Source organism: Pseudomonas sp. m6p (genome assembly GCF_055760375.1).
The window spans coordinates 456,456-568,049 of the sequence record NZ_CM147084.1; the positions used below are offsets into that span (position 1 = coordinate 456,456).

113 protein-coding genes, 2 tRNA genes and 1 pseudogene (2 of these 116 running past the window's edge) are annotated in these 111,594 nt (G+C 60.4%); 81 read left to right on the forward strand and 35 right to left on the reverse strand.

Going from position 1 to position 111,594, the window contains the following annotated elements; translation table 11 throughout:
- The 12 genes from fabZ to ispD form a co-directional block, all read left to right on the forward strand.
- Positions 1–97 carry the end of a 3-hydroxyacyl-ACP dehydratase FabZ gene (gene fabZ / locus ACYZUM_RS02055; protein WP_003222142.1) on the forward strand. 344 nt of this gene lie to the left of the window's left edge, so the window shows 97 of its 441 coding nt (coding positions 345–441); its start codon lies off the left edge, out of view; it ends in the stop codon at positions 95–97.
- Positions 94–870 carry an acyl-ACP--UDP-N-acetylglucosamine O-acyltransferase gene (gene lpxA, locus ACYZUM_RS02060; protein WP_086792164.1) on the forward strand — a complete coding sequence of 259 codons (777 nt, stop codon included), beginning with the start codon at positions 94–96 and terminating at the stop codon, positions 868–870. Before fabZ ends, lpxA begins: the two co-directional genes overlap by 4 nt.
- Positions 871–872: 2 nt before the next feature.
- Positions 873–2,003: a lipid-A-disaccharide synthase gene (lpxB, locus tag ACYZUM_RS02065; RefSeq protein WP_108181822.1), complete on the forward strand. Its 1,131-nt coding sequence runs from the start codon at positions 873–875 to the stop codon at positions 2,001–2,003.
- A gap of 8 nt (positions 2,004–2,011) precedes the next feature.
- Positions 2,012–2,638, forward strand: coding sequence for a ribonuclease HII (gene rnhB, locus ACYZUM_RS02070; protein ID WP_025110878.1), 627 nt, complete (start codon positions 2,012–2,014; stop codon positions 2,636–2,638).
- A 76-nt stretch (positions 2,639–2,714) separates the two neighbouring features.
- The gene (gene dnaE / locus ACYZUM_RS02075; protein ID WP_108181823.1) at positions 2,715–6,236 is read left to right on the forward strand and encodes a DNA polymerase III subunit alpha; all 3,522 of its coding nucleotides are present in this window, start codon (positions 2,715–2,717) and stop codon (positions 6,234–6,236) included.
- A 139-nt stretch (positions 6,237–6,375) separates the two neighbouring features.
- Positions 6,376–7,323, forward strand: a complete 948-nt coding sequence (locus tag ACYZUM_RS02080; protein ID WP_041072320.1) for an acetyl-CoA carboxylase carboxyltransferase subunit alpha — start codon at positions 6,376–6,378, stop codon at positions 7,321–7,323.
- A gap of 125 nt (positions 7,324–7,448) precedes the next feature.
- Positions 7,449–8,777, forward strand: a complete 1,329-nt coding sequence (gene tilS / locus ACYZUM_RS02085; RefSeq protein ID WP_108181824.1) for a tRNA lysidine(34) synthetase TilS — start codon at positions 7,449–7,451, stop codon at positions 8,775–8,777.
- Positions 8,778–9,051: 274 nt separating this feature from the next.
- Positions 9,052–10,683 carry a CTP synthase gene (locus ACYZUM_RS02090; protein ID WP_003222153.1) on the forward strand — a complete coding sequence of 544 codons (1,632 nt, stop codon included), beginning with the start codon at positions 9,052–9,054 and terminating at the stop codon, positions 10,681–10,683.
- 4 nt (positions 10,684–10,687) lie between these two features.
- Positions 10,688–11,533, forward strand: coding sequence for a 3-deoxy-8-phosphooctulonate synthase (gene kdsA, locus ACYZUM_RS02095; protein WP_007954807.1), 846 nt, complete (start codon positions 10,688–10,690; stop codon positions 11,531–11,533).
- A gap of 156 nt (positions 11,534–11,689) precedes the next feature.
- Positions 11,690–12,979, forward strand: coding sequence for a phosphopyruvate hydratase (gene eno, locus ACYZUM_RS02100; RefSeq protein WP_041072316.1), 1,290 nt, complete (start codon positions 11,690–11,692; stop codon positions 12,977–12,979).
- 171 nt (positions 12,980–13,150) lie between these two features.
- On the forward strand, positions 13,151–13,429 hold the full coding sequence (gene ftsB / locus ACYZUM_RS02105) for a cell division protein FtsB (protein WP_007964293.1): 279 nt from the start codon (positions 13,151–13,153) through the stop codon (positions 13,427–13,429).
- Complete coding sequence (gene ispD / locus ACYZUM_RS02110) at positions 13,426–14,133, forward strand: 2-C-methyl-D-erythritol 4-phosphate cytidylyltransferase (RefSeq protein ID WP_108181825.1); 708 nt, start codon at positions 13,426–13,428, stop codon at positions 14,131–14,133. The genes ftsB and ispD overlap by 4 nt, the downstream gene beginning before the upstream one ends.
- A gap of 88 nt (positions 14,134–14,221) precedes the next feature.
- Here ispD and ACYZUM_RS02115 read toward each other — a convergent pair whose 3' ends face one another.
- On the reverse strand, positions 14,222–15,118 hold the full coding sequence (locus ACYZUM_RS02115; protein ID WP_041072312.1) for a LysR family transcriptional regulator: 897 nt from the start codon (positions 15,116–15,118) through the stop codon (positions 14,222–14,224).
- A gap of 117 nt (positions 15,119–15,235) precedes the next feature.
- Between ACYZUM_RS02115 and ACYZUM_RS02120 the strand changes: the two genes are divergently transcribed.
- From ACYZUM_RS02120 to rpoS, 8 genes are all read left to right on the forward strand, one after another.
- Complete coding sequence (locus ACYZUM_RS02120) at positions 15,236–16,348, forward strand: S-(hydroxymethyl)glutathione dehydrogenase/class III alcohol dehydrogenase (RefSeq protein ID WP_095667387.1); 1,113 nt, start codon at positions 15,236–15,238, stop codon at positions 16,346–16,348.
- 66 nt (positions 16,349–16,414) lie between these two features.
- Complete coding sequence (gene fghA / locus ACYZUM_RS02125; RefSeq protein ID WP_108181826.1) at positions 16,415–17,260, forward strand: S-formylglutathione hydrolase; 846 nt, start codon at positions 16,415–16,417, stop codon at positions 17,258–17,260.
- 44 nt (positions 17,261–17,304) lie between these two features.
- On the forward strand, positions 17,305–17,778 hold the full coding sequence (gene ispF / locus ACYZUM_RS02130; RefSeq protein WP_007964300.1) for a 2-C-methyl-D-erythritol 2,4-cyclodiphosphate synthase: 474 nt from the start codon (positions 17,305–17,307) through the stop codon (positions 17,776–17,778).
- Positions 17,775–18,833 carry a tRNA pseudouridine(13) synthase TruD gene (gene truD, locus ACYZUM_RS02135; RefSeq protein WP_108181827.1) on the forward strand — a complete coding sequence of 353 codons (1,059 nt, stop codon included), beginning with the start codon at positions 17,775–17,777 and terminating at the stop codon, positions 18,831–18,833. Before ispF ends, truD begins: the two co-directional genes overlap by 4 nt.
- Positions 18,821–19,570 (forward strand): 5'/3'-nucleotidase SurE, encoded by a 750-nt coding sequence (gene surE / locus ACYZUM_RS02140; protein WP_108181828.1) that lies wholly within the window; start codon positions 18,821–18,823, stop codon positions 19,568–19,570. Before truD ends, surE begins: the two co-directional genes overlap by 13 nt.
- Before the next feature lie 41 nt (positions 19,571–19,611).
- Complete coding sequence (locus tag ACYZUM_RS02145) at positions 19,612–20,247, forward strand: protein-L-isoaspartate(D-aspartate) O-methyltransferase (protein ID WP_169841266.1); 636 nt, start codon at positions 19,612–19,614, stop codon at positions 20,245–20,247.
- 212 nt (positions 20,248–20,459) lie between these two features.
- The gene (locus ACYZUM_RS02150; RefSeq protein WP_041072302.1) at positions 20,460–21,341 is read left to right on the forward strand and encodes a peptidoglycan DD-metalloendopeptidase family protein; all 882 of its coding nucleotides are present in this window, start codon (positions 20,460–20,462) and stop codon (positions 21,339–21,341) included.
- 105 nt (positions 21,342–21,446) lie between these two features.
- Positions 21,447–22,457, forward strand: a complete 1,011-nt coding sequence (gene rpoS / locus ACYZUM_RS02155; RefSeq protein WP_016985073.1) for an RNA polymerase sigma factor RpoS — start codon at positions 21,447–21,449, stop codon at positions 22,455–22,457.
- A 612-nt stretch (positions 22,458–23,069) separates the two neighbouring features.
- Here the strand turns inward: rpoS and fdxA are convergent.
- Complete coding sequence (fdxA, locus tag ACYZUM_RS02160) at positions 23,070–23,393, reverse strand: ferredoxin FdxA (protein WP_007908827.1); 324 nt, start codon at positions 23,391–23,393, stop codon at positions 23,070–23,072.
- 163 nt (positions 23,394–23,556) lie between these two features.
- A complete protein-coding gene (gene mutS / locus ACYZUM_RS02165; RefSeq protein ID WP_108181830.1) occupies positions 23,557–26,139 on the reverse strand; it encodes a DNA mismatch repair protein MutS in 2,583 nt (860 codons plus the stop codon).
- Between the two features lie 209 nt (positions 26,140–26,348).
- Between mutS and ACYZUM_RS02170 the strand changes: the two genes are divergently transcribed.
- The 44 genes and pseudogenes from ACYZUM_RS02170 (at position 26,349) to recX (ending at position 62,393) form a co-directional block, all read left to right on the forward strand.
- Positions 26,349–27,083 (forward strand): LexA family transcriptional regulator, encoded by a 735-nt coding sequence (locus ACYZUM_RS02170; RefSeq protein ID WP_108181831.1) that lies wholly within the window; start codon positions 26,349–26,351, stop codon positions 27,081–27,083.
- Between the two features lie 525 nt (positions 27,084–27,608).
- A complete protein-coding gene (locus ACYZUM_RS02175) occupies positions 27,609–27,950 on the forward strand; it encodes a phage holin family protein (RefSeq protein ID WP_003222183.1) in 342 nt (113 codons plus the stop codon).
- Between the two features lie 72 nt (positions 27,951–28,022).
- The gene (locus tag ACYZUM_RS02180; RefSeq protein ID WP_108181832.1) at positions 28,023–28,544 is read left to right on the forward strand and encodes a hypothetical protein; all 522 of its coding nucleotides are present in this window, start codon (positions 28,023–28,025) and stop codon (positions 28,542–28,544) included.
- 3 nt (positions 28,545–28,547) lie between these two features.
- Positions 28,548–29,156, forward strand: coding sequence for a phage baseplate assembly protein V (locus tag ACYZUM_RS02185; protein ID WP_108181833.1), 609 nt, complete (start codon positions 28,548–28,550; stop codon positions 29,154–29,156).
- Positions 29,157–29,170: 14 nt separating this feature from the next.
- On the forward strand, positions 29,171–29,503 hold the full coding sequence (locus ACYZUM_RS02190; protein WP_003222189.1) for a phage baseplate protein: 333 nt from the start codon (positions 29,171–29,173) through the stop codon (positions 29,501–29,503).
- Entirely contained in the window at positions 29,500–30,495 is a 996-nt protein-coding gene (locus ACYZUM_RS02195; protein ID WP_108181834.1) for a baseplate J/gp47 family protein, read from the forward strand. The genes ACYZUM_RS02190 and ACYZUM_RS02195 overlap by 4 nt, the downstream gene beginning before the upstream one ends.
- Complete coding sequence (locus ACYZUM_RS02200; protein WP_108181835.1) at positions 30,492–31,127, forward strand: phage tail protein I; 636 nt, start codon at positions 30,492–30,494, stop codon at positions 31,125–31,127. Before ACYZUM_RS02195 ends, ACYZUM_RS02200 begins: the two co-directional genes overlap by 4 nt.
- Positions 31,128–33,905: a phage tail protein gene (locus ACYZUM_RS02205; RefSeq protein ID WP_108181836.1), complete on the forward strand. Its 2,778-nt coding sequence runs from the start codon at positions 31,128–31,130 to the stop codon at positions 33,903–33,905.
- A 10-nt stretch (positions 33,906–33,915) separates the two neighbouring features.
- Entirely contained in the window at positions 33,916–34,425 is a 510-nt protein-coding gene (locus tag ACYZUM_RS02210) for a DUF4376 domain-containing protein (protein WP_108181837.1), read from the forward strand.
- Positions 34,426–34,528: 103 nt separating this feature from the next.
- Entirely contained in the window at positions 34,529–34,714 is a 186-nt protein-coding gene (locus ACYZUM_RS02215) for a hypothetical protein (protein ID WP_007964321.1), read from the forward strand.
- Between the two features lie 2 nt (positions 34,715–34,716).
- Entirely contained in the window at positions 34,717–35,883 is a 1,167-nt protein-coding gene (locus tag ACYZUM_RS02220) for a phage tail sheath protein (RefSeq protein ID WP_108181838.1), read from the forward strand.
- Positions 35,883–36,389, forward strand: a complete 507-nt coding sequence (locus ACYZUM_RS02225; protein ID WP_007908799.1) for a phage major tail tube protein — start codon at positions 35,883–35,885, stop codon at positions 36,387–36,389. The genes ACYZUM_RS02220 and ACYZUM_RS02225 overlap by 1 nt, the downstream gene beginning before the upstream one ends.
- A gap of 233 nt (positions 36,390–36,622) precedes the next feature.
- Positions 36,623–37,204: a phage tail assembly protein gene (locus ACYZUM_RS02230; RefSeq protein WP_047291941.1), complete on the forward strand. Its 582-nt coding sequence runs from the start codon at positions 36,623–36,625 to the stop codon at positions 37,202–37,204.
- A 425-nt stretch (positions 37,205–37,629) separates the two neighbouring features.
- Positions 37,630–39,584, forward strand: a pseudogene (locus tag ACYZUM_RS02235) (phage tail tape measure protein).
- Positions 39,584–39,967 (forward strand): phage tail protein, encoded by a 384-nt coding sequence (locus ACYZUM_RS02240; RefSeq protein ID WP_047291946.1) that lies wholly within the window; start codon positions 39,584–39,586, stop codon positions 39,965–39,967. The pseudogene ACYZUM_RS02235 and the gene ACYZUM_RS02240 overlap by 1 nt, the downstream one beginning before the upstream one ends.
- Positions 39,960–40,172 (forward strand): tail protein X, encoded by a 213-nt coding sequence (locus ACYZUM_RS02245; protein WP_095667376.1) that lies wholly within the window; start codon positions 39,960–39,962, stop codon positions 40,170–40,172. Before ACYZUM_RS02240 ends, ACYZUM_RS02245 begins: the two co-directional genes overlap by 8 nt.
- A gap of 10 nt (positions 40,173–40,182) precedes the next feature.
- Positions 40,183–41,211: a phage tail protein gene (locus ACYZUM_RS02250; protein WP_108181840.1), complete on the forward strand. Its 1,029-nt coding sequence runs from the start codon at positions 40,183–40,185 to the stop codon at positions 41,209–41,211.
- Between the two features lie 172 nt (positions 41,212–41,383).
- Positions 41,384–41,968, forward strand: coding sequence for a phage tail terminator protein (locus tag ACYZUM_RS02255; protein WP_108181841.1), 585 nt, complete (start codon positions 41,384–41,386; stop codon positions 41,966–41,968).
- Positions 41,965–42,144: a DUF2635 domain-containing protein gene (locus tag ACYZUM_RS02260; RefSeq protein ID WP_027611066.1), complete on the forward strand. Its 180-nt coding sequence runs from the start codon at positions 41,965–41,967 to the stop codon at positions 42,142–42,144. Before ACYZUM_RS02255 ends, ACYZUM_RS02260 begins: the two co-directional genes overlap by 4 nt.
- Positions 42,144–43,640, forward strand: coding sequence for a phage tail sheath subtilisin-like domain-containing protein (locus tag ACYZUM_RS02265; RefSeq protein ID WP_108181842.1), 1,497 nt, complete (start codon positions 42,144–42,146; stop codon positions 43,638–43,640). The genes ACYZUM_RS02260 and ACYZUM_RS02265 overlap by 1 nt, the downstream gene beginning before the upstream one ends.
- Before the next feature lie 67 nt (positions 43,641–43,707).
- Entirely contained in the window at positions 43,708–44,055 is a 348-nt protein-coding gene (locus tag ACYZUM_RS02270; RefSeq protein WP_007964335.1) for a phage tail tube protein, read from the forward strand.
- Positions 44,052–44,348 (forward strand): phage tail assembly protein, encoded by a 297-nt coding sequence (locus tag ACYZUM_RS02275; RefSeq protein WP_003222226.1) that lies wholly within the window; start codon positions 44,052–44,054, stop codon positions 44,346–44,348. Before ACYZUM_RS02270 ends, ACYZUM_RS02275 begins: the two co-directional genes overlap by 4 nt.
- A 130-nt stretch (positions 44,349–44,478) precedes the next feature.
- Entirely contained in the window at positions 44,479–46,377 is a 1,899-nt protein-coding gene (locus ACYZUM_RS02280) for a phage tail tape measure protein (RefSeq protein ID WP_108181843.1), read from the forward strand.
- Positions 46,364–47,602, forward strand: a complete 1,239-nt coding sequence (locus ACYZUM_RS02285) for a DNA circularization protein (protein WP_041072257.1) — start codon at positions 46,364–46,366, stop codon at positions 47,600–47,602. The genes ACYZUM_RS02280 and ACYZUM_RS02285 overlap by 14 nt, the downstream gene beginning before the upstream one ends.
- A gap of 2 nt (positions 47,603–47,604) precedes the next feature.
- Positions 47,605–48,654, forward strand: a complete 1,050-nt coding sequence (locus ACYZUM_RS02290) for a phage baseplate assembly protein (RefSeq protein WP_108181844.1) — start codon at positions 47,605–47,607, stop codon at positions 48,652–48,654.
- 153 nt (positions 48,655–48,807) lie between these two features.
- A complete protein-coding gene (locus tag ACYZUM_RS02295; protein WP_108181845.1) occupies positions 48,808–49,317 on the forward strand; it encodes a phage baseplate assembly protein V in 510 nt (169 codons plus the stop codon).
- Positions 49,317–49,715, forward strand: a complete 399-nt coding sequence (locus tag ACYZUM_RS02300; protein ID WP_047601236.1) for a phage GP46 family protein — start codon at positions 49,317–49,319, stop codon at positions 49,713–49,715. Before ACYZUM_RS02295 ends, ACYZUM_RS02300 begins: the two co-directional genes overlap by 1 nt.
- On the forward strand, positions 49,705–50,751 hold the full coding sequence (locus ACYZUM_RS02305; RefSeq protein ID WP_108181846.1) for a baseplate J/gp47 family protein: 1,047 nt from the start codon (positions 49,705–49,707) through the stop codon (positions 50,749–50,751). The genes ACYZUM_RS02300 and ACYZUM_RS02305 overlap by 11 nt, the downstream gene beginning before the upstream one ends.
- Entirely contained in the window at positions 50,739–51,338 is a 600-nt protein-coding gene (locus tag ACYZUM_RS02310) for a YmfQ family protein (RefSeq protein ID WP_108181847.1), read from the forward strand. Before ACYZUM_RS02305 ends, ACYZUM_RS02310 begins: the two co-directional genes overlap by 13 nt.
- A 14-nt stretch (positions 51,339–51,352) precedes the next feature.
- Complete coding sequence (locus ACYZUM_RS02315; protein ID WP_108181848.1) at positions 51,353–52,504, forward strand: phage tail protein; 1,152 nt, start codon at positions 51,353–51,355, stop codon at positions 52,502–52,504.
- Positions 52,501–53,016 carry a phage tail protein gene (locus ACYZUM_RS02320; protein ID WP_108181849.1) on the forward strand — a complete coding sequence of 172 codons (516 nt, stop codon included), beginning with the start codon at positions 52,501–52,503 and terminating at the stop codon, positions 53,014–53,016. Before ACYZUM_RS02315 ends, ACYZUM_RS02320 begins: the two co-directional genes overlap by 4 nt.
- 137 nt (positions 53,017–53,153) lie before the next feature.
- Complete coding sequence (locus ACYZUM_RS02325) at positions 53,154–54,251, forward strand: phage tail protein (RefSeq protein ID WP_108181850.1); 1,098 nt, start codon at positions 53,154–53,156, stop codon at positions 54,249–54,251.
- A 7-nt stretch (positions 54,252–54,258) separates the two neighbouring features.
- Positions 54,259–54,825: a tail fiber assembly protein gene (locus tag ACYZUM_RS02330; RefSeq protein ID WP_108181851.1), complete on the forward strand. Its 567-nt coding sequence runs from the start codon at positions 54,259–54,261 to the stop codon at positions 54,823–54,825.
- 23 nt (positions 54,826–54,848) lie between these two features.
- Positions 54,849–55,775, forward strand: coding sequence for a glycine-rich domain-containing protein (locus tag ACYZUM_RS02335; protein WP_108181852.1), 927 nt, complete (start codon positions 54,849–54,851; stop codon positions 55,773–55,775).
- On the forward strand, positions 55,775–56,242 hold the full coding sequence (locus ACYZUM_RS02340) for a phage tail assembly chaperone (RefSeq protein WP_108181853.1): 468 nt from the start codon (positions 55,775–55,777) through the stop codon (positions 56,240–56,242). The genes ACYZUM_RS02335 and ACYZUM_RS02340 overlap by 1 nt, the downstream gene beginning before the upstream one ends.
- Positions 56,243–56,279: 37 nt before the next feature.
- A complete protein-coding gene (locus ACYZUM_RS02345; protein WP_108181854.1) occupies positions 56,280–57,200 on the forward strand; it encodes a gp53-like domain-containing protein in 921 nt (306 codons plus the stop codon).
- A 2-nt stretch (positions 57,201–57,202) separates the two neighbouring features.
- On the forward strand, positions 57,203–57,643 hold the full coding sequence (locus tag ACYZUM_RS02350) for a phage tail assembly chaperone (RefSeq protein ID WP_108181855.1): 441 nt from the start codon (positions 57,203–57,205) through the stop codon (positions 57,641–57,643).
- A gap of 32 nt (positions 57,644–57,675) precedes the next feature.
- Complete coding sequence (locus ACYZUM_RS02355; RefSeq protein ID WP_041072234.1) at positions 57,676–58,878, forward strand: carbohydrate binding domain-containing protein; 1,203 nt, start codon at positions 57,676–57,678, stop codon at positions 58,876–58,878.
- A gap of 9 nt (positions 58,879–58,887) precedes the next feature.
- Positions 58,888–59,106 (forward strand): hypothetical protein, encoded by a 219-nt coding sequence (locus ACYZUM_RS02360; RefSeq protein ID WP_041072232.1) that lies wholly within the window; start codon positions 58,888–58,890, stop codon positions 59,104–59,106.
- A gap of 33 nt (positions 59,107–59,139) precedes the next feature.
- Entirely contained in the window at positions 59,140–59,706 is a 567-nt protein-coding gene (locus tag ACYZUM_RS02365; protein ID WP_108181856.1) for a glycoside hydrolase family 19 protein, read from the forward strand.
- Positions 59,685–60,203 carry a lysis system i-spanin subunit Rz gene (locus ACYZUM_RS02370; RefSeq protein ID WP_108181857.1) on the forward strand — a complete coding sequence of 173 codons (519 nt, stop codon included), beginning with the start codon at positions 59,685–59,687 and terminating at the stop codon, positions 60,201–60,203. The genes ACYZUM_RS02365 and ACYZUM_RS02370 overlap by 22 nt, the downstream gene beginning before the upstream one ends.
- Positions 60,204–60,271: 68 nt before the next feature.
- Positions 60,272–60,772, forward strand: coding sequence for a CinA family protein (locus tag ACYZUM_RS02375; RefSeq protein WP_108181858.1), 501 nt, complete (start codon positions 60,272–60,274; stop codon positions 60,770–60,772).
- 83 nt (positions 60,773–60,855) lie between these two features.
- Entirely contained in the window at positions 60,856–61,914 is a 1,059-nt protein-coding gene (gene recA / locus ACYZUM_RS02380) for a recombinase RecA (protein ID WP_003222269.1), read from the forward strand.
- A gap of 8 nt (positions 61,915–61,922) precedes the next feature.
- Positions 61,923–62,393, forward strand: a complete 471-nt coding sequence (gene recX / locus ACYZUM_RS02385; RefSeq protein ID WP_108181859.1) for a recombination regulator RecX — start codon at positions 61,923–61,925, stop codon at positions 62,391–62,393.
- Between the two features lie 56 nt (positions 62,394–62,449).
- Here the strand turns inward: recX and ACYZUM_RS02390 are convergent, their stop codons facing one another.
- Positions 62,450–63,568 (reverse strand): LOG family protein, encoded by a 1,119-nt coding sequence (locus ACYZUM_RS02390; protein ID WP_108181860.1) that lies wholly within the window; start codon positions 63,566–63,568, stop codon positions 62,450–62,452.
- A 358-nt stretch (positions 63,569–63,926) separates the two neighbouring features.
- Between ACYZUM_RS02390 and ACYZUM_RS02395 the strand changes: the two genes are divergently transcribed.
- Positions 63,927–64,121, forward strand: a complete 195-nt coding sequence (locus tag ACYZUM_RS02395; RefSeq protein ID WP_041072222.1) for a hypothetical protein — start codon at positions 63,927–63,929, stop codon at positions 64,119–64,121.
- Here the strand turns inward: ACYZUM_RS02395 and ACYZUM_RS02400 are convergent, their stop codons facing one another.
- Positions 64,122–64,547 (reverse strand): PA3611 family quorum-sensing-regulated virulence factor, encoded by a 426-nt coding sequence (locus ACYZUM_RS02400; protein WP_041072220.1) that lies wholly within the window; start codon positions 64,545–64,547, stop codon positions 64,122–64,124. It abuts the gene before it with no gap.
- A 189-nt stretch (positions 64,548–64,736) separates the two neighbouring features.
- On the opposite strand from ACYZUM_RS02400, the gene ACYZUM_RS02405 reads away from it, so the two are divergent.
- The 3 genes from ACYZUM_RS02405 to ACYZUM_RS02415 all read left to right on the forward strand — a co-directional run bounded on the left by ACYZUM_RS02405 (position 64,737) and on the right by ACYZUM_RS02415 (position 66,795).
- A complete protein-coding gene (locus ACYZUM_RS02405; protein ID WP_262948024.1) occupies positions 64,737–65,483 on the forward strand; it encodes a tRNA-uridine aminocarboxypropyltransferase in 747 nt (248 codons plus the stop codon).
- A 224-nt stretch (positions 65,484–65,707) separates the two neighbouring features.
- Positions 65,708–66,358 (forward strand): response regulator transcription factor ErdR, encoded by a 651-nt coding sequence (gene erdR / locus ACYZUM_RS02410; protein ID WP_041072218.1) that lies wholly within the window; start codon positions 65,708–65,710, stop codon positions 66,356–66,358.
- A gap of 74 nt (positions 66,359–66,432) precedes the next feature.
- Positions 66,433–66,795: a diacylglycerol kinase gene (locus ACYZUM_RS02415; RefSeq protein ID WP_042607041.1), complete on the forward strand. Its 363-nt coding sequence runs from the start codon at positions 66,433–66,435 to the stop codon at positions 66,793–66,795.
- Here the strand turns inward: ACYZUM_RS02415 and ACYZUM_RS02420 are convergent.
- Positions 66,792–67,718: a LysR family transcriptional regulator gene (locus tag ACYZUM_RS02420; RefSeq protein ID WP_007964377.1), complete on the reverse strand. Its 927-nt coding sequence runs from the start codon at positions 67,716–67,718 to the stop codon at positions 66,792–66,794. The two genes, ACYZUM_RS02415 and ACYZUM_RS02420, sit on opposite strands and share 4 nt — an antisense overlap.
- Before the next feature lie 133 nt (positions 67,719–67,851).
- Here ACYZUM_RS02420 and fpr point away from each other — a divergent pair, with 133 nt between their 5' ends.
- Positions 67,852–68,631: a ferredoxin-NADP reductase gene (gene fpr, locus ACYZUM_RS02425; protein WP_003222277.1), complete on the forward strand. Its 780-nt coding sequence runs from the start codon at positions 67,852–67,854 to the stop codon at positions 68,629–68,631.
- A 182-nt stretch (positions 68,632–68,813) separates the two neighbouring features.
- Here the strand turns inward: fpr and tsaA are convergent, their stop codons facing one another.
- The 5 genes from tsaA to rimO all read right to left on the reverse strand — a co-directional run bounded on the left by tsaA (position 68,814) and on the right by rimO (position 72,942).
- A complete protein-coding gene (gene tsaA / locus ACYZUM_RS02430; RefSeq protein WP_108181862.1) occupies positions 68,814–69,512 on the reverse strand; it encodes a tRNA (N6-threonylcarbamoyladenosine(37)-N6)-methyltransferase TrmO in 699 nt (232 codons plus the stop codon).
- 9 nt (positions 69,513–69,521) lie between these two features.
- Positions 69,522–69,989, reverse strand: a complete 468-nt coding sequence (locus tag ACYZUM_RS02435) for a YehS family protein (protein WP_108181863.1) — start codon at positions 69,987–69,989, stop codon at positions 69,522–69,524.
- 72 nt (positions 69,990–70,061) lie between these two features.
- A complete protein-coding gene (locus ACYZUM_RS02440; protein WP_108181864.1) occupies positions 70,062–70,772 on the reverse strand; it encodes an rRNA pseudouridine synthase in 711 nt (236 codons plus the stop codon).
- 157 nt (positions 70,773–70,929) lie between these two features.
- Positions 70,930–71,403, reverse strand: coding sequence for a GNAT family N-acetyltransferase (locus ACYZUM_RS02445; protein ID WP_108181865.1), 474 nt, complete (start codon positions 71,401–71,403; stop codon positions 70,930–70,932).
- Between the two features lie 201 nt (positions 71,404–71,604).
- Positions 71,605–72,942, reverse strand: coding sequence for a 30S ribosomal protein S12 methylthiotransferase RimO (gene rimO / locus ACYZUM_RS02450; RefSeq protein ID WP_047292002.1), 1,338 nt, complete (start codon positions 72,940–72,942; stop codon positions 71,605–71,607).
- Between the two features lie 349 nt (positions 72,943–73,291).
- Here rimO and ACYZUM_RS02455 point away from each other — a divergent pair, with 349 nt between their 5' ends.
- Positions 73,292–75,133, forward strand: a complete 1,842-nt coding sequence (locus tag ACYZUM_RS02455) for a potassium transporter Kup (protein WP_411157854.1) — start codon at positions 73,292–73,294, stop codon at positions 75,131–75,133.
- 441 nt (positions 75,134–75,574) lie between these two features.
- Here ACYZUM_RS02455 and ACYZUM_RS02460 read toward each other — a convergent pair whose 3' ends face one another.
- The 4 genes from ACYZUM_RS02460 to ACYZUM_RS02475 form a co-directional block, all read right to left on the reverse strand.
- Positions 75,575–76,867 carry a virulence factor family protein gene (locus ACYZUM_RS02460; protein ID WP_108181868.1) on the reverse strand — a complete coding sequence of 431 codons (1,293 nt, stop codon included), beginning with the start codon at positions 76,865–76,867 and terminating at the stop codon, positions 75,575–75,577.
- Positions 76,867–79,506 (reverse strand): bifunctional lysylphosphatidylglycerol flippase/synthetase MprF, encoded by a 2,640-nt coding sequence (mprF, locus tag ACYZUM_RS02465; RefSeq protein ID WP_108181869.1) that lies wholly within the window; start codon positions 79,504–79,506, stop codon positions 76,867–76,869. Before mprF ends, ACYZUM_RS02460 begins: the two co-directional genes overlap by 1 nt.
- A 279-nt stretch (positions 79,507–79,785) precedes the next feature.
- Positions 79,786–79,862: transfer RNA gene (locus tag ACYZUM_RS02470), tRNA-Met, on the reverse strand.
- A 208-nt stretch (positions 79,863–80,070) separates the two neighbouring features.
- Positions 80,071–80,147 (reverse strand) — tRNA-Met (locus ACYZUM_RS02475).
- 280 nt (positions 80,148–80,427) lie between these two features.
- On the opposite strand from ACYZUM_RS02475, the gene dinB reads away from it, so the two are divergent.
- Positions 80,428–81,489 (forward strand): DNA polymerase IV, encoded by a 1,062-nt coding sequence (gene dinB / locus ACYZUM_RS02480; protein WP_047292012.1) that lies wholly within the window; start codon positions 80,428–80,430, stop codon positions 81,487–81,489.
- Between the two features lie 85 nt (positions 81,490–81,574).
- Here the strand turns inward: dinB and ACYZUM_RS02485 are convergent, their stop codons facing one another.
- From ACYZUM_RS02485 to ACYZUM_RS02500, 4 genes are all read right to left on the reverse strand, one after another.
- On the reverse strand, positions 81,575–82,528 hold the full coding sequence (locus ACYZUM_RS02485) for a hypothetical protein (RefSeq protein ID WP_027614341.1): 954 nt from the start codon (positions 82,526–82,528) through the stop codon (positions 81,575–81,577).
- A gap of 17 nt (positions 82,529–82,545) precedes the next feature.
- Complete coding sequence (locus tag ACYZUM_RS02490; protein WP_041070725.1) at positions 82,546–84,261, reverse strand: proline--tRNA ligase; 1,716 nt, start codon at positions 84,259–84,261, stop codon at positions 82,546–82,548.
- Between the two features lie 129 nt (positions 84,262–84,390).
- The gene (locus tag ACYZUM_RS02495; protein WP_108181870.1) at positions 84,391–85,950 is read right to left on the reverse strand and encodes an AmpG family muropeptide MFS transporter; all 1,560 of its coding nucleotides are present in this window, start codon (positions 85,948–85,950) and stop codon (positions 84,391–84,393) included.
- 43 nt (positions 85,951–85,993) lie between these two features.
- Positions 85,994–86,347 (reverse strand): MGMT family protein, encoded by a 354-nt coding sequence (locus tag ACYZUM_RS02500; protein ID WP_108181871.1) that lies wholly within the window; start codon positions 86,345–86,347, stop codon positions 85,994–85,996.
- Between the two features lie 166 nt (positions 86,348–86,513).
- Between ACYZUM_RS02500 and ACYZUM_RS02505 the strand changes: the two genes are divergently transcribed.
- A complete protein-coding gene (locus ACYZUM_RS02505) occupies positions 86,514–87,521 on the forward strand; it encodes a DUF481 domain-containing protein (RefSeq protein WP_108181872.1) in 1,008 nt (335 codons plus the stop codon).
- Positions 87,522–87,684: 163 nt separating this feature from the next.
- On the opposite strand, the gene ACYZUM_RS02510 is transcribed toward ACYZUM_RS02505, so the two are convergent.
- The gene (locus tag ACYZUM_RS02510) at positions 87,685–87,894 is read right to left on the reverse strand and encodes a cold-shock protein (protein WP_002554837.1); all 210 of its coding nucleotides are present in this window, start codon (positions 87,892–87,894) and stop codon (positions 87,685–87,687) included.
- A gap of 353 nt (positions 87,895–88,247) precedes the next feature.
- Here ACYZUM_RS02510 and dcd point away from each other — a divergent pair, with 353 nt between their 5' ends.
- Together dcd and ACYZUM_RS02520 are read left to right on the forward strand one after the other, a co-directional pair.
- Positions 88,248–88,814 (forward strand): dCTP deaminase, encoded by a 567-nt coding sequence (gene dcd, locus ACYZUM_RS02515; RefSeq protein WP_003222308.1) that lies wholly within the window; start codon positions 88,248–88,250, stop codon positions 88,812–88,814.
- Positions 88,815–88,916: 102 nt separating this feature from the next.
- Positions 88,917–89,126: a hypothetical protein gene (locus tag ACYZUM_RS02520; RefSeq protein WP_047292047.1), complete on the forward strand. Its 210-nt coding sequence runs from the start codon at positions 88,917–88,919 to the stop codon at positions 89,124–89,126.
- Between the two features lie 45 nt (positions 89,127–89,171).
- Here ACYZUM_RS02520 and pdeM read toward each other — a convergent pair whose 3' ends face one another.
- The 10 genes from pdeM to ACYZUM_RS02570 form a co-directional block, all read right to left on the reverse strand.
- Positions 89,172–89,828 (reverse strand): ligase-associated DNA damage response endonuclease PdeM, encoded by a 657-nt coding sequence (pdeM, locus tag ACYZUM_RS02525; protein WP_108181873.1) that lies wholly within the window; start codon positions 89,826–89,828, stop codon positions 89,172–89,174.
- On the reverse strand, positions 89,825–92,314 hold the full coding sequence (locus ACYZUM_RS02530) for a ligase-associated DNA damage response DEXH box helicase (RefSeq protein ID WP_108181874.1): 2,490 nt from the start codon (positions 92,312–92,314) through the stop codon (positions 89,825–89,827). Before ACYZUM_RS02530 ends, pdeM begins: the two co-directional genes overlap by 4 nt.
- 170 nt (positions 92,315–92,484) lie before the next feature.
- A complete protein-coding gene (locus tag ACYZUM_RS02535) occupies positions 92,485–93,249 on the reverse strand; it encodes an ABC transporter ATP-binding protein (RefSeq protein WP_108181876.1) in 765 nt (254 codons plus the stop codon).
- Between the two features lie 13 nt (positions 93,250–93,262).
- Positions 93,263–94,381 (reverse strand): succinylglutamate desuccinylase/aspartoacylase family protein, encoded by a 1,119-nt coding sequence (locus ACYZUM_RS02540; protein ID WP_108181877.1) that lies wholly within the window; start codon positions 94,379–94,381, stop codon positions 93,263–93,265.
- 11 nt (positions 94,382–94,392) lie between these two features.
- The gene (locus ACYZUM_RS02545; protein WP_041070638.1) at positions 94,393–95,103 is read right to left on the reverse strand and encodes an ABC transporter permease; all 711 of its coding nucleotides are present in this window, start codon (positions 95,101–95,103) and stop codon (positions 94,393–94,395) included.
- A complete protein-coding gene (locus ACYZUM_RS02550; RefSeq protein WP_003222319.1) occupies positions 95,100–95,828 on the reverse strand; it encodes an ABC transporter permease in 729 nt (242 codons plus the stop codon). Before ACYZUM_RS02550 ends, ACYZUM_RS02545 begins: the two co-directional genes overlap by 4 nt.
- A gap of 57 nt (positions 95,829–95,885) precedes the next feature.
- A complete protein-coding gene (locus tag ACYZUM_RS02555) occupies positions 95,886–96,668 on the reverse strand; it encodes a transporter substrate-binding domain-containing protein (RefSeq protein WP_003222321.1) in 783 nt (260 codons plus the stop codon).
- 425 nt (positions 96,669–97,093) lie between these two features.
- Entirely contained in the window at positions 97,094–98,782 is a 1,689-nt protein-coding gene (locus ACYZUM_RS02560) for an ATP-dependent DNA ligase (RefSeq protein ID WP_108181878.1), read from the reverse strand.
- On the reverse strand, positions 98,779–99,813 hold the full coding sequence (locus tag ACYZUM_RS02565; RefSeq protein ID WP_047601187.1) for a ligase-associated DNA damage response exonuclease: 1,035 nt from the start codon (positions 99,811–99,813) through the stop codon (positions 98,779–98,781). Before ACYZUM_RS02565 ends, ACYZUM_RS02560 begins: the two co-directional genes overlap by 4 nt.
- 179 nt (positions 99,814–99,992) lie before the next feature.
- Positions 99,993–102,443 (reverse strand): penicillin acylase family protein, encoded by a 2,451-nt coding sequence (locus ACYZUM_RS02570; RefSeq protein ID WP_108181879.1) that lies wholly within the window; start codon positions 102,441–102,443, stop codon positions 99,993–99,995.
- 284 nt (positions 102,444–102,727) lie between these two features.
- Between ACYZUM_RS02570 and ACYZUM_RS02575 the strand changes: the two genes are divergently transcribed.
- Positions 102,728–103,285 carry a cysteine hydrolase family protein gene (locus ACYZUM_RS02575; protein ID WP_108181880.1) on the forward strand — a complete coding sequence of 186 codons (558 nt, stop codon included), beginning with the start codon at positions 102,728–102,730 and terminating at the stop codon, positions 103,283–103,285.
- Positions 103,286–103,478: 193 nt separating this feature from the next.
- Here ACYZUM_RS02575 and ACYZUM_RS02580 read toward each other — a convergent pair whose 3' ends face one another.
- Genes ACYZUM_RS02580 through ACYZUM_RS02595 form a run of 4 tightly spaced genes read right to left on the reverse strand, consistent with a single transcriptional unit; the run spans position 103,479 to position 105,195 of the window.
- Positions 103,479–103,682 carry an SEC-C metal-binding domain-containing protein gene (locus tag ACYZUM_RS02580; RefSeq protein WP_003198420.1) on the reverse strand — a complete coding sequence of 68 codons (204 nt, stop codon included), beginning with the start codon at positions 103,680–103,682 and terminating at the stop codon, positions 103,479–103,481.
- Positions 103,679–104,173, reverse strand: a complete 495-nt coding sequence (locus ACYZUM_RS02585) for an LEA/WHy family protein (protein ID WP_108181881.1) — start codon at positions 104,171–104,173, stop codon at positions 103,679–103,681. The genes ACYZUM_RS02580 and ACYZUM_RS02585 overlap by 4 nt, the downstream gene beginning before the upstream one ends.
- A gap of 43 nt (positions 104,174–104,216) precedes the next feature.
- Positions 104,217–104,693, reverse strand: coding sequence for a YchJ family protein (locus ACYZUM_RS02590; protein ID WP_108181882.1), 477 nt, complete (start codon positions 104,691–104,693; stop codon positions 104,217–104,219).
- Positions 104,694–104,697: 4 nt separating this feature from the next.
- Positions 104,698–105,195: a DUF6231 family protein gene (locus ACYZUM_RS02595; RefSeq protein WP_108181883.1), complete on the reverse strand. Its 498-nt coding sequence runs from the start codon at positions 105,193–105,195 to the stop codon at positions 104,698–104,700.
- A 197-nt stretch (positions 105,196–105,392) separates the two neighbouring features.
- On the opposite strand from ACYZUM_RS02595, the gene ACYZUM_RS02600 reads away from it, so the two are divergent.
- From ACYZUM_RS02600 to ACYZUM_RS02615, 4 genes are all read left to right on the forward strand, one after another.
- On the forward strand, positions 105,393–106,088 hold the full coding sequence (locus ACYZUM_RS02600; RefSeq protein ID WP_041070618.1) for a PA1041 family peptidoglycan-binding anchor lipoprotein: 696 nt from the start codon (positions 105,393–105,395) through the stop codon (positions 106,086–106,088).
- Between the two features lie 90 nt (positions 106,089–106,178).
- On the forward strand, positions 106,179–106,901 hold the full coding sequence (locus ACYZUM_RS02605) for a PA1041 family peptidoglycan-binding anchor lipoprotein (protein ID WP_108181884.1): 723 nt from the start codon (positions 106,179–106,181) through the stop codon (positions 106,899–106,901).
- Positions 106,902–107,063: 162 nt separating this feature from the next.
- Positions 107,064–107,339: a DUF1145 domain-containing protein gene (locus tag ACYZUM_RS02610; RefSeq protein ID WP_047292079.1), complete on the forward strand. Its 276-nt coding sequence runs from the start codon at positions 107,064–107,066 to the stop codon at positions 107,337–107,339.
- A complete protein-coding gene (locus ACYZUM_RS02615; RefSeq protein WP_108181885.1) occupies positions 107,332–108,090 on the forward strand; it encodes a hypothetical protein in 759 nt (252 codons plus the stop codon). The genes ACYZUM_RS02610 and ACYZUM_RS02615 overlap by 8 nt, the downstream gene beginning before the upstream one ends.
- Positions 108,091–108,151: 61 nt before the next feature.
- On the opposite strand, the gene ACYZUM_RS02620 is transcribed toward ACYZUM_RS02615, so the two are convergent.
- Positions 108,152–108,616 carry a CopD family protein gene (locus tag ACYZUM_RS02620; RefSeq protein WP_041070611.1) on the reverse strand — a complete coding sequence of 155 codons (465 nt, stop codon included), beginning with the start codon at positions 108,614–108,616 and terminating at the stop codon, positions 108,152–108,154.
- A gap of 98 nt (positions 108,617–108,714) precedes the next feature.
- Here ACYZUM_RS02620 and dinG point away from each other — a divergent pair, with 98 nt between their 5' ends.
- Positions 108,715–110,859, forward strand: a complete 2,145-nt coding sequence (gene dinG / locus ACYZUM_RS02625; protein WP_041070609.1) for an ATP-dependent DNA helicase DinG — start codon at positions 108,715–108,717, stop codon at positions 110,857–110,859.
- A gap of 92 nt (positions 110,860–110,951) precedes the next feature.
- Positions 110,952–111,594, forward strand: the 5' end (the start) of a protein-coding gene (locus ACYZUM_RS02630) for a beta-galactosidase (RefSeq protein ID WP_108181886.1). 1,697 nt of this gene lie beyond the right edge of the window; only the first 643 of its 2,340 coding nucleotides appear in the window; the start codon lies at positions 110,952–110,954; the stop codon falls past the right edge of the window.

The window sequence follows — 111,594 nt, forward strand, 5'->3', positions numbered from 1 at the left end:
CTGCAAGCGTCAGATCTGGAAATTCGAATGCCAGGCTTCGGTCGACGGCAAGCCGGTCTGCTCGGCGGAAATCATCTGTGCGGAACGCAAGCTATGAGTTTGATTGACCCTCGTGCAATCATCGATCCGTCGGCCATTCTGGCTGACGGCGTCGAGGTCGGCCCGTGGTCGATCATCGGCGCAGGTGTGGAAATCGGCGAGGGTACTGTGATCGGGCCGCACGTGGTCCTCAAAGGCCCGACCCGCATCGGCAAGCACAACCGCATCTACCAGTTTTCCTCGGTAGGCGAAGACACGCCCGATCTGAAGTACAAAGGTGAAGAAACCCGTCTGGTGATCGGTGACCACAACGTCATCCGCGAAGGCGTGACCATTCACCGTGGCACCGTGCAGGACCGCTCGGAAACCACGCTGGGCGATCACAACCTGATCATGGCCTACGCCCACATCGGGCATGACAGCGTCATCGGCAACCACTGCATTCTGGTCAACAACACCGCGTTGGCCGGGCATGTGCACGTTGACGACTGGGCGATCCTGTCCGGGTTCACCCTGGTTCATCAGTATTGCCATATCGGCGCGCACAGCTTCTCCGGCATGGGCACTGCCATCGGCAAGGACGTTCCGGCGTTCGTCACCGTATTCGGCAACCCCGCCGAAGCGCGCAGCATGAATTTCGAAGGCATGCGCCGCCGCGGTTTCAGTGAAGACGCGATTCATGCGCTGCGCCGCGCCTATAAAACGGTGTATCGCCAGGGGCTGACCGTGGAGCAAGCGCTGGCCGAACTGGTCGAACCTGCTGCGCAATTCCCGGAAGTCGCGCTGTTCCGTGATTCGATCCAGTCCTCGACTCGCGGCATCACCCGCTGATCATGGCCAATCTGCGTATTGCGCTGGTGGCGGGCGAAGCTTCCGGCGACATTCTGGGCGCCGGCCTCATGCGCGCCCTCAAGGCGCAACATCCGGCAGTCGAGTTCATCGGTGTCGGCGGTCCGTTGATGCAGGCCGAAGGCCTGACGTCGTATTTCCCCATGGAGCGCCTGTCGGTCATGGGGCTCGTGGAGGTGCTCGGGCGGCTGCGCGAGTTGCTCAAACGCCGCAAGGACCTGATCGCCACGCTGATCGCCGAGAAGCCGGACGTGTTCATCGGCATTGATGCCCCGGATTTCAACCTCAATATCGAACTCAAGCTGCGTCAGGCCGGGATCAAGACCGTGCACTACGTCAGCCCGTCGGTGTGGGCGTGGCGCCAAAAGCGTGTGCTGAAGATTCGCGAAGGCTGCGATCTGATGCTCACCCTGTTGCCGTTCGAAGCAAAATTTTACGAAGAGAAGGGCGTGCCGGTGCGGTTCGTCGGTCATACGCTGGCCGATACCATTCCGTTGCAGGCCGATCGCGCCGCTGCGCGTGACGAACTCGGCTTGCCCGACGGGCCGCTGGTGGCGTTGATGCCCGGCAGTCGCGGTGGCGAAGTCGGTCGTCTCGGTGCGCTGTTCCTTGATACGGCCGAGCGTCTGCGGGCCATGCGCCCGGGGTTGCGTTTCGTCATCCCGTGCGCCAATGCCGAGCGTCGCGCTCAGCTCGAAGAGCTGCTGGTTGGTCGCGACTTGCCGGTCACCTTGCTCGATGGCAAATCGCACCTGGCCCTCGCGGCGTGCAACGCGGTGCTGATCGCTTCGGGCACGGCGACGCTTGAGGCGTTGCTGTACAAGCGACCAATGGTCGTTGCGTATCGCTTGGCGCCGCTGACCTTCTGGATTCTCAAGCGCATGGTCAAGAGCCCGTACGTGTCCTTGCCCAACCTGTTGGCCCAGCGTTTGTTGGTGCCAGAGTTGTTGCAGGATGATGCGACGGTCGAGGCGCTGGCCCAGACCCTGTCGCCGCTGATCGACGGCGGCGAAGAACAGACCCGAGGCTTCGACGAGATCCACCGCACGTTGCGGCGGGACGCTTCCAATCAGGCGGCGGATGCCGTCCTCAACCTGATCGGTCAGAAACAATGAGCAAGACGATGCAGATGGGCCTGGATTTCACCCTGGTCGCCGAAGTCGAAGAACTGGTGGCCGGTGTCGACGAAGTCGGTCGCGGCCCGTTGTGCGGCGCGGTGGTGACGGCTGCGGTGATCCTCGATCCAAACCGGCCGATCCTCGGTCTCAACGACTCGAAGAAGCTCACCGAAGCCCGGCGCGAGAAGCTTTACGACGAGATCATCGAGAAATCCCTGAGCTGGTGCATCGCCCGCGCCGAAGTCGAGGAAATCGACGAGCTGAACATCCTGCACGCGACCATGCTCGCCATGCAACGCGCGGTGGCCGGGCTGCATGTGCAGCCGAAACTGGCGATGATCGACGGCAACCGCTGCCCGAAACTGCCGATGCGCGCCGAAGCGGTGGTGCAGGGCGACGGCAAGGTGCCGGCCATCGCTGCCGCGTCGATTCTGGCCAAAGTCAGCCGCGACCGGGAAATGGCGGCATTCGAATTGATCTACCCGGGGTACGGCATCGGCGGCCATAAAGGCTACCCGACGCCCGTTCATCTGGAAGCGTTGGCACGGCTTGGCCCGACCCCGATTCACCGGCGCTCGTTCGCCCCGGTGCGTCAGGCTTACGAGGCGCTGGAAGGTCTGACGCAGGTTTAGGCGCAAGGCTGATGTTTTGTTCGAGGCCCGGTACAATCCGGGCCTTGTTGTCTCTATGTAACTGGACAGGATCACTATGCCGGCTTCATTCGTTCATCTACGCCTGCACACTGAATACTCCCTGGTCGACGGGCTGGTGCGGATCAAGCCACTGGTCAAGGCGCTGACCGGCATGAACATGCCGGCCGTGGCGGTCACCGATCAGAACAACATGTGTTCCCTGGTCAAATTCTATAAAAACGCCATGGGCGCCGGCATCAAGCCGATCTGCGGCGCCGACCTGTGGCTGTCGAACAAGGATCCGGACGGGCCATTGAGCCGGATCAGTCTGTTGGTGATGAACGCCAAGGGTTATCGCAATCTCACCGAGCTGATCTCGCGCGGCTTCATCGACGGCCAGCGTAACGGCATGATCATCATCGAGCGCGAATGGGTCGCCGAGGCCAACGAAGGCCTGATCATGCTGTCCGCCGCGAAGGAAGGCGAGATCGGCATGGCCATGATTGGCGGTAACCCGGCCGAAGCCGAAACCTTGGCGCGCGAGTGGATGGCGGTGTTCCCTGACCGTTTCTATCTGGAAATCCAGCGCACCAATCGCCCCAACGACGAAGAGCAATTGCACGGCGCCGTGGCCCTGGCCGACAAGCTCGGCGCTCCGCTGGTGGCGACCAACGATGTGCGCTTCATCAAGCAGGAAGACTTTGCTGCCCACGAAACCCGCGTGTGCATCGGTGAGGGCCGCGCCCTCGACGATCCGCGGCGCTCGAAGAATTACAGCGATCAGCAGTACCTGAAAAGCGCCGAGGAAATGGCCGAGCTGTTCAGTGACATTCCCGACGCGATCGAAAACACCGTCGAGATTGCCAAGCGTTGCAACATCGACGTGAAGCTGGGCAAGCACTTCCTGCCTGACTACCCGATTCCTGATGGCATGACCATCGATGAATACTTCCGCAAGGTGTCGTTCGATGGTCTGGAAGACCGCCTCAGCGTATTGCTGCCCAAGGACACCACCGAAGACTATGAGGCCAAGCGTCAGGTCTACGTCGACCGGCTGAATTTCGAGCTGGATATCATCATCCAGATGGGCTTCCCCGGTTACTTCCTGATCGTGATGGACTTTATCCAGTGGGCCAAGAACAACGGCGTGCCGGTGGGCCCGGGCCGTGGGTCGGGTGCCGGATCGCTGGTGGCCTATGTGCAGAAGATCACCGACCTCGACCCGCTGGAATACGATCTGCTGTTCGAACGTTTCCTTAACCCGGAACGGGTCTCGATGCCCGACTTCGACGTCGACTTCTGCATGGACGGTCGCGACCGGGTCATTGATTACGTGGCCGAAAAATATGGCCGCAACGCTGTAAGCCAGATCATCACCTTCGGTTCCATGGCCGCCAAGGCGGTGGTGCGCGACGTGGCGCGAGCCCAGGGCAAGTCATTCGGCCTGGCGGATCGTCTGTCGAAGATGATTCCGTTCGAAGTCGGCATGACCCTGGAAAAAGCCTACGAGCAGGAAGAGATCCTGCGCGACTTCATCAAGGTCGATGAGGAAGCGGCGGAAATCTGGGAGATGGCGCGCAAGCTTGAGGGCGTGGTGCGTAACGTCGGCAAACACGCCGGTGGTGTGGTAATCGCCCCGACCAAGCTGACCGATTTCTCGCCGATCTATTGCGACGAGGCCGGCGATGGCCTGGTGACCCAGTTCGACAAGGACGACGTCGAGGCGGCCGGTCTGGTGAAGTTCGACTTCCTCGGCTTGCGGACTCTGACGATCATCGACTGGGCGCTGAAAACCATCAACCGCGACCGCGCCAAGGTCAACGAGCCGCCGCTGGACATCGCGTTCATCCCGCTGGATGACAAACCGACTTATCAGTTGCTGCAAAAAGCTGAAACCACCGCGGTGTTCCAGCTCGAATCCCGGGGCATGAAAGAGCTGATCAAAAAGCTCAAGCCTGACTGCCTCGAAGACTTGATCGCACTGGTGGCCCTGTTCCGTCCGGGCCCACTGCAATCGGGCATGGTGGATGACTTCATCAACCGTAAGCACGGTCGCGCCGAATTGGCTTATCCGCACCCGGATTACCAGTATGAAGGCCTGCAACCGGTACTGGCGCCGACGTACGGCATCATCCTGTATCAGGAACAGGTGATGCAGATCGCCCAGGTCATGGCCGGTTACACCCTCGGTGGTGCGGACATGCTGCGTCGGGCGATGGGTAAGAAGAAACCCGAGGAAATGGCCAAGCAGCGCGGCGGTTTCATTGAAGGTTGTGCGTCGAACAATATCGATGCGGATCTTGCCGGTAACATTTTTGACCTGGTGGAGAAATTCGCCGGTTACGGCTTCAACAAGTCCCACTCCGCCGCTTACGGCCTGGTGTCGTACCAGACTGCCTGGCTGAAAGCCCATTACCCGGCGCCGTTCATGGCGGCGGTGCTTTCGGCGGATATGCACAACACCGACAAGGTCGTGACCTTGATCGAGGAAGTGCGCACGATGAAGCTGCGCCTCGACGCGCCGGACGTGAACACTTCGGAGTTCAAGTTCACGGTGAACGACGAAGGCCGCATCGTATACGGTCTGGGCGCGATCAAAGGTGTCGGTGAAGGCCCGGTGGAAGCGATCACCGAGGCCCGTCAGGCCGGTCCCTTCAAGGATCTGTTCGACTTCTGTGCCCGGGTCGACCTCAAGCGCATCAACAAACGCACGCTGGACGGTTTGATCCGCAGCGGTGCGCTGGATCGTCTCGGCCCGTACTTCCACGATGAACAAAAGGCTTATCAGGCCAACATCGACCGCAACCGCGCCGTGCTGCTGGCGGCGATGGAAGAGGCAATCAAGTCGGCCGAGCAGACTGCGCGCACCCGCGACAGCGGTCATGCCGACCTGTTCGGCGGGCTGTTCGTCGAGGAAGATGCCGACGTCTACGCGACGCACCGCAGGGCCAAGGAGTTGACCCTCAAGGAACGCCTCAAGGGTGAGAAGGACACCCTGGGCCTGTACCTCACCGGTCACCCGATCGACGAATATGAAGGCGAGATTCGCCGCTTCGCCCGTCAGCGCATCATCGACCTGAAACCGGCACGCGACACGCAAACCGTGGCCGGGATGATCATTGCCCTGCGCGTTATGAAGAACAAAAAGGGCGACAAGATGGGCTTCATCACCCTCGATGACCGCTCGGGACGGATCGAGGCCTCGTTGTTTGCCGATGCGTTCCATTCTGCGCAGTCGCTGTTGCAGACCGACGCGATGGTGGTGGTCGAAGGCGAAGTCAGCAACGACGATTTCTCCGGCGGCCTGCGCCTGCGGGTCAAGCGGGTGATGAGCATGGAGGATGCACGGACCAATCTGGCCGAAAGCCTGCGCCTGAAGCTGCACACTCAGGATTTGAAAGGCGATCAGCTACGCTGGTTGGGTGAACTGCTCAAGCGTCACCGCGGGGCGTGCCCGATCACCATGGAGTACACCAGTCCGGATGCGAAGACCTTGCTGCAGTTCGGCGAGACCTGGCGAATCGACCCGGCAGATGCGTTGATTCAAGCCCTGCGTGACCAGTTCGGGCGAGACAACGTCTTCCTCCAATACCGTTGACCGGCAAGTGCCATCATTGCGCTTGCCCACAACCTGAATTTTTAATCTCGACCTCAGCGCGCCTCTCCCTTAAGGTAGGGCGCGAATAGACAACCGGCCGGCCCAAGCTCATTTGGGACACGACCCAAGACGGACGCCTATGAACCCGAATTTTCTAGATTTCGAACAGCCGATCGCCGACCTGCAAGCCAAGATCGAAGAGTTGCGCTTGGTCGGTAATGACAATTCGCTGAATATCGGCGATGAGATCTCCCGCCTGCAGGACAAGAGCCGCACGCTGACCGAAGACATCTTCGGCAAGCTGACCAGCTGGCAGATCGCTCGCCTGGCGCGCCACCCGAAACGCCCGTACACCCTTGATTACATCGAGCACATCTTCACCGAGTTCGACGAACTGCACGGTGACCGTCACTTCTCCGACGACGCCGCCATTGTGGGTGGCGTGGCCCGTCTGGAAGACCAGCCAGTGATGGTCATCGGTCACCAGAAGGGGCGCGAAGTGCGCGAGAAGGTACGCCGCAACTTCGGTATGCCGCGTCCGGAAGGCTACCGCAAGGCTTGCCGTCTGATGGAAATGGCCGAGCGTTTCAAGATGCCGATCCTGACCTTCATCGACACCCCGGGCGCCTACCCGGGTATTGACGCCGAAGAGCGCAACCAGAGCGAGGCCATCGCCTGGAACCTGCGCGTGATGGCGCGCCTGAAAACCCCGATCATCGCCACCGTGATCGGTGAAGGTGGTTCCGGCGGTGCGTTGGCGATCGGTGTCTGCGATCAGTTGAACATGCTGCAGTACTCGACCTACGCGGTGATCTCGCCGGAAGGTTGCGCTTCGATCCTGTGGAAAACCGCCGAAAAAGCGCCGGACGCTGCCGAGGCGATGGGCATCACCGCCGAGCGCCTGAAAGGTCTGGGTATCGTCGACAAGGTGATCGGCGAGCCACTGGGCGGCGCCCATCGTGATCCGGCCGCTGCCGCTGCGTCGATCCGTGCCGAACTGAGCTCGCAACTGGCGATGCTGAAGAAGTTCGACAACGAAGCGCTGCTCAAGCGTCGTTACGATCGTCTGATGAGCTACGGTCTCTAACTCGACTGCGCAGTACCCCTGTAGGAGCTGCCGCAGGCTGCGATCTTTTGATTTTGCTGTATCAAGATCAAAAGATCGCAGCCTGCGGCAGCTCCTACAGGGTTCTTTATTAAGCGACCCTCTCTATGAATTCTTCGAAGAGTGATTTGCCGTCGCGACTTATGTCGAGCCTTGAGCCTTGGCGCAATGCCGCTCACTGGCGTATCTCCTTCTCCGGTGGTCTCGATTCCACCGTCCTGCTGCATCTGCTGGCCCATCTCGCCCAACACCATTCCCTGCCGGCGCTCAGCGCCATCCATATCCACCATGGCCTCCAGGCTGCGGCTGATGCGTGGCCGGCGCATTGTCAGTCGGTCTGCGATGCGCTGGGTGTGCCGCTGCACGTGATGCGAGTGATGGTGCAGCCCGGCGCCAGTCTTGAAAGGGCGGCGCGGGAGGCGCGTTACGCGGCGTTCATGTCGCTGACCGAAGCGGATGACGTGCTGCTGACCGCGCAGCACCGTGATGATCAGGCGGAAACCCTGCTGTTTCGCCTGATGCGCGGTGCCGGCGTTCGCGGACTTTCGGCGATGCCGGCGCAGCGGCCGTTGGGGCAGGGCACGCTGTTGCGGCCTCTTCTCGATGTCACGCGTGCCGAGCTTGAGGCGTACGCCCGTGCGCATCAGTTGCACTGGATCGAAGACCCGTCAAACGAAGACCGGCAGTTCTCCCGCAACTACTTGCGTCATCAGGTGCTGCCGCTGCTCACCGCGCGCTGGCCGCAAGCGCAGGCGAGCATGGCGCGCAGCGCGGCGCACCTGCGTGAGGCGCAAGGCCTGCTCGATGAGCTGGCGCAGCTCGATCTGGCACAAGCCGCCACGCCGAGCGGGTTTCCATGGCTGGACCTGCCGTCGCTGGAGTTGGTGCCGCTGGCGAATTTGTCCGCCGCTCGTCAGCGCAATGCACTCAGCCACTGGCTCGAACCGCTGACCCGGCTGCCCGATACTGACCATTGGTCGGGTTGGGACAACCTGTGCGGCGCTGCCAATGATGCATCCCCGGTCTGGCGTCTGGCCGATGGCGAACTGCATCGTAGCGCTGGTCGGTTATGGTGGTTGAACGGCGACTGGCTGCGTGCGCCAGCGGTCAGCGTTGACTGGCATGACCCATCGATGCCGCTACCCTTGGCGAATAACGGGCGTGTCATGTTCAGCGGGCAGACTCCCATCGGGCCGCTGCGGATTGGCTATCGACAGGGCGGCGAAGTCATGCACCTGGCCGATCGCGGGCACCGCGATCTCAAGCGCCTGCTCAATGAGCGCGCAGTGCCGGGCTTCCTCCGTGGCAGATTGCCGCTGCTGTTTCGCGGCGCAGAATTGCTCGCCGTGGCGAACCTGCCGGGCCTTGACGGGCAGGGGCTGGACGGCTGGAAATTGCATTGGCAGCCAACAGACGAAGATCAAGGTTTGAGATGAAAGGGGCATTCCGGTAGACTACGCTCCCTTCTTGATACAACTTCTGTGGATTCGCCTGAATTGCAGGAGTTGCCGATTACCAAGCAGTCTTTGCTGGGCGATTCCAAAAAATGTGTAGCGAGCAACGTACCGGTGTTTCATCTGCCGGTCTGTCCCAACGCGGCGGTTTTTTTGAAAGGTGCACTGTGATTAATGCAGGTGATCGGGGGCTTCGGCCTTCCTTCGCTTTCCCCGGCGGCTCGTACCGCTTTAACGCAGACTTCTAGGGTTTTTCATGACGCGCTACATATTCGTCACGGGCGGTGTTGTTTCTTCATTGGGGAAAGGCATTGCCTCGGCTTCATTGGCGGCCATCCTGGAGGCGCGGGGGCTTAAGGTCACCATGCTTAAGCTGGATCCGTACATCAACGTCGACCCGGGCACCATGAGCCCGTTCCAGCACGGTGAAGTGTTCGTCACCCACGACGGCGCCGAGACCGACCTGGACCTGGGCCATTACGAGCGGTTCATCCGCACGACCATGACCCAGAACAACAACTTCACCACCGGCCGTGTTTACGAGCACGTGCTGCGCAAAGAGCGCCGTGGTGATTACCTGGGTGCAACCATCCAGGTGATTCCGCACATCACCGACGAAATCAAGCGTCGCATCATCAAGGGTGCCGGCGATGCCGATGTGGCCCTGGTGGAAATCGGCGGTACCGTTGGCGACATCGAATCGCAACCGTTCCTCGAAGCCATCCGTCAACTGCGTGTGGAAGTCGGTTCCAAGCGCGCGATGCTGATGCACCTGACCCTGGTTCCGTACATCGCCACCGCTGGCGAGACCAAAACCAAGCCAACCCAGCACTCGGTTAAAGAGCTGCGTTCGATCGGCCTGCAGCCTGACGTGCTGATCTGCCGCTCCGACCATCCGGTGGATGTGTCGTCGCGTCGCAAGATCGCGCTGTTCACCAACGTTGAAGAACGTGCGGTGATCTCCCTGGAAGACGTCGATACCATCTACAAGATCCCGGCCGTGCTGCACGCCCAGGGTCTGGACGATTTCGTCGTCGAGCGTTTCGGCCTGCAATGTAACGGCGCCGACCTGTCCGAGTGGGAAAAGGTTGTCGATGCCAAGCTCAATCCAGAGCACGAAGTGACCATCGCAATGGTCGGCAAGTACATGGAACTGCTGGACGCCTACAAGTCGCTGATCGAAGCGATGAGTCACGCCGGCATCACCAACCGTACCAAGGTCAACCTGCGTTACATCGATTCCGAAGACATCGAGAACCAGGGCACTGCGCTGCTCGAAGGCGTTGACGCGATCCTCGTACCGGGCGGCTTCGGTCTGCGCGGCGTGGAAGGCAAGATCACGGCCGTTCAGTACGCTCGTGAGAACAAGGTTCCGTACCTGGGCATCTGCCTGGGCATGCAAGTGGCGGTCATCGAGTTCGCCCGTAACGTGCTGGGCTGGAAAGACGCCAACTCCACCGAGTTCGATCGCGCCAGCGGCCATCCGGTCGTGGGCCTGATCACCGAGTGGGAAGATGCCACCGGCGCGGTTGAGGTGCGTACCGAAGCGTCCGATCTGGGCGGCACCATGCGCCTCGGCGCTCAGGAATGCCTGCTCGAGGCCGGCTCCAAGGTGCACGATTGCTATGGCAAGGACGTGATCGTTGAACGTCACCGTCACCGCTACGAAGTGAACAACAACCTGCTGCCACAGATCATCGAAGCCGGCCTGAAAATCTCCGGTCGCTCCGCTGACGCCGCGCTGGTTGAAGTGGTCGAAGCGCCGGATCATCCATGGTTCGTCGCTTGCCAGTTCCACCCGGAGTTCACCTCGACGCCTCGTGACGGTCACCCGCTGTTCAGCGGTTTCGTAAAAGCAGCGTTGGCTCAACACCAGAAGAAGGCGTAACCCGATGGCACAGAAGATCATCCGCGTCGGCGACATCGAGATTGCCAACGACAAACCCATGGTGCTGTTCGGCGGCATGAACGTGCTGGAAAGCCGCGACATGGCCATGCAGGTTTGCGAGGAGTACGTGAAGGTCACCGAGAAACTCGGTATCCCTTACGTGTTCAAGGCCAGCTTCGACAAGGCTAACCGCTCTTCTGTGACCTCGTATCGCGGCCCTGGCCTGGAAGAAGGCATGCGCATCTTCCAGGACATCAAGCAAGCCTTCGGCGTGCCGATCATCACCGACGTCCACGAGCCTGATCAGGCCGCGGTCGTCGCTGAAGTCTGCGACATCATCCAGCTGCCGGCCTTCCTGTCGCGTCAGACCGATCTGGTCGTCGCGATGGCCAAGACTAACGCGGTGATCAACATCAAGAAAGCCCAGTTCCTCGCCCCTCAGGAAATGAAACACATCCTGAACAAGTGCGTAGAAGCGGGTAACGATCAATTGATCCTCTGCGAGCGTGGTTCGAGCTTCGGCTACAACAACCTCGTGGTCGACATGCTCGGCTTCGGCATCATGAAGCAGTTCGAATACCCGGTATTCTTCGACGTGACCCACTCGTTGCAAATGCCTGGCGGTCGTTCCGACTCCGCCGGCGGTCGCCGCGCCCAGGTCACCGATCTGGCCAAGGCAGGCATGAGCCAGTCGCTGGCCGGTCTGTTCCTTGAAGCGCATCCGGATCCGGACAACGCCAAATGCGACGGCCCTTGCGCCTTGCGTCTGGACAAACTGGAGCCATTCCTGGCCCAGCTCAAAGCCCTGGACGAACTGGTGAAGAGTTTTCCGACGGTAGAAACCGCGTAAACCTCAATTCTCCGGTAAAGTACCGCACGATTTGTCGCACATGCCCTCGGGCATGTGCGTTGTCGTCTGCAAGCTGCCCGCTGCACACCACTTGCCGACGGTAAAAAGATTTCCTCTAGCTGCGTCGTTTTCGTCAACTTTGGAGTGTTTACAACAATGGCAAAAATCGTCGACATCAAAGGTCGTGAAGTCCTCGACTCCCGTGGCAATCCCACCGTGGAAGCGGACGTGCTTCTCGACAACGGCATCATCGGCAGCGCTTGCGCGCCGTCCGGTGCATCCACTGGCTCGCGTGAAGCGCTCGAGCTGCGTGATGGCGACAAGAGCCGTTACCTGGGCAAGGGTGTGCTCAAGGCGGTAGCCAACATCAACGGTCCGATCCGCGATCTGCTGCTGGGCACTGACCCAAGCGACCAGAAAGCCCTCGACCACGCGATGATCAAGCTCGACGGTACCGAAAACAAGGCAACCCTGGGCGCCAACGCCATCCTCGCGGTGTCCCTGGCTGCGGCCAAGGCGGCTGCACAGGACCAGGACCTGCCGCTGTACGCCCACATCGCCAACCTGAACGGCACCCCGGGTGTGTACTCGATGCCGGTGCCGATGATGAACATCATCAACGGTGGCGAGCACGCCGATAACAACGTCGACATCCAGGAATTCATGGTGCAGCCGGTTGGCGCCAAGACCTTCTCGGAAGGTCTGCGCATGGGCACCGAGATTTTCCATCACCTCAAAGCCGTGCTGAAGGCCCGTGGCCTGAGCACCGCCGTTGGCGACGAAGGCGGTTTCGCACCGAACCTGGCGTCCAACGAAGACGCGTTGAAAGTGATCTCCGAAGCCGTGGCCAACGCCGGTTACAAGCTGGGCACCGACGTGACCCTGGCGCTGGACTGCGCCGCGAGCGAGTTCTTCGAAGACGGCAAGTACAACCTGTCCGGCGAAGGCCAGGTGTTCACCGCTGAAGGTTTCGCCGATTATCTGAAAGGCCTGACCGAACGTTATCCGATCATCTCGATCGAAGACGGTCTGGACGAGTCCGACTGGGCTGGCTGGAAGATCCTTACCGACAAGATTGGCGAGAAGACCCAACTGGTCGGCGACGACCTGTTCGTGACCAACACCAAGATCCTGAAAGAAGGCATCGATAAAAAGATCGCCAACTCGATCCTGATCAAGTTCAACCAGATCGGCACCCTGACCGAAACCCTGGAAGCCATCCAGATGGCCAAGGCCGCCGGTTACACCGCCGTGATCTCGCACCGTTCGGGCGAAACCGAAGATTCGACCATTGCCGACCTGGCCGTGGGCACCTCGGCTGGCCAGATCAAGACCGGTTCGCTGTGCCGTTCCGACCGCGTTTCCAAGTACAACCAACTGCTGCGTATCGAAGAGCAGTTGAATGGCAAAGCCAAGTACAACGGTCGCGCCGAGTTCCGCGGTTAAGCTGTAGATGGTAAAAAGACACCGGATTGTGTCGGAAAAGTCGTGACAGCGATGGATTTGCCACTAATCTGATGCCTTATATGCACAAGCCTGGATCTTCCAGGCTTCGTGCTATCAGACGTTTCAAAGTTTTTGCGTGGCTGTCTTTTTTCACTGGATACCTGATATTCGATGCGCAGTCCTTACTGGTTGTTTCTCGTTTTGCTCTTGCTGCTGGCCGGTCTGCAGTACCGCCTGTGGGTGGGCAATGGCAGTCTGGCGCAGGTCGCCGAGCTGAAGCAGCAGATTGCTGATCAGCACGCCGAGAACGAAGGCCTGCTGGAGCGCAATCGGGTGATGGATGCTGAAGTCAGCGAGTTGAAAAAAGGCATGGAGACCGTTGAAGAGCGGGCTCGCCATGAGCTGGGCATGGTCAAGGACGGTGAAACCCTTTACCAGCTCGCGCAATGATCGATTTCCTGCCGGCCTTCTGGGCCGTGATTCCTGCCGCGGGCGTCGGTGCCCGAATGGCTGCGGACCGTCCCAAGCAATACCTGCAACTGGGTGGGCGCACAATTCTTGAACACAGCCTCGGCTGTTTCCTCGATCACCCAAGCCTCAAGGGGCTGGTGGTCAGTCTGGCTGTTGATGATCCTTATTGGCCGCACCTTGCGTGCGCCAACGACTCGCGGATTCAGCGGGTCGAGGGCGGCGCGGAGCGTTCCGGGTCGGTGCTCAATGCCTTGCTGCATTTGCATGCGCAAGGTGCCGACGATGAAGACTGGGTGCTGGTGCACGATGCCGCGCGCCCGAATCTGAGCCGTGACGATCTCGACAAATTGCTGGCTGAGCTGGCGGACGATGCCGTCGGCGGTCTGCTGGCCGTGCCGGCGCGTGACACCTTGAAGCGGGTCGACAAGCACGGTCGTGTGGTGGAAACCGTGGATCGCAGCGTGATCTGGCAAGCCTATACACCACAGATGTTCCGCCTCGGTGCGCTGCATCGGGCGTTGGCTGACAGTCTGGTGGCGGATGCGGTGATTACCGATGAAGCCTCGGCGATGGAGTGGGCTGGTCTGGCACCGCGTTTGATCGAAGGGCGGGCGGACAACCTCAAGGTCACCCGGCCGGAAGATCTGGAGTGGTTGCGTCAGCGTTGGGCTAACCGCCGCTGAAAGATCAAAGGATCGCAGCCTGCGGCAGCTCCTACAGGGAAACCGCGAACTCCCTGTAGGAGCTGCCGCAGGCTGCGATCTTTTGCTTTTAAATTCGATACTCCGGCCGCTCGGCCAACCCTTCCTTCAAGAAATCCACTAGCTTGCGCACCTTCGGCGACAGATGCCGCTGCTGCGGATATAACGCCCACACCGCCGTATTCGGCGGCTGATGCGCCTCCAGCAACGAAATCAGTGCCCCGCTGTGCAAATGCTCGAGCACGTAGTAGTCCGGCAACTGACACAGGCCGACCCCTTGCAGCGCCGCATCCAGTACCGCCTGCCCACTGTTGCAGCGCCAGTTTCCCTGAACACGTTGGGAAAATTCCCGCCCGTTCTGTTCCAGTTGCCACAGATCCGAGCTGCCGATCAGGCAATTGTGGCGGCTCAGTTCCGACAAACTGTGTGGGCGGCCATACCGTTCCACGTAGGACGGAGACGCGCACAGATACATCCGGCGCGGCGCCAGGCGAGTGGCGACCAATCGCGAATCCTGTAACCGGCCCAATCGGATCGCCAGATCCAGCCCCTCATGCACCAGGTCGAGCTGGCGGTTGGTTAACTCGATGTCGACGCGCAATTGCGGATATTGCCCCATGAAACGTGTCACCAGCGGCACGATGAACCGCTCGCCATAGGCCACGGCACAGGTCATGCGCAGCATGCCTTTGGGCTCGCTGGTCAGGTCGCCAACCGCGCGCAGGGCTTCTTCGCGACCGTCCTGCAGGCGTTGGCAATGCTGCAGAAAAGTTTGTCCGGCTTCGGTCAACGTCACGCGGCGGGTACTGCGATAGAGCAGACGCGTCTGCAAGCGCTCTTCCAGTCGTACGATTTGTCGACTGATGTGCGAGGACGAAACCCCAAGACGCTCTGCTGCGGCGGTGAATTGGCTGCATTCGGCAACGGCGACGAACTCGTCGATGCCTTCCCAGCGATTTTCCGACATCGGGATTATCCCTGTATGGCAATAATGTTTTGCTTTGGTCCGGATTATTCATCAGATCGCGCTGTACTACACTGCCGGTCTGGTTTTTTTATTCAATGGATTCACTGGAGAGTCAGCATGATCAAGTCGCGCGCCGCCGTTGCCTTCGAGGCCAAGAAGCCGCTGGAAATCGTAGAAGTCGATGTGGCCATGCCCAAGGCCGGTGAAGTATTGCTGCGCGTGGTGGCTTCCGGGGTTTGCCACACTGACGCCTACACCCTGTCCGGTGCGGATCCGGAAGGTATCTTCCCGTCGATCCTTGGCCACGAAGGTGGCGCAATCGTTGAAGCGATCGGCGAGGGCGTTACCTCGGTCGCCGTCGGTGACCACGTGATTCCGCTCTACACCCCGGAATGCGGCCAGTGCAAATTCTGTAAGTCGGGCAAGACCAACCTGTGTCAGGCGATTCGCGCTACTCAGGGCAAAGGTTTGATGCCGGACGGTACTTCGCGCTTTTCCTACAAGGGCCAAACGATTTTCCACTACATGGGTACTTCGACCTTCTCGGAATACACCGTACTGCCGGAAATCTCCGTGGCGAAAATCGCCAAGGATGCGCCACTGGAAAAGGTCTGCCTGCTCGGTTGCGGCGTGACCACCGGTATCGGTGCGGTGATCAACACCGCCAAGGTCAAGCCGGGTGACACCGTGGCGATTTTCGGTCTGGGCGGCATCGGTCTGTCGGCCGTCATTGGTGCGGTGAAAGCCAAGGCTGGGCGGATCATTGCCATCGACATCAACCCGGCCAAGTTCGAAATCGCCAAGCAATTGGGTGCCACCGATTGCGTCAATCCGAAAGACTTCGATCGTCCGATCCAGGAAGTGATCGTCGACATGACCGACGGCGGCGTCGACTTCTCCTTCGAGTGCATCGGCAACGTGCAACTGATGCGCGCTGCGCTGGAGTGCTGCCACAAGGGCTGGGGCGAGTCGGTCATCATCGGCGTGGCCGGTGCCGGTCAGGAAATTTCGACCCGTCCATTCCAATTGGTGACCGGGCGCGTCTGGCGCGGTTCGGCATTCGGCGGCGTACGTGGCCGTACCGAGTTGCCAAGCTACGTCGACATGGCGCAAAGCGGCGAGATCCCGCTGGATACCTTCATTACCCACACCATGGGTCTGGAAGACATCAACAAGGCCTTCGATCTGATGCACGAAGGCAAGAGCATCCGCACCGTCATTCATTTCTGATCATTCGCGACGTCCCGGCTACAGACCTTGAAGGGTTTGTAACCGGGGTCGCGTAGGAGTCTTTACATGAGTCTGGAAAACATCTCCTGTCAGAAAAGTTTTGGCGGCTGGCACAAGCGCTATCGCCATCGTTCCGATGTGCTTGGTTGCGACATGGTGTTTGCCGTGTACCTGCCGCCGCAAGCGGAGCAGGGCGGCAAGTTGCCAGTGCTTTACTGGCTGTCCGGTCTGACCTGCACCGACGAGAACTTCATGCAAAAGGCCGGTGCGATGCGCATGGCCGCCGAACTCGGCCTGATCATCGTCGCGCCGGACACCAGTCCGCGCGGCCCGGATGTGCCGGGTGATCCGGATGGCGCCTGGGATTTCGGCCTCGGCGCCGGGTTCTACCTGAATGCCACGCAGGAACCGTGGTCGCGGCATTATCGGATGCATGACTATGTCGTGCAGGAATTGCCTTCATTGGTTGAAGCGCATTTCCCGGCGTCGGACAAACGCAGCATCAGCGGCCATTCCATGGGCGGCCACGGCGCTTTGGTTTGTGCGCTGCGCAATCCGGGGCGTTACCAGTCGGTCTCGGCGTTTTCGCCGATCAACAATCCGATGGATTGCCCATGGGGACAGAAGGCGTTCTCGCGTTATCTGGGTGAAGACCGTTCGAAGTGGAAAGAATGGGATGCCTGCGCGCTGATTGCCGAGGCCGGCGAAAAACTGCCGTTACTGGTCGATCAGGGTGATCGCGACGACTTCCTCGAAAACCAGCTCAAGCCCCAGGCCCTGCAACAAGCGGCAAAACAAGCGGGTCATCCGCTGACGTTGCGCCTGCAACCGGGCTATGACCACAGCTATTTCTTCATCTCAAGCTTCATAGATGACCACTTGCAGCATCACGCACGCGCCCTGCGCGGTTAATGCAGGTAGAATCACGCCCTGACAAAAATCGGGGCGTTTTTTTTATGCGTATTGGCCACGGCTACGATGTGCACCGTTTCGCTGAAGGCGATTTCATTACTCTGGGCGGCGTGCGCATTGCACACAGCTTCGGGCTGCTCGCTCACTCCGACGGTGACGTCCTGCTGCACGCCTTGAGCGATGCCTTGCTCGGCGCGGCCGCGCTGGGTGATATCGGCAAACACTTTCCGGACACTGACCCGCAATTCAAGGGCGCCGACAGCCGCGTGCTGCTGCGTCATGTGGTTGCGCTGATCCACGCCAAGGGCTGGAAAGTCGGCAACGTCGACAACACCATCGTCGCCCAGGCACCGAAAATGGCCCCGCATATCGAAGCGATGCGAGCGTTGATCGCCGCCGATCTTCAAGTTGAACTGGATCAAGTGAACGTGAAAGCTACCACCACCGAAAAGCTCGGCTTTGTCGGTCGCGAAGAAGGCATTGCCGTGCATTCCGTTGCCTTGTTGCTGCGCGCATGAACGAACTGCAACTGCTCGGCCCGCGCGCCTATGGCGAACCCCTCGGCACTGCGGTTCTGAAAGCCATCGCCGAAGATTTTCAGGTCGATGAAGTGCTCGACATCCCGTTCAGCGGCGATGGCGAACACCTGTGGATCTGGGTGGAAAAACGCGGTCTGAACACCGAAGAGGCAGCGCGGCGGATTGCCAAAGCAGCTGGCGTGCCGTTGCGTACCGTCAGTTATGCCGGGCTCAAGGATCGTCAGGCGCTGACCCGTCAGTGGTTCAGTGTGCAACTGCCGGGCAAGGCTGATCCGGATCTGTCGGCGGCGGAAAACGACACGCTGAAGATCCTCAAGACCACGCGCCACAAACGCAAGCTGCAACGCGGCGCGCATTCGGCCAACGGCTTCACCTTGCGCCTGACCCAGTTCGCCGGCGACAAGGACGCAATCGAGCAGCGTCTGCAACGGATCGCCAGGCAAGGCATTCCCAATTATTTCGGTGCCCAGCGTTTCGGCCATGACGGCGGCAACGTCGTCGATGCGCGTGCGTGGGCGGCGCGCAAGGCATTGCCGGAGCAGCGCAATGTGCGCTCGCGGCTGCTGTCGACGGCGCGCAGTTTTCTGTTCAATCAAGTGCTGGCGGCGCGGGTGGCCGATGGCACCTGGCAGCAGGCGCAAGTCGGCGATCTGCTGGCGTTCACCGACAGCCGCAGTTTTTTCCCGGCCGGTGAGGCCGAATGCAACGATCCGCGCCTGGCGATTCTCGACCTGCACCCGACCGGCCCGCAGTGGGGCGAAGGTGACTCACCGGCCGCCGGCGCTGTCCATGATCTGGAGCAGGGGATTGCTGCTCGTGAGGCGGATCTGCGCGATTGGCTGATCAATGCCGGAATGAGCCACGAACGTCGCATCCTGCGGCTGCCCATTGGCGGGTTGTCGTGGCATTATCCCCAGCCTGACATTCTGCAACTGGAATTCGTCCTCCCGGCCGGATGCTTCGCCACCGTATTGGTGCGCGAACTCGTTGATCTGGTGCCGGTGGGGCAGACGGACAGCCCATGCGTATTCTGATTTCTAACGACGATGGGGTAACCGCACCCGGTCTCGCCGCGCTTTATGCTGCGCTGGCGGATTACACCGAATGCGTGGTTATCGCCCCGGAGCAGGACAAAAGCGGCGCCAGCAGTTCGCTGACGCTCGACCGTCCGCTGCACCCGCAATACCTGGCCAATGGTTTCATCAGCCTCAACGGAACACCGACCGACTGCGTGCATCTGGGCCTCAACGGCCTGCTGGAGCGCGAACCGGACATGGTGGTTTCCGGGATCAACCTCGGCGCCAACCTCGGCGATGACGTGCTGTATTCCGGCACGGTGGCCGCCGCCCTCGAAGGGCGCTTTCTCGAGCGCCCTTCGTTTGCGTTCTCGCTGTGTTCGCGCCAGGTGGACAATCTGGCGACAGCCGTACATTTCGCGCGCAAACTGGTCGAGGCCCATGCCGGGCTGGACCTGCCACCGCGCACGGTGCTGAACGTGAACATTCCCAATCTGCCGATCGACCATATTCGTGGCATTCAACTGACCCGTCTGGGCCATCGCGCCCGCGCCGCAGCACCCATGAAAGTGGTCGACCCGCGTGGCAAGGCCGGTTACTGGATTGCTGCTGCCGGCGATGCCGAGGACGGCGGGCCGGGCACCGACTTTCATGCAGTGATGCAGGGCTACGTTTCCATTACCCCGCTGCAGCTCGATCGCACCTTCAACGATGCCTTCAGGCATCTCGACGGCTGGCTGGAGGGACTGCGCTAATGGCTCGTGAACACGAAGACAGAATGCGCAGCGGCATCGGCATGACGTCGCAGCGTACGCGCGAACGTCTGATCCAGCGCCTCTATGAAGAAGGCCTGTCCAACGCCAAGGTGCTGGAAGTGATCCGCCGTACGCCGCGTCATCTGTTTGTCGATGAAGCGCTGGCGCACCGTGCCTATGAAGATACCGCGCTGCCGATTGGCCACAACCAGACCATCTCCCAGCCTTATATGGTGGCGCGCATGAGCGAGCTGCTGCTGGAGGCCGGGCCTTTGGACAAGGTGCTGGAAATCGGTACCGGTTCGGGCTATCAGACGGCGGTGCTGTCGCAACTGGTTGAGCGGGTGTTCTCGGTCGAGCGCATCAAGGTCCTGCAGGACCGGGCCAAGGAACGCCTGGTCGAGCTGAACCTGCGCAACGTGGTGTTCCGCTGGGGCGATGGCTGGGAAGGCTGGCCGGCGTTGGCGCCGTACAATGGCATCATCGTCACCGCAGTCGCGACCGACGTGCCGCAGGCGTTGCTCGATCAACTGGCACCGGGCGGGCGGATGGTGATTCCGGTCGGCTCCGGAGAAGTGCAGCAACTGATGCTGATCGTGCGTGAAGAACACGGCTTTTCCCGTCACGTGCTGGGGGCGGTGCGCTTCGTGCCATTGCTCAATGGTCCGTTGGCCTGAGCATTTATTTGCGCGCGCTGAATTCCTTGCGCTGGCCTGTGTCTTACACCGTCAGCGAAGGTTTAAACGCCACCAATTGCCCAAGGGCAAACGTGTGCGTGAAGCGTTTTCGCATCTTTAACGGTAAAGCCCATTCGGCCCGTTATACTTGCGACACTACTTGCCGCGATTCGGCATTCCACATATTTCAGCCACCACAAAGGGAGCGGCGGGTGAGTCTCACAGTCATTGCGCAGCGTATGGGTAACACGAGCTTTCAGCGCCTGGTGACTGGCCTTGTATTGAGCACCTTGCTGGTCGGTTGCTCCAGCACCAAATCGAGCAACGTGCGGGTGGTTGATCGCAACAGTGCGGCGGCTCAACGCCCTGCGGTAACGACCGGGCAGTATGTAGTCCGTCCGGGCGATACGCTGTTTTCCATCGCTTTTCGCTACGGCTGGGACTACAAAGCCCTCGCGGCCCGGAACAATATTCCTACGCCGTATACGATCCATCCGGGTCAGACAATTCGCTTTGATGGCCGCACCGGCTCAACGCCGACGGCCGTGGTCAGCAACAGCAGCTCCTCGCCGTCTTCGTCGAGCAAAACCACGGTAATCCGGCGTCAGGCGAATGGCACGACGACCACGACGGTGACCGGTTCCGGCGCCGGCTCTGCGGGGGCTGCACCGTCCGTCGCCAGCAAACCGGCCCCGGCTCCACTGCCTCCACCGGGGCCAGCCCCGACCGGCTGGGGATGGCCATCTAATGGCATTCTGATTGGAAAATTCTCTTCAAACGGTAGTTTGAATAAAGGAATTGATATCGCCGGAGATTTGGGACAGCCTGTTTTAGCTGCGTCTGATGGGACGGTGGTTTACGCCGGGAGTGGCTTAAGGGGCTACGGCGAATTAGTCATCATCAAACACAGCGAAACCTACGTCAGTGCCTACGGACATAACCGCAGGCTGTTGGTACGGGAGGGGCAGCAGGTCAAAGTCGGACAGACAATTGCCGAAATGGGGTCAACGGGTACAGACCGGGTGAAACTGCATTTTGAGATTCGCCGACAAGGTAAACCTGTAGATCCGCTGCAGTTCCTGCCCAGACGTTGATTTGAGGCCAGCCTGTTCCGTCGCGTAGAGGGGACAGGCTCCAGCGCTGCCAAGGATAAAGGCGTCGCTTGAGCTTGGGGTCGAACTCACCAAAGGACTATAACAATGGCTCTCAGTAAAGAAGTGCCGGAGTTTGACATCGACGATGAGGTTCTCCTTATGGAGGCCGGCATCGATTCGGAATCTTCGATGTCGAATGATGAAGGGGCTGCTCCACCTTCCGTTCGTTCCAAATCCAAACACTCCGCTTCACTTAAACAACACAAGTACATCGACTACACTCGGGCACTCGATGCCACGCAGCTGTATCTCAACGAAATCGGCTTTTCACCACTGCTCTCCCCGGAGGAAGAAGTTCATTTTGCGCGTCTGTCGCAAAGTGGCGACCCTGCCGGGCGCAAGCGCATGATTGAAAGTAACCTGCGGCTGGTCGTGAAGATCGCCCGGCGTTATGTCAATCGGGGGCTGTCGCTGCTGGATCTGATCGAAGAGGGCAACCTCGGTTTGATCCGCGCGGTGGAAAAGTTCGATCCCGAGCGCGGCTTCCGCTTCTCGACCTACGCCACCTGGTGGATTCGTCAGACCATCGAGCGTGCGATCATGAATCAGACCCGGACCATCCGGCTGCCGATCCATGTGGTCAAGGAGCTCAACGTGTACCTGCGGGCGGCACGCGAGCTGACGCAAAAGCTCGATCACGAACCTTCACCCGAAGAAATCGCCAACCTGCTGGAAAAACCGGTGGGCGAGGTCAAGCGCATGCTCGGCCTGAACGAGCGGGTTTCTTCGGTCGATGTCTCGCTGGGTCCGGATTCGGATAAAACCCTGCTGGACACCCTGACGGATGACCGTCCGACCGATCCATGCGAACTGCTGCAGGATGACGACCTGTCGCAGAGCATCGATCAATGGCTCTCGGAACTGACCGACAAGCAGCGTGAGGTGGTCGTTCGCCGCTTTGGCCTGCGCGGCCATGAGAGCAGCACGCTGGAGGATGTCGGTCTGGAGATCGGCCTGACCCGGGAACGGGTGCGGCAGATCCAGGTCGAGGGCCTCAAGCGCCTTCGTGAAATCCTCGAGAAGAATGGCCTGTCGAGCGAGTCGCTGTTTCAGTAAGCGCCTCTGACAACCGTCCATAAAAAGCCCCGACTGGTTCGGGGTTTTTTATTGCTCGGATATCGTCTGAAGACAGTCTGTGGCGAGGGAGCTTGCTCCCGTTTGAGTGCGCAGCGCTCATGAATTTCAGGGGTTGCTGCGCAACCCGGCGGGAGCAAGCTCCCTCGCCACAACGTTCATTGCCGGACAAATGGTCAGCATTTCCATCGTTTGTAGTCTCGCGACGTAAGCCTTGGCTTACTCTCTCGTAAGCGTTCCCTATTTTTGCAGGACGGTAGACGTCGATTGCTCACGGTGAACGTATTTAAGTAATTGATTTTAAAGCTTATTTAATAATATGAAGTGCTTATGACAGCGATCTTCAGCCTTTGGGGCCGATTGCTCTCGGCAGGGAACTCTCTAATATCAGCACTGTGTCGACGGACAGACACCCCCTTCAAGGAAGAGGGGAACGGACATCGCAGGACGCGATTCATCAGGACGATGAAAAGGAATACAGGGAATAGGGAAAAAATGTGGGCGGGTCAAACCGCCCCTTTTTTTGCCTGTAGAAAAGTAAAACCCGCAAAAGCAAAAAGGCCCGCAAGGGGCCTTTTCGTAACGCGCGACAGATCAGCGTTCGAGGTCTTTGATCTTGCCTTTGACGCCATCCCACTCTTCGGCATCCGGTAGCGATTCTTTCTTCTCGGTGATGTTCGGCCAGATTTCAGCCAATTCAACGTTCAGCTGAATGAACTCCTGCATCTCTTCCGGAACTTCGTCCTCGGAGAAAATCGCGACGGCCGGGCATTCCGGTTCGCACAGGGCGCAGTCGATGCACTCGTCCGGGTGAATCACCAGGAAGTTCGGGCCTTCGTAAAAGCAGTCCACCGGACAGACTTCTACGCAGTCGGTGTACTTGCACTTGATGCAGTTGTCGGTGACGACGAAGGTCATTTCTAATTTTCTCCTCAGGCGGCGGCAGCGTAGCCCCTTCAAGGTTGGGGTCGCCAGGTTCGGGAGCGATGTCTGCCAGCCAGGCTATTAACCGGCAGCATCCCGAACCGCGCGAGATTCTAACAGCTTGAAGCCGTTTGCGTTATATCCGGTTCTTTGCTGCTTAGATCCGGTTCTTAAGTGCATATAACAATTCGAGTGCTCGACGCGGGGTCAGGTCATCGAGATCCACTTTCGCCAATTCGTCCAGTACCGGATGTGGCAGGCTGGCAAACATGTCGCTTTGCTGCGGGACGACAGGCTTGCCTTTGACGGCAGGCTTTGGCGCCTCATGCGGCAATGCGGTGTCTTCCAGTCGGCTCAGGTGTTCGCGGGCACGCACGATCACTTCACTCGGCACGCCGGCCAATTGCGCCACCGCCAGGCCGTAGCTTTGGCTGGCAGGCCCTGGCAACACGTGGTGCAGGAATACGATGCGCTCGTTGTGCTCGGTCGCGTTGAGGTGCACGTTGGCCACCAGCGGCTCGGCTTCCGGCAACACGGTCAGTTCGAAATAGTGTGTGGCAAATAGAGTATAGGCACGCAGATGTGCCAGGCGCTCGGCAGCGGCCCATGCCAGCGACAGACCGTCAAAGGTGCTGGTGCCGCGACCGACTTCGTCCATCAGCACCAGACTGCGTTCGGTGGCGTTGTGCAGGATGTTGGCGGTTTCGCTCATCTCGACCATGAAGGTCGAACGGCCGCCGGCCAGGTCGTCGCTGGAGCCGATCCGGGTGAAGATCCGGTCCACCAGCGACAGCTCGCAACTGGCCGCCGGGACAAAGCTGCCGATATGCGCCAGCAGTACGATCAATGCGGTTTGGCGCATGTAGGTGGATTTACCACCCATGTTCGGGCCGGTGATCACCAGCATCCGGGTGTTGTCATCCAGGCTCAGATCGTTGGCCACGAACGGCGTGGTCAGCACCTGCTCAACCACCGGGTGGCGCCCTTGGGTGATGCGCATGCACGGCTCGCTGACGAAGCGCGGGCAGTTCAGATCAAGGTTCAGCGCACGTTCGGCAAGGTTGCTCAGCACGTCCAGTTCGGCCAGCGCGCCGGCCGTGTCCTGCAGCGGTGGCAGTTGGCTGATCAGATCTTCCAGCAGCGCCTCGTAGAGCATTTTCTCACGGGCGAGGGCACGGCTCTTGGCCGACAGCGCCTTGTCCTCGAATTCTTTCAGTTCGGGCGTGATGAAACGCTCGGCGCCCTTGAGCGTCTGGCGCCGGATGTAATCGGCTGGAGCCGATTCGGCTTGCTTGCTCGGCAGTTCGATGAAGTAGCCGTGAATGCGGTTGTAGCCGACTTTCAGGTTGGCCAGGCCGGTGCGGGCCTTTTCCCGGGCTTCGAGGTCGATCAGGAATTGGCCGGCGTTCTCGCTCAACGATTGAAGCTCGTCGAGTTCACTGTCGTAACCGGTTTTCAACACGCCGCCGTCGCGGATCACCGCAGGCGGGTTGTCGATGATGGCTTTTTCCAGCAGCGCCGCCAGCTCCGGGTAGGTACTGGTGGTGACTGCCAAGCGTTGCAGGTGCGGCGCTTCCAGGTCGGTCATCGCCACCTGCAGTTGCGGCAGGGCACCGAGAGCATCGCGCAGGCGAGCGAGGTCGCGGGGACGCGCGTTGCGCAGGCCGATTCGCGCCAGAATCCGCTCGATGTCGCCGATTTCCTTGAGCTGCGGCTGGAGTTTTTCGAAGCGGTAGCCGTCGAGCAGGCAAGTGATCGAGGTCTGTCGCGCCAGCAGCACGGTCAAATCACGCAGTGGACGGTTCAGCCAACGGGTCAGCAGGCGGCTGCCCATCGCGGTCTGGCAACGATCGACCACCGATTGCAACGTGTTGTCGCGCCCGCCGGCCAGGTTGGTATCGAGTTCGAGGTTGCGGCGGCTCGCGCCGTCGAGCACCACGGTGTCGTCCAGACGCTCATGACGCAGGCTGCGCAGATGGGGTAGGGCGGTGCGCTGGGTTTCCTTGGCATAGGCCAGCAGGCAACCGGCAGCGCCGATAGCCAGGGTCAGGGTTTCGCAACCGAAGCCTTTCAGGTCTTGCGTGGAAAACTGCTGGCAGAGACTTTTCAGCGCCGAATCACGCTCGAAATCCCACGGCGCGCGACGACGCACACCACGGCGTTTTTCCGCCGGCAGGTCTTTTGGCCAGTCGTCCGGAATCAGCAGTTCCACCGGGTTGACCCGCTCCAGTTCCGCCAGCAGGTTCTCCCAGCCCTTGATCTCCAGCACCGTGAAGTTGCCGCTGGTGATGTCCAGCACCGCCAGACCGAACAGGCGCTCGTCGCCCAGAACGGCGGCGATCAGGTTGTCGCGCCGTTCATCCAGCAACGCCTCGTCGCTGACAGTACCCGGGGTGATGATCCGCACCACCTGACGTTCCACCGGGCCCTTGCTGGTGGCCGGGTCGCCGACCTGCTCGCAGATCACCACCGACTCGCCGAGCTTGACCAGTTTCGCCAGGTATCCTTCCGCCGCGTGATAAGGAATTCCGCACATCGGAATCGCCTGGCCCGCCGACTGACCGCGCGCGGTCAGGGTGATGTCGAGCAACTTGGCAGCCTTCTTCGCGTCTTCATAGAAGATCTCGTAGAAGTCGCCCATGCGATAGAACATCAGCTGATCCGGGTGCTGGTTCTTCAGGCGCCAGTACTGCTGCATCATCGGGGTGTGGGAGGACAGGTCGGAGACGGCTTTATTCATCGGATTGTCAGGTAACTCGTTAAATGATGTAGGGCAAAAGCGAGGGCAACCGCCGGGCTTTTCCGCGATGGGCGCAAGGTTACCATGGGCGGTCGGCTCGACGCAGGCATGACGGCCGGCTGACACTTTCTGCGTTTATTTGTGATTTATGCACGATTTATGCAAATCAGCATTTGTCTTCGGAAAAAACTTCAAGCACTATGCGCGTTATGCAAAAACGCAACGTATCCTCCGTCTTAAGAGCACTGCTCGACCAGCACGGGATCTCCCCCACGGAGCTCCACCGTCGCACCGGCGTGCCTCAATCAACGCTCTCGCGGATTCTCAGCGGGAAGATCGTCGATCCTTCGGATAAACACATCTCGAAGATCGCCGAATACTTCAATGTGAGCACCGATCAATTGCGTGGCCGCGCCGATGTCGCGACCGCGACCGGTGGCGCGCGCGATGACGTGCATGCGGAACTCAAGGACATAAGCCTGTGGGACGACGATACCCCTGTCGATGACGACGAGGTGTCGGTGCCCTTTCTTCGTGAGGTTGAATTGGCTGCTGGATCAGGAAGATTCGTCATCGAAGAGAGCGAACGCTCTAGCCTGCGCTTCGGCAAGCGCAGCCTGCGTCATAACGGTGTGCAGTTCGACCAGGCCAAATGCGTGACAGTGCGCGGTAACAGCATGATGCCGGTGTTGCGGGATGGCGCCACGGTCGGAGTGAACGCCGGCAAGTGCGGGATCGGCGACATCATCGATGGCGATCTGTACGCGATCAATCACAACGGTCAGTTGCGCGTGAAGCAACTCTATCGCCTGCCGACCGGCATCCGTCTGCGCAGCTTCAACCGCGATGAGCATCCGGACGAGGACTACAGCTTCCAGGACATGCAGGACGAGCAGATCGTCATCCTCGGTCATGTCTTCTGGTGGGGCATGTACGCCCGATAGGCCCTCCCCTTTCTTGAAAACCCGTCTCATGACGGGTTTTTTTTCGCCTGGACGAATCCCTCGAACCCTTGATTTATGCGGGATTCATGCGGCTGTGCATTTCTTGCGCATAAATAAATGCATTTATGCATTGACTGTATATGCATCCATGCATATTCTTGCCACCAAGCCGCTCGACAAAGCGGCTGGCAACAACAGCTCTTTAGTTCCACAAGAACAGGCAGCGATGAACCGGCCTCAACGGTTCAGAGGGTTGGCAACTGACCCGGGTGTGCAGCGTAAAGCACCAAGAGCAGTTATCCGGCGGGCAGGGACCGCGGTCGGAAAAACAATTTGAATGGACTCGTACCGCGCCAGTAGCGCCGAAAAGTCAGCTTCCTTCTTGGATACAGGATTTGAAGGAAGGCGAAGGAGCGCATTACTGAAAAGCCCGGCCCCGCGCCGGGCTTTTTGGAATGCCTACCTGAAGAGACATCGCTTGAACCCAACACACAACACTCATCAACTGGAACCAGGAGGCGTGACATGACAAACGAGCAACAAGCGTTGGCGGACATGCCGATCTGGCTGGTCATCCTCCTCGCCGTGGTGGGCGGGGTGTCCGGCGAAATGTGGCGCGCCGACAAGGAGGGCGCCCGCGGCTGGTCATTGCTGCGACGCCTGGCCCTGCGCTCAGGCGCCTGCATGATCTGCGGCGTGTCGGCGATCATGCTGTTGTATGCCGCCGGATTATCCATCTGGGCCGCCGGTGCCTTCGGTTGCCTGACCGCCATGGCCGGGGCCGACGTGGCCATCGGTCTTTACGAACGCTGGGCCGCCAAGCGTATTGGCGTCTGCGAAGTTCCCCCGCCGCGCGATCCCCAGTAACTCAACACTTTCCTGCCTCGCTGCAACTGATGCGGCGGGGCTGCGCGTGGACAATTGAAAAGGAGGTCATGCATGGCCGCAACGATCCAGCAGCCTTCGCAGCTGTTCACGGCGATGGCGACAACCCTGCGCAACAGCGCCGGCCTGAATCTGCAGGTCGGCAATCACGACGACTTCACCGCTCCCGGCGCTCAGGCCTGGGCATTGATCGACTTCGACCGTAATGCGCCCGGAGTGCGTGGCGCCGACGGACGTATCGCCCACGTCATGACCGTATCGCTGCAAGTCATTCCGGCACTTTCTGTGAGTGCCTTTGCCGCGTGCGATCTGATCGCCGTACTGAAAAACCTGATCACCGACAACCGTTGGAACCTGCCCGGCGATCAATGTGATCTGCCGATGAACATTGATGGTTTGCCGTCAGTGCTCACACGCGCCGACCAGCCATACAAGGCGTGGACCCTGACTTTCACGCAGACCCTCTACCTAGGCCCGACGCTGCTCGACGACCCGCTCGGTACGCCTAAATTCGCCCGTACCTGGGAAGTCAGCAACATCGACGACCCCGACCAATACACCGCGCTGGAGGCCTGACCGATGTTCGACGCATTACTGCGCATGCAACTGGGGCCGATCATCGAGCGGCTGGCGGAGATGGAAGCGGAGATCGACGACCTGCACCGCCGTGCCGAGAGTTTCTGTCGCATCGGCGTGTGTCAGGCAGTCGATGCGGCGAGCAACACTTGCCAGGTCAGCCACGGTGGACTGCTCACACCGGCGATCAAGTTCTTCAACCCGAGCGCCGGAGCGCAGAGCGAATCGCGGATTCCGAGCGTGGGCGAGCAGTGTCTGTTGCTCAACTACGGCAGCGGTGAAAGCGGCGCGCAGAGCGTGGCGTTGTTCGGTTTGAACAGTGAGCGCTTTCCGCCGACAGCGACGGTACCGACGCTGACGCGCCGGGTGCATGTCGACGGCACTGAAAGCGGCTACGACGACGCCACACACGTTCTGCACTGGCAGAACGGCCCGGCGGCTTTCACCGGTTCTCGCGAGTCGCTTGCACTGAGCATCGGCCCGGCGCAACTGACGATGACGCCGCAGCTGATCAGCCTGCAACTGGGCGGCGTCGGCCTGAGCATCGACGCCTCGGGCGTGCACTTCAGCGGCCCGTTGGTGGATCACCAGGGCCGCGTCATCAGCCCCTGAATCAAGAGCTTCCCATGATCGGAATCGATAGAGACTCCGGGGCCACGGTCGACGACTGGCTGCAGTTTGTGCAGCGCGCGACACGAGCCCTGACCACGCCGCTGGGCACCCGGCAAAAAAGGCCCCTTTATGGCTCGCTGATCCCCACGCTGCTGGGGCAGAACCTCGGTGACGACGTTTTGCTTCTGGCGCAGAGCCACGCGGCTCAGGCGTTCTACAACGCGCAGAACGGGATCAGCGATTTTCAGCCGAGCGTGATCGTCGCCAGCCGCCAGGGCGCGGGTCTGCTGCTGCGTTTCGCCGGCACCTGGAAAAACCGTCAACAGACATTCGAGGTCGTGACATGAGCATGTTGATCCCCGGCCAGAATCAATTGGCCGAACCGGCGCTGATCACTGTCGACGCCTTCGAAGACTTGCTCGCCGAGTTCAAGACCTTCGTCGTCGAGTACGTCGGCGCCCGAGCGCCGGACAGCGCAGCGAAACTCAAGACCAGCCTCGATAACGAAAGCGAATTGCTGACCCTGGCGCTTGAGGCTTTCTGCGTACGACTGCAAACCCACGAGCGCAAATATAACGCCCGCATCAAGCAGATGCTGGCGTGGTGGGCCACTGGCAGCAACCTCGATGCACGGCTGGCAGACATGGGCCTGGAGCGACAGTTGCTCGATCCGGGCGACCCGGCAGCGTTCCCGCCGGTACCGCCGATTTACGAAAGCGACGACGACGCCCGGTTGCGTTATTACCTGGCGCCGCATGCCCCGGCAGCGGGTTCAAGGATGCAGTATCGCCGCGAGGTGTTCACCCTCGGTGAACGGCCAACGGTGAAGGTCGAATCGACGGATGGAGGTGTGGTGAATGTCACCTACACCTTCAACCCGGACGGCCTCGCGGCGCAGGTCAAGGACGGCAACGGTCGCCGCACGGCGCCGGGTGAAGTACAGGTCACGGTGTTGTCCCGCGACGGCGATGGCACTCCGTCTGCAGCGTTGCTGGATGGCGTGCGTCAGCACTTCGCCCGCCCTGATGTGCGGCCGGAAACCGACCTCGTCACGGTCAAGGCTGCCGACATTCAGCGCTACAAAATCCGTGTCGTGGCGAAGATCAATTCCGGCCCCGATTCGGGCCTGACCAAAGTCGCCGCGCAACAGCAATTGCAGGCCTACGCCGACAGTTGCCATCGCCTCGAAGGGCGGGTCGACCCGAGCTGGATCGACTACACACTGCACAGCGCTGGCGCCGTGCAACTGCAGATTCTTGAACCGCTGGAGCCGATCATCACCAGCGCCTCCGAGGCGCCGTACTGCACGGCGGTCGAGGTCGAGGTGCTGACGCTATGAGTGAGCCAACGCATAGCCCGACGTTGCTGCCGGCCAACAGCTCTCCACTCGAACGTGGACTGGATCTGGGCTTCGGCGCACTGCTTGATCGCATCGCGCCGCCGTTCCCCGAACTGATGAACCCGAGCGAAACACCGGTCGCATTCCTGCCGTATCTGGCAGCGGATCGCGGTGTCGCCGAATGGAGCACCAGCGCACCGGAAACTGAGAAGCGCCTGACCGTCGAACTGGCCTGGCCCACTGCGCGCCAGGCGGGCACCCGCAAGGCGCTGGAGAACGCGGCCAAGGGTTTGCAACTGCGCCCCGAGGTCCGCGCCTGGTACGAACAGACGCCGCCCGGCGTGCCATACAGCTTCAGCGTGCGCGCCTTTAGCGACCAGCCTTACAGCGCAGAAATCGATGCCCGTCTCGACCGGCGTCTGGCCGATGCCAAGAGCGAACGGGACATTCTTTCGGTGACGGTTGGCTTGAGCGCGTTCGGCAGTCATTGCATCGCCGCTGCGACTTTCTGCGGAGAGCTGACGACGGTTTATCCGGTGTTCATCGAGGGGCTCGAAACCTCTGGCGAGGCGTTTATGGCTGCCGCGATGTACACCGTCGAAACATCCACTATTTATCCTCAGGGGGCCTGAATGGCTGACTATTACACCCTGCTCACCAACGCAGGGATTGCCTACGAAACGGCGTGCAAGGCTGCGGGCACACCGATCAAGCTGACGCAGATTTCCGTCGGTGATGGCAATGGCAAGGTCTACAACCCTGCCGCCACCGCCACGGCACTTGCACGCGAAGTCTGGCGCGGGCCGCTCAATGCTCTGTTTCAGGACGAGAAAAACCCGAGCTGGCTGCTCGCCGAAGTCACTATTCCGCCGGACGTTGGCGGCTGGTATGTGCGAGAAGCCGGCTTGTGGACTGACACTGGAATTCTCTACGCCATCGTCAAATACCCGGAGTCGTTCAAACCGGTACTGGCCACTTCGGGCTCGGGCAAAGAGTTCTACATTCGCTCGATTTTCGAGACCAGCAATGCGTCGCTGGTGACCTTGCTGATCGACGACACCGTGGTCAAAGCCACCCGCGCTTGGGTAATGAGTTACCTCGCCGAAGAACTCGGAAAACTCGATGGCAAGCAGTCGGTGCGTGTCGCCGCAAGCACCAATATCGTGTTGAACGGTGCGCAGCAAATTGACGGTGTCGCAGTGATTGCTGGCGACCGCGTGCTTGTTGCGAACCAGACGCTGGCCAAGGACAACGGCCTGTGGATTGTTGCCAACGGAGACTGGGGGCGGGCGAGCGATGCCAATAGCAGCGCCAAGGTGACGCCGGGGCTGACGGTGATGGTGGAGGAGGGCACGGCGAACGGAGATTCGCTGTGGCACCTGACCACCAATGCGCCGATTACTCTGGGCACTACCGCGCTGACGTTCAAAATGCTCGCCGGGCGTACCGGCATTGCTGCCGGGACTTACAAGAGTCTGACGGTTGATGAATATGGTCGTGCGACAGCGGGTGCCAATCCTGAAACGCTGGCCGGGTTCGGGATCAAGGATTCTTACACCAAGGCTGAAGTTGAAGCGCTGATTGCCAAGGCATCGGCATTGCCGGTGGGTTCGATTGTGGCGTTTCCGGTTGATGCACCGCCGCCGGGCTTTCTGGAGCTGGATAACAGCGTCAAGAGCAGTGCGACGTATCCGGACTTGAGCGCTTATCTGGGCGGCAAGTTCAATAAGGGTGATGAGGGTGTCGGGAATTTCCGTTTGCCGGAAGCGCGTGGGGAGTTTTTGCGTGGTTGGGATCATGGACGGGGAGTCGACCTGGGACGTCAAGTCGGTAGCTTTCAGGCTGATGATTATAAAAGTCACAGTCACCGGTACTTTGACAGCGTAGCTGCAAACATTGACCCTTTTGGGGGTACGGGCGCTGGAGTTGTTAACGGTGTCGTAACACCTCCCGCTACGGGTGGGTATCTGGCAACTTCAGGGCCTGATTCAAACAACCTGACGTCGCCCACAACTACTGTCAATGCAGGGGGAAATGAAACTCGCCCGCGCAACATCTCTGTCATGTGGTGCATCAAAGCCTGGAACGCCCCGGTCAATCAGGGAACCATCGATGTAGCCGCGCTGGCCAAGGAAGTCGAACGGCTCAAATCCGCTGTTCCGGTGGGGGCGGTTCTGGCATTCCCGACCGGGATCGTCGCGCCAGGTTATCTGGAGCTGGATGGTAGCGTGCAGAGCATTGCGACTTATCCGGATCTGGCGGCTTTTCTCGGTACCACTTACAACAAAGGCAATGAGGGAGTAGGTAATTTCCGCTTGCCGGAATCACGTGGTGAATTTTTGCGCGGCTGGGATCATGGGCGTGGAGTCGACGCCGGGCGAAACGTAGGCAGTTACCAGGCCGGTACGAAGATCCAGGGTGACAACGTCGAGGCGCCAGCCGTTCAAGGCATTGGAAACTCCGACGCGATTGATGCCGATCCGGCACCTGATTTCAAAGGCGATATTTACTACACGTCCACCGGTGTCACTATCCTCAATACAGGCTCGTACTGGAAAACCGTGCGCCCGCGCAACCTCGCCGTCATGTGGTGCATCAAAGCCTGGAACGCGCCGGTCAATCAGGGAAGCATCGACATTGCTTCTCTAGCTACTGAAGTCAGACTGGCTCGCCTAAATGGTGCGGAAGTAGGCGCCATGCGTAATCTGAGAATATCGCTGCCTGTCGCTGCTTCCGTTGCAACGGTTACTGCTGATCAACTGATTATCGAGCAACCGGGGGGCGCGCAGTACAAGTTGTCGAATCTCAATCTATCGCTCGATCTGACAACCGTCGGTGCAGGTGGCATGGACACCGGTATCGCTCCAGCAAGCGGCAGTGTCGGGATTTACGTCATCTACAACCCTGAGTTGAAGGTTGCGAAGCTACTGGGCGTCAATGCGACAGTGAGCACTGTTCCTGAAATCTATGCGGGCACGAATATGCCCGCCGGTTATAGCGCCAGTGCGCTGGTCAGCGTGTGGCAAACCGGTGCCAATCGATTGATGAACCCCGGCATTCAACATCAGCGTTCAATTTCCATTGCTCAGACGATCGTGCTGGAAAACGGCATGTCGATGTCGCCGACACCGATCTCGCTGGCCTCTGTTGTTCCGAAGAATGCAAAAACCGTCGGTGGCTACATTCATTACATTGGTAGCGCTGATTTTCCGGGCGGTGGCTCTCTGGGGCTTTCTCCGGATGTTACCGAAGTAGGTATGAAAGCATGCGGCATTGGTGGAATCGTCGGACTGGGTGTTCTAAGTCCGTTCTCGGATCTGGTCATGGCGACTCCACAGACGATCTATTACCGCCTCTATGCGTCGGTCTCTCGTGCAAACGATGTCCACATCTCCCAATACACTTTTTAAGGAGTCATCTATGTTGAGAGCCTACTCAAATGTGGGGACGACCTTTCGATGTGTCGCCTCGGACTGGCCATTGGCCGACGGTGAAGTACTCTTCGACCATGAACCCACCCTTCAGGAACTGGAAAACTCATTTGGTTTCGCGAACGGCGAGCTGGTCTTGAAGCGCCAATTGGACCTGATTGCGCAGGAGCGATTTCGCCGAGAAGGTTCGGGTATCGTGGTCGCCGGTTTGATTATCGATTCATCCCGTGACAGTCAATCGCTGATTGCTGGAATGGCGGTTTCCGCGATGCTCGATCCTGAATATCGTTGCAGCTACAAGTCCGTTGCCGGGTTTGTCGATTTGACAGCCCAACAGATACTGCAAATTGCACAGGCTGTCAGGTCTTATGTTCAGGCTTGCTTTGATCGGGAAAAAGCGCTGTCCGAGTCTGCTCGAGCGGGAACGCTCAGCAGCGAAATGCTGACCGAGGGCTGGCCAGATTCCTTGCCTGAAACGCCAGTCGCAAACCTTCAGTAAAACGCCCCGCACCCCGGGGCGTTTTCTTGTCCGTTTAAAACAAATCAACACCCGCCAAAGCCCCTCCCCACGAGGGGCTTTCCCGTTTATGGAGAAACGAAAAATGGCAACCCGCCAAACCTACACCGTGCTCGTTCCATTCCCCACCGGCGGTGGGCACTGGTCGAGCGTCGGTCAAGACCTTGATCTGCTCGACGTCGAGGCCAGTGCGCTGCACAGCGCCGGTCGACTGGAACTGAAAACACCCTCCACCCAGGCCAAAAAGGCCGCTGCCAAGAAGGCTGACTGAACATGGCTGAGGTTCTGAACTTCGAGCACAACGGCATTACCGTCAATGCCACTGAATCCCCTGAGGCCATGGGTGGCCTGGGTGACAACGTCATCGGTCTGGTCGGCACCGCGCCGAAGGCCGATCCGCTGATTCCGCGTAACGCACCGTTCCGCATCAACAGCTTCACCACCCACGCGCTGCTCGATCCGACCGGTGCGGAAGAGGGCACTCTGTATCACGCCGTCTACCAGATCCTCAAAGTGGTCAAGGTGCCTGTCTACGTGGTGATCGTCGAAGCGGGCGCGACCCCGGCCGACACCGTCAACGCAGTGATCGGCGGTGTCGATCCAACCACCGGCCGCAAGCTCGGTCTGGCGGCACTGGGCAGTGTCCCGGAAGACCTGACCATCATCGGCGCGCCAGGCTTCACCGGCACCAAAGCAGTAGCCAGCGAGTTCGCCTCGTTCGGCAAGCGCATCAAGGCCCGTGTGGTGCTGGATGGCAAGGACGCGTCGGTCGCTGATCAAGTGACTTACAGCCAGGAACTGGGCGGCGCCGATCTCGGTTTCGACCGCTGCCTGGTGGTGCACAACATGCCGGCGGTGTACTCGAAAGCGGCGAAGAAAAATGTGTTCCTCGCGCCGTCCAGCCTGGCGATTGCCGCGCTGGCCAAGGTCAAGCAGTGGGAAAGCCCGGGTAACCAGGTGACCTACGCCGAAGACGTGTCCCGCGTCGTTGAGTACAACATTCTCGACACTTCCACCGAAGGCGATCTGCTCAACCGTTACGGCATCAGCTACTACGCCCGCACGGTGCTCGGCGGCTTCTCGCTGCTGGGTAACCGCTCGATCACCGGCAAGTTCATCAGCTACGTCGGTCTTGAAGATGCGATCAGCCGCAAGCTGGTCAAGGCCGGCCAGAAAGCCATGGCCAAGAACCTGACCAAGTCGTTCATGGATCAGGAGGTCAAGCGCATCAACGACTGGCTGCAGACCCTGGTCGCCGACGAAACCATTCCTGGCGGCAGCGTGTACCTGCACCCGGAACTCAACAGCGTCGAGAAGTACAAGAACGGTACCTGGTACGTGGTCATCGACTACGGCCGCTACGCGCCGAACGAACACATGGTTTATCAACTCAACGCCCGCGATGAAATCATCGAGCAGTTCCTGGAGGACGTTCTCTAATGTTTACCAACCGCGTAAGACAGGCCATCGCGGCCACTCTGCAAGGCCTGCCGTTGTCGGCGACCGTTGAGGAGTTCACTCCGCCGAAGATCGACTTCGACATGGAAAACATGACGGGCGGGCGCTTCATCGTTGAGGAAATGGCCAAGAGCGCCAAGCCGCTGAATGCTCAGATCAAGCTGCAAGGCACCGGTGCTGAAGTGTTGCTGGCGATGGGGGTGAAGCTGGGCGACGACATCCTGCTGAACGTGCGTGAAGCCGGTCAGGATCAGGACGGCAACACCTGGTTCACCTATCACACCATCGGCGGCAAGCTCAAAACCATGGGTGAGGACGCGATCAAAATGGGCGGCAAAGCCCTGACGACGCTGGACTTCTCCTGCCGCACCTACAACCGCCTGGAAAACGGCATTCCGGTGATCGACATCGACGTGCGCACCCAGAAGTTCGTGCTCAACGGCGTTGACATCCTCGGTGATGCGCGTCGTGCGGTGCTGATGCCGTAACCCCGTAAGCAAGCCCTGCACCAAAACTTGTGGGAAGGAGCTTTTGTGGTGAGGGGATTCATCCCCGATGGGGCGCGAAGCGGCCCCAACATTGAGTTGGCGATTTAGCCGATACCGCACCCATCCATAAGCGGGGCTGCTGCGCAGCCCATCGGGGATGAATCCCCTCGCCACAAAGGTTTCTTCTCCCAAGTGCTGCAACACCCCCTCAAGAATCACCAAGGAATTCATACATGTCGTGGATGCCACCCCAGCATGACCTGCTGTCGCCGATCACCGGCGACGACGGCGCGCAGATCGAGCAGATCCAGCTCAAGCCACTGTTCTACGCCGCGCAAAAAGAAGCGCTGGAGCGCGCTGGCGATGATGAAGACGATCAGTTTTTCGAACTGGCGCTGCTCGCCACCGGCCTGTCGGTCAAGGAACTCGACCAGCTCAAACGCCCGGACTACGTGAGCATCGCCCAGTACGTGCACGAGATGTCGACCCGTCCGGCGTCGTACTTTCTGGAGCAGGTCGAGGATGCAGAAAAGTCCGCCGACCCTGACGAAGTGCAACTGCTGCAACCGCTCGCCGTGACTGGCCGCACCGTGACCTCGCTGTCGCTGGAAATGCCCGCACTGCGCGCCACCAAAGTGATGAAGAAACTGAAAACGGCCAAGGAACGCGCCGAGTTCATCACTGCCCACTGCACCGGTCTGATGATCCCCGATCTGGCCAACATGAGCGTCCCTGACTGGACCCAATTGCAGGTGCGCATCGACGATTTTTTAAACCAGCCGGCGGCCTACTTTCGGAACGCGACATCGAAGTAATCCTCGATATCGTCCCGCTCATTTACCCGGTAAGTGAGGCGGAGATTCTGGAATGGGACGCCGAAAAGGCGTTGCGCCGCTACGACATAGCGATCACTCGCCTTGGCGTGAAACAGGAGTAGAGCGGCATGGCAGAGAGTAAATATGCGCTCGCATACGCCGGTGAGAGCGGTAACACAAACGGCGGATTTACGTTGCCCGATAACCTCGGCAAACCGCTGCAGGATCTGAACCTGACACTGGCGTTGGCAAGCCAGGACATTCGGTTGCTGACGCAGGAGCAGATCAAGTTGCGCGAGCTGCTGGTCAGCCAGCAGTCGTTGTTCAAGGTCATCGCGGCGCCGCCAGCCGCCAACAGTGAGCCGAAGTCAAAACTCAAGGCGGAAATCGAGCAGCGTCCACCCCCGAAAAAACTGCAGCCGGCGATGGCTAACGAGACGGCGCTGGTTGAGCTCAATCAGTTGATTGGACTCAACAAAGACCAGCTTCAAGCGCATTCGGAGCAAACGCTGGAACTCGCGACTCAGCGGTCTGTTGCAGCCAGTGGCGCGACGGGTGCGGATCTGTTGCAAATCCAGCAGGTCGGGGCGCGAGCTGGTATTGCCGACGGCGCCAAGGGTGATCAGCGAGCGACAGAGCTGAGAGCGTACTCCGGCGACGCGGCGATCAATGCCACGGCCTTCCGGCTTGACGTCAAGGCCGCAGGGGAAATGCTTGCGGTCTGGCGTTCCTCCTTGAAGCTGGATCGATACCAAGGTCAGGATCTGGCCGATGCGGTCAGTTACCTGGGCAGCAGCGGTCTGGACGCAAAACCTGCCGATATCGGCGCGGTCGTTCAACGCTCTGGCGAGAGCGCTGTTGCATCGGGAATGACACCGGAACAGGTCGCAGCATTTGCCAAGCGCTGTTGAACAGCGGGGCCGACAAGGACGCCGCCAGTACGGCGTTGAAGAGCTTTACCTCGGTCTTCGGCAAGGAAAATACTGCGTCAGCCGAACAGCGTTCGGCGATGACCCGGTTGCTCCTGGACCCCGAATCATTGCGTGAGAAGATGCGCACGGATGCGCCGGGTGCAATTGATTCGGTACTCGCAGCACTTGGCAAACAATCCGTACCCGAACGTGCAGCCACGGCGAAGACGCTGTTTGGCGAGAGCAGTACCAGTATTCTTGAGTTGCTGAAGAAGCCCGACGACGTCAAGACCGCTTTCACTCGGGTGTCCGACAAGCACCAATACGCAACGTCGGAACTGGGTTCCGGCGCCGGTGCCGCGACGAAAACGGCCGAAGCCTTTGGCGATACGTCACAAGGGCGCTGGAATGCGCTGGATGCGAGTCTTAATCGTTTGTCGACAGCGGTGGGAAATGCACTCGCGCCCATGACTGACGCGCTGGCAGTGTCGCTAACGGCTGTGGTCAATGGCTTGAGTTCAGCTGCTGAAGCACTGCCGTTCCTGGCGGCTGGCCTCACGCTGGCCGGTGTGGCCGCCATGCCGTTCGTCGGTGGTGTACTGAAGACCGGGGTCGCCTCGGTGCTGGATGCGGTCAACTCGAAACTGTTGCGTCTGGCGACGGCGCGATTGCCCGCTGATATTGCCGATGTGATCAATGGCGGTGACGACGGCGGCGGCGAGGGGCCTAAAAGAAAGCGCCCCGGTCGACGTGCACCGTCCAGCGCGCGGTCTCGTGTTCCTTCCTCTGGCGCCGGTCGAGGCGGACGTTTGAGCACGATGACGGCCAGAATCGCGCCGATGTTTGACGATGCGATAACCCGCGTGAAAATGGTCGGCGAGATGGCCAAAAGCATGCGCCCGAGTTGGCTCAGCGGCGCGACTGCCAAGCTCATGCCGCTGGTCGATGGCGCCAAATCCAAGCTTCTACCGCCGCTGGTCAAATCATTGCCCGCCTTCAAGATGGGCGCTCCGCTGGCGATTGGTCATGCCGCTTACGCAGGTTTGAAGGGCTGGCGTGACGGCGATGATCAAGCTGTCAAAGGTGCTGCCGGCGAGTTGGCTGGAACGGCGATTGGTGCCACGATCGGCTCGTTCATTGCACCTGGTATTGGCACATTCATCGGCGGCACCCTGGGCGGAATGCTCGGCTCCTATGTTGGGGAACAATGGGGGAAACCTGCCGATGACAAACTCGCGCCCCCCGCGCAAGTGGCCAAGGATCTGACCAGCGCTCAGACGCAACTGTCCAATTACACCTACTCGCCGTTAGTGCAGATCAGCGGCGGTGATGTGCTCAATGCCGAAAAAATCGGCGATGTGGTTTCGCAGGTTATGCGCAACCATTTCGATACCGCATTCACACCCGCAGTAGGCACCAACGCTCTCGCCACCCGCCGTGACGCAGCCCTGACCGATGGAGTCGCCTGATGAAACAACAAATGGCGCTGGGCAGTTTCATCTTCGGCCTGTCGCGCGACTTCGCCTACAGCTCGCTGGCGCGCAAGTCCGATGGAGGCTGGAGCGAAATCCAGATTCTCACCAGCAAACCCAAGTCCAGCCAGACCGGGCAAAAACCGGAAACCCTGACCATCACCGGCAAGTCGATGTATGCCGTGGCCATGGATCGGCTCGACGAATTGCGCGCGTTGCAGGCCCAGCGTATCCCGCTGCCGTTGATTGACGGCATCGGTCGCAACTGGGGGCTGTGGCGAATCAACAATATTCAGGAAACCCAGAGCCAGATCATCGATGACGGCACGGCAATGGTCGTTGACTGGGTCATTGAGCTAGCGGAGTTCAACAATGCGTAAGGTACGAAGCGTGGCCGGTGACTCGGTGAATCTGTTGCTGTACCGCGAAACCGGGCGCAGTGATGACACCGCCGAAGAGGCCCTGTGGACACTCAACCCGACCCTGGCCGAACACGGCCCGATCCTGCCTGCGGGCGTCTGGGTCACGTTGCCGGAACTCGACTCGAAACCGGCCACGATCAAACCGCTCACGGCGTGGGATTAAGGAGGTTTGCATGGCTCTGGGTTTCACCCCGGCGGTAAGACTCTACGGGGCCCATTCGGCCCTGCTCAATCAACGCCTGATCAGTTGGGAACACATCGACGCTGCCGGTTTCGAGTCTGATCAACTGACGTTGACCATCGATCTTGAAGGCCTCGAAGGGCTGCCGGATCTGGGCGGGAAAATCGGCTTGGAGGTCGGTTATCTGGAGTCGGGGCTGGTCGACAAGGGCCAGTTCAAAGTGACACGCCTGACGCCGACGCTGTTCCCGTTTCGCCTGACGCTGGTGGCCACGGCGGCGCCGTTCAGCAAGGAGGATGAGACGGGCTTCAAGCAACGTCGCACGGCCAGTCATGGCCCGACTACATTGGGTGCGCTGTTTCGCAAACTGGTGTCGAGCCATGGCTTTTCACCGCGCGTCGCGCCCGAGGTGGCGATGATCAGGATCGAGCACGTCGACCAGTCCAACGAAACCGACATGAGCTTTCTGACGCGCCTGGCGAAAAAGTACAACGCGGTGACCAAACCCTACAACGACGTGTACGTGCTGGCCCGTCCCGGCCAGACCAAATCGTTGTCGGGCCAGGTGCTGGCGGACGTGACCTTGTCGGTGACCAGCAACAACCGTCCTGGCGATCACGCATTCATCAGCGCCACGCTGGAGGAGTCCGCCCGCGAGCAAACCAAGGGTTGCAAGACCTGTTTCGTGGAGGCTGCCACAGGTTTGTTGCAGTGGGTCGAAACGGGGCTTGCGCCGTTCAAGATCATCCGCCAGAAGCAACCCAGCGAAGCCGATGCGATTGCCGTTGGCGAAGGCGAAGTGCGCAAGATGCTCCGGCAGAAGTACAAGGTGAAAATCACTTGTCCCGGCAATCCGCTGCTGGCGGCCGAAGGGCTGGTGCTGCTCGATGAGACCTGGCCGGACTTCATGCGTGGGCGCTGGTCGATCGAAAAAGTCACCGCCAGTGGCAATCGCGAGAACAGCTATCGCTGCGTGATCGATGCCAGCGGCCTTGATCCCAAGGCCGCAGCCAAGGACTGATTCCCCGCTTTGTCACTGCGATGAAGATCCCTGTGGGAGCGGGCTTGCCCGCGAAGAGGCCAGCCCATTCAAAAGAGATGCCGGTTGATCCACCGCCATCGCTGGCAAGCCAGCTCCCACAGGTTTTGCAGTGTTCTGCAGACCGCTTTTCATTCAACTCTGGAACACCACCATGAAGATCACCCCGATCCTCACGCAGCTGCGTGGGCAATGCCCAAGCCTTGCCAACCACATTGCGGTGGGTGTCGATCTGGCCTTGCTGCAAGGCAATGCTGATCTGCCGACACCCTCGGCTCATGTTCTGCCCCTGGCGGATCTCGCCAGCACCAGCACCGCACAAAACCTCACCGCGCAACCGATCCGCGACCGCTTCGAAATCGTCCTGGCGCTCGACGCCACGGACGCTACAAAAGCGCTGGATCTATTGCACGACCTGCGCGCCGAACTGTGGCGCGCGCTGGTGGGGTTCAAGCCGGGCAATGACTACAGCGCCATCGTCTACGACGGCGGCGAGATGGTCTCGATCAACAGCAGCCGCGCCTTTTACCGGCTGCGCTTTTTTGCCGAGTTCCAGCTCGGCCGCAATCTGCCCGGTCAGCCTGCGGAGAGTTGGCACGAACGTGAACTGGACGGTTTGTCGTCCTTTACCGGGGTCACCGTGCGGGTCGATGCGATCGACCCGGCCGACCCCAATCTGAAACACCCGGGCCCTGACGGGCGCGTGGAACTGACTTTCTCTGGAGACGTAACCCCATGAGCAATCGCATCACCGTACTGCCGGCCGCTGGCCGTGCCGTGCCTGACCCGGAAGCGGGCGATCTGCTGCCCAAAGAAGGCCGTGAAGTGCTGGACAGCGCCTGGTGGCGCCGACGTCTGGCCGACGGCGATATCACTCTCAAAACTGTAAAAGTCAAAGCACAGGGAGCCAAATAATGGCGATCGGATTCAGCAACATCCCTGCGGACATTCGTGTACCGCTGTTCTATGCCGAAATGGACAACTCGGCCGCCAATAGCGCGACTTCGGCCATGCGCCGTCTGATCGTCGCTCAGGTCAACGACAACATTGCCCCGACTGAAGTCGGCAAACTGATGCTGGTCTCCAGCGTTTCGCTGGCAAAAAGCATCGGTGGTCAGGGCTCGATGCTCGCCTCGATGTACGAGACCTTCCGCAAGGCCGACCCGATCGGCGAGATCTGGTGCCTGCCGCTGCACAACACCGAAGGCGCCATCGCCAAAGGCGTGCTGACCCTGACCGGCACCGCCACTCAGGCTGGCGTGCTCAACCTGTACGTCGCTGGTGTGCGTGTGCAAGCCACCGTGGTCAACGGTGCCACCGCTGCTCAAGCGGCTACCGCACTGGCACAGAAAATCAACGCCACCGCCGATCTGCCAGTCAGCGCTGCGGCTGCTGAAGGTGTGGTCACTCTGAGCGCCAAATGGACCGGCGACAGCGGTAACGACATCAGCCTGCAGTTCAATCGCTTGGGCAAGAGCAACGGCGAAGAAACCCCGGCCGGCCTGACCACCGCGATCACCGCCATGACCGGTGGCGCCGGTGTGCCGGACCAGGTCGCCGCCGTGGCGGCACTGGGCGACGAGCCGTTCGAGTTCATCGCACTGCCGTGGTCGGATCTGTCGACCCTCAACACCTGGCAAGCAGTGATGGATGACAGCACCGGTCGCTGGTCCTGGGCCAAGCAACTGTTCGGTCACGTCTACAGCGCCAAACGCGGCACCGTCGGCACCCTGGTTGCTGCTGGCCAGGCACGCAACGATCAGCACATGACCATCCAGGCGCTGGAGCCGGGCGTCCCGCAACCGTTCTGGGTACAAGCAGCAGCACTGGCTGCGCGCACCGCGGTGTTCATCTCCGCCGATGCCAGCCGTCCGACGCAAAGCGGCAGCCTGCCGGGCGTTGATCCGGCGCCGGCCAGCGAGCGTTTCACCCTGACCGAGCGTCAGTCGCTGCTCAACTACGGCATCGCCACTGCGTACTACGAAGGCGGTTACGTGCGCATCCAGCGTTCGATTACCACCTACCAGAAAAACTCTTACGGCCAGGCCGACAACTCCTACCTGGACAGCGAAACCATGCACCAGTCGGCGTTCATCGTGCGTCGTCTGCAAAGCGTGATCACCAGCAAATACGGGCGCCACAAACTGGCTTCCGACGGCACCCGTTTCGGCGCCGGCCAGCCGATCGTCACTCCGGCGACCATTCGCGGCGAGTTGATCGCGCAGTACGCCAAGCTGGAACTGGAAGGCCACGTGGAGAACGCCGAGCTGTTCGCCGAGCACCTGATCGTCGAGCGTGACGTGCAGGATCCGAGCCGCGTGAACGTGCTGTTCCCGCCGGATTACATCAACGGTCTGCGCGTGTTCGCACTGCTCAACCAATTCCGTCTGCAATACGACGACGCGGCTTGATCGCCGCGTTTGGCCGTAAGCATTCAGCCCACCTCGGTGGGCTTTTTTATTTGAAGGGAGTAACACCATGGGTCAAGTGATTGCAGGCACCTGCTACGTCAAAGTCGACGGTGCACAACTGACTATCAACGGCGGCTGCGAAGCCCCGCTGATGGCCGTCAAACGCGAAACCGTCGTACCGGGTTTCTACAAGGAAACCGATGTCGCGCCGTCGTTCAAAGTGACCGCGCTGCACACCGCCGACTTCCCGCTGAAGAAGCTGATCGAAGGCACCGACATCACCGTTACCTGCGAATTCAGCAACGGCAAAGTCTACGTGCTGGCCGGTGCCTATCTGGTCGAAGAGCCGGTATCCAAAGGCGATGACGCCACCATCGAACTGAAATTCGAAGGCATCAAGGGGACCTGGCAATGAGCGGCGCCGTGAAGCTTCAGGTTGCGATCGAAGCTCACGGCGAGCCCCTGACCGAACTCGTCCTGCGCCGTCCGACGGTGCAGGAAGTGCGAGCGATCAAGGCGCTGCCGTACAAGATCGACAAGAGCGAAGAAGTCAGCCTCGACATGGACGTGGCGGCCAAATACATCGCCGTGTGCGCCGGCATCCCGCCGTCGTCGGTCAACCAGCTCGATCTGGCTGACCTCAATGCGTTGAGCTGGGCCGTTGCGAGTTTTTTCATGAGTGCGGCGTCGGAGCCATCACCGACCTGATCGCAGTCGCCTATGACCTGGCCTGGTTCTGGAAGGTTGACCCCGAACAGATGATGGCCAGGCCACTGGATGTGCTCCGCGAGTCGCTGGAGCACGCGCAACGGATCAATGCGATGCAGCAGGTGCAGTGATGGCAGACGAAGAAAAGCAAGTCAAAACACCGGTGCTGATCACGGGCATCGATGAACTGTCGCCCAAACTCGGCGCCCTGCGAGTAAAGGTCGAGAGCTTCAAGAAAAATCTCGAGCAGACCGGCCTCGGCAAACTGGACATCAGCGGTCTGTTCAAGGGCGGCAGTGTGATCACGCCGTTCGTGGACGGGATCAAATCGGCGGCGGCGTTTCAGGGCAAACTGACTGAAGTCAGCGAGACGGCGAAAACCGTTGATCTGCCCGCCGCACCGCAAACCGCCGCGCAGAACATGAACGTGTTCAGTGCGTCGATGGAAAAGGTTTCCTCCGCTGTCGACGCAGCGCTGGTGCCGGCGGTGGGGGCGTTGGTGATCGGGCTTGAGCCGATGATGACTCAGGTCGGCAGCCTGCTTGCCGACAATCCGAAACTGGTTGAGGGGCTGGCGGCGGGGGCCATCGCCTTTTCGGCGATGCAAACCGCAGTCACTGGCGCGACGCAAGTGTTCGATGTCATGAGCATGGTGCTCAAGACCAACCCGATCATGCTGATTGCCATGGGTATCGCGGTGGCGGCCGGTTTGATCTATGCCAACTGGACACCGATCAGCGCGTTCTTCACCGGGATGTGGGAAGGCGTCAAAAACGTCGGGGCGAATGCCATGGCGATCTTGCGTTCGGTGCTCGACTGGCGCCCGCTCGATGCGCTGGCGGCGCTCTGGCAACCGGTCACGGGATTTTTCTCGGGGATCTGGGACAAGGTCAAGGCGGTCACCCGCCCGGTGATCGACTTCTTTAAAACAGTTTTCTCCTGGACGCCTTACGGCATGATCCTGGACAACTGGGGGCCGCTGACGGGACTGTTTTCGGCGATCTGGGAACTGCTCAAGGCCTTGAGTGTGCCGGTGATGGCGTTCCTCAGAAATCTGTTCGATTTCTCGCCGATGCAGATGATCAACAGTGCGTGGGGCGGTGTTGTCAGGTTCTTCGAGCCGATGTTCGATGGCCTGCGAAAAGCCGCGCAGCCGGCCAAGGCGTTCCTGGCTTCGTTGTTCGACTTCTCGCCGATGCAGATGATCACCAGCGCCTGGGGCGGTGTTGTTGCGTACTTCCAGCCGCTGTGGACGACGCTGCAATCGGCTGTGCAAAGCACCCGGGAAACATTGCGGACGTTGTTCGATTATTTCCCGATGGAAATGATCACCAGCGCCTGGAGTGGTGTCGTGGGGTACTTCGAACCGATCTGGACGGCCCTGCAAACATCAGTGCAGCGGGTCCAGGGCTTTTTTACCAGCCTGTTCGAGTGGTCGCCGCTGGAGCAGATTGCGCAGTACTGGCAGCCGGTCGGCGAGGTTTTTTCAGCGCTGTGGGATGTTGTGCTGGCGGTGTCTGCGCCGGTCGTGGACTTTCTGCACACGCTGTTCGAATGGAAACCTCTGGATCAGCTCATCGAGAGCTGGGGGCCGATCGTCGGGTGGTTCGGCGAGTTGTGGCAAAAGCTGCAAACCGTCATCGCGCCGATCAAGGAACTGTTCGACGGTGGTTTTGCCGGGTTGATCGCCAAGGTCACCGGCAAGGTCGAAACGCTGACTGAGGCGCAACGCCAGACCAATGCCGAAGGCAAGGGTGAACTGGCGCCGGCGTTCTTTGGCGCGAATCCAGCGCCTGCTGGAAACGGGACATTGCAAAGCGGTTCGCTGCCGCAATCCTCCAGCGCCCTGATCCAGCAAAGTGCGGCCAACAACCGCACGCAACTCGAAGGCGGCCTGACCGTGCGCTTCGAAAACGCACCGGCGGGGCTGCGCACCGATCAACCGCAAACCAATCAACCTGGCCTGGCGCTGTCTTCGCGCATCGGCTATCGCTCGCTGTCGGCAGGAGGTTCCAATGAACTGGCGTGACCGCTTGTTGCCGGCATCGTTTCGCGGTGTCGGGTTCTGGATCGATCAGGCGAAAACCCCGGTCGGTCGCAAAGGTCAGTTGCATGAGTATCCGCAACGCGACCTGCCGTATTTCGAGGATCTCGGCCAGCAGGCCAAGACCCACGACCTGACGGCGTTCATCATCGGCGCCGATTGCCTGGAGCAGCGCGACAAGCTGCTCAAGGCCTTGGAGGCGGGCAGTGGTGAACTGGTGCATCCGTGGCTCGGACGCCTGCAAGTCAAGGTCGGCGAATGCGACATGACCCACACTCGCCAGGACGGCGGGCTGGTGACATTCAGTCTGAAGTTCTATCCCGACCGGCCGCTGCCGTTTCCGACTGCCACGGTCAGTACGCAAAAAGTCCTGTTGGCCAAGGCTGACACGTTGCTGGGGTCAGCCGTGTCGCGTTTCGAGGAGGTGATTGTCCGGATTCAAGCGGCGCGGATCGGCATCAATAATCTGCGAAACAGCCTGACCGGGGTGTTCGATGTCATCAAGGAACAGCTGAAACCGCTGATCGCGCAATACAAGGAAATCACTGAACTGGTCAGAGCCGTCAAGGAATTGCCCAAGGAAGTGGCAGCGGAGTTCAAGGGCTTGCTCGGCGATATCAAGGAACTCAAGGCATTCGCGAAGGAGGGCTACCGTGGCGTGATTGCCGACGTGTCCCAACAACTCGAAGCCATTCGCAAGGCCGATGCGCCGAAGATCACCACCGGCAAGGACACCAACGCGGCGGCCCAAGCCATGGCCGATCTGGTGCAAGACACCCTGATCGTCAAAGTGGCGCAATGGGTCGCCTCGATGCCGGTGGCGTCGAAGCCAGTGAAGCTGGCGTCGACGCCTTCGCTTGATCAGCAATCGAAGCAGCAGGTCACGCGTCAGGACGTGCCGGCCACGGATGATTTGCAGGCGCTGCAGAACAACCTGGTCGAGGCGCTCCAGATGGCCAAAAACAAAGCCGGCCCGGCGCACTATCAAGCGATCAGCGATGTACAGGATGCTTTGGTCGCGCACCTCAAAGCGGTAGCGTCTTCGGGTGTGCGTCTGGTCACCAAGTCGTTTCAGGAGAGTTTTCCGGCGCTGGTGGTGGCGTACAAACAGTTCGGAGATGCGACGCGCGTTACCGAAGTGATCCAGCGTAACGCGGTAACCAACCCGTTGTACCTGCCGCCCAATGACGTGAAAGTCTCCCGGGAGTAGTCATGAGCGAGATAGACAACCGCGTCACGCTGACCGTCAACAACATGGAATACGGCGGCTGGAAAAGCGTCGAAATCACCGCCGATCTTGAGCGCCAGTTCCGCACCTTCAAACTCGACATCACCTGGCAGTGGCCGGGGCAGACGGTGGATCAACGGATCAAACCGGGTGACCCGTGCGAAGTGAAGATCGGCCAGGATCTGGTGCTCACCGGCTACGTGTTCAAGGCGCCGATCCGCTACGACGGACGCCAGATCAGCCTGAGCATCGAGGGCAGTTCCAAGACTCAGGATCTGGTCGATTGCGCAGCCACCAACCGGCCGAACCAATGGCAGGAGCAACCGCTGCTGAGCATCGTCCAGGCTCTGGCGGCGGAATACTCGCTGTACGTGGTCAACGAAATTCCCGAGACCGCGCGGCTCGCCAAGCACACCATCGTGCCGGGCGAAACGGTGTTCCAGTCGATTGACCGTCTGCTCTCGCTGTTCCGGGTGTTTTCCACTGATGACGAGCAAGGCCGGCTGGTTCTGGCCAAGCCCGGTAGTGGTGGTCGGGCCAGTGACGCGCTGGAGTTGGGCAAGAACATTCTGTCGGCGAACGCGCCGATGGATCAGAGCCAGGTGTTTTCCGAATACCGAGTGATCGGTCAGCAGAAAGGCTCGGACAAGAAGAGCGGGGCGGCCGTCAGCGAGGTTCAATCCAGCGCGGCTGATCTGAGCTTCAAGCGCCGACGTACCACGATCATCAACGAAGGCACCGCGCTGACGTTCGAGTTGGCCCAGCAACGCGCCCAATGGGAAAGCGCCACCCGCATGGGCCGGGCGCAGACCACCACCTATCAGGTGCAGGGCTGGCGTCAGTCCAATGGCGATCTGTGGCGCCACAACACGCTGGTGAAGGTCACGGATCCGGTGCTCGGTTTTGACGGCGACATGCTGATCTCCAAAGTGACGTATTCGCTGTCGGCGCAAGGCTCGGTGACCACGCTGCAAGTGGCGCCACCGCATACCTTCGATCCTGATCCCACGCCCCCGAAAAAAACGCCGGCCTGACACCGAAACCGAAGGGCATCACCTGATCCTGTGGGAGCGGGCTTGCCCGCGATAGCGCAGGTTACCGCAAACACTTCTTTGCCTGACACGCCGCCATCGCGGGCAAGCCCGCTCCCACAGGTTTTGTGTTGGCAAAGTATCGAGGATCAATTCATGAGCCTACTGACACGCCTGCTGGCGCGCGGCACTGTCGTGCTCGCCAGCTCGGCATCCAAGCTGCAATCGCTGCAAATGCGCCTCACCGCCGGTGAAGTGAACGACGATCTGGAGCACTTCGAACCCTACGGTTTCACCAGCAATCCGCTGGCCGGCGCCGAGGGCATCGTCACGTTTCTCGGCGGCGACCGTTCCCACGCCATTGCCCTGGTGGTCGCCGATCGCCGTTATCGCCTGCAGTCGCTGGCCTCGGGCGAAGTGGCGATCTACACCGATGAGGGCGACAAAATTCACTTCAAGCGCGGGCGGATCATCGACATCGAGACTGCCACGCTGAACATCCGCGCCAGCAGCGCGGTGAACTTCGACACGCCGGTGATCAACCAGACCGGCAAGATCGTTTCCACCGGCGACCAGCTCGCTGGCGGCATCAGCCAGATCAAACACGTGCACGTTGGCGTGCAGGCCGGCAGCGGCCAGACCGGTGCGCCGGCAGGAGGCCAATGATGTTCATCAGCCAGAACCTCCACGCCGCACTGACCCGCGCCGTGCTCATCAGCCTGTTCACATGGCGCCGCGCCGCCGATGACGACGCCCTCGACGACGAAGAGCGCTTCGGCTGGTGGGGCGACAGTTTTCCCACCGTCGCCGACGATCGCATCGGTTCGCGGCTGTGGCTTTTGCGTCGGGTCAAGCTGACCCGACAGACCCAGATGGACGCCGAGTTCTATGCCCGCGAAGCCCTGCAATGGCTGATCGACGACGGCCACTGCAGCGCCATCGACATCATCAGCGAACGCCTCGACGCCCAGCGCCTGAACCTGCGCACGGTCCTGACCCTGGCCGATGGCGAACGTCTGGACATCAACCCCGATAACAGTTGGCAGGTGATCTATGCCGTTTGAAACTCCTTCGCTGCCGGTGCTGATCAAGCGCACCCAAAGCGACCTGGCCGGCGATTCGCTGCGCCAGTCCGATGCGCAAGTGCTGGCCCGCACCCTCGGCGGTGCCGCTTATGGCCTGTACGGTTATCTCGACTGGATTGCCGAGCAGATCCTGCCGGACAAGGCTGACGAATCGACCCTGGAACGCATCGCCGCGCTGCGCCTGAACCAGCCGCGCAAACCGGCGCAAGTCGCCACCGGCAGCGTCAGTTTTACCGCCACTGCCGGCGCGGTGCTCGACGTTGACACGCTGCTGCAAGCAAGCGATGGCCGTACTTACAAAGTCACCACCGCGCGCACTACCGTCAATGGCAGCAACACCACCACGATTGCTGCGCTCGATGCCGGCAGCCTGGGCAATGCTGACGCCGGTCTGGCGCTGAACCCGGTGCAGCCGATCGCCGGCGTAGTCGGCAACAGTTTTGTGGTGCTCGCGCCCGGCCTCAGTGGTGGCGTGGCGCGAGAAAGCCTGGAGTCGTTGCGCTCGCGGGTGATCCGCTCTTATCGCGTGATCCCCCACGGCGGTTCGGCGAGCGATTACGAGACCTGGGCGCTGGAAGTGCCGGGTGTGACGCGGGCCTGGTGTCGTGGCGGCTTGCTCGGGCCAGGCACAGTGACGGTATTCATCATGCGTGACGAAGACCCGCAACCGGTGCCCAACGACGAACAACTGGCGGAGGTTCAGGCGTACATCGAGCCGCTGCGCCCGGTAACGGCGGAAGTGCACGTGCAGCGGCCGATTCAGGTGCCGGTGGTGTACCGTTTCAAGAGCGTCAATCCGGACACCACCGCTGTGCGCGCCGCCGTGGAAGCGCAGCTGCGCGACTTGCACAACCGCGAGGCCGACCTCGGTGTGGCGCTGCTGATCAGCCATATCCGCGAAGCCATCAGCAGCGCCGGCGGTGAGTACGATCACACGCTGACCGCACCGGCCGCTGACGTGCCTGCCGGGCAAAGCGAGCTGCTCACCTTCGGAGGTTGCGTATGGGGGGCATAAGAACCGCCGCGCAATACCAGGCGCAACTACGCGCCTTGCTGCCGAGCGGCCCGGCATGGGATCCGGAACGCGTCCCGGAACTCGAGGACGTGCTGCAAGGCGTCGCCGTCGAGCTGGCGCGCCTCGACGCCCGCGCCGCCGACCTGCTCAACGAGATGGACCCGGCAGGCGTCAGCGAACTGGTGCCGGACTGGGAGCGGGTGATGGAACTGCCCGACCCGTGCCTGGGCGCCACGCCGCTGTTCGACGACCGCCGCCTCGCCGTACGCCGCCGCTTGCTCGCGGTCGGCAGCCAGGCTGTCGGTTACTACCTCGACATCGCCAAAAGCCAGGGCTACCCCAACGCCAGCATCACCGAACACGAAGCCCCACGCATGGGCCGCTCGCGTTTCGGCGCAGCGCACTGGGGCACCTGGGAAGCGCAATTCATGTGGACCCTCAACACCGGCGGCCGGTTGCTGCTCGGTCGGCGCTACGGCGCGAGCTACTGGGGCGAGCGCTTTGGCGTGAACCCGGGCTCGGCGCTTGAATGCCTGATCCACCGCAGTGCGCCGGCGCATACCAAGGTGCACATCAACTATGACTAGGGAGGAATGACGGGATGGACTATCCGAAAAGTGTGCCCAGCGCTGGTCTGGTGAATGGGAAATTTGTCGATGAAAACCCGCTGACCGGGACGCCAGGGTCGCTGATTCCTGCAGACTGGGGCAACGGGGTTACGCAGGAAATTCTCAACGTGATCAAGGCCGGGGATCTGACCCCGGACGAAAAGAAATACGATCAGTTGTTGCAGGCGATTCAGAGCGTTTCGGCCAAGGGCTGGAATCTGGATTCGGCGTTGCCGATCGGCTCCTTGCCGACCGCTACGGTGGCAACGCCAGACGGTCGCCTGGCGATCACGCCAGCAGCAGTTGCCACCAGTGGCGGGCGAGTCTCGATTCCGGCGGGCGTGCTGATCAGCCTCGGTCAGGAAGTGGTGGCCGGGCAGTTGGGGCGTTCGCGCACGTTCACCACACAGTTGTGGAGCAGTCCCGATCTGCTGCCAAGCACCGGTTATTTCTTGCGGGCCCAGGTGATCGGCGGTGTGCTGACCTTTTACATGCAACGCGGCACGATTTATGACGCTGCACCGGAAGGGTTGAAGGGTACGGTCAATGGTGCGGCGGGCGGTGGTTTCCAGTCTACGCCGCTGGATCTCTGTCTGGCCTGGGTCGTCACGGCAGGACCGGGTTCGATGCCCACTGTCAGAGCGATCTACAACCGTAGTCGGTTGTCGTGGACGCAAACGGTTAACGGCAACGGTGTGGTTTATCTGCCACTTGATCCGCATGCCCGTGCGGCACGGTTGGTGGTGGGGAATCCAACCCCGCATCCGACCGGTATTACCACGGTGGCCTTCGCTCCGGGAGGATGGCTGGGGGGCAACTATTCTTACCTGAATCCGACGGTTACTACTTCCAGTAACTGGGATGGCTGGAGCACCGTCGGTGCTTCGGTAGGGATCTTCACGAGTAACGTTGTCAACGACACGACGGTTTCCGCGCTATCAGCCAGTTTCGACCATGCAGAGTTGCGTTCGCTTTGGCAGGTTTATCAAAGCGAACACACCCTTGGCTCGGGAAATGCCTCAAGTGATGAGTTGTTATTTGGTATGGGAATCAAGGGTTTTTCTCAAGCCGATTACGCCAACGGTATTGCGATCAACTTTACCTCAGCCATCAATGTGCATTTTTCCTGGGAGCTGATCCGATGATCATCATTCAAGAGCTGCATCAGTTCGAGGAAGGCTTGCGCCCGGCCCAGCCGTCCAGTGCCCATGATTGGGATGGAGAAAAATGGCAGCTGAATGCGTCCAGAGTTGCCGAGCTGGAACTTCAGGAAGCCGAACAGCTGTGTTCCAAGGTCGACGCGGCCGCCGACAGTGCCCGCACCGTTTTGGCCGGGGACCCGCTCAAAGCCATGGAGTACGCCCAAGCGGCCGCCGACGCACAGGCCTATCAGGACGCCGGTTATCCCAAAAAAGAGGTGCCGTTGTCGGTTGCTGCGTGGGTAGTCAAAGGTCGTACTGCCAAACAGGCAGCCGAGCAAATCCTGAGCAAGGCCGAGCAACTCACCGACCATCTGCTGACCCTGCGCACCTTGCGCTTGAAGGCCAAACAGCAGATCCGTACGCACGCGGCCAAAGGCAATCTCGATCTGGCGCGCAGTGCTGGCGATGACACCTTGGCGGCGATTCGCGAACTGGTCAGCGGCCAGACTTTCTAGTCGCCACGTCTGCGTGCTGCATCACCCAAGCCCACTTCACCGTGGGCTTTTTATTTTCAGAAAACAGACCGCCGCTGGCTCGTACTCGCGATCGCCAAGACGCGGTTCATTTGTTATTTCAGAGGAACGAAAGACCTATGGATTATCCAAAAAGCGTCCCCAGCGTCGGCCTGGTCGATGGCCGCTTTGTCGATGAAAACCCGGTGGCGGGAACCCCGGGTTCGTTGATTCCGGCGGTGTGGGGCAACAGCGTGACTCAGGAGATCCTGAGTGTGATTAGCGGTGGTGGGCTGGTGCCGTCCGAGGCGGATACCGGGCAGCTGTTCAGGGCCATTCAGTCGATTGTCGGCAAGGCCAGCCCGATGCGCTCGCAGATCACTCGTATTTCTGCTTCCAAGCTGCTTGAAGCGCAGGAATTGGGGATGGTTCTGATTGATGGCAGCGCGGCGGCGATGAGCGTCACGCTTCCTGCTGCGGATGCCGGGCTTGGCGTGCGCGACGTGATTGTTCGCCGTGTGGACAACACAGTTAACCGATTGGTAGTCCAGGCATCAGGCGGTGACCGGATTCGTTTTCATACACACCTGTCGGCGAGCGGCTATCCGTTTCTGGTGCTGATGGGCAGTGGTGACTGGTGGCAGTTGCGAAGTGACGGGGCGGGTAGTTGGTGGCCGGTCGGTCGTTTCGACAATACCCCTCTGGGCCAGACCTCATTCGAAACCTCAATGGCGCTCAATCCCGGCGGCTATGGTCTGCTCAACGGCTACTTTTTCAAGCGTGCGGAATGGCCTTGGTTGTGGGACTTCGCTCAGGCTTCAGGAGCTCTGACGACAGAAGCGGCGCGATGGAATCGAGAAGGTGCGTGGACCAGTGGCGATGGTGCGTCGACCTTTCGAATTCCAGAAGTTCGCGGTGAATTTCTGCGAGCCCTCGATGAAAACCGGGGCGTGGATACAGGACGAGTCGTCGGCAGTTTGCAGAACCATGCACTGCAAAGCCACAACCACTACTTGCCCACCGGTACAGGGTCTTCCAATCGACCGGCGCCAGCTATCCCGGATCCTGTCTGGAACGTTTCAAGCGACGTCAATTTCTATCCAACCAGCGGAACCATCGCGACCACTTACCCCAATCCTGCGTTCGACTCCGATACCTACATTGGCACCATCGGGAATTTTTCGACGGAAACCCGGCCGCGAAACATCGCTTATCCCGCACGAATCAAACTGATCTGAGGTGCACATGTTCAATTACTTAATAGACGACGCCGGCGCGTTGACCGGCCCGGTGGAATTTCTACCCGTGCCGGGTATCGGCCTGCAACTGCCAGGTAATGCTGTCACGTTAAGCCTCGAACTCGCTCCGGCACCCAGTGGATTTGCGTGGGCCTACGACAATGGCTCATTGCAGCAGCGAGTAGATTTACGCGGTGATGTCTATCGCACCGACACGGGAATCCGCGAGACCTGGACAGCATTAGGTGATCTGCCTGAAGGCTTCACCACGCAGCCATGGCCCGGTGGATTTCATTCGTGGGTCGATGGTGTCTGGAAAATCGATGAAGCAGCTGCATTGACGGACCGCAAGCAAGTCACTCTGACCAAGCGCGATGAGCTTCTTCGCGACGCGGTCCTGCGCATCGCTCCGCTGCAATACGCCGAAGACATCGGCGATGCCAGCCACGACGAACAACTGCTGCTGATCGAGTGGAAACTCTACAGCGTGGAGCTGAACCGTATCGAAAAGCAGGCCGGTTTCCCCGATGAGATTATCTGGCCGGTCGCTCCCGGCGCAGCCATAACCAACTGATTTTCAGCACAGGGAGCAGTGCAATGGATTATCCGAAAAGCATGCCCGGCGTTGGCCTGGTCAACGGCGGCTTCGTCGATGAAAACCCGCTCGCCGGTTCACCGGGCTCGTTGATCCCGGCCGCGTGGGGCAACAGTGTCACGCAAGAAATTCTCAACGCGATCAAGGCTGCCGGCCTGACGCCTGATGAAGCGAAAACCGATCAGTTGGCAACGGCTATCGGCGCGTTGGTCGACTTCAACAAACTGAAAAATACCCCGACCACGTTGGCCGGTTACGGCATCACCGATGCGGTGGGGCGGTTGCTGGCGGTGCGGCAGATCGAGACGCTCGGGATCACGGTTTACAAGCCCAATCCCAGGGCCAAACGGATTCGCGTGCGTCTGGTTGGCGCGGGTGGTTCGGGAGGCGGCTGTGCGCCGGTGGCAGCGGGTTATCACAGTATTGGAGGTGGCGGTGGTGGTGGCGCCTACGCCGAGAGCTTATATGACGTGACAGCAGAAATGATGACCGGCGTTCCTGTTTCTCTGGGGGCTGGTGGCGCCTCACGTAACTCGATGGGGCAGGCCGGCGGAGGCGCTTCTTTTGGCAGTTACCTGAGCGCGTCCGGTGGCCTGGGCGGGCAGATACTGACCTTTCCTGTGACCGCCACGGCAGTCGGCTTCGTTCAGGGGGGCGCTGGAGGACAAACCGTGACGGGTGGCAATCTCGCTAACGCACGTGGAATAGGCGGTGGCTATGCCATGTACAACGCCAATTGGGGTGTATTGGCCGGTGGCGGAGGCGCGAGTCCGTTTGATGGCGGTGGCCCGTTGATGGGCCTCAGTGGCGCTGGAACTTCAGGAAACCGAGGGTCAGGTGGCAGTGGTTCATGTTCGACCAGTGCCTCCGCGTCAGTCCTCAGCGGCGTCGGCGGAAACGCCTTCTGTGAAATCTGGGAGTACGAATAATGGCCCGTTATGCACGAGTGGAAAACGGCGTTGCGGTCGAGGTGATCGATACCGGCGACTACCAGATTACCCAGCTTTTTGCCCCGTCCTTCGTCGAGTCGATGGTGCCCGTACCGGAGGGCATGCAGATCGAAATCGGCGCACCTGTCGGCGAACTGCGCGAGGAGATTGCGCCGTTGCCGGTGATGGAAAGTCCGGTCGTTATCTCTGACGTCGTCGTAGAGGAGCAAGACGCTATGGCGGCAGCACGCACCTGGCGCCAGTCCAGCCTGTCGGCCACCGAATGGTGGGTGACGCGGCATCGCGATGAGCAAGAGCTGGGGCGCGGGACGACGCTCAAGGCTGCGCAATATCTGGAATTGCTGGAGTACCGTCAGGCGCTGCGCGACTGGCCTGAAACAAGTCAATTTCCTTCCGCAGTTTCCCGGCCTTCGGTCCCCACGCGGTTAGCCGCACTCATAGGCTGAGACCAGCCCCAAATATTTCGGATTAAGGAGACAACCCTTGGACTATCCCAAGAGTGTGCCCAGTGTCGGACTGGTGAATGGACAATTTGCTGATGAGGACCCGGTTGCCGGCAAACCTGGTTCGCTGATTCCGGCGACATGGGGCAATGGCGTTACGCAGGAAATTCTTAATGTGGTGCAAGCGGCCGGCATGACGCCGAATGAGTCAGCCAATAATCAGTTGCTCGCTGCGCTGCGCAGCCCGACGCTGTTCAACACAGCACCGCAGTTTGATAGCGGACGCTCGGCGGCAACTGCGCAATTTGTACAACGAGCGTTGGGCAGTCATGCGAGTGCTCGCGGGATATCCGCAGCGACTCAGTTGACGCTGGCCGATGTCGGTTCCTCGATTGGTCTGGGCGGCACAGTGACTTATACCGTGACGCTTCCGGACGCAGCCTCGGCGCCGGATGGCGCGACGATCAGTCTGCATTGCCGCAACGCAGGCTCGGTCATGGTAGCCAGCAAAACCGGCTCACAAATCAGCCCTCAAGGGGCTTACGTGGCGTCGATCGTGATGAACGCCGGTGAGAGTGCGAACTTCGTCAGGGAGTCTGGTACTTGGGTGGTTTATGGCACGGCTACGTTGAAGCACTGCGCCTCCTACGGCGCTCAGTTCACCACGCCGGGTTATCAGAAATTCCCCAGCGGATTGATCCTGCAATGGGTCGTCGGTGGCTCTGACGCCAACGGCAACATGACGCTTTCACTGCCGATCAAGTTTCCGTCGGCCATTTTGGGTGGCGTCGCCAATGAGGCAAATCCGACAGGCTGGAGTGCCGCAAATGCGACCGTCTGGGCGTTCGATCTGGGGTTATCGACCACCACTCAGGTGGTGGCGCGGGTTCGCAACATTGATTCCACAGGGATCAAGCCATCGACGGGAATTTCGGGTCGCATTCTGGTTTGGGGAGTTTGACCATGGCTATTTACTTTTACGCACAAACGCTTGGATTTGACCGGGTTGAAAATCCTGGAGCGGAACCTCCAGCAGGCGCAGTGGAAATCACTCAGGCCCAATACATTGAGCTATTCGCCGGGCAGGCCGCAGGCAAAGTCATCAGCGCCACTGCCACAGGTCAGCCAGTCCTTGGCGAGCCGCAAGTCTCCCCAGTGGCGCTGATTGCCCTGGAGCGCGGCTGGCGCAATAACGTTCTGCAGAGCACTCAATGGCTGGTTCTTCGCGATGCCGAAGAACTGGAAATGGGCGAGGGCACCACCCTGCGCAGCGAAGAATTCAAACAACTCCTGACGTACCGTCAGGCACTGCGCGACTGGCCTGACAATCCGGATTTCCCGAACATACGTTCGCGGCCGGTTGAACCTGACTGGCTGGAAGGCTTGCTGCAGGCCAATGGTTGAGCGGTTTGCTGAGCAACCGAGGATAAATAAACATGGATTACCCAAAAAGTGTCCCGGGCTCCGGCCTGGTCGACGGCAAATTTGTCGACGAAGACGCCATCGCCGGAACACCGGGATCGCTGATCCCGGCCAGTTGGGGCAACAGTGTTACTCAGGAAATACTCAACGCCATCACCGCGGCCGGTTTGAAACCGGATGAAGCACAAACCGATCAGTTGGCGCAGGCCATCCGCCAATTATCGAAGCCTGACCCACTGCAGCAGTTTCCGGTGCAGGTCTATCGCCGGAATGTGCTGATCAATGGCGGCTTCGATATCTGGCAGCGCGGAACGACCAACCAAGGCCCCAATATCGGTGGGTATGTAGCCGATCGTTTTCGCTGTGACTGGAATGGCAATGCTGCCGTGGCCATTTCTCGCCAGGATTTTGCCCCTGGCCAGACAGACGTGGCAGGTGAGCCGAGCTATTTCTTGCGCTGGCAGCAAACCACGGCGGGCGTTGGCGCTACCGAGCACAAGATTTCCCAAGGCGTTGAATCGGTCAGGACTCTGGCTGGAAAAACCGCCACCGTGACATTTTGGGCGCGCTCCGACGCCGCGCGCCCGTTGAAGGTAACCATCGGTCAGTACTTCGGCAACGGTGGTTCGGAAGCCGTCGTCAAAGTGGTCGATGTCTTTGCATTGAACACTGCATGGACCAAATACAGCGCGACGTTTCAGGTGCCAGTGATCGCGGGAAAAATGCTCGGCACCAATGATTACTTGCGGTTGGCTTTTGATCTGCCACTTAACGTTTTGCAAACCGTGGATCTTGCACGGGTTCAACTCGAGGAGGGACCGGTTTCCACGCCGTTCGAATATCGTCCTGTTGGTGAAGAGCTGATGTTGTGTCAGCGCTACTTCGAGAAGTCGTTTGCCAGTCGTTTACCGATTCGTGCAAACAATGGTGTCGTAACCTGCATCGTTACGTTCACTCAGGCTGCGGCCGGGAATACCGGTCAATACGGCATGGTTATAGACATGCAGGTTCAGAAGAGAGTGCAACCCACCGTCGTCCTGTATTGCCCCGGAAATGAAAGCAGTCAGGTCTGGAACTACTCGCAGGGTGTGGCATGCACGGGGACCACGGTGCAAAGTGTGACACAGCGAAGTTTCGCCATCGGCACCGTGACGCCTGTGAGCAGTCAGCCCGGTAACGGATTGCAGATTGAATGGACAGCGGACGCTGAAATCTAGGGGTAGCTCATGACATATCAACTGACCGCCTGTGGTGTATTGCGCGTTGAAGATGCCGCGTTTATTCCACAGGACACGACCAATCGCGACTGGCTTGAGTATCAGCAATGGCTGTTAACCGGCGGACAGGTGCTGCCATCGAATGACGCACTCGAAGAGTCTGTACCCAACAACACCCTGACAACTCTGGCAAAAAAATGGCTGGGGGCCGTTGCTCGCCAACCATGATTCAATCGGAGCATCCAGGGAGGATTACGCATCATGCAAATAACTGAAGACAACCTTAAAACCATCATGCCCAACGCCCGCTCCCAAGCGGGCGTTTTTGTTTCTGCACTAAATAGCGCAATGACTCGCCGCCATATCGACTCGCCAAAACGTATCGCTGCGTTTCTCGCGCAGATCGGTCACGAGTCCGGCCAGTTGCAATACGTGCGCGAGCTGGGCAACAACCAGTACCTGAGCAAATACGACACCGGCACGCTGGCCTTGCGTCTGGGTAACACGCCCGAGGCTGACGGCGACGGGCAGAAGTACCGCGGTCGCGGGCTGATCCAGATCACCGGGCGCAGCAACTATCGCCAGTGCAGCCTCGGCCTGTTCGGCGATGAGCGTCTGCTGTCCTTGCCTGAGTTGCTTGAGCAACCGCAATGGGCAGCGGAATCGGCGGCATGGTTCTGGGAACAGAACGGCCTGAACGATCTGGCCGATCGCGATCAGTTCAACAGCATCACTCGCCGAATCAACGGCGGGTTGAATGGTCTGCAGGATCGGCTGGATATCTGGGCGCGGGCGAGGGCGGTGCTATGTCCATCTCCTGGCGCCTGATCGGCATTTTGCTGCTGGCTGCGGTGGCCGCTGCGCTGGCCTGGCAGTTTCAGGACTGGCGTTACGGGCGACAACTCGCGGAGCAGGCGCGGTTAAACGCCGACACTCTCAATCAGCTGAATGTGGCCGCAGCCAGCGCGCAGCAGATCGAGCAGGATAAACGTCTGGCCCTCGAGCGACGCCTGGCGGCCAGTGAACAAACCCACTATCGAGCCATGAGCGATGCACAACGTGATCAAGATCGCCTGCGCGATCGTCTTGCCACTGCTGATCTGCGCCTGTCAGTCCTCATCGACGCCGGCGACGCTGCCCAAGGCTGCGGGGTGCCAGCCACCGCCGGCCCCGGCGGCGTGGATCATGCAGCCGTACGCGCCCGACTTGACCCGGCGCATGCTCAACGAATTATCGCCATCACCGACACCGGCGACCGCGGACTGATTGCTCTGCAGGCCTGTCAGGCCTATGTCAGAGCGCTGGCGCCCGAACATTTTGAATGAGTCTGTGTATTGAAAGCGCAACCGGGTCGTGTACGGTGGTAGTCATTCCACCCGATTCGGAGCGCACCGTGAAAGAGATCACTCAACTGGCTGCCGAGCTTGGCCGACGTTTGCAGTTGCTCAACGCCCACGTCACCACGGCCGAGTCGTGTACCGGTGGCGGGATTGCCGAGGCGATCACGCGGATTCCCGGGAGTTCGGCGTGGTTCGAGGCCGGTTACGTGACCTACTCCAACCGGCAGAAGACCCAGCAACTGAATGTGCCCGCCGACTTGTTCGGTACGGTGGGTGCGGTCAGTCGCGAAGTCGTCGAGTCGATGGTGCGGGGCGCGCAGAAAAACAGCCTGGCGCGGTTTGCCGTCGCCGTCAGCGGCGTGGCCGGGCCCGATGGCGGTACACCGAACAAGCCGGTGGGCACGGTGTGGCTGGCGTGGGGCGTGGGCGATGCGATTTCCAGCGAGGTTCAGCACTTCCCCGGCGGCCGCGACGAAGTGCGCCGACAAACGGTGAAGGCCGCGCTAGAGGGGCTGTTGCGACTAGCGGCACGAGAAATCGAAAATCAGGGGTAGGCGATCCGCGAACGCTGTGGAATAATACTGGCTACTTATACAGGTGTTGGCCGTCAGGCCTTATTGATTACGTGAGGACTTTAATGGACGACAACAAGAAGAAAGCCTTGGCTGCGGCCCTGGGTCAGATCGAACGTCAATTCGGCAAGGGTGCCGTAATGCGTATGGGCGATCAGGACCGTCAGGCGATCCCGGCCATCTCCACCGGCTCTCTGGGTCTGGACATCGCACTCGGCATCGGCGGTCTGCCAAAAGGCCGTATTGTTGAAATCTACGGTCCTGAATCTTCCGGTAAAACCACACTGACACTGTCCGTGATCGCCCAGGCTCAAAAAGCCGGTGCGACCTGCGCCTTCGTCGACGCCGAACACGCCCTCGACCCTGAGTACGCCGGCAAGCTGGGCGTCAACGTCGACGACCTGCTGGTTTCGCAGCCGGACACCGGCGAACAGGCTTTGGAAATCACCGACATGCTGGTGCGCTCCAACGCCGTCGACGTGATCATCGTCGACTCCGTGGCGGCACTGGTACCGAAGGCTGAAATCGAAGGCGAAATGGGTGACATGCACGTGGGCCTGCAAGCCCGTCTGATGTCCCAGGCGCTGCGTAAAATCACCGGTAACATCAAGAACGCCAACTGCCTGGTGATCTTCATCAACCAGATCCGCATGAAGATCGGCGTGATGTTCGGCAGCCCGGAAACCACCACCGGTGGTAACGCGCTGAAGTTCTATGCTTCGGTCCGTCTCGACATCCGCCGTACCGGCGCGGTGAAGGAAGGCGACGAAGTGGTCGGCAGCGAAACCCGCGTCAAGGTTGTGAAGAACAAGGTGGCTTCGCCGTTCCGTCAGGCCGAGTTCCAGATCCTTTACGGCAAAGGCATCTATCTCAATGGCGAAATGATCGACCTGGGCGTGCTGCACGGTTTCGTCGAGAAGTCCGGCGCCTGGTATGCCTATGAAGGCACCAAGATCGGTCAGGGCAAGGCCAACTCGGCCAAGTTCCTGGCAGACAACCCGGAAGTCGCTGCCAAGCTCGAGAAGCAGCTGCGTGACAAACTGCTGTCGCCAGCAGTGATTGCGGACTCCAAGGCCTCTGCGGTCAAAGAGACCGAAGATGACCTGGCTGACGCTGATATCTGATCGCAGCGATGACCACCGCTGTACTGGATACCCTCGTCGCGGTGCGGCGAACCGCCATGGACCTGCTTGCTCGACGCGAGCACGGTCGAGTTGAGCTGACGCGTAAACTGCGTCAGCGCGGCGCTGAGGCGGAAATGATCGAAACAGCCCTCGACCGGTTGACGGAAGAGGGGCTGCTTTCTGAATCCCGTTACCTTGAAAGCTTTGTTTCCTACCGTGCCCGCTCCGGTTATGGCCCCTTGCGCATTCGCGAAGAGCTGGGTCAGCGTGGTTTGCAACGCGCCGACATCGAACTCGCACTGCGTGAGAGCGGTATCGACTGGCAGGAGCAGCTTCGGGATACATGGCAGCGCAAGTTCTCCGGACATTTGCCGATTGATGCCAAGGAGCGTGCCAAACAAGGTCGATTCCTCGCCTATCGGGGCTTTTCGATGGAGATGATCAACCGCTTGTTCAGCGGCAGAGGGATGGACGACTAAGTCGGTTTAAATAGAAACGGCCCGCTATGAAAATAGCGGGCCGTTTTTTTTTGCCTTCAAATAACCTTCGAAGGTTCGCGTGTGCGATGTGTGGTCTGCGGTTTGCTATGGGCCCAATTTTCCGGAAGGTTGATGTAATCCACCAGTTCCCTGAGTCGGCCGTGGTCCCGGGCGTTGAAGGCGAACGCCAGCCGCACCAGATGGCTGTACTGCGCTTCGTCGTGTTCTTCACCGCTGTAGGCGTGTTGATGGAACTGGTCGCTCAGACACAGATCGGCGAAAGCCTCCTGCATATGCGCCAATGCCTGGTCGCTGAGCTTATGGTGCATACGAATAACGAACTGACGCTTGAGCCAGCGGCTGGAGTGGAAGTTGCTATAGAACTGGTTGATTTGCTGCACCGCCTCATCGACGTTATAGACCAGTCGCATCAGTTTCAGGTCGGTGGGCAGGATGTAGCGGTTTTCTTCAAGTTGCTGGCGAATGAAATCCAGTGCTCCCTGCCAGAACGTTCCACCCAGTGTATCCAGCAATACCACAGGCACCAGAGGACTTTTGCCGGTCTGGATCAATGTCAGGACTTCCAGTGCTTCGTCCAGTGTTCCAAACCCGCCAGGGCACAGCACCAGCGCATCGGCTTCCTTGACGAAGAACAGTTTGCGGGTGAAGAAAAAATGGAACGGCAGCAGGTTGCCTGTGCCGTCCACAGTCGGGTTGGCATGCTGTTCGAAGGGCAGGGTGATATTGAATCCGAGGCTGTGGTCACGTCCGGCACCCTCGTGCGCGGCTGCCATGATTCCGCCACCAGCGCCGGTGATGACCATCATGTCTGAACGTGTCAGGGCCGCGCCGAGTTCCCGGGCCATTGCATACAGTGGATGCTCGACCGGCGTGCGTGCCGAGCCGAACACGGTGACTTTGCGTCGCCCCTTGAATTGTTCCAGCACCCGGAACGCCTGCTCCAGTTCGCGCAGGGCCTGCAGGGTGATCTTGGCGTTCCAGCGGTTGTGATCTTCCTGGGCCATGCGCAGCACGGTCAGGATCATGTCGCGATAGATCGGCAGGTTCGGGCTGTTGGGAGAAACCTGGTTGAGTTGTTCTTCGACCTTGTTGATGAGGTCGGGAAGTTGTTCCTGAAAATGCCGGCTGAGCAGGTCATTCGGTTGGTAAGGCATTCAACGTCTCCTTCTGCACAGAGCTTGTGGCCCTGACGTGCGGCGTCAGTGCCGCGCTGCAAAAAAACACACACTCGGCAGCTCCTTGTCCTGCCGTGAACAGATGATCGGGAATACTTTGAATCTAGACCCTCGCGAGCCATTGCGCTGAGTTGATCATTACGCCGCGCAGTCTTTTTCTGGCAGCCGTTGGGTGTCATTGGCAAAGAATGTTCACCGCTCGTCCGAACGTACGCCGTAGAGCAATCGCTCTGATTTACTAACTTACAGGCACTGTACGACAGCTTGGAGTCAGCCGCCGTACGCAGGGTGCGCGCTTTTCAGGGATTCGCGGGTAGCAGGCAAGGAGGCGGGATAGATGGCCAGAGTGGTTCTGGAAATCGATACGCAGCTGTATCGGATGTTGAAAGCATCAGCCGAGGCCAATCAAGTCAGTCTCGAAGAGGAGTGCTGCCGACGTCTGGCAGGTGGTGAACGGCGTTCACGCTATTTACAGGCCCTGGTGGCCGAATTGCGCGCCGAGGATGAACAGCGGCGCGCCAATACCCGGTGATTACTTCTTCTTCGCCGGGGCTGCTTTCGGGCAATCGGAATCCTGATAGCTGGCCGAGCCGATGGCTTTGTTGGTTTTATATTCAGTGAAGTCGTAACGCATGACCGCGCCTTTGGCCATCAGCTTGCGGTACGACGGGTTATTGCACACCGAAGCACCCAGCTGGAAATACACCGCTTTTGGATCAGCGCGCATCTTTTCGGCGTGGCTGGCCTGTACGCTCAGGTGGTTGATCAGGGTGATGCCTTCAACGGTGTAGCCCTGATCGAGAATGTCTTCGTTGATCGCCCGTGGCGTACCAACGCTGCTTTGTTCGGCGATGTTGCGCAGTTCTTTGTTCAGATTCTGCTCTTTCAACGACGCCGCTTGTGCGCTGAAGGACAACGCCAGCGCGATGGCGGCGGTGGGAACGATTAGGCGCAGCATGAAACTCTCCTGATTCAGTGACTGGTGGTTCGACCAGCCCTGTGGCTGTGCGTTCAGTGGCGCCGGATTATAGGGGAGCCGGTCGGGACGGTACAGGTTTGCGCTCGCCGCTCTGGTAAACTGCCGGCCTTTATTACCTTGCCGAGTGCTGTGCGTGTCGAGTTTTCCTGCTGTGGTGCGTTGCCTGTGATCAAACATGCCCCCAACGCTGTAGCCCGTTTGCGCGACCAGCGCGAGGACGAGGGCATCAAGCCGATTCAGGCCCGAGGTTTTCGCTCCGAACGTTGCCGCGACTGCCGGGTGATCATCAGCCATTGCCTGTGCGCCTGGCGACCAACGGTCGAGTCCCGTTCCGGCGTGTGCCTGATCATGACCGGCAAGGAAGTGTTCAAACCGAGCAACACCGGCTGGCTGATTGCCGATGTGGTACGCGACAACCACGCGTTCATCTGGTCGCGCACCGAGCCTGACTCGCAGATGCTCGCGCTGCTCAACGACCCGCAATGGCAGCCGTACCTGGTATTTCCCGGCGAATACGTAGAACCGTCACGGGTGACCAACACCGTCGCCGTCGATAGCAGCAAGCGTCCATTGTTCATTCTGCTGGATGCGACTTGGACCGAGGCGCGCAAGATCTTCCGCAAGAGTCCGTATTTCGATCGCTTGCCCATTCTCAGCCTGTTGCCCGACAGACTCTCGCGTTATCGCCTGCGTCGCTCCACCCGTAGCGAACACCTGTGCACCGCCGAAGTCGCGGCGTTGTGCCTGGAGCTGGCAGGGGACAGCGATGCGGCTTCGGCACTGGACGCGTATTTCGATGTGTTCAGCCAGCATTACCTGGGCGCCAAACAACAGCTGGACATGAACGAGTCGACCCCGGCGCACGCCGAGTTGTTGCCTTATATACGAAAGCCGCAGGCAGTGTTGGCGCCATAGTGGCCCATACTTCACGCAGCGGCGGCCGTGCTGCTTGACCACCCCGGCTTCGCTGGGCATGCTTGGCGCCGATTAGGGTGCGGCCAAGGTTTGAAACGCCGTGTTTGCTTGTGATTGGCGTTGAACGTGCCCCTGTGGATAGCGCTGTGCAGCGCTCTCTTGAGTTGCTTTGGCGAGGCTCGAATGCGTCGGGTCTGCCATCAAAAAACAGGATCATTTGAAAAATGGCCACATACGACATCCTGATTGCCGATGATCACCCTCTGTTTCGTAGCGCACTGCATCAAGCGGTGACGCTGGGCCTTGGCCCGGATGTACGACTGGTGGAGGTGGCGAGCATCGCCGAGCTGGAAGCACGCCTGACGGAAAAATCCGACTGGGATCTGGTCCTGCTGGACCTGAACATGCCCGGCGCGTTCGGGTTTTCCGGTCTGGTCATGTTGCGCGGGCAGTACCCGCAGATTCCGGTGGTGATGGTCTCGGCGCAGGAAGAGGCCTCGGTCATGGTCAAGTCCCGCGAGTTCGGTGCCAGCGGCTTTATTCCCAAGTCCAGCGACCTGAGCATGATCCAGCAAGCCGTGCGCAAGGTGCTCGATGGCGATGTGTTCTGGCCACCGCAGGCGTTCGAAGCGGTCAGTGTCTCCGCCGAAGCCAAAGCTGCCAGCGACGGCCTTGCCAGCCTGACCCCGCAACAGTTCCGCGTATTGACCATGGTCTGTGAAGGCCTGCTGAACAAGCAGATTGCCTATGAGCTGAACGTGTCCGAAGCGACCATCAAGGCTCACGTTACAGCGATCTTTCGCAAGTTGAACGTACGCACCCGGACACAGGCTGCATTACTTCTGCAACAACTTGAGTCAATTCCGAGCCAATAAAGGCTGGCGTCTTCACGCTTTTTTGACTTTTGTTGCTCTAGCTTTCCCACTCCTTTCTGGTTGGTTTTTACCTTATGTCACCTTTCAAGGGCCAGACCGGCCTGAAACGCATCCTCAACGCTTCCGGTTACTCGCTGGACGGCCTGCGCGCAGCCTTCACCGGCGAAGCGGCATTCCGCCAACTGGTGCTGCTCAATGTGGTGCTGATTCCGCTGACGTTCTTCCTGAATGTCAGCCGCGTCGAACAGGCAGTGCTGATCGCCGTCTGCCTGCTGGCGCTGATCGTCGAGTTGTTGAACTCGGCAGTAGAAGCGGCGATTGACCGCATTTCCCTGGAACTTCACCCACTGTCCAAGAATGCCAAGGACATGGGCAGCGCTGCGCAATTCGTAGCCCTGAGCATGATTGCCCTGGTGTGGGCGGTGATTCTGCTTTAAGCGATACTTGGCAAGACGATCTCGTCGCTGCGCTGCACCCCGGCGGTGAAAGCGCGGCACAGATCGAGAAATTCGCGCATGGCCGACGTCTGATATTTCTGCTTGTGCCAGATGAAGTAAAACTGTCGCGCCAGATCCAGATCAGGCGTTTCCACCGCCACCAGGCTGCCGCGCCGAAACGCATCGCGCAGCGCCAGCCGCGAAATACAGCCAATCCCCAATCCTGATTCCACCGCGCGTTTGATCGCTTCAGTGTGTTCCAGCTCCAGGCGGATATTCAGTGCACTGCGATGGTGACGCATGGCCTGATCGAACGTCAGCCGCGTACCGGAGCCTTGTTCGCGCAGAATCCACGCTTCGTGTGTCAACTCTTCCATGGTCGCGCTGCCGCGTTTGGCCAACGGATGTTGCGGTGCGCAGAACACCACCAGCTCATCTTCGACCCAGCTCTGCACTTCGATGTCCGGATGGCTGCAGTCACCTTCGATTAGACCCAGATCAATTTCGTAGTGAGCGACTTGATGCACGATATTGGCCGTGTTCTGCACATGCAGCTTTACCTGGCTTTCGGGATGACGCTGCATGAAGCCGCCGATCAACAGGGTCGCCAGGTAATTGCCGATGGTCAGGGTGGCACCCACCGACAGTGAGCCGAAACCGGATTTGCCATTGAGCAGGTCTTCGATTTCCTTGGACTGATCAAGCAGGGCCACGGCTTGCGGCAGCAGCTGTTTGCCCAGCGCGTTGAGGCTCAGGCGTTTGCCGGCGCGGTCGAACAGCTGGCAGCTGGACTGGCGCTCCAGTTCGGTAATAGAGGTGCTTGCCGCCGATTGCGAGAGGTTGAGCAGACCCGCAGCACGGGATACGCTTTCCTGCTGGGCGACGGCGACGAAGACTTGCAGTTGACGAAGAGTAAATCGCATATCGATATAACCGATAACCCTTATCTTAATAATCCAGTTAACAGATATTGTCGTCGCTATTAGAATGCGTTGCAATTGCGCACTGTCGGCCGCAACGGCGAGCGCAGACCCAATATCCAGGAGTCCCACGTACATGAGCAACATGAACCACGAGCGTGTCCTCAGTGTTCATCACTGGAACGACACTCTGTTCAGCTTCAAGTGCACCCGCGATCCGGGCCTGCGCTTCGAGAACGGTCAGTTCGTGATGATCGGCCTGCAACAGCCAAATGGCCGCCCGCTTATGCGCGCTTACTCGATCGCCAGCCCGAACTGGGAAGAGCATCTCGAGTTCTTCAGCATCAAAGTGCCTGATGGTCCGCTGACTTCGCAGCTGCAGCACCTGAAAGAAGGCGACGAGATCATCATCTCGAAGAAGCCTACCGGCACCCTGGTACTGGACGACCTGAACCCGGGCAAGCACCTGTATCTGCTGAGCACCGGCACGGGTCTGGCGCCGTTCATGAGCGTGATTCAGGACCCGGAAACCTACGAGCGCTTTGAAAAAGTGATCCTGGTGCACGGCGTGCGCTACGTCAACGAAGTCGCCTATCGCGAGTTCATCACCGAGCACCTGCCGCAGAACGAGTTCTTCGGTGAAGCGCTGCGTGACAAGCTGATCTACTACCCGACCGTGACCCGCGAGCCGTTCGAGAACCAGGGCCGTCTGACCGACCTGATGCGCAGCGGCAAGCTGTTCAGCGACATCGGCCTGCCACCGATCAACCCGCAGGACGACCGCGCGATGATCTGCGGCAGCCCGAGCATGCTCGACGAGACCAGCGAAGTGCTCGACAGCTTCGGCCTGAAGATCTCGGCGCGGATGCGCGAGCCGGGTGATTACTTGATCGAGCGCGCGTTCGTCGAGAAGTAAGCCCCAAGAAAAAGCCCCCATTGCCGGCGAAGGCAATGGGGGCTTTTTCATGCCCGAAATATTTTCTTCCTTCCTGCCTGCCACAATCCATGTAGGAGCTGCCGCAGGCTGCGATCTTTTGATCTTGAAAAGGCAAAATCAAAAGATCGCAGCCTGCGGCAGCTCCTACATTGAGCGAGGTCTCAGGTGTTGGCCGGGATGACTTCCAGTACGCAAATCTGCTCCGGCGTCGGGTAATGCCAGCGCACGTCCAGATCCCAGAACTGCGCACCGTACTCGCGCTCCGGCGCCGGCGTCTGATACGCCGGGCGCGGATCCTGGGCCAGACACTGCTCGATCAACTCGACCAGAGGCTCGTCAAGGCGCTGAGCATGGCCGTGCGCCTGTTGCAGCGCGGCGTCTGTCCACTGCACGTCAATCAGCTGTGGCGCGGCGCTGGCGATGCTGTTGGAGGCTTCGGGGATGATATCGGCGTAAGGCACATAGGGTTTGATGTCGAGGATCGGCGTGCCGTCGAGCAGGTCGATGCCCGAGATGAACAGCCGATGCGCCTCGACCTTGTCCAGCTTTACCACCGACTGGCCGATGCCATTAGGACGGTGAGTGGCGCGGGTGGCGAACACGCCCATGGACTTGTTGCCACCCAGACGTGGTGGGCGCACTTTCAGGCGCGGCTTTTCTTCCAGCGCCTGATGAAACAGGAACAGCAGCCAGACATGGCTGACCTGCTCCAGCCCTTGCACGGCGTCTCCCTGATCGAACGGCGCCACCAGCTCCAGCACGCCACGGGCGGCGGGGGCCAGTTGTGGCTGGCGCGGAATGGCGAACTTCTCCTTGAAGCAGGAGCGCACAAAACCAATGGGGGAGACGCTGTATGTCATGTTGCGTGATCAGCCACGAACGCGCAGGGTCAGGCCCTTGAGGAAATTGCGCAGCAACTGATCGCCGCACGGGCGGTAGTTGGTGTGGCCGACCTTGCGGAACAGCGCGCTCAGCTCAGGCTTGGACACCGGGAACTCGGCAGCCTTGAGGATCGCGTGCATGTCGTCTTCCTTCAGTTCGAAAGCCACGCGCAGCTTTTTCAGAATGATGTTGTTGGTCACCGGCACTTCGATCGGCTGCGGTGGACGACTTTCGTCCTTGCCACGCTTGAAGATCACCAGGCCATCGAGGAAGTGCGCCATGACCTCGTCCGGGCAGCGCACGAAGCCTTCTTCGTCTTCTTCTTTCTTGTCGAGGTACGCGACGACGTCTTTCAGCTCCACGTCCATGCCGCCGAGCTTGATGATCTCGATGACTTTCTTGTCGCTGATGTCGAGCATGTAGCGCACGCTGCGCAATACGTCGTTATGAATCATGTGGGTCATCCTGATAATCGTTGTGGGCAACGTGCAGGCACGCTGCCGGAATGTGTGGCGGCAACAGAGGTGTCAGAACTTCTCTTTGCCGGACAGGTAGCGCCATTGGCCCACCGGAACCTTGCCGATCGACACGCCGCCGATGCGGATGCGGCGGATGCCGACGACCTTCAGGCCAACCGCTTCGCAGAACTGCGCGATGATCCCCGGCTGCGGGTTCTTCATGGCGAAGCGCAGGCGGTTTTCGTTCTGCCAGCTGGCCTTGACCGGCGGCAGCTCCTTGCCCTTGTGGGTCAGACCATGCTGCAGGCGATTGAGGCCGTGGGCAACCATGTCACCGTCGACCTCGACTACGTATTCTTGCTCGATCTTGGCCGCATCGGCAGTCAGTTTGCGCAGCACTTTCCAGTCCTGAGTGAATACCAGCAGGCCGCTGGCCTTGGGCTGCAGGTCGGCGCTGGCGGTCAGGCGCAGGAAGTGTCCGCGCAACGGACGTTTGCCGTAGCGGTGCTCTTCGCTGAGGGTGTCGGCGCTGAGCGATTGCATGGCGGTGTCGACGTCCATACCGGCCGGCACGTTGAGCAGAATCGTGACCGGCTCCGGCGCGGTGGCCTTGGCGTCCTTGTCGAGTTCGACCTTCTGGTCGCCGACCTTGAACTGCGGTTCGTCGATCACTTCGCCGTCCACGGTGACCCAGCCGCCCTCGATGAACAGCTCGGCCTCCCGGCGGGAGCAACCGACCAGTTCGATGAGGCGTTTGGAGAGGCGAATCGGGTCAGTCATGACAGGGCCGTAACAAAAAAGGGGTGGGCATTGTACCTGCCTGGCGCCGGTTAAGCCCGGTTCCATTTGTAGGAGCTGCCGAAGGCTGCGATCTTTTGATCTTCACAAAGCAAAAGATCGCAGCCTTCGGCAGCTCCTACAGTGGGATTGTGGTGAGTCAGGCATGGCTTGAGCGCTGCTGGTTCTGGCGCAAGCGCATATGCAGCAGCGGATACGGCTGGCCCATGCCGTCGACTTCCGAGCGGCCGATCACTTCAAAACCCTGTTTGAAGTAAAACCCCAGCGCCTGCGGGTTCTGTTCGTTGACGTCCAGTTCATCGGCATTCAGATGTTGCATGGCGTAGTTGAGCAGTTTCTTGCCCAAACCCTGGCCGCGATGCTCGGGATCGATGAACAGCATTTCGATCTTGCCCGCCGCCACGCCGGCAAACCCGGTGATGCGCTGGTTGGCGTCCTTGGTACAGATCAACATCACCGCATCCAGGTAACGGGTGAGCACCAGATTGCGCAGCAATTCGATGTAGCTGTCCGGCAGAAAGTCATGGGTCGCGCGGACCGAGGCCTCCCAGACCCGGGTCAGTTCCTGATAGTCGCTGAGTTTCGGCGTGTGAATGACCGAATGCTGACGCATGCCCGTCGCCTCTTTCCAGTGGATAAGCGGGATTCCTTCCCACAGCAAACAATAGCCGTAAAAAAGCCCCGCATCTCGTAAAAAGTGCGAGGCTTTTGATATCTGCGCATTCCCTGTAGGCGCTGTCGAGTGAAACGAGGCTGCGATCTTTTCAAGATCAAAAGATCGCAGCCTTTGGCAGCGCCTACGGGTGTGCGGCGTTTAGATCTGCTCAGCCCACAGGTCGTATTCGTCAGCGTCAGTCACCTTGCACCAGACCTTGTCGCCCGGCTTGAGGTTGCTGCCGTTGTCGATGAACACGTTGCCGTCGATTTCCGGGGCATCGAAGAAGCAGCGGCCGACGGCGCCTTGCTCGTCGACTTCGTCCACCAGCACTTCGATCTCGCGGCCGATGCGCATTTGCAGGCGTGCCGAGCTGATCGCCTGCTGGTGCGCCATGAAACGCTCCCAACGGTCTTGCTTGACGTCGTCCGGGACCACTTCCAGGTCCAGGTCATTGGCCGGCGCGCCATCGACTGGTGAGTACTGGAAGCAACCGACGCGGTCGAGCTGGGCTTCGGTCAGCCAGTTCAGCAGGTACTGGAAATCTTCTTCGGTTTCGCCCGGGAAGCCGACGATGAAGGTCGAACGGATGATCAGGTCCGGGCAGATCTCGCGCCAGTTCTTGATCCGCGCCAGCGTCTTGTCTTCGAACGCCGGGCGTTTCATCGACTTCAGGACTTTCGGGCTGGCGTGCTGGAACGGGATGTCCAGGTACGGCAGGATCTTGCCGGCGGCCATCAGCGGGATCAGCTCGTCAACGTGCGGGTACGGGTAAACGTAGTGCAGACGCACCCACACGCCCAAGGTGCTCAGCGCTTCGCAGAGTTCGGTCATGCGGGTTTTCACCGGCGCGCCGTTCCAGAAACCGGTGCGGTATTTCACGTCGACACCGTAGGCGCTGGTGTCTTGCGAAATCACCAACAGCTCTTTGACGCCGGACTTGACCAGGCGCTGGGCTTCGTCGAGCACATCACCCACCGGACGGCTGACCAGTTTGCCGCGCATCGACGGGATGATGCAGAAGCTGCAGCTGTGGTTGCAGCCTTCGGAAATCTTCAGGTACGCGTAGTGGCGCGGGGTCAGCTTGATGCCTTGCGGCGGCACCAGGTCGATCAGCGGGTTGTGGTCCTGTTTCGGCGGCACCACTTCGTGCACCGCGTTGACCACTTGTTCGTACTGCTGCGGACCGGTCACGGCCAGCACGCTCGGGTGTACGTCGCGGATGTTGCCTTCTTCCACGCCCATGCAACCGGTGACGATGACCTTGCCGTTTTCCTTGATCGCTTCACCGATTACTTCCAGCGACTCAGCCTTGGCCGAGTCGATGAAACCGCAGGTGTTGACGACTACAACGTCGGCGTCCTGATAAGTGGACACCACGTCATAACCTTCCATGCGCAGCTGGGTCAGGATGCGCTCGGAGTCGACCAGTGCTTTCGGGCAACCCAGAGATACAAAGCCAACCTTTGGATTGGCCGGCGCAGGAGTGGTGGACATGTCTAACCTCGGTGTTTTGTGACGTCGCTTGCCGTGTGGGAAAGTCGACGGACGGGCGCTCAGGGTGCGCCTCTGATCAAAAAGTGCGCAATTCTAGCGATGAGCAACGCACTTGACCAGCTTTATGCAGGGAAATACGACGAGTGCTGCGCTATGCTTCGCGCCGTTGAGCTTTACCGTTTTTTTACAGTCAACAAAACGACTGTAACAACAGGTAAAACAGCGCATGCTGCACCACAAAGCATAGTGCTTCATTCAAAGAAGCCGGTTTGAGAATCAGGAGTGTTGGATGGGTCAGGCAAGTAGTCAGGCGGCGGGCGCCGAGCATTCGGCTGCAAAACCGCTGAGCATGCTGGTCGCGGCAGTCGGGGTGGTTTACGGCGACATCGGCACGAGCCCTTTGTACACCCTCAAAGAAGTGTTTTCCGGCGCATACGGCGTACCCGTCAATCACGATGGAGTGCTGGGCATTCTGTCGTTGATCTTCTGGTCGCTGATCTGGGTCGTTTCAATCAAATACATGATGTTCGTCCTGCGCGCCGACAACCAGGGCGAGGGCGGCATCATGGCGCTTACCGCGCTGGCACGTCGTGCGGCGGGCAAGCGCAAGCGGTTGCGTTCGTTGCTGGTGGTGTGCGGGCTGATCGGCGCGGCGCTGTTTTACGGTGACAGCATGATCACCCCGGCGATTTCCGTGTTGTCGGCGATCGAAGGCCTGGGCCTCGCGTTCGACGGCATTGACCACTGGGTGGTGCCGCTGTCGCTGTTGGTGCTGGTCGGCTTGTTCCTGATCCAGAGCCACGGTACGGCGCGGATCGGTATTCTGTTCGGGCCGATCATGGTCACCTGGTTCCTGGTGCTCGGCGCCCTCGGGGCGTATGGCATCAGCCATTACCCGGAAGTGCTGCATGCGCTGAACCCGGTCTGGGCGGTGCGTTTCTTCATGGTGCACGCCGGAATGGGCGTGGCGATCCTCGGCGCGGTGGTACTGGCGCTGACCGGTGCCGAAGCGCTTTACGCCGACATGGGCCACTTCGGCCGCAAGCCGATTGCCCGTGCGTGGTTCCTGCTGGTGCTGCCTGCACTGGTGCTGAACTACTTCGGTCAGGGCGCCTTGCTGCTGGAAAACCCGGAAGCGGCGCGCAACCCGTTTTACCTGCTGGCGCCAAGCTGGGCACTGATTCCGCTGGTGGGGCTGTCGACCCTCGCGACTGTCATTGCCTCGCAAGCGGTGATTTCCGGCGCGTTCTCCCTGACCCGTCAGGCGATCCAGCTCGGTTACATCCCGCGCATGTACATCCAGCACACTTCCAGCGATGAACAAGGCCAGATCTACATCGGCGCGGTGAACTGGTCGCTGATGGTCGGCGTAGTGCTGCTCGTACTCGGCTTTGAATCCTCTGGCGCCTTGGCTTCGGCGTACGGTGTGGCAGTAACCGGCACGATGCTGATGACCACCATTCTGGTGTCGGCCGTCATGCTGCTGCTGTGGAAATGGCCGCCGATTCTCGCGGTGCCGGTGTTGATCGGTTTCCTGTTGGTGGACGGTTTGTATTTCGCCGCCAACGTGCCGAAAATCGTGCAGGGCGGTGCGTTCCCGGTGATCGCCGGTATTGCCCTGTTTGTGCTGATGACCACCTGGAAGCGTGGCAAGCAATTGCTGGTCGAACGCCTTGATGAAGGCGCGCTGCCGCTGCCGATCTTCATCAGCAGCATCCGCGTGCAACCGCCGCACCGCGTGCAGGGCACTGCGGTGTTCCTCACCGCACGCTCCGACGCCGTGCCGCATGCGCTGTTGCACAACCTGCTGCACAATCAAGTGTTGCACGAGCAAGTGGTGCTGCTGACCGTGGTCTACGAAGACATCCCGCGCGTGCCGCCATCGCGGCGCTTCGAAGTCGAGGCCCACGGCGAAGGCTTCTTCCGGGTGATCCTGCACTTCGGCTTCACCGACGAGCCGGACGTGCCGCAGGCACTGAAGCTATGCCATCTGGATGATCTGGACTTCAGCCCGATGCGCACCACTTACTTCCTCAGCCGCGAAACGGTGATCGCCTCGAAACTCGAAGGCATGGCCCGTTGGCGCGAGGCGCTGTTCGCGTTCATGTTGAAGAATGCCAACGGTAACCTGCGGTTCTTCAATCTGCCGCTCAACCGGGTGATTGAGTTGGGGACGCAGGTGGAGATGTAGCCGCGCCCTAACTGGAAAGCCCCCGTCGGCCCTTTGGCTGGCGGGGGCTTTTTTGTGCCCGCACATAAACCTCAAGTCCACCACAAATCCCCTGTGGGAGCTGGCTTGCCAGCGATGAGTCCGGCACATCAAGAATCAATGTCGACTGACTCACCGCCATCGCTGGCAAGCCAGCTCCTGCAAGGTTATGAGGTGCATTCAGGCAGATCGGCTTCGGATTCGGTTATCGTCCGCGCAGGTCGTGGGCACTAAACATCTGGCACTGATTTCCTGTGGGAGCGAGCCTGCTCGCGAAGGTGTAGTGTCAGTCGACGAATATGTTAACTGACTCACCGCTTTCGCGAGCAGGCTCGCTCCCACAGGGGATTTTGGTGGCGGCTGGAATGTAAAAAGCCCCCGCAAGCGTAAGGCTGCGGGGGCTTTTTGTTTGGCCGGCTCAGATCACTCTGCCGGCTGATCCTTGCTCTGACGCTTCTCGATCAAGTCCACCAGGCGCTTGGCCAGCGCCGGGTAGTTCTCGTCGAAGTGGTGGCCGCCGGGCAGTTTTACCGCTTCGCCGACGGCAGTCTTGTCGGTGCAGCCGCTTTCGTCGGTCTCTTCGGCGCCGTAGATGCACACCACTTTGGCGGCGGGCAGCTTGGCCATTTCCGGGCCGGTGGCGGCTTCTTTGCCGGCGTTGCCGAGCCAGCCTTCGACTTCGATTTCGAAGCTGCCGGTGCGGGCGAAGGCCAGCAGGATGATGGCGTCGACGCGTTGCTGCTCGGTGTCTGGCAGGCGGTTGTAGATCGCCGGCAGGACGTCGGCACCGAACGAGTAACCGGTCAGGATGAAGCGCTTGGTGCCCCATTTCTGCCGGTAGTGTTGCATCAGTTCGGTCAGATCCAGCGCGCTTTGCTCAGGGCTCTTGTGCTGCCAGTAGTAGCGCAGGGTGTCGATGCCGACCACCGGGTAGCCAATCTTGGCCATCTCGCCGGCGACGTCGCGGTCGAGGTCGCGCCAGCCGCCGTCACCGGAGAGGAACAGGGTCACGGTGTCCTTGGCCTGACCGGCTGGCACTTCAACCACCGGGATCGCCAGACCACCATTGGCCTTGTCGCCGCCGACGAGGATCTTGCGCAGTTCGTTGTTCAGCACCTGCGGCAGGTTGATGTCGTAGTCGCTGATGCTGGTTTCGGCGTTCGGTTGATCGCGCACGAAACCGGCGCTGGTGTCGTCCGGGTTGTCGTTCCATGCCACCAGCCAATGGCCATGAGCCGCGGACTTCGGCAGCAGGTGAGTGCAGCCGGGTTTTTCCAGCGCCAGGTCGACCGAGATCGCCTGGGCCTTGTCGTCCTTCTGCTCGGACAACCAGCGCCAGGCCAGCACCGCGCCAGGGCCGATACCGCTGACCAGCGTGGCCGGGCCATTCAGTTCGCGCAGGCCGGTTTGCAGGGCGCGGCTTTGTTGCAGGCAGTCCTTGGGCAGAATCACCTGAACGATCTGCGCCGAGGCGCTGCGGCTCAGAGTGCTCAATTGGTTGTCGGTCAGCTTCTGGTCGTCATTGACCGCGACCAGCACCTGAGCCTTGGGCTGGGTGCCGGGAATGACGCGGGTCATGATCGTGCCGTCGGCAGCCGTCAGTGGTTGCAGTGTCGGTTGCGGTGCCGGGCGTTTGAGGTACCAGTAACCGCCGCCGGCAATCACGGCCAGCACGATCAGTGCGGCCAGGATGTACTTCAGGGAGCGTTGAATCATCAGCGTTTCACCAATCCAGTCAAGCCGCCCGCGATCAGGGCAGCAGTATCGGCCAGCGCCACCAGCGGATCGAGTCCGGCGGGCACTGCCATATAACGGGGTTCCCAGTCAGGCTGGAACTTGTCTTTGAAGCGGCGCAAGCCTTGGAAGTTGTACAGCTGCTCACCACGGCGGAAGACCATCGAGCCCAGACGCTGGGTCAGCGGTGCACCTCGCCGGGGTTGCAACCCCGACAACGGCACCATGCCCAGGCTGAAGCGCGCGTATCCGTGACTCTTATAGTGTTGAATCAGGCCGACCATGAGGAACTCCATGGTCAGCTTAGGGGCGTCCGGGTGCGAGCGCATCAGATCGAGGCTGGCCAGGTCATGGCTGTAAGTCTCGAGCAGGTTGGCGAACGCCACCGGGCGGCCCTCGAAGCGAATCACCGCAATGCGGAAATGCTTCAGATAATCGTCGCTGAAACGGCCGAGGGAGAAGCCTTTCTCGCGCACGTTCTTGCCGGTCAGCCACGCATCGGAAATCACTTTCAACTCATCCATCGGCGCCTGGCCCGGCTCATGGATTTCCAGCGACAGACCGTCGCGGGTGCCACGGTTCCAGGTGTAGCGCAGGTCTTTCATCTCCTTGCCCTTGGCTTCCAGGTCAAAGCGATGCAGATCGACCCGGGCTTCTTCGCCGAGCTTGATCGCGGTCAGGCCGATGTCCATGTAGTACGGCAGGTTCTCGGCGCGCACCTGATAGAACACCGGACGGGTGTGATGGATGTCGCACAGGTCGCGGAACTGCCAGATCATCTCGGCACGCTGCTGGCCGGGGCCGATCGGGTCGTACAGCGCCACCAGGCTGCGGCCGCGACGGGCGTACATCAGGAACGCCTCGTCGTTGGGGTGAAACAGCAGCGCCTTGTCACCGGTCAGGGCGAGGCCGCCATCGGGTTGCGACGAGGCCATCAGGATTTTCGCGGCGCGATCCAGTTCGTCCGGGGTGGGCAGATGAATCACCGGGCGTGCGGTGCGCAGCAGCCAGGTCAGGGCGATCACCAGCAACAGCACCGCCGCGCCGAGCAGCGAGCGCAGGCCGCGCGGGGCGTCAGCGTCGAGGGTGAACTGCCACCACAGTTGATGGCTGTACGGCACGTCCTGATAGGCGAACAGCAGCAGCCATGTCGAAGCGCCCAATACACACAGGCTGGCCACCAGATACAGCGGCGAGAACGGCAGTTCGGTCAGGCGACTCGGACGATAGAACGAACGGCGGAACACCCCGAGCAGCGCCGCGGTGAGCGTCATCAGCGTGGCTTCTTCCCAGTCGAAGCCTTTGAGCAGCGACAGCAGGGCGCCGACCAGCAACAGAATAGTGGTCAGCATCCACGCCGCTGACAGGCGACGGCGCAGGCCCTGAGCGAGCAACAGACACAACACGCCAATCAGGCTGGCGCCGAAGTGCGAGGCGTCGACCAGGCGATGCGGGATCAGAAACCCGATGTGTTCAAGGCGCGTATCGATCTCCGGGGTGGCACCGGAAAACAGCAGTACCACGCCGGACAGGAACACCAGCACCGCCAGAATCGGCGCGGCCAGACCGGACGCTGCGCGCATGGTCTGGGTCTGGAACAGGCGCTGGCCTTCGTTGATCAGCAAAAACAGGCAGGCCACCAGCAGCGGCAGCACCACATAGATCAGGCGATACAGCAGCAGGGCGGCGGCCAGCGGCGCGGCGCCGAGGGTGTCAGCGAAAGCGGCCAGCAGGATCGCTTCGAAGACCCCGACCCCGCCCGGCACATGGCTGAGGACGCCGGCGGCCAGGGCCAGCAGGTACACCAGCAGGAAAGCGCCGAACGGCGGGGCTTCCGGCAGCAGCAGATAGAGCACGGTGGCGGCGGCGGCGACGTCGAGGGCGGTGATGATCAGTTGCAGGAAGGTCAGGCGCCGGCCCGGCAGGCGCAATGTGCGGCGACCGACCCTGACCAGCAAGTTGTCGCGGTATGGTTGCTCCGGCAGGCGGCGGCGATAGATGCCGACGGCCAGAATCGCGCCAAGCCCCAGCACCACCGCGGCGATCGTGCCGAGCAGGCCTTCTGACAAACCCAATGCAGTGGAGGCGGCGGGCAGATCGCTCAGGGTCGCGAGGGCGGCCAGCGGAGGCAAGGCGCAACCCAGCGACAGGCTGGCGAACAGCGTCATGTGCGCGACTTCCGATGCCCCCAGACCATGTCGTGCATATAAACGGTAGCGCACCGAGCCGCCGGACAGCAGCGACAGGCCGATGGCGTTGCCAATCGCAAATGCGGTGAAGCCACCCAGCGCCAGAGTGCGCGGCGGTAGTGTCACGCCGGCATAGCGGCTGGCCGACCATTCATAGCCCAGCAATATGATGAAGCCGACTACCGTAGCAGCCACTGCGCCGAGCAGGGCCGGTTTCGGCACCGCCAGGATCGAGTCATGCAGGGCATACAGATCGAGTTCGCTCAGCAGATGGCGGCAGGCAATCAGCGCAATGGCAAACAGCAGCAACGTGACCGCCAGACCGATCGGCTGGCGATATTTGCTCAACCGATCCAGCAAGCGCAGGCGCTCGGGTTTGATCGGATGTTCTGCTGTGACGGTGTCTTGTGAATCAGACGAGTTGGCGCGCATCAATCACCTCTTGGATTGTGCGCGACAGGATGGAGGTATCCAGCCAAGTTACCAATCCCTGTAGAAAAAAATAATCACAAAATACTACGCCTCTCATCCGGGATCGGCGAGGGCGGGTCATGGATTGCAGACGTCTTGCCTGCGACTCAAGCATAGTCGCAACTGGGCGGGTCTGATGATCCTGAGCGTTTCACTGCAGCGTGACAGATCATTGTTGCGAAAGGACTTTTTCCACAGATACAAAAAAGGCCACTCTTTCGAGCAGCCTTTTTTGATGTTTGGTTGCGGGAGCCGGATTTGAACCGACGACCTTCGGGTTATGAGCCCGACGAGCTACCAGACTGCTCCATCCCGCGTCTGTGTGGCGGCATTCTACAGGCGAACGGCGAGGTGTCAACCGCTAATCCCGTAAAGGGTCAAATAAGTGTGAATTTGCGTCAAACGGTCGCAGCGCAACGGTAAGTTTCGGAAATGCAACGAATTCCTGTTTGCTCGACTGCGCGTTGATTGAAAAACAGACGCGCACAAAAAAGGCCACTCTTTCGAGTAGCCTTTTTTGATGTTTGGTTGCGGGAGCCGGATTTGAACCGACGACCTTCGGGTTATGAGCCCGACGAGCTACCAGACTGCTCCATCCCGCGTCTGTGTGTCGGCATTCTACAGAGGATCGCCGGGGTGTCAACCTTGAATCTGGATAAATCTGTTCCTGTTCAATCGGTTAGCGCTTTTTGCAGTGCAGGAGAAGGGCGCGCAGGGCAGGTGGGGCAAGGCTTTCAGCTCTATCGGTCGGTGATTCTCGATTGAGAAAATAAATTCATGGTTGTTTTCCTACAACCTGAAAAGAACCTTCAGACCACTGGTGCTATATACAGGTGTGAGTGAGATACTGCGTTTCCGGCTCGCCATGTTTCCTTTTCTGTCATGACCCAGCGAAAAATCATCCACGTCGACTGTGACTGTTTCTACGCCGCCATCGAGATGCGCGACGACCCGAACCTGGCCGGCAAGCCATTGGCGGTGGGTGGGTCGGCGGATCGGCGTGGAGTGATTGCAACCTGCAACTATGAAGCGCGGGCCTACGGTGTGCGCTCGGCAATGTCATCAGGCCATGCCTTGAAGCTGTGCCCCGACCTGACCATTGTCAAGCCACGCATGGACGCCTATCGCGAAGCCTCGAAGGAAATTCATACGATCTTTCGCGATTACACCGACCTGATCGAACCGCTGTCGCTGGACGAAGCCTATCTCGACGTCTCCGACAGCGCGCATTTTGGCGGCAGCGCCACGCGTATCGCTCAGGATATTCGCCGGCGCGTATCCAATCAGTTGCACATCACCGTGTCTGCGGGTGTGGCGCCGAACAAGTTTCTGGCCAAGATCGCCAGTGACTGGAAGAAGCCCAACGGGCTGTTCGTCATTACTCCGGATCAGGTGGAAGATTTCGTCAGTGGTCTGCCGGTGAGCAAATTGCACGGCGTCGGCAAAGTCACCGCGGACAAGCTGGGCAAACTCGGCATCGCCGATTGCCTGCAATTGCGCGAGTGGGACAAGTTGGCGCTGGTGCGCGAATTCGGCAGTTTCGGTGAGCGACTCTGGAGTCTGGCCCGTGGGATTGATGACCGGCTGGTGCATAACGACAGTCGCCGTCAGTCAATCAGCGTGGAAAACACCTACGACGTCGATCTGCCGGATCTGCGAAGTTGCCTCGACAAGCTGCCGGAACTGCTGGACACCCTGAAAACCCGCATGGAGCGGATCGACAGCAGTTATCGCCCGGGCAAGCCGTTCGTCAAAGTGAAGTTCCATGACTTTACCCAGACCACACTGGAGCAGGCCGGGGCAGGGCGCGATCTGGGCAGTTATCAGTTGATGCTGACGCAGGCGTTCAACCGTGGCGGGAAACCGGTGCGATTGTTGGGCGTGGGGGTCCGGCTGGAGGACTTGCGCGGCGGGTTTGAGCAGATGGAGTTGTTTGAGCGTTAAAAGTCAAAAGATCGCAGCCTGCGGCAGCTCCTACATTGGAATGCGTTCCCTGTAGGAGCTGCCGCAGGCTGCGATCTTTTAAGGCTTAATTCGGTCCAGGATCAGCCACCAGGCGCCCGGCATCCTTGGTCAGCGACTTGAGAAACTCGGCCTGCAATTCAGGATCGTTACGCGTCAGTTCGATCAGGCTTTGCTCCAGTTCGCTGGCTTCTTCTTCCAGACCCAGCTCCGACAGGCGCTTGACTCGGTGGACCCATTGGCTCACTTCGTCGTCTTCCAGATCGTCATAAATCAACCCGTGGGCTTCGAGCAACTTGCTGCGCAAATGACTGCTGATCGCCAGGGACGAATCGCTGTGCACGTCATCCTTGCCGTCTTCGACGCTGATCTGCAGTTTGCCGATGTGATTCAGGTCATTTTCGGCGAACGGACTGTCCAGCAGGTTCAGGCGCAGCACGCCGTTGCGGTCAGTGGTCATGTCGAAGGTCTGCTTGCCGGCCTTGACCTGCACCGGGCGCTCGCTCCACGGCAGGCTCGAATATTCCGTGCGCTTGTCGCGCTGGACTTCATCGATACCGGCCAGGTTCTGTTGTGCACGACCGTGAGACTGCACGTTCATGAACGGGTTGACCCCGGCAATGCCGTAGTTCAGCCAGTCCTTGGTCACGCTGTCCGGCAGATTGCCCAAAGCGAACACGTTGACCACATTGGCACCGATACCAGCGACCACCGCCACTGCACCCAACGGAATCTCATAGATTTCGCGCCAGGGCTGGTAAGGCGTGTAGCGGTCGTAACGGCGTGTGACTTCGAACTCGGTGACTTCGAAGGTCTTCTGTTCGTTGATCTTCACACGTCGTTGCGGCAGCTCGAGCACCTTAGGCTCACCGACATCGATCTGCAGGCTGTGGTCGAGCAGTTTGCGCTCGACCCGCTCTTCGTGCTCGCTGCGCTGTGACATCTGATTGGCACAGCCGCTGACCAGCAGGGCGCCGCACAAGGCGGCGCCACCGAGGCCCAAGGTGTTTCGCTTGAACATGAGGTCTCTATCTGGATTCAGCGGCGGATACGGGCCTGAAGGAAGGACAGCACATCGGCGACCGGCAGCGCTTGCGCTTCGGCCTCGGTGCGGCTCTTGTATTCCAGGTTGCCTTCGGCGAGGCCGCGGTCACTGACCACGATCCGGTGAGGAATGCCGATCAGCTCCATGTCCGCGAACTTGATGCCCGGGCTGGTTTTCTTGTCGCGATCGTCCAGCAGCACTTCGAAACCGGCCGCCGTCAGTTCTGCGTACAGCTTGTCAGTGGCTTCGCGCACCTGCTCGGTTTCATAGCGCAGCGGTACCAGGGCGATCTGGAACGGCGCCAGGGTGTCGCTCCAGATGATGCCTTTGTCGTCGTTGTTCTGCTCGATGGCGGCAGCGACCACGCGGGATACGCCGATACCGTAGCAACCCATCTCCAGCGTGACCGGCTTGCCGTTCTCGCCCAGCACTTCGCACTTCATCGCCTTGCTGTACTTGTTGCCCAACTGGAAGATGTGCCCGACTTCGATGCCGCGCTTGATTTCCAGCGTGCCTTTGCCGTCCGGGCTTGGGTCGCCGGCCACGACGTTACGCAGGTCGGCAACGGTCGGAACCGGCAGATCACGCTCCCAGTTCACGCCGAAGTAGTGCTTGTCGTCGATGTTCGCGCCGATGCCGAAGTCGCTCATCAGTTCGACCGAGCGATCGATGATGATCGGCAGTGGCAGGTTCAGCGGGCCGAGGGAACCGGCGCCGGCGCCAATGGCGTCACGCAGTTCGGCATCGGAAGCCATGACCAGCGGGCTGGCAACGCCTGGCTGGTTGGCAGCCTTGATTTCGTTGAGCTCGTGGTCGCCACGGATGATCAGCGCAATCAGCTTGCCTGGTTCTTCGGCGTGGACGATCAGGGTCTTGATGGTCTTTTCAATCGGCAGATTGAATTTTTCCACCAGCGCGGCAATGGTCTTGGTGTCCGGGGTGTCGACCAGGCGCAGCTCTTCCGCTGGTGCCGGACGCGAGGTTTCGCGTGGCACGGCTTCGGCTTTCTCGATGTTCGCCGCGTAGTCGGAGCCGTTGCTGAAGACGATGTCGTCTTCGCCGGACTCGGCCAGTACGTGGAACTCGTGGGAGCCAGCGCCGCCGATCGAACCGTTGTCGGCCTCAACCGGACGGAATTTCAGGCCCAGGCGGGTGAACACGTTGCAATACGCCTGATGCATGCGGTCGTAGGTGACCTGCAGCGAAGCCTGATCGGCGTGGAACGAGTAGGCGTCCTTCATGATGAATTCACGGCCACGCATCAAGCCGAAGCGTGGGCGGATTTCGTCACGGAATTTGGTCTGGATCTGGTACAGGTTGATCGGCAGCTGCTTGTAGCTGCTCAACTCGTTGCGCATCAGATCGGTGATCACTTCTTCGTGGGTAGGGCCCGCGCAGAAGTCGCGACCGTGGCGGTCTTTGATGCGCAGCAGCTCAGGGCCGTATTCTTCCCAGCGCCCCGATTCCTGCCACAGCTCGGCCGGTTGGGTGCTCGGCATCAACACTTCAAGAGAACCGGCAGCGTTCATTTCTTCGCGAACGATGGCTTCAACCTTGCGCATTACCCGCAAGCCCATCGGCAGCCAGGTGTACAGGCCCGAAGCGAGTTTGCGGATCATGCCGGCGCGCAGCATCAGCTGGTGGCTGACGACGACCGCATCGGAAGGCGTTTCTTTCTGTGTGGCGAGCAAAAATTGACTGGTGCGCATGGTTGGCCGTTGTCGGTTGCTATGACTGGAAATGACGGAGCAGTGTACCGGCGAGATTTGCCGACGTACAGGATTGCGCTCGGCGGTGAGGCGCTACGGCGGGAATCCTCCCGCCGTATCTGAAATGTCCTACGACTCTTCGACGACGGAGGTTGGTGCAGGCTCGGGCGTTGGCGTCGGGCCCGCGCGGCGATTTTCCTGGAACCAGTGCAGGGCGATCAGCAGCAGTGTCGGCACGCCGAGCAGTGCGGTGATCATGAAGAAGTTGTGGTAGCCGAACTTCTCGACCATGACACCGGAGTAACCGCCCATCAGGCGCGGTAGCAACAGCATGATCGAACTGAGCAGGGCGTACTGTGTCGCCGAGAACTTGAGGTTGGTCAGGCTCGACAGGTAGGCGACGAACGCCGAGGTCGCGAGCCCGGAACTGAAATTGTCGAGGGAGATGGTGACCACCAGCATCTGCAGGTTCGGCCCCATGTCGGCCAGCATCACGAACAGCAGGTTGGTCGCCGCCGAAGCCGCGCCACCGATGAACAGGATCGGCAGGATGCCGAAACGCACGATCAGCAGGCCGCCCATGCCGGCGCCGACCAGGGTCATGATCAGGCCAAAGATCTTGCTCACGCTGGCGATCTGATCCTTGGTGAAGCCCTGGTCGATGTAGAACACGTTGGCCATCACGCCCATCACCGTGTCGGACATCCGATAGGTGGCGATCAGTCCGAGCAGCAGCAACGCCTGCCAGCGGTAACGCAGGATGAAGTCGTTGACCGGCGTCAGCACTGGCGCCAGGCCGCGACGGCCCATGGTCGACAGGCACAGGCCGGTGAGCAGGGTATAGAGGATGGCTCGCAGGAAGGCGCGGTCTTCGAGCAGCAGGTCGAGCGGACTCATCTGACCGAACAGTACGCTGGCGAAATCGGTGTTGTAGAGCTGGGTGAACATTGCCGGAACGGACACCAGCAACACGATCAGCACGAATACCGAGGCCAGCTGATGGACGAAGCTGTAGCGGCCGGCCTGCAACTGCGTGCGCAATGGCACGGGCGGTTCGCGCATCAGCAGCGAGGTCAGCAGGGCAGGGACCATCAACACCCCGAACAGGGCGTAGGTGCCGGTCCAGGCTGAATGTTGGTAGTTGAAGCCGGTGGAACCGAAGCCTTCGGCGAAGAACAGCGCGCCCGCCGTGGCCAGCAGGGCGGCGACGCGGTAGCCGGACATGTAACTGGCGGCCAGTGCGGCCTGACGGCTGTCGTCGGCGATTTCCAGGCGATAGGCGTCGACCGCGATATCCTGGGTGGCGGAGGCAAAGGCGACGATAACGGCAATGGCGATCAGCCAGGACAGGTGTTTCTGCGGATCACAGAAGCCCATGCCGATCAGGCCCAGAATCACTAACGACTGCGAGAGCACCAGCCACGAACGGCGGCGGCCGAGCTTGCCCAATAAAGGCAGGCGCCATTGGTCGAGCAGCGGTGACCAGACCCATTTGAAGGCGTAGGCCAGACCGATCAGGCTGGCGTAGCCGATGGTTTCACGGGCAACGCCGGCTTCACGCAGCCAGACGGACAGCGTCGAAAACACCAGCATGTACGGCAGGCCGGCAGCAAAACCGAGCAACAACAGCACGAGCGTCGAAGGACTGGCATAGGCGGCTAGCGCGGCGCGCCAGGTTTTACGGGGCATGGGCTGAAGTCTGCCTCAAGATTGCGAAAACAAAGCGCGCACTCTAACCGCTGTGCTCTATCGGACGCCAGCCATGGCGCTGAATATCCACACGATTGTTCAGGATGGTGACGCCTTCAGAACGTAATCGTGCCCGTTGTTCGTCTCCCGAGGGGCTGCCCAGCGGCAGGCTGATCCGACCGCCGGCACCCAATACCCGGTGCCACGGCAGTTTGGTATCGCCGGGTAGTTGGCTGAGGGTCCGGCCGACCCAGCGGGCGGCGCGCCCCAGACCCGCGAGTTCGGCCAGCTGACCATAGCTGACCACTTTGCCTTCAGGTACTTGGGCAAGGGTGGAATAAAGCGCCGTGCGTCGGATTTGCGCTTCGCTTTCATCGGGAGGGTTCGGCTCTTTCACCGGTGCGGTTCCTGAACATCGGTCGTGTGGATGGGCTTAAGCGTAATCGCTCGTCGGCCAGATGAGAAATGAACTCAATGGAAATCGTCCGGTCAGTCCTTGTCAGGGTCTTATTCCTACGGATAATGCCGACCTTTTTTCGCAAACTTGAGCCCTTGAACTGCTTATGCTGTCCAGAACCCTGCTGTGCCTTGCTATTTTCAGTGCATCCACGCCCCTGCTTGCCGACACCGTCTGGTTGAAGAACGGTGACAAATTGAGCGGCAAGATTTCCGTTTTCGATGGCGGCAAATTGCTGATTCAGACCCAGTACGCGGGTGCGGTCACCATTGACTGGAAAGAGGTCAAGACCCTGCAGAGCGATCAGGAACTGCTGGTGAAACAGGACGCCTACAACGGTGAAAAGGCCAAGTCGCTGACCGCCGCCGATGACGGCAAGGTCACTCTGGCCAACGGCGAGGCGCCGAAAACCGTCGAGCTGGCGAGTATCCAGCAGATTCTCAAACCAAAACCGGTGGTCGAGGATCTGGTGTGGAAAGGCAATATCGGCCTGGCGATGGACTATCAGCGGGCGGAAAAGGACACCGACGATTACGACATCGACTTCAAGACCACCGCACGTCATGGTCGCTGGCGGCACACTGCCGAGGGCGAATACAACCGCGAAGTGCAGGACGACGCAGTCACCACCAATAACTGGCGCGCTGAATACGCGCTCGACCGTTTCCTCACCGACAAGTGGTTCTGGCAGGGGCGCCTGAACTACAAGCGTGATTACGTTGAAGAGCTGTCACGTCAGCGCGTGGTCGGTACCGGTCCGGGTTACCAGTTCTGGGACGACGAGCTGGGGGCGTTCTCGCTCGGCTCGCTGCTCAACCGCACCGATTACGAGTACAGCGATGGCGGCAAGGACAATTTCTATTCGGTCGCGATGAAGTGGGATTACAACCGCTACCTGATCGGCAAGAAGGTCGAGTTCTTCACCAACGGCGAACTGGGCAAGCCGCTGTCGGACGTGGCCAACTACGCGCTGGATGCCGAGATGGGCCTGCGTTACAAGGTCACCGACTGGGCGTCGCTCAATCTCAAGGCCGAGCGCGACATCATCAGTGGCACGAAAGACGCAGATTTGAACAAGACCCGCTATACCGCAGGGTTCGGCGTGGCCTGGTAAGGCACCAGCAAAAGATCGCAGCCTGCGGCAGCGCCTACAGGGGAATGGTATTTATCCTGTAGGCGCTGCCGCAGGCTGCGATCTTTTTTTGCGTCTGGAAAACAGACACCCACAAAAAAGCCCCGCTTTTGAGGGCGGGGCTCTTTTCTAAAGAAGCTACAAGTTAGATAACTTGTACTTCTTCAGCTTGCATGCCTTTCTGACCGCGGGTAGCGATGAAAGAAACCTGTTGGCCTTCTTTCAGGCTTTTGAAGCCGTCGGATTGGATAGCTTTGAAGTGAACGAACAGGTCGTCACCGGATTGTGGAGTGATGAAGCCGAAGCCTTTTTCATCGTTGAACCACTTAACGGTACCGGTTTGGCGATTAGACATGGTGTAACTCCTTGAACAAAGATAACTGCGACTCAGGAAGAACCCTGGCCGAGACTGAGTGCAAAGAGCAGGAAAAATTCTTGTAGATGGTTGGATCGAAATTCAACATATCGTGTAGAGATTCTCAGTGACACAAGCAGCACAGTGGCGCCACCTTAACCCTTTTTCCGGAACGTGCCAATGCTTCTTGCGAAGGTTTCTCTGTTTTAAGGATCGGCGGTGTGACGCTTCGTCGCCAGGGCGCGTATTTCCAGCGTGTTCGCCGAGAATTGCAGCGCACACTTTGAACCCGGCGGCGCGCCCGGTAAGATGCCGGACAGATTTTTTCCACCTCGCTATTCAGGACACCCGCCATGAGCATCAAATCGGACAAGTGGATTCGCCGCATGGCGCAGGAACACGGCATGATCGAGCCTTTCGTCGAGCGCCAGGTGCGCGGCAGCGACGACAGCCGTGTGATCTCCTACGGTGTGTCGAGCTACGGCTACGATGTGCGCTGCACCAACCATTTCAAGGTGTTCACCAACATCAACTCGGCGATCGTCGACCCGAAAAACTTCGACGCCGGCAGCTTTGTCGACATTCACAGCGATGTCTGCATCATCCCGCCGAACTCCTTCGCTTTGGCCAGCACCGTCGAATACTTCCGCATTCCGCGCAACGTATTGACCATCTGCCTGGGTAAAAGCACCTATGCGCGTTGCGGCATCATCGTCAACGTCACCCCGCTCGAGCCTGAGTGGGAAGGTCATGTGACCCTGGAGTTTTCCAACACCACCAACCTGCCGGCGAAGATTTACGCCAACGAAGGTGTGGCGCAAATGCTGTTCCTCGAATCCGACGAACAATGCGAAGTTTCCTACAAGGATCGCGGCGGCAAGTATCAAGGCCAGCGTGGCGTGACCCTGCCGCGTACCTGATCCGTCCGGCAGTTCGCGGGAATTCTTTGGCGGGCAGACACTCTATGGGGTGTACTGCCCGTTTTTGCTTCTGGCAAAACGGGCCTTCGCCGAGGAGGTTGCATGAAGATCGATCCGCATATCACCGCCGAACTGGCAAGGCTTGAGCCCAATCAGGTTGGCGTTTTGGCCTGGTCATTGTTGGCACACCCGGCTTTCCATATGGCTGGCGGCATTCCCGGTCAGCCTGATCCCGATACTCCCAACGAACAACCGACCGAACCGGGCGAGCCGACGCTGCCGGACGAGCCGCCACCCGCTCCAGTGGCTTGAGCCGCTGCCCGATAATGGCCAGTTGGCCGAGGTGTGCCCTATACCTCAGCTGACTGGCCATATTTCGTTGTCGCCGACGACGAAAATCCTGCAGGTGTCATCCTTCTCCACCGCAAAGCCGCCGGTAAACGCGCCAAACGCTGGCAACAGGCTCAAACCCTCGCCCAGCCGGAAACACGCCAGACGCAAACGCTGCCGCCCTTTGCCGTTAAGCCGATAGACGGGATGCACGTGCCCGGCCAGCACATGCCGTTCCGGGTGCGGGTCGGGTTCGTGTTGCAAGGCGAACGGCCCGAGCAGCATCGGTTCCGGAACCACGCGAATATTCAGTGCCGCCGGCGGGTCCCCGGCGCGCTTGTCGTGGTTGCCGCGAATCAGTGTCATCGGCAGATCCGCGTGACGTGCGCGCCATTCGGCCAAGGCATTCAGCGTACCCGCCGCATGCGAACCGGGACCGTGCAGAAAGTCACCGAGGAAAATCAGCTGCCGGCAGGGCAGCCTCGCCAGCAAGCGGTCGAGCACTTCGATGTTCGCCGTCGTGGTGCCTTGTGGCACTGGCTGGCCGAGGCTGCGGTATGCCGCAGCCTTGCCGAAATGCACGTCGGCGATCAGCAGCGCTTGCTGCGCCGGCCAGTACAGAGCCTTTTCCGGCAGCAGCCAGAGTTCCTCGCCGGCCAGGCGCACGGGATACGCTGCACTCATGAGGCTTGACCCTTGTCGGCGGATTGCTCCAGATCACCGACCATGCGCCGGATGCGGTCGGCGAGTTTTTCCGAGCTCATGCTTTCACGCATGCGCTCCACCAGCAATGGAAAGCCCAGCGGTGTAGGCCGTTTGATCAGGTGCATGTCCAGTTTCATCCGGTTGATTCGCGCCAATGTCTGTTCCAGACGACGAATATCCAGCTCTTCGCGCAGGACTTCTTCTCCGGCCTGGGCCAGCAGCAGGTTGTCGGCGTCGTATTGCTTGAACACCTCGAAGAACAATCCGCTGGAGGCCTGTACCTGGCGGGTACTTTTCGGTGCGCCGGGATAGCCGGCGAACACCAGCCCGGCGATTCGCGCAATTTCGCGAAAGCGCCGCAGCGCCAGCTCCCCGGCATTCAGGCTGGCGAGCACGTCGCGCAGCAGATGCTCGGGGCTGAGCAGCGCTGCATCGAATTGCCCGGACCAATCGACCGGTGTGGCGCTGAGCAACTCCAGCCCGTAATCATTGACCGCAATCGAGAACGTCAGCGGCTGACGCTGGCTCATGCGCCACGCCAGCAGGCTGGCGAGCCCCAGATGCACCTGGCGCCCGGCAAACGGGTAGAGGAAAAGGTGCCAGCCTTCGCGGGATTTCAGCACCTCTGCCAACAGACTGTCGGAAGTGGGCAGACCCGACCAGCGCGCCTGGGTTTGCAGCAACGGTTGCAGCGCGTGCATTTCCGGGCTGGCGAACTCACCGCGCGCGGCCGCTGTGAAGCGACTGACCACGGCAGCGGCCAATTCGTTGGAAAGCGGCATCCGCCCGCCATTCCAGCGCGGCACGGCGGCTTTCTTTGCGGTGCTGCGTTTGACATACGCGGTCATGTTTTCCACCCGCACCAATTCCAGCAAACGCCCGGCGAACAGAAAGCCGTCACCCGGTTTCAGCCGCGCGATGAAACCTTCCTCGACGCTGCCCAATTGCTTGCCGCCGCCACCCTTGCTCCAGAATTTCAGATGGATGCTCGCATCGCTGACGATGGTGCCGATGCTCATGCGATGGCGGCGGGCGAGCCGTGCATCGGAGACGCGCCAGACGCCGTTTTCGTCCGGTTCGACCCGGCGGTAATCCGGATAGGCCGTCAGAGACAGCCCGCCGTGACGTACGAACTCCAGCGCCCAGGCCCAATCTGCCAGTGTCAGATCACGATAAGCCCAGGCTCCACGGACTTCTTCGTACAGTTCTTCGGGAGTAAAGCCACCACCCAGCGCCATGCTGACCAGATGCTGCACCAGCACATCCAGCGGTTGGTGCGGCGACAGGCGCGGTTCAATGTGGCGTTGCGCCACGGCATCGCGTGCGGCGACGGCTTCGATCAGCTCCAGGCTGTGGGTCGGCACCAGCGTCACTCGCGAGGTGCGCCCCGGCGCGTGACCGGAGCGCCCGGCCCGTTGCATCAGTCGCGCCACACCCTTGGCCGAGCCAATTTGCAGCACCCGCTCGACGGGCAGAAAGTCCACGCCCAGATCCAGGCTCGAGGTGCAGACTACGGCTTTCAACTGCCCGTCCTTCAACGCTTGCTCGACCCAGTCGCGGGTCTCGCGAGACAGTGAACTGTGGTGCAGCGCGATCAGTCCGGCCCAGTCCGGCCGCGCTTCGAGCAACGCCTGATACCAGATTTCCGACTGCGCGCGGGTGTTGGTGAAGACCAGGCTGCTGGCGCAGGCGTCGAGTTCGGCGACAACCTGCGGCAGCATCTTCAGACCGATGTGCCCGGCCCACGGAAAACGCTCGATGGCGGGTGGGATCAAGGTGTCGATCTTGAGTGATTTTTCGCTGTGGCCCTGCACGCTGATCCCGCCGCCCTGTGGGATCAGCACCTGTTCGGCGTGGGCTTGATTGCCGAGGGTGGCGGACACGCCCCAGACGATCAGCTCGGGTTGCCAATGGCGCAGGCGGGCGAGGGCCAGTTGCAGCTGTACGCCGCGTTTGTTGCCGAGCAGTTCGTGCCATTCATCGACAACGATCATCCGCAGGCTCGACAACGCAGTCCTGGCGTCGGCTCGGGCAAGCAGCAGGGTCAGGCTTTCCGGGGTGGTGATCAGCGTAGTCGGCAGGCGCCGGCCCTGACGCGCACGTTCGGCGCTGCTGGTGTCGCCGGTGCGCAGACCGATGCTCCACGGAATCTGCAAATCGCTGACCGGCGCTTGCAAGGCGCGCGCGGTGTCGGCGGCGAGGGCGCGCATCGGCGTGATCCACAGCACGGTCAGCGGTTCGCTCTGGGGTTTGCGTTTGCTGGTCGTGGCTGCGGGGGCGGCTGAACGGGCGAAGCGGTTGAGCGCGGCGAACCACACCGCATAGGTTTTACCGGCGCCGGTGCTGGCATGGAGCAACCCCGACTGACCTTGTTTGACGGCGGCCCACACCTGCTTTTGAAAGGCGAACGGCTTCCAGTTGCGTGCGCTGAACCAGAGTTTTGCGAAGTCGGTGGAGGTCGGCATACCGGCGGCGTGCGCTCTGAACGTGTTCCTTCAGTGACCGCGCCGACTGGCGAAAGGTTTAATCACGCCGCAATCCCCTGTAGGAGCTGCCGCAGGCTGCGATCTTTTGATCTTGAAAAGCAAAATCAAAAGATCGCAGCCTGCGGCAGCTCCTACATTGGAGATCCGGGTTACTTGAGGTTACCGCTGAGGAACTGTTTCAGCCGTTCGCTTCGCGGATTGCCCAGCACGTCTTCCGGCGCGCCTTCTTCTTCCACCAGCCCTTGATGCAGGAACAACACCTGGCTGGAGACTTTGCGGGCGAAGCTCATTTCATGGGTCACCATGATCATCGTCCGGCCTTCCTCGGCCAGCCCCTGAATCACCCGCAGCACTTCGCCCACCAGCTCCGGGTCGAGTGCCGAGGTCGGTTCGTCGAACAGCATCACTTCCGGCTCCATCGCCAGCGCCCGGGCAATCGCCACCCGCTGTTGCTGGCCGCCGGAGAGAAACGCCGGGTACTGATCGGCGACGCGCGCCGGCAGGCCAACCTTGTCCAGGTAACGGCGGGCGCGGTCTTCCGCTTCCTGTTTGCTGCAACCCAGTACCCGGCGCGGGGCCATGGTGATGTTTTCCAGCACGGTCATGTGGCTCCACAGGTTGAAGTGCTGGAACACCATGGCCAGTCGCGTGCGCAGGCGTTGCAGTTCATTCGGGTCGGCGACATGCATGCCGTGGCGGTCGGTGACCATGCGGATCGCCTGGCCGTCGAGGCTCATGGCGCCATCGTTGGGTTGTTCGAGGAAGTTGATGCAGCGCAAAAAGGTGCTTTTGCCCGAGCCACTGGCGCCGATCAGGCTGATCACGTCGCCGGTTTTGGCATTGAGCGAAACGCCTTTGAGTACCTGATGGTCGCCATAGCTTTTGTGCAGACCTTCAACCGTCAATTTGTACATGGGACAGACATCCTCAAGGCGAAAGTAGATAGCCGCTGCGATAGGCTTCGGCACCCGCCACGTGGGCGATCACCATGCCGGCAGTGGCCATGCGCCGCAGCGAGCGGGCGTACATCACGCCGGCAGCGGTGCAATGAATGGGGGTGACCCGGTCGTGGATCGGGTCGATGATTTCGGCAATCTGTTGCCCGGCTTGCAGGTATTGCCCGGCCGTGGCGGTGTACACCAGCAAGCCACCGACCGGCGTGGTCACCGGTTCGACACCGGCCAGCGGTGTTGCGGGGAAGGGCAAGGGCGGTTGCGGCCGGGTCTCGCCGACGATCGCATCGAACTGGATCAGGTAATCGATCAAGGCCTGGCAGTCACGGCTGGCCATCGGGTGATTGACGTCACCCTGGCCGCGCAACTCCACGGTCACCGAAAAACTGCCCAGCGGAATCTCGAAGTGCTCGCCAAAGCGTTCCTGCAGTTGCCACCACAGCAGGGTGAAGCATTCGTCGAACGACTGGCCGCCGGAATCGGTGGCCAGCAAGCTCGCCTGGGCTTCGATGTAACGCGCCAGCGGCTCGACCTGTGGCCACGCCTCGGGCGTGGTGTAGAGGTGAACCACCGATTCGAAATCGCAATGCAGGTCCAGCACCATGTCGGCATCACACGCCAGCCGTTGCAGGGTCAGGCGCTGGGATTGCAGTTGTGTGGCGGGCGTCTGGCGGGCGAGGGCGTTGCGCAGGCTGGCGCGGATCAGCTCAAGGTTGCGTTGCGGGTCGTCGCCCAGTTGGCCCTCGATGTCGTTGCCGATTTCTTCGCTGAGGTCGACGAACCAGCGATTGAAGTTCTGCCCGCTCTCCAGCTCGTAACGGCCCAGCGGCACGTCCATCAGCACTTGTTCAAGGCCGACCGGATTGGCCACCGGCACCAGCACGATCTGACTGCGCAGGCGCCCGGCGGCTTCCAGCTCCGCCAGGCGCTGCTTGAGGTGCCAGGCCACGAGCATGCCGGGCATTTCGTCGGCATGCAGCGAGGACTGGATGTAGATCTTGCCTTGGGCCTGCTCCGGGCCGAAGTGGAAGCTGTGGATCTGGCGTGCGGTCCCCGGCACCGGGGCCAACAGGTCATGGATCTGGTGTCGCATTACAGGGTTTCCTAGTGGGTCGGCCCGAGGAAGGCCAGCCATCGGCGTTCGGCGAGGCGGAACAGGCCGACCAGCGCAAAGGTAATGGTCAGGTAGATCAGCGCGGCGATGCCGAACGACTGGAAGGTCAGGTAGGTCGCCGAGTTGGCGTCCCGTGCCACTTTCAGGATGTCGGGGATGGTCGCGGTGAAGGCCACGGTGGTCGAGTGCAGCATCAGGATCACTTCGTTGCTGTAATACGGCAACGAACGGCGCAGCGCCGAGGGCATGATCACGTAGGCATACAGCTTCCAGCCGGTCAGACCGTAGGCCTTGGCCGCTTCGACTTCACCGTGGTTCATGCTGCGGATCGCCCCGGCGAAAATCTCCGTGGTGTAGGCGCAGGTGTTCAAGGCAAACGCGAGGATTGTGCAGTTCATCGCATCGCGAAAGAAACTGTCGAGCAACGGCTGCGCGCGCACGGCGGCCAGGCTGTAGATCCCGGTGTAGCAGATCAGCAACTGGATGTAGAGCGGCGTGCCACGGAACAGGTAGGTGTAGAACTGCACCGGCCAGCGCACATAGAAGTGCGAGGACACCCGGGCAATCGACAGCGGGATCGACACCAGGAACCCGATGAAGATCGAGGCGCTGAGCAACCACATCGTCATCGCCAGCCCGGTGATGTTGGTGCCGTCGGTATAAAGGAAGGGTTTCCAGTATTCCTGCAGGAGTTCGATCATCGTACGGCCTCCCGGGCACCGGCGGCGTAACGACGCTCGAGCCAGCGCAGGATGACGTTGGATGCACTGGTGATCAGCAGATAGATCAAGGCGGCGAGTACCAGGAAGTAGAACAGTTGATAGGTGCTTTTACCGGCGTCCTGCGCGGCTTTGACCAGATCCGCCAGACCGATGATCGACACCAGCGCGGTGGCCTTGAGCATTACCATCCAGTTGTTGCCGATGCCTGGCAGGGCGAAGCGCATCATTTGCGGGAACACCACGAAGCGAAAGCGCTGGCCGCGTTTGAGGCCGTAGGCGGTGGCCGCTTCGACCTGACCGCGCGGTACGGCGAGAATCGCGCCACGGAAGGTTTCGGTGAAATACGCACCATAGATGAAGCCCAGGGTGATCACCCCGGCGGTGAAGGAGTCGATTTCGATGTAGTCCCACTCCATGACGTCGGTCAGGGCGGTCAGCCAGGTTTGCAGGCTGTAGAAAATCAGCAGCATCAGCACCAGATCCGGTACGCCGCGAATCAGCGTGGTGTAGAGCTGGGCAGGCAGGCGCAGCAGTTTGGATTTCGACAGTTTGGCACTGGCGCCCAAGAGACCGAGCAACACGGCCACCAGCAGCGACAACGCCGACAATTTGATGGTCATCCAGGTGCCTTCCAACAGCAACGGACCGAAGCCCTTGAGGCTGAAGGCGGAGAGCCCCAGATTTTGTAAGAGGTTTTCGAACATAAATCAGCAACCTGAGCGGATGGAAAAGGCGCCCATCGAGTGATGGGCGCCAGGGCATTATTTACCGCTGTACAGATTCAGATCGCCAAAGTGTTTCTTTTGAATCTCGGCGTATTTGCCGTCATCGTGTAACGCTTTGATACCTTTATCTAAAAGTGCCTTCAGCTCTTTGTTACCTTTCTTAATACCGACAGCGGTTTTGGCTGGCAGCAATTCGCTGTCGACCGGCTTGCTGACTTCGTAGTTGGCGCCATCCGGCGACTTCAAAAAGCCCAGTTCGGCTTGCAGCATGTCCTGGATCGAGGCGTCGAGACGGCCGTTTTTCAGGTCGGCGTAGACCTGGTCCTGGTTGGCGTAAGCCTGGATTTTCACCCCGGCCTTCTCCAGTACGGCCTTGGCGTAGGCTTCCTGGATGGTGCCTTGCTCGTAACCGACGGATTTGCCCTTGAGAGAGGCGACGTCATCGCTCAGGCCGGAACCCTTCTTGAACACGTAGGAAGTCGGGCCGGAGAACAGCTCGCTGGAGAAATCGATCGCCTTTTCACGGGCCGGGGTCACGGTCATCGACGAAATCACACCGTCGAATTTGTTGGCGTTGAGGCCCGGAATCATGCCGTCGAAGTCGCTTTCAACCCATTTGCACTTGACCTTCAGCTCGGCGCAGATCGCGTTGCCCAGGTCGATGTCGAAGCCCACCAGGCTGCCGTCGGCCGCTTTCGACTCGAACGGTGCGTAGGAAGGATCAACGCCAAAACGCAGCTCTTTGTATTCCTTGGCCAGCGCGGAGCCGGCAGCCATGCACAACGCCAGTGCAGAAAGGGTCAGCAATGCTTTTTTCATTATTCAATCCCTAAGAACCAATATGAGCGCTTGTGGCGCAGAATTATTGTTACTGGAACGCGTACGACCTATAGAAAGTAGCAATTTCCGAACCAGAGTCCCGAACAAGTGTTTTAAAAGGTTGGGGGAGGGGAGAGAGAAAGGGATTGGTGCACGGAACCGGGCGGCTGTTGAAGGCTGCACCAAGTTGGGTCGAGGCACGCATTTTTTAGTGATTCAGAATACTTGTAGCGAGGGGATTTATCCCCGATCGGCTGCGCAGCAGTCGCAAATCCGGTACACGCGGTTTACTGAAAGTAATGATGGGGAGCCGCTTCGCGCCCATCGGGGATAAATCCCCTCACCACAAGATCTCCTCACCAGAAAATCCACTCACTACAGGATGTTCATTCAGCACGATTGGAGGTATGTCCCGGAAAACCGGGTCAGGCCAACAAATCCTGCAACGTTGCCAGGCTATCTGCCTCATCCACCGTCTTGTCCTGCCGCCAGCGCAGCATGCGCGGAAAACGCACGGCAATGCCGCTCTTGTGCCGTCGCGACAGGGCGATCCCTTCGAAACCCAGTTCGAACACCAGACTCGGTTTGACGCTGCTCACCGGGCCGAATTTTTCCACGGTGGTCTTGCGTACGATGCTGTCGACCTGACGCATCTCCTCGTCGGTCAGCCCCGAATAGGCCTTGGCAAACGGCACCAGCGCTCGTTGGCTGGATTCGGGCGGGCCATCCCACACGGCGAAGGTGTAATCGCTGTACAAACTGGCGCGCCGGCCATGGCCGCGTTGGGCGTAGATCAATACCGCATCGACGCTGAACGGATCGACCTTCCACTTCCACCACACGCCCATGTCCTTGGTCCGGCCCACGCCATACAGGGCGTCGCGGGCCTTGAGCATCATGCCCTCGACCCCCAGTCGCCGTGAGGCTTCACGCTGCCGGGCGAGATCCAACCAGTCACTCCCGGTGAGAATCGGCGAGGCCAGTAACACCGGGTTGTTACCGTGGGCGATGACCTGCTCCAGTTGCGCACGCCGTTCGGCCTGCGGACGGTTGCGCCAGTCTTCGCCCTGCCACTCCAGCAAGTCGTAGGCGAGCACCACCACCGGCACTTCTTCGAGGATTTTCTTGTCGAGGGTTTTGCGCCCGATGCGTTGCTGCAGCAGGGCGAAAGGTTGCACCGCTGGTGGCGCGCTCGATTGCGGATCGAAGGCGTCTTCGGTGCTCGGATGGGTACTTTTCCAGACCACGATTTCGCCGTCGATCACCGTGCCGTCGGGTAACGCGTGGATCAACGTATCGAATTCGGGAAAGCGTTCGGTCACCAGTTCTTCACCGCGCGACCAGACCCACAACCGCCCCTCACGTTTGACCACCTGCGCGCGGATGCCATCCCACTTCCATTCCACCTGCCAGTCGCTCGCCGGGCCCAGCAATGTTTCGAACTCCTCCACCGATTGCGACAAGGCATGGGCGAGGAAAAACGGGTAGGGCTGACCGCCACGCTGAGCGTGTTCGTCGGCGGATTCCGGAGCGATCAGTTTCAGGTAGCTGGCCGCGTTCGGCCGGTTCGACAGGTCGGTGTAACCCACCAGTCGCTGCGCCACACGTTTGCTGTCGAGGCCGGCCATCGATGCCAATGCGCGAGTGACCAACAGTTTCGACACGCCGACGCGAAAGCTGCCGGTGATCAATTTGATGCACAGCATCAGGCTCGGCCGGTCCAGCTGCGACCACAGTGCGGGCAGTTGGCGGGCGAGATACTCCGGGGTTTCACCGCGCAGCGGCAGCAGCTTGTCTTCGATCCATTCGGCCAGGCCGGCCTCGGAGCTGTGCAGGTTTTCTGGCAGCACCAGCGAAATGGTTTCCGCCAGATCGCCGACGGATTGATAGCTTTCCTCGAACAGCCACGGCTGCAACCCCGAGACCTCCACCGCCAGTTCGCGCAGGATGCGCACCGGCACCAGTTGTCGCGGGCGCCCGCCCGACAGAAAGTACACCGCCCATGCCGCGTCTTGCGGTGCAGCCTGGGCGAAGTAGGCTTGCATGGCGGCCAGTTTGGCGTTGCTGGACGTGGTGGCGTCGAGTTCGGCATACAACTCGGCGAAGGCTTTCATGCTTGCACCTCGGCGATGGCAGGTTCGGCGTCAATGTTTTCCTCTTCATCGTCGCCGTATTCGGTGTTGAAGCCTTGCGCATCCAGGCCTTGTTCACGCAGATGGCGCACCAGCACGCCGATCGAGCCGTGGGTGACCATCACCCGTTCGGCGCCGGTCTGTTCGATGGCCCAGAGCAGGCCCGGCCAGTCGGCGTGATCCGACAGCACAAAACCACGATCCACGCCGCGCCGCCGGCGGGTGCCGCGCAGGCGCATCCAGCCGCTGGCGAAGGCGTCGCTGAAATCACCGAACCGGCGCATCCAGGTGCTGCCACCGGCCGAGGGCGGGGCGATGACCAGCGCCTGACGCATGATCGGGTCGGATTTTTTGATGTCGCCGGCGTAGATCGTCGGCGGCAGGTACACGCCGGCCTCGCGGTAGACCCGGTTCAACGGCTCGACGGCGCCGTGGCTGAGGATCGGGCCGAGGCTGGCGTCGATACCGTGCAGGATCCGCTGAGCCTTGCCGAATGAATAACAGAACAGCACGCTGGCCTTGCCCGCCGCGATGTTTGCCTGCCACCACTGGTTGATCTCGCTGAACACCTGCGCCTGTGGCTGCCAGCGGTAGATCGGCAGGCCGAAGGTCGATTCGGTGATAAAGGTGTGGCAGCGCACCGGTTCGAACGGCGCGCAGGTGCCGTCGGGTTCGATCTTGTAGTCGCCGGACGCGACCCAGACTTCACCGCCGTATTCCAGACGCACCTGGGCCGAACCGAGCACATGCCCGGCCGGATGGAAACTCAAGGTCACGCCGTGGTGGGTCAGCCGCTGGCCGTAGGCGAGGGTTTGCAGGTTGATGTCCTGACCCAGACGCGCGCGCAAAATCCCTTCGCTGGCGCTGCTGGCAAGGTAGTGCTGATTGCCGTTACGGGCGTGATCGCCGTGGGCATGGGTGATCACCGAGCGCTCGACCGGGCGCCACGGATCAATATAGAAATCCCCGGCAGGGCAGTACAAGCCTTCGGGGCGGGCGATAACAAGGTCCATGTCGTTACCAGAATGGAGGGCTTGTTAGCTATGAGGTTGGCGCGAGTCCGGAAGTTCTATCGGGTTTTTATGTGGGGCGAAAAGCAAAAGATCGCAGCCTTCGGCAGCTCCTACAGGATGTTCACCATTCCCATGTAGGAGCTGCCGAAGGCTGCGATCTTTTGATCTTGCTCTAGCGTTTATTTGCCCGGGGTGAGGGTCAAACGCGTCTTGCCATACACCCGGTCAAAGTTCTGCGGCTGCATCGGCAGACCGATGTACTGACCCTTGAGCCACGCATCAACGCCATTGAGGTAATTCGGGCTGGCCGGGTTGCCGGACTGGCCGGTACCGTTCTGCCCCATCAAGGGTTCGGTCTGGCTGAAGTCGACAATGAAACGCATCGACGGCGCCCGCGTGGTGTTGAAGTCCTGACCCCAGGCAAATGCCGAGGTATTGAGCGTGGTGTGATCGCCGCCGGCTGCCAGTGGGCCGCGAACGGTCTGGCCGTTGGCGTTTTTCCATGTGTAGCTGTGCAGTTTGCCCCACTGCCAGGCCTTGTGATCGCCACCCAACTGACTGTCGCCAGCGTTGATCGCGGCGGCCAGACTGCGCGCCAGAATCACGGCTTTGTCTTCTTTCTGCGGGGTACGCAAGTCATCCCAGAACGGGCTGTCCTCGCGCCCGAGCAGGTGATCGGCCTGCGCCGCGTAGGACAAGTCGCCATTGGCAACAAAGGCTTTCCACGCCGGGCTCGACTCGGGGCCGAGCTCATCGAGGAAGATCTGCTTCATGCTTGCTTGCAGGAACAGCTCATAAATCGCCGCATCCGCCGAGGTCGAGCTGAGTTTGCCGTCGAACGCCATCAAGCGGCTGAAGGCCTCGCGCGCCTTGCTGCGATCGGCTTCCGGCAGAGCGTCGATCGCCTGCTTCAGCGGCTGCTTCATGCCCGGCGCTTCGAACATTTTCTTCAGCTTGGCGGCGAAGGTGGTGGTCTGGTCGTACTGCATGGCGATCACGCTGCGACCGTCCTGTTTGCCGCTGCCGGCCAGTTCCGCCAGACGTTCACCGCGCTCCGGCGCCGCCCACGAGTTGGACAGCTGCATGCCGTAGCCGTGAGGAATCACCCGCTGGTTGGCCGTGCCGAGCCAGCCCTGGGGCGGGTCCTGATCGTAGGGGTGGAGCATCGGGTCGGCGTAACCGTCCCAGTCGTAGCGACCTTCCCAGCCCGGCGATGGCAGCAGGCCTTCGCCTTCGCGACGGTTGGGGAAACGCCCGGTGACTTGCCAGCCAATATTGCTGGCGTCGGCGAACACCATGTTCAGGGCGATGGCGCGGATTTCGCGACTGGCGTCCGAAGCGCGTTCAACGTTTTGCGCGCGGGTCAGGTCGAAAAAAGCGTCCAGCGATTTGTCGTCGGTGAAGTTCGGGGTTTGCAGGGCCAGGCCGAAACCGTTGCCCTGTGCCGCAGCCTGGGCACTGTTGAGCAATGCACCGTGACGGGTTTCGTATACCACTTCGCGAATCGGCCGCTGGCCTTTGACGAAATAGGTTTCGTTGCGCACGCCCAGCGGCTGCCATTTGCCGTTGACCTCGTAGGTCAGGCTGCTGCCCTGACGGCGGATTTTTTCCAGGAACAGGTCCTGGTTGTCGCCGAGCACGCTGGTGACGCTCCACGCCACTTTGCCATTGAAACCGCCGAGGACCATCGGCAAACCGGCAACCGTGACACCGGCGGCCTGGTATTTCGGTGCGCGGATCTGCACGAAGGTCCACAGCGACGGCGCGGCCAAGGGCCCATGACTGTCGCTGGCAAGAATGCTCTTGCCGCTGCGGCTGCGTTGCGGGGCGATCGCCCAGTTGTTCGAGGTGCTGGCGCCCAGCAGATTCACCGCCGCCAGTTGTTGGCTGGCGTTGCTCAGTTCGGTGAGGCCAGGAATCTGTCCGTTGAGCTTGAGGCCTTGCAGCTTGTCAGCCTCGTCCAGCGGCAGGTTTTCGTCCGGAGCGGACGGGGTCAGCCAGGCGAGTTTGTCGCTGGTCACGGTCTGCGCCAGCACCAGCGAGGAAATTTCCTCCGGCAGGTTGGCTGACTGGCTGAAGTTCAGCAGCGCGAACAGCAGCGCCGAGTCTTCCGGTTTCCAGTATTCCGGCTTGTAGCCGCTGGACGCGAGGTCGCCCGGCAGTTTGTCGGCGTAGCGGAACAGGTAGGCGTTGACGCCTCGCGCATAGACTTCAAAGAAACGCTTGAGGCGTGGCGACGAGGCCTTGTACAGCTCGTCGGCGCTTTTCTTCAGGTTGACCGCGCGCATGTAGCGGTCAGCGTCGAGCATTGAGGCGCCGGACATTTCCGCCAGACGGCCCTGGGCCAGCAGGCGCAGGGTCACCATCTGGTTGATGCGGTCGCTGGCATGCACGTACCCGAGGGTGAACAGTGCGTCGTGGAAGCTGTTGCTTTCGATCAACGGCATGCCCATCGCATTGCGACGCACCGAAACGTTCTGCGCCAGCCCCTTGAGCGCTTGCACGCCGGAGGTGGGCGGGAGGGTGTCCTGAGCGTTCCAGGTCTGGCAACCGGACAGGCTCAAGACACCGGTCACTGCTGCGGCAACGCCGAACCGGGGAAGAAAATGTGTAAGGGCTGGCGAGGCCATGGCAAAGCTCCTGCGGGGGTAGAGGCTGGGGGCGCAATAAAGCCGCTACGTTAGTGAGCAGGCGGTGGCCGCGCAAGCGGGCGCGGGGGTTATTTGTGTAATTCTGTCGAATGGAGAAGATCGCAGCCTTCGGCAGCTCCTGCATTGGATTGAGTACCCCCTGTAGGAGCTGCCGCAGGCTGCGATCTTTTGATCTTGGAGGGTTGGTCTTATGCACTTGCCTGATACCTGGAGGTGATGCTGAAGTGCGGGAAATTCACTGACCCGCATGAGAAAAAAACGCCATGGAGCTCAAGGCCAACGCTGCACTGATCATCATCGACCAGCAACAAGGCATTCTGCAGCCGCGCCTGGGCCGACGGAATAATCCACAGGCCGAAGAACGCATGCTTGATTTGCTGAGGGCGTGGCGCAGCAGCGGGCGGCCGGTGATTCATGTGCAGCATCTGTCGCGTGAAGCGGATTCGGTGTTCTGGCCCGGGCAGTCAGGGGTGGAGATTCAGCAGCGATTCATGCCGCAGGACGGCGAATGGCTGATCCAGAAACAGGTGCCGGACGCGTTTTGCGCCATGGGGCTGGAGGCACGGTTGCGTGAGGCGGGGATCGGGCAATTGATCATTGTCGGTGTGGCGACCCACAACTCGGTGGAATCCACAGCGCGAACGGCGGGCAATCTGGGATTTGACGCCTGGGTGGCGGAGGACGCGTGTTTTACCTTCGACAAGGCCGATTATTTCGGCACACCGCGTTCAGCCGAAGAGGTGCACGGGATGTCGCTGGGGAATTTGCACGGGGAGTATGCGACGGTGGTCAGTGCTGCGCAGGTTCTGGCAGTTGCCTGAGAAACCTGTGGGAGCTGGCTTGCCAGCGATAGCGGAGCGTCAGGCTACATCGATGCTGGATGCGCCGGCCTCATCGCTGGCAAGCCAGCTCCCACAGTCGACTGCGTTCAGCCAGCGGGAACGCGGTCAACTGTGGGAGCGAGCTTGCTCGCGAAGGCAATGTGTCAGGCGAAGAGTATCTTCACCCGAAACATCAAGCGCCGTGGCACTTCTTGAATTTCTTGCCGTTGCCGCAAGGGCAAGGGTCGTTGCGACCGACGTCTTTCAGGGCGTTGCGCACCGGTTCCTGGTGAGCGTGGCCGCAGTTCGGGCCGTGGACATGGCCATGGTCGTGATCGTGATGATGGTCATGATCGTGGTTGCAGTCAGGGCCATGGACATGAGGTTGCTGAGTCATCGGTTGTGCTCCGGAATTAAATCGGCGGGGATTATCACGCCATTGCGCTCCAGGTGCACGTAGTGGGCGATGAATAAACCGGTTTCCATCTCGCCTTGCAATCGATAGGGCACCTGCTGGTGCGGACTTTTCAGCATTTTCACCACGTCCTTGACCCGCGGCCACAGGTTGGTGCGGATCGGTATCCGATAGAACGCGCTGCTTTTCGGTCCCACGGTGATCCAGTGTTCATGCTCGCCTTCGGCCAACAACAGGTCTGCCAGATGAATGCGATATTCCATGCCGCGCACGGTCAGGTCGCTGTCGTTGGGGTTGTCGATGCGAAAATGCAGGATGAATTTCTGTTCGAGCAATTTGGCCCGCACCACCTCGACTTTTACCAGGTGCACGGCGGGGTCGACGCTGTCGTCGCTGAACCATGAGGCGCAACCGCCGAGGTTCAGGATCAGCATCAATAACAAGCCATGCAGTGTGCGACAGTGACCGAGCATCGAAAAAACTCCCTTTGTGCCCCAGTCTAGTCGGCACTTCCCTTTATGCGCCGAAATACCCCGCACAGCACTTCTTGAACTTCTGCCCGCTGGCACATGGACACGCGTCATTGCGCCCCAGCTTCAACTGCACGGTCGGGTCGATGAAGTACCAGCGCCCGGCGTTCTGCACGAATGAAGAGCGCTCGCGGTGGCTGTGTTCGCCCTGGCTGTCGTGCCAGCGCGCGGTGAAGGTGACGAAGGCGTGCTCGGGCTGGCCGCCGAACACTTCCGAGCTTTCGACCTCAAGGCCGAGCCAGGTGCTTTGCGCGCTCCAGGCACTGATCGACTGGCGATCCAGACCGGCCTGTTGGGCGGGCAGGGTAGTGGCCACCAGATAATCGATCAGCCCCAAAACGTAGGCGCTGTAGCGCGACCGCATCAACGCTTCGGCGCACGGCGCCGGGTGGCCTTCGTGGTAGGGACCGCAGCAGGCCTGCAGCAGGTTGCCGCTGCCGCATGGGCAAATGGCTGTACTCATTGCATTACCACCAGTATTTGCCGAAGTTTTCCGGATTGGCCCAGAACCGCGAGTTGAGCCAGTCGGGGACTTGCTTGTAGTCAAGCAGATCGTAAGTGAACAGGGTCAGTACCTGCTCGTCACGCTGGAAGCGCTCACTGGCTTGCAGTGCCAGCGAGTAGAAATCGGTTTCCTGCCAGCCGCTGGCCAGCAGATCCGCCAGCACGGCGATGCGACTGGCGTTGAGGTTGCGAATCCCGCCCAGCAGGTTCAGGCCGTCACGCTTGGGCAAGTGCTCCAGGCAATCGACCACCAGCGCCAGGTCGAAGCGCCGCGCCGCGAGTTCGGCGGGCAACGCACCGGGTTCGGCGTGGGCCACGCAGCAATCCGGGTGCGCCTGTTTAAAAGCGGCGAGCGCCGGAAATTCGCTGGCGCCGATCAGCAGCAAACGCGCCGGGGCATAGCGATCCAGTAAAGCAGCCAGCGCCTGTTGCGGCGTGCGCGAAGAAATGGCGACGTTCATCGAAGCTCCTCAATCAGATCGCCAAGACTAGCGCGCCAGACGGATCCGGCCTAGACCCCGATTTGTCGCGCGTGGCAAAAGTGCCGAATCCCTGTGAACGCGGTCCCAAATGCCAGTGGCCTATTGCTGGCGGAGATTAAAACTCCGGTCTTTACTCCGTGAATCGGTTCTAAGCCGATCCCTCAGGAGAAAACCAGATGAGCATAGTTCGGACAGCATTACCTTTGATTCTGCTAACCAGTGTGTTGACTGGTTGCGCAGGTTTGCAGAAAACCGATTGGCCGACCTGTGCGGCGGTCGGCGGTGTGGTCGGGGCCGGTCTCGGTGCGACGGAAAGTTCGGCGTGGGCCGGCTACGGCGCACTGTTGGTCGGCGGTACGGCAGCGGCCTATTGCTGGGTGCACGGTGATGGCGACGAAGACGGCGACGGTGTGCCTGACAGCCGCGACAAGTGCCCGCACACGCCTAAAGGCGTGCAGGTCGATGCTGACGGCTGCCCTCCACCAGCCCCGGCGCCTGTGGTAGAAGAGGCGGTTGTGGTCAAGGAAGAAACCATCGTCATCCGCGATGTGCACTTCCAGTTCGACAAAGCCACCCTGACCGGCTCTGATAAACAGGTGCTGGACAAAGTTGCCACGCGCCTGAAACAAGAGTCGTCCACGGCGCAACTGACCGTGACCGGTCACACCGACAGCGTGGGCAGCGATGCCTACAACAAGAAACTGTCGGATCGTCGTGCGCACTCGGTGGTGGAATACCTGATCCAGCAAGGTGTGCCGCGTGCCAGCTTCGTTTCGGTGTCGGGCATGGGTGAAAGCCAGCCAGTGGCGGATAACAAAACCGCTGACGGTCGCGCACAGAACCGTCGTACCGAAATCAAAATCGTCCGCTAGCCCCTCACGCATCCGCGGCTTGTGCAGTCGCGGATGCGCGTCTTTACTCCTGTGTAACCGGTATGGGCCGGTGACACAGGAGCTTTCACAATGACTGTTTTCTCAAGGTCCGTCTTGCCGGTGCTGCTGCTGGGCAGCTTGCTCACCGGTTGCGCCACTCACAGCGACGGCGACGCCCCCCTCAATCAACGTACGTGGCCGATTTGCAGCCTGATCGGCGGGCTGGTCGGTGGCGGCCTTGGCGCCATTGAAAGTGGCGGCTGGGCCGGTGGCGGTGCCGCGCTGGGGATCCTTACCGGCGGGCTGATCTGTTATGCCCAGGATGGCGATGAAGATGGCGATGGCGTGTTCGATCGCCGCGACCGTTGTCCGGACACTCCGGCCAATACCCCGGTCGATCATCGTGGTTGTCCGCTGCCGCAATACCCGGTCACGGAAAAAGCGCCAGAGCCTGCACCGCAATCGGAAGTCATCACCCTCAGCGATGCCGGCAATGTGTTGTTCGATTTCGACAAGTCGGACCTGACCCCGGCCGCGAAAGCCCAGCTCGATACGCTGATGGACAAGTTGCGCAATGCTGACGTGGTCAGCATCAAAGTCATCGGCCATACCGACAGCAAGGGTTCGGAGGCCTATAACCAGGCGTTGTCGGAGCGGCGTGCCAGCAGTGTGGCGGCGTATCTGCTGAGCCAGGGCCTGGAACCGGCCAAACTGACCAGTGAAGGGCGCGGCGAGAGCGAGCCGGTGGCCGATAACGCGACGGACGAAGGGCGGGCGAAAAACCGTCGGGTAGAGTTGCATATCAATCGCTAGGACTTGTCTGTAGTCCGCAGGCTAGAGCTGCCGGGCGACGATCATCGTCGAACCGGCAGCGATCCGACGACTGACAAAAGTTTTTTCTTTTGCCCCTCTGGCTTATCCCCCGCGTAAGCCGTTACTGTGCGCCCAAAGAATAATTCCGAGACGGGGGAGCGTATGAAGGTTTTCTGGGGGCTGGGGCGTTTGCTGACCCTGCTGTTCTGGTGCGTGGTGGTGGTCAATCTGCTGCTGCCGTTTGTGCATCCGCTGCATCTGCTGGTCAATCTGGCCGGCGCCTTGTTGCTGGCGCTGCATGGGCTGGAGTTGCTGTTCTCTCGCCTCAAGGGGCGTGCCAACCCGTGGCGCGATCGTCTGCGCATCCTGCTGTTCGGCGTTTTTCACCTGCAAACCATCCCGGCCCCGGCCGCTCCGGAGGCTTCTTCCCATGCGTAAACTTTGCCTGCTCGCCGCATTCATCAGTCCCCTGGCCTGCGCCCAGGTGGTCAGTGTCGAAACCAATTCCCTGATGCGTTTGCCCAACACGGCCAGCACCCTGCAGCTGGAGCGGCTGGACGTCGCGGACTACGGCACCTTGCTGATTCCTGCCAACGTGACCGAGCTGACCGTCGGCGAATTGCGTCTGGGTCACGAAGCACGCATCGCGATCGTCCCGAGCGAACAGGCGCTGGACATGAAAGTCATCCGTGCCGAACTGTCCGAAGGCAGCCTGATCACCGCGCGCGGTGCGCCGGGCACGTATGAGAAAGCCGCCCGTGCCGGACGCAATCTGAATTTGCAGTTCAAGGCCTTGAGCGCGCCAAAACTGTTTGTGGATGCTCGCGGCGGTACCGGCGCGCCGGGTTTTGTTGGCCTCGATGGCGGCAACGGTGAAGATCCGGGCTGCACTTGGGGCGCGGCCGGTCACGGTTTTGATGGCAGCAACGGTAGCGATGGCCAGCCGGGAGCGCCGGGAGCGCTGGTGCGCCTGGAAGTGCCGCGCGAGTTTCCGGCTGAGCTGATCAAAGTCAATGTCGCGGGCGGCGCCGGTGGCCCGGCGGGTGTTGGCGGCAAGGCGGGCAAGGGCGGCCAGTCCAAGGGCTGCCTGGTGTACCGCGCCGATGGCGGCAAAAACGGCAAGCCCGGAGCGGATGGTCAGCCTGGACCGACGGGTGCGGCGGGGGCGGTGACTGTGCAGCGCCTCTAAACACAGCACTTCTTGATTGTGGTGAGGGGATAAATCCCCTCACCACAAAAAGTGCAGGTCGTCAGAACATCGGCCTTGCCGCTGCAATCGCCACCAGCACCAACCCCACAATCAAATTGATCCCCACCACCCGGCGAATCCGCCCCAGCACTGCCGCACCCACCGGCCATTCCTTGGCTTCAACGGCTTTGCGCAACTCTGGCAGCATCAAACCCTGAATCCGGATAAACAGCGCCGTCATCACCACATACAGTCCGATCATCACCTGCACGTATTTCGGCGCGGTCTCGAAGCCGACCTGCTGCAAGTGCAACATGCCCACGCCGCTGATCGGCAAGAGGATCACCGCGACCCAGACCCAGCGGAAAAAACCTTGAAACACTTCTACCCACAAAGTCAGGCGGGCAGGGCCGTCGAGCGCCTTCACCGCCGCCGGGCGCAGGACCATCCAGGCGAAAAACATGCCGCCGACCCAGACCAGGGCGGACAGGACATGCAGCGGATAAACGAGGCTAAAAGGTGTCATTGGGGTACTCCGTTCTGCGCGGGACTGATTAGCGGGGTATGATAGCGGCCGATCCGAACTACTGAAAATTTATCCAGCGTTTTTACGCCCGACATTCAATGATCAGCACTGAACTCAAAACCACGATCCAGGGCGCCTATTCGCGTTTTCTTGAAGCCAAGAGCCTCAAACCGCGTTACGGCCAGCGCCTGATGATCGCCGAAGTCGCCAAAGTCCTCGGGGATATCGACACCGACGACGAAGGCCGGCGCAGTGGCGACCCCGCGATTGTCGCGGTGGAAGCCGGCACCGGTACCGGCAAGACCGTGGCCTACAGCCTGGCGGCAATCCCCACGGCGAAGCTGGCCGGCAAGCGTTTGGTGATCGCCACCGCGACCGTGGCCCTGCAAGAGCAGATCGTCTACAAGGACTTGCCCGACCTGATGCGCAACAGCGGGCTGAACTTCAGCTTTGCGCTGGCCAAGGGCCGTGGCCGCTACATGTGCCTGTCCAAGCTCGACATGTTGTTGCAGGAAGGCCACGCGCAAACCGCCACCGCGCAGCTGTTCGAAGAAGAAGGCTTCAAGATCGAGGTCGATGAGGCCAGTCAGAAGCTGTTCACCAGCATGATCGAGAAACTCGCCGGCAATAAATGGGACGGCGACCGTGACAGCTGGCCCAACGCTCTCGAAGATGCCGACTGGGCGCGGCTGACCACCGATCACAGCCAGTGCACCAATCGCCATTGCCCGAATTTTGGCCAGTGCGCCTTTTACAAGGCGCGTGAAGGCATGGGCAAGGTCGATGTGATCGTCACCAACCACGACATGGTGCTGGCTGACCTGGCCCTCGGTGGCGGTGCGGTGCTGCCGGATCCGCGTGACACCATTTATGTGTTCGACGAAGGCCATCACCTGCCGGACAAGGCCATCGGCCACTTCGCTCATTACACGCGCCTGCGTTCCACCGCCGACTGGCTGGAAACCACGGCCAAGAACCTCACCAAACTGTTGGCCCAGCATCCGTTGCCGGGCGACCTCGGCAAGCTGATCGAGCAGGTGCCGGAGCTGGCGCGGGAAATCAAGACCCAGCAGCAGTTCATGTTCACCGCGTGCGAGCAGATTGCCGATTTCAAACCCGGCGAAGACGTTGAAGGCCGCGAGCGGCCACGCCATCGTTTCGTCGGCGGGGTAATTCCCGAGCACATGCGCGAGATGGGCATCGAGCTGAAGAAAGGCTATTCACGTCTCAATGACCTGTTCACCCGTCTGACCGACCTGCTCAAGGAAGGCATGGACGGCGAGGTCAATATCGGCATCGCCAGCAATCAGGCCGAAGAGTGGTATCCGCTGTTCGGCAGCCTGTTGTCCCGTGCCTCGGGCAACTGGGAACTGTGGACCGCGTTCACCGCCGAAGACCCGGAAGACAGCCCGCCGATGGCCCGCTGGCTGACGCTGGCCGAAAGCGGCTCGCTGTTCGACATCGAGGTCAATGCCAGCCCGATTCTCGCCGCAGAAACCTTGCGCCGCAGCCTGTGGAACGTCGCCTACGGCTGCCTCGTAACGTCGGCAACGCTGACCGCGCTGGGCACCTTTGACCGCTTTCGCATGCGCGCCGGGCTGCCGAAGAAAGCCGTCACCGCTGTGGTGCCGAGCCCGTTTCATCATGCCGACGCCGGCGTGTTGCGCGTGCCGGACCTCAAGGCTGATCCGCGTGATGCAGCGGCCCACACGGCGGCGATCATCCGCGATCTGCCGGACCTGGTGGAAGGCTCGCGCGGCAGTCTGGTGCTGTTCTCTTCGCGCAAACAGATGCAGGACGTGTTCGACGGCCTCGACCGCGACTGGCGCAAACAAGTGTTCATTCAAGGCAACCTGTCGAAACAGGAAACCCTGAACAAGCACAAGGCGCGGGTCGATGGCGGCGATTCCAGCGTGCTGTTCGGCCTCGCCAGTTTCGCCGAAGGGGTGGACTTGCCGGGCGCCTATTGCGAACACGTGGTGATCGCCAAGATCCCGTTCTCGGTGCCGGACGATCCGGTCGAGGCGGCGCTGTCGGAGTGGATCGAGGCCCGGGGCGGCAATCCGTTCATGGAAATCTCGGTGCCCGACGCCTCCTTGAAACTGGTTCAGGCCTGCGGCCGCCTGCTGCGCACCGAAGAAGACCGCGGCACCATCACCTTGCTCGATCGGCGCCTGGTCACCCAGCGCTATGGCAAGGCGATCCTCAATGCGTTACCGCCATTCCGTCGTGAAATATCCTGAGACAACGGTGGGCAGTTTTGCCCGCCGCGCTGTCTATCTCTCTGCCATGCTTTTCCATTGGCCTTTTGGTCGTTAGGGAGAACTCCGTTCTTATGATTCGCCGCTCGTTGCCTGCCGTTTTTGCCTTGATCTTTGCCGCTCCGTTACTGGCGGCGCCTGCCGGTCAGCAGACCCTGTTCAACTTCGTCCGTCCTGCCGATGTGGTGAAAGTCGTCACCGAAAACACTGACCTGCCACAAGCCAACGCCGAGCAAACCCCGGAAGGTGAAGTGCTGCGCCGGGTGACGTTCAACCCGGTAGCCCGCCCGACCCTGCGCCTGACCCCACAAACCGGCGCCTGGGACTGGTCGCAGTCGGGCATGATGAGCCTGCGTCTGCAGAGCGCAATGAACTGGGCCGTGACGGTCTACGTGCAAATCCAGAGCAACAACGGTCAGACCCTGACCAGCCGCGTTGACCTGCCGGCCGGCCCTGCGCAAACCCTGCTGGTGCCGCTGGTGGCAACTTCGCCGCTGAGCCAGGGCATGAAGGCCGGGCCGCCGATGCCGATGACCGTCGATGGCCAGCGCATTTTGCTGGCCAGCAGCAGCGGCGAACTGGATCGCAGCCAGGTGGTGTCGGTCAGCCTGTGGATGGATCAGCCGAAAGCCGCGCAAAGCCTGCTGCTCGAACGTTTCGGTGTGCAGGACGGCGATGCCGTGACCCGGGCCGTCTACGGCAATCTGGTGGACGCCT

What these genes read in the sequence shown, in the direction of transcription:
- ACYZUM_RS02315 (WP_108181848.1), top strand. Translation starts at nt 51,353, where the DNA reads ATGGACTATCCGAAAAGTGTGCCCAGCGCTGGTCTGGTGAATGGGAAA.
- ACYZUM_RS02335 (WP_108181852.1), top strand. Translation starts at nt 54,849, where the DNA reads ATGGATTATCCGAAAAGCATGCCCGGCGTTGGCCTGGTCAACGGCGGC.
- truD (WP_108181827.1), top strand. Translation starts at nt 17,775, where the DNA reads ATGAACGAACTGCAACTGCTCGGCCCGCGCGCCTATGGCGAACCCCTC.
- ACYZUM_RS02415 (WP_042607041.1), top strand. Translation starts at nt 66,433, where the DNA reads ATGTCACCTTTCAAGGGCCAGACCGGCCTGAAACGCATCCTCAACGCT.
- ACYZUM_RS02255 (WP_108181841.1), top strand. Translation starts at nt 41,384, where the DNA reads ATGAAGATCACCCCGATCCTCACGCAGCTGCGTGGGCAATGCCCAAGC.
- ACYZUM_RS02530 (WP_108181874.1), bottom strand. Translation starts at nt 92,314, where the DNA reads ATGCCGACCTCCACCGACTTCGCAAAACTCTGGTTCAGCGCACGCAAC.
- ACYZUM_RS02565 (WP_047601187.1), bottom strand. Translation starts at nt 99,813, where the DNA reads ATGGACCTTGTTATCGCCCGCCCCGAAGGCTTGTACTGCCCTGCCGGG.
- ACYZUM_RS02395 (WP_041072222.1), top strand. Translation starts at nt 63,927, where the DNA reads ATGGCCAGAGTGGTTCTGGAAATCGATACGCAGCTGTATCGGATGTTG.
- ACYZUM_RS02175 (WP_003222183.1), top strand. Translation starts at nt 27,609, where the DNA reads ATGACAAACGAGCAACAAGCGTTGGCGGACATGCCGATCTGGCTGGTC.
- ACYZUM_RS02540 (WP_108181877.1), bottom strand. Translation starts at nt 94,381, where the DNA reads ATGCGACACCAGATCCATGACCTGTTGGCCCCGGTGCCGGGGACCGCA.
- ACYZUM_RS02340 (WP_108181853.1), top strand. Translation starts at nt 55,775, where the DNA reads ATGGCCCGTTATGCACGAGTGGAAAACGGCGTTGCGGTCGAGGTGATC.
- ACYZUM_RS02310 (WP_108181847.1), top strand. Translation starts at nt 50,739, where the DNA reads ATGGGGGGCATAAGAACCGCCGCGCAATACCAGGCGCAACTACGCGCC.
- ACYZUM_RS02230 (WP_047291941.1), top strand. Translation starts at nt 36,623, where the DNA reads ATGTCGTGGATGCCACCCCAGCATGACCTGCTGTCGCCGATCACCGGC.
- tilS (WP_108181824.1), top strand. Translation starts at nt 7,449, where the DNA reads ATGAATTCTTCGAAGAGTGATTTGCCGTCGCGACTTATGTCGAGCCTT.
- ACYZUM_RS02600 (WP_041070618.1), top strand. Translation starts at nt 105,393, where the DNA reads ATGAGCATAGTTCGGACAGCATTACCTTTGATTCTGCTAACCAGTGTG.
- lpxB (WP_108181822.1), top strand. Translation starts at nt 873, where the DNA reads ATGGCCAATCTGCGTATTGCGCTGGTGGCGGGCGAAGCTTCCGGCGAC.
- ACYZUM_RS02420 (WP_007964377.1), bottom strand. Translation starts at nt 67,718, where the DNA reads ATGCGATTTACTCTTCGTCAACTGCAAGTCTTCGTCGCCGTCGCCCAG.
- ACYZUM_RS02550 (WP_003222319.1), bottom strand. Translation starts at nt 95,828, where the DNA reads ATGTTCGAAAACCTCTTACAAAATCTGGGGCTCTCCGCCTTCAGCCTC.
- eno (WP_041072316.1), top strand. Translation starts at nt 11,690, where the DNA reads ATGGCAAAAATCGTCGACATCAAAGGTCGTGAAGTCCTCGACTCCCGT.
- ACYZUM_RS02145 (WP_169841266.1), top strand. Translation starts at nt 19,612, where the DNA reads ATGACGTCGCAGCGTACGCGCGAACGTCTGATCCAGCGCCTCTATGAA.
- ACYZUM_RS02330 (WP_108181851.1), top strand. Translation starts at nt 54,259, where the DNA reads ATGTTCAATTACTTAATAGACGACGCCGGCGCGTTGACCGGCCCGGTG.
- ACYZUM_RS02545 (WP_041070638.1), bottom strand. Translation starts at nt 95,103, where the DNA reads ATGATCGAACTCCTGCAGGAATACTGGAAACCCTTCCTTTATACCGAC.
- ACYZUM_RS02585 (WP_108181881.1), bottom strand. Translation starts at nt 104,173, where the DNA reads ATGCTCGGTCACTGTCGCACACTGCATGGCTTGTTATTGATGCTGATC.
- ACYZUM_RS02460 (WP_108181868.1), bottom strand. Translation starts at nt 76,867, where the DNA reads ATGATTCAACGCTCCCTGAAGTACATCCTGGCCGCACTGATCGTGCTG.
- dnaE (WP_108181823.1), top strand. Translation starts at nt 2,715, where the DNA reads ATGCCGGCTTCATTCGTTCATCTACGCCTGCACACTGAATACTCCCTG.
- ACYZUM_RS02435 (WP_108181863.1), bottom strand. Translation starts at nt 69,989, where the DNA reads ATGATTCATAACGACGTATTGCGCAGCGTGCGCTACATGCTCGACATC.
- ACYZUM_RS02520 (WP_047292047.1), top strand. Translation starts at nt 88,917, where the DNA reads ATGAAGATCGATCCGCATATCACCGCCGAACTGGCAAGGCTTGAGCCC.
- ACYZUM_RS02495 (WP_108181870.1), bottom strand. Translation starts at nt 85,950, where the DNA reads ATGCCCCGTAAAACCTGGCGCGCCGCGCTAGCCGCCTATGCCAGTCCT.
- ACYZUM_RS02120 (WP_095667387.1), top strand. Translation starts at nt 15,236, where the DNA reads ATGATCAAGTCGCGCGCCGCCGTTGCCTTCGAGGCCAAGAAGCCGCTG.
- ACYZUM_RS02555 (WP_003222321.1), bottom strand. Translation starts at nt 96,668, where the DNA reads ATGAAAAAAGCATTGCTGACCCTTTCTGCACTGGCGTTGTGCATGGCT.
- ACYZUM_RS02275 (WP_003222226.1), top strand. Translation starts at nt 44,052, where the DNA reads ATGAGCGGCGCCGTGAAGCTTCAGGTTGCGATCGAAGCTCACGGCGAG.
- pdeM (WP_108181873.1), bottom strand. Translation starts at nt 89,828, where the DNA reads ATGAGTGCAGCGTATCCCGTGCGCCTGGCCGGCGAGGAACTCTGGCTG.
- ACYZUM_RS02090 (WP_003222153.1), top strand. Translation starts at nt 9,052, where the DNA reads ATGACGCGCTACATATTCGTCACGGGCGGTGTTGTTTCTTCATTGGGG.
- ACYZUM_RS02240 (WP_047291946.1), top strand. Translation starts at nt 39,584, where the DNA reads ATGAAACAACAAATGGCGCTGGGCAGTTTCATCTTCGGCCTGTCGCGC.
- ACYZUM_RS02320 (WP_108181849.1), top strand. Translation starts at nt 52,501, where the DNA reads ATGATCATCATTCAAGAGCTGCATCAGTTCGAGGAAGGCTTGCGCCCG.
- ACYZUM_RS02605 (WP_108181884.1), top strand. Translation starts at nt 106,179, where the DNA reads ATGACTGTTTTCTCAAGGTCCGTCTTGCCGGTGCTGCTGCTGGGCAGC.
- ACYZUM_RS02370 (WP_108181857.1), top strand. Translation starts at nt 59,685, where the DNA reads ATGTCCATCTCCTGGCGCCTGATCGGCATTTTGCTGCTGGCTGCGGTG.
- ACYZUM_RS02325 (WP_108181850.1), top strand. Translation starts at nt 53,154, where the DNA reads ATGGATTATCCAAAAAGCGTCCCCAGCGTCGGCCTGGTCGATGGCCGC.
- mprF (WP_108181869.1), bottom strand. Translation starts at nt 79,506, where the DNA reads ATGCGCGCCAACTCGTCTGATTCACAAGACACCGTCACAGCAGAACAT.
- ACYZUM_RS02610 (WP_047292079.1), top strand. Translation starts at nt 107,064, where the DNA reads ATGAAGGTTTTCTGGGGGCTGGGGCGTTTGCTGACCCTGCTGTTCTGG.
- ACYZUM_RS02295 (WP_108181845.1), top strand. Translation starts at nt 48,808, where the DNA reads ATGAGCCTACTGACACGCCTGCTGGCGCGCGGCACTGTCGTGCTCGCC.
- ACYZUM_RS02510 (WP_002554837.1), bottom strand. Translation starts at nt 87,894, where the DNA reads ATGTCTAATCGCCAAACCGGTACCGTTAAGTGGTTCAACGATGAAAAA.
- tsaA (WP_108181862.1), bottom strand. Translation starts at nt 69,512, where the DNA reads ATGACATACAGCGTCTCCCCCATTGGTTTTGTGCGCTCCTGCTTCAAG.
- dinB (WP_047292012.1), top strand. Translation starts at nt 80,428, where the DNA reads ATGACCCAGCGAAAAATCATCCACGTCGACTGTGACTGTTTCTACGCC.
- ACYZUM_RS02260 (WP_027611066.1), top strand. Translation starts at nt 41,965, where the DNA reads ATGAGCAATCGCATCACCGTACTGCCGGCCGCTGGCCGTGCCGTGCCT.
- ACYZUM_RS02270 (WP_007964335.1), top strand. Translation starts at nt 43,708, where the DNA reads ATGGGTCAAGTGATTGCAGGCACCTGCTACGTCAAAGTCGACGGTGCA.
- ACYZUM_RS02505 (WP_108181872.1), top strand. Translation starts at nt 86,514, where the DNA reads ATGCTGTCCAGAACCCTGCTGTGCCTTGCTATTTTCAGTGCATCCACG.
- ACYZUM_RS02485 (WP_027614341.1), bottom strand. Translation starts at nt 82,528, where the DNA reads ATGTTCAAGCGAAACACCTTGGGCCTCGGTGGCGCCGCCTTGTGCGGC.
- ACYZUM_RS02595 (WP_108181883.1), bottom strand. Translation starts at nt 105,195, where the DNA reads ATGAACGTCGCCATTTCTTCGCGCACGCCGCAACAGGCGCTGGCTGCT.
- rnhB (WP_025110878.1), top strand. Translation starts at nt 2,012, where the DNA reads ATGCAGATGGGCCTGGATTTCACCCTGGTCGCCGAAGTCGAAGAACTG.
- dinG (WP_041070609.1), top strand. Translation starts at nt 108,715, where the DNA reads ATGATCAGCACTGAACTCAAAACCACGATCCAGGGCGCCTATTCGCGT.
- ACYZUM_RS02195 (WP_108181834.1), top strand. Translation starts at nt 29,500, where the DNA reads ATGAGCATGTTGATCCCCGGCCAGAATCAATTGGCCGAACCGGCGCTG.
- ACYZUM_RS02390 (WP_108181860.1), bottom strand. Translation starts at nt 63,568, where the DNA reads ATGCCTTACCAACCGAATGACCTGCTCAGCCGGCATTTTCAGGAACAA.
- ACYZUM_RS02225 (WP_007908799.1), top strand. Translation starts at nt 35,883, where the DNA reads ATGTTTACCAACCGCGTAAGACAGGCCATCGCGGCCACTCTGCAAGGC.
- kdsA (WP_007954807.1), top strand. Translation starts at nt 10,688, where the DNA reads ATGGCACAGAAGATCATCCGCGTCGGCGACATCGAGATTGCCAACGAC.
- fghA (WP_108181826.1), top strand. Translation starts at nt 16,415, where the DNA reads ATGAGTCTGGAAAACATCTCCTGTCAGAAAAGTTTTGGCGGCTGGCAC.
- ACYZUM_RS02305 (WP_108181846.1), top strand. Translation starts at nt 49,705, where the DNA reads ATGCCGTTTGAAACTCCTTCGCTGCCGGTGCTGATCAAGCGCACCCAA.
- ACYZUM_RS02590 (WP_108181882.1), bottom strand. Translation starts at nt 104,693, where the DNA reads ATGAGTACAGCCATTTGCCCATGCGGCAGCGGCAACCTGCTGCAGGCC.
- ACYZUM_RS02280 (WP_108181843.1), top strand. Translation starts at nt 44,479, where the DNA reads ATGGCAGACGAAGAAAAGCAAGTCAAAACACCGGTGCTGATCACGGGC.
- ACYZUM_RS02440 (WP_108181864.1), bottom strand. Translation starts at nt 70,772, where the DNA reads ATGACTGACCCGATTCGCCTCTCCAAACGCCTCATCGAACTGGTCGGT.
- ACYZUM_RS02210 (WP_108181837.1), top strand. Translation starts at nt 33,916, where the DNA reads ATGTTGAGAGCCTACTCAAATGTGGGGACGACCTTTCGATGTGTCGCC.
- ispD (WP_108181825.1), top strand. Translation starts at nt 13,426, where the DNA reads ATGATCGATTTCCTGCCGGCCTTCTGGGCCGTGATTCCTGCCGCGGGC.
- ACYZUM_RS02220 (WP_108181838.1), top strand. Translation starts at nt 34,717, where the DNA reads ATGGCTGAGGTTCTGAACTTCGAGCACAACGGCATTACCGTCAATGCC.
- ACYZUM_RS02290 (WP_108181844.1), top strand. Translation starts at nt 47,605, where the DNA reads ATGAGCGAGATAGACAACCGCGTCACGCTGACCGTCAACAACATGGAA.
- ftsB (WP_007964293.1), top strand. Translation starts at nt 13,151, where the DNA reads ATGCGCAGTCCTTACTGGTTGTTTCTCGTTTTGCTCTTGCTGCTGGCC.
- ACYZUM_RS02570 (WP_108181879.1), bottom strand. Translation starts at nt 102,443, where the DNA reads ATGGCCTCGCCAGCCCTTACACATTTTCTTCCCCGGTTCGGCGTTGCC.
- ACYZUM_RS02285 (WP_041072257.1), top strand. Translation starts at nt 46,364, where the DNA reads ATGAACTGGCGTGACCGCTTGTTGCCGGCATCGTTTCGCGGTGTCGGG.
- ACYZUM_RS02190 (WP_003222189.1), top strand. Translation starts at nt 29,171, where the DNA reads ATGATCGGAATCGATAGAGACTCCGGGGCCACGGTCGACGACTGGCTG.
- ACYZUM_RS02215 (WP_007964321.1), top strand. Translation starts at nt 34,529, where the DNA reads ATGGCAACCCGCCAAACCTACACCGTGCTCGTTCCATTCCCCACCGGC.
- ACYZUM_RS02200 (WP_108181835.1), top strand. Translation starts at nt 30,492, where the DNA reads ATGAGTGAGCCAACGCATAGCCCGACGTTGCTGCCGGCCAACAGCTCT.
- fdxA (WP_007908827.1), bottom strand. Translation starts at nt 23,393, where the DNA reads ATGACCTTCGTCGTCACCGACAACTGCATCAAGTGCAAGTACACCGAC.
- ACYZUM_RS02400 (WP_041072220.1), bottom strand. Translation starts at nt 64,547, where the DNA reads ATGCTGCGCCTAATCGTTCCCACCGCCGCCATCGCGCTGGCGTTGTCC.
- ACYZUM_RS02365 (WP_108181856.1), top strand. Translation starts at nt 59,140, where the DNA reads ATGCAAATAACTGAAGACAACCTTAAAACCATCATGCCCAACGCCCGC.
- lpxA (WP_086792164.1), top strand. Translation starts at nt 94, where the DNA reads ATGAGTTTGATTGACCCTCGTGCAATCATCGATCCGTCGGCCATTCTG.
- ACYZUM_RS02080 (WP_041072320.1), top strand. Translation starts at nt 6,376, where the DNA reads ATGAACCCGAATTTTCTAGATTTCGAACAGCCGATCGCCGACCTGCAA.
- ACYZUM_RS02265 (WP_108181842.1), top strand. Translation starts at nt 42,144, where the DNA reads ATGGCGATCGGATTCAGCAACATCCCTGCGGACATTCGTGTACCGCTG.
- ACYZUM_RS02575 (WP_108181880.1), top strand. Translation starts at nt 102,728, where the DNA reads ATGGAGCTCAAGGCCAACGCTGCACTGATCATCATCGACCAGCAACAA.
- ACYZUM_RS02620 (WP_041070611.1), bottom strand. Translation starts at nt 108,616, where the DNA reads ATGACACCTTTTAGCCTCGTTTATCCGCTGCATGTCCTGTCCGCCCTG.
- rimO (WP_047292002.1), bottom strand. Translation starts at nt 72,942, where the DNA reads ATGTCCACCACTCCTGCGCCGGCCAATCCAAAGGTTGGCTTTGTATCT.
- ACYZUM_RS02185 (WP_108181833.1), top strand. Translation starts at nt 28,548, where the DNA reads ATGTTCGACGCATTACTGCGCATGCAACTGGGGCCGATCATCGAGCGG.
- ACYZUM_RS02205 (WP_108181836.1), top strand. Translation starts at nt 31,128, where the DNA reads ATGGCTGACTATTACACCCTGCTCACCAACGCAGGGATTGCCTACGAA.
- ACYZUM_RS02560 (WP_108181878.1), bottom strand. Translation starts at nt 98,782, where the DNA reads ATGAAAGCCTTCGCCGAGTTGTATGCCGAACTCGACGCCACCACGTCC.
- recX (WP_108181859.1), top strand. Translation starts at nt 61,923, where the DNA reads ATGACCACCGCTGTACTGGATACCCTCGTCGCGGTGCGGCGAACCGCC.
- ispF (WP_007964300.1), top strand. Translation starts at nt 17,305, where the DNA reads ATGCGTATTGGCCACGGCTACGATGTGCACCGTTTCGCTGAAGGCGAT.
- ACYZUM_RS02180 (WP_108181832.1), top strand. Translation starts at nt 28,023, where the DNA reads ATGGCCGCAACGATCCAGCAGCCTTCGCAGCTGTTCACGGCGATGGCG.
- ACYZUM_RS02445 (WP_108181865.1), bottom strand. Translation starts at nt 71,403, where the DNA reads ATGCGTCAGCATTCGGTCATTCACACGCCGAAACTCAGCGACTATCAG.
- ACYZUM_RS02580 (WP_003198420.1), bottom strand. Translation starts at nt 103,682, where the DNA reads ATGACTCAGCAACCTCATGTCCATGGCCCTGACTGCAACCACGATCAT.
- ACYZUM_RS02360 (WP_041072232.1), top strand. Translation starts at nt 58,888, where the DNA reads ATGACATATCAACTGACCGCCTGTGGTGTATTGCGCGTTGAAGATGCC.
- ACYZUM_RS02350 (WP_108181855.1), top strand. Translation starts at nt 57,203, where the DNA reads ATGGCTATTTACTTTTACGCACAAACGCTTGGATTTGACCGGGTTGAA.
- ACYZUM_RS02355 (WP_041072234.1), top strand. Translation starts at nt 57,676, where the DNA reads ATGGATTACCCAAAAAGTGTCCCGGGCTCCGGCCTGGTCGACGGCAAA.
- ACYZUM_RS02535 (WP_108181876.1), bottom strand. Translation starts at nt 93,249, where the DNA reads ATGTACAAATTGACGGTTGAAGGTCTGCACAAAAGCTATGGCGACCAT.
- ACYZUM_RS02615 (WP_108181885.1), top strand. Translation starts at nt 107,332, where the DNA reads ATGCGTAAACTTTGCCTGCTCGCCGCATTCATCAGTCCCCTGGCCTGC.
- ACYZUM_RS02170 (WP_108181831.1), top strand. Translation starts at nt 26,349, where the DNA reads ATGCAAAAACGCAACGTATCCTCCGTCTTAAGAGCACTGCTCGACCAG.
- fpr (WP_003222277.1), top strand. Translation starts at nt 67,852, where the DNA reads ATGAGCAACATGAACCACGAGCGTGTCCTCAGTGTTCATCACTGGAAC.
- recA (WP_003222269.1), top strand. Translation starts at nt 60,856, where the DNA reads ATGGACGACAACAAGAAGAAAGCCTTGGCTGCGGCCCTGGGTCAGATC.
- rpoS (WP_016985073.1), top strand. Translation starts at nt 21,447, where the DNA reads ATGGCTCTCAGTAAAGAAGTGCCGGAGTTTGACATCGACGATGAGGTT.
- ACYZUM_RS02115 (WP_041072312.1), bottom strand. Translation starts at nt 15,118, where the DNA reads ATGTCGGAAAATCGCTGGGAAGGCATCGACGAGTTCGTCGCCGTTGCC.
- dcd (WP_003222308.1), top strand. Translation starts at nt 88,248, where the DNA reads ATGAGCATCAAATCGGACAAGTGGATTCGCCGCATGGCGCAGGAACAC.
- ACYZUM_RS02250 (WP_108181840.1), top strand. Translation starts at nt 40,183, where the DNA reads ATGGCTCTGGGTTTCACCCCGGCGGTAAGACTCTACGGGGCCCATTCG.
- erdR (WP_041072218.1), top strand. Translation starts at nt 65,708, where the DNA reads ATGGCCACATACGACATCCTGATTGCCGATGATCACCCTCTGTTTCGT.
- ACYZUM_RS02300 (WP_047601236.1), top strand. Translation starts at nt 49,317, where the DNA reads ATGTTCATCAGCCAGAACCTCCACGCCGCACTGACCCGCGCCGTGCTC.
- surE (WP_108181828.1), top strand. Translation starts at nt 18,821, where the DNA reads ATGCGTATTCTGATTTCTAACGACGATGGGGTAACCGCACCCGGTCTC.
- ACYZUM_RS02245 (WP_095667376.1), top strand. Translation starts at nt 39,960, where the DNA reads ATGCGTAAGGTACGAAGCGTGGCCGGTGACTCGGTGAATCTGTTGCTG.
- ACYZUM_RS02455 (WP_411157854.1), top strand. Translation starts at nt 73,292, where the DNA reads ATGCTGGTCGCGGCAGTCGGGGTGGTTTACGGCGACATCGGCACGAGC.
- ACYZUM_RS02490 (WP_041070725.1), bottom strand. Translation starts at nt 84,261, where the DNA reads ATGCGCACCAGTCAATTTTTGCTCGCCACACAGAAAGAAACGCCTTCC.
- mutS (WP_108181830.1), bottom strand. Translation starts at nt 26,139, where the DNA reads ATGAATAAAGCCGTCTCCGACCTGTCCTCCCACACCCCGATGATGCAG.